This is a genomic window from Paenibacillus wuxiensis (genome assembly GCF_040195695.1).
GTDB classification, from domain to species: Bacteria; Bacillota; Bacilli; order Paenibacillales; family Paenibacillaceae; genus Paenibacillus_B; species Paenibacillus_B suaedae.
Map to the genome: position 1 here is coordinate 440,470 of NZ_JBEFZI010000003.1, position 115,343 is coordinate 555,812.

Annotated in this window: 106 protein-coding genes and 6 pseudogenes (1 of these 112 running past the window's edge); 45 read left to right on the plus strand and 67 right to left on the minus strand. The window is 45.3% G+C overall.

Annotated elements, in window-relative coordinates:
* Positions 1 to 147 precede the first annotated feature (147 nt).
* Positions 148 to 963, minus strand: a complete 816-nt coding sequence (locus tag ABN764_RS08235; RefSeq protein ID WP_446671542.1) for a GNAT family N-acetyltransferase — start codon at positions 961 to 963, stop codon at positions 148 to 150.
* 245 nt (positions 964 to 1,208) lie between these two features.
* Positions 1,209 to 2,267: an NAD(P)/FAD-dependent oxidoreductase gene (locus ABN764_RS08240; RefSeq protein WP_446671543.1), complete on the minus strand. Its 1,059-nt coding sequence runs from the start codon at positions 2,265 to 2,267 to the stop codon at positions 1,209 to 1,211.
* A 200-nt stretch (positions 2,268 to 2,467) separates the two neighbouring features.
* Here ABN764_RS08240 and ABN764_RS08245 point away from each other — a divergent pair, with 200 nt between their 5' ends.
* The 4 genes from ABN764_RS08245 (at position 2,468) to ABN764_RS08260 (ending at position 6,288) form a co-directional block, all read left to right on the plus strand.
* Positions 2,468 to 3,268, plus strand: coding sequence for an ABC transporter ATP-binding protein (locus ABN764_RS08245; protein WP_072729227.1), 801 nt, complete (start codon positions 2,468 to 2,470; stop codon positions 3,266 to 3,268).
* Complete coding sequence (locus tag ABN764_RS08250) at positions 3,265 to 4,194, plus strand: iron-hydroxamate ABC transporter substrate-binding protein (RefSeq protein ID WP_446671544.1); 930 nt, start codon at positions 3,265 to 3,267, stop codon at positions 4,192 to 4,194. The genes ABN764_RS08245 and ABN764_RS08250 overlap by 4 nt, the downstream gene beginning before the upstream one ends.
* Before the next feature lie 79 nt (positions 4,195 to 4,273).
* The gene (locus tag ABN764_RS08255; RefSeq protein ID WP_446671545.1) at positions 4,274 to 5,284 is read left to right on the plus strand and encodes a FecCD family ABC transporter permease; all 1,011 of its coding nucleotides are present in this window, start codon (positions 4,274 to 4,276) and stop codon (positions 5,282 to 5,284) included.
* Positions 5,281 to 6,288, plus strand: a complete 1,008-nt coding sequence (locus ABN764_RS08260; RefSeq protein ID WP_446671546.1) for a FecCD family ABC transporter permease — start codon at positions 5,281 to 5,283, stop codon at positions 6,286 to 6,288. The genes ABN764_RS08255 and ABN764_RS08260 overlap by 4 nt, the downstream gene beginning before the upstream one ends.
* 146 nt (positions 6,289 to 6,434) lie before the next feature.
* On the opposite strand, the gene ABN764_RS08265 is transcribed toward ABN764_RS08260, so the two are convergent.
* Positions 6,435 to 7,241 (minus strand): AraC family transcriptional regulator, encoded by an 807-nt coding sequence (locus tag ABN764_RS08265; protein WP_446671547.1) that lies wholly within the window; start codon positions 7,239 to 7,241, stop codon positions 6,435 to 6,437.
* Between the two features lie 254 nt (positions 7,242 to 7,495).
* On the opposite strand from ABN764_RS08265, the gene ABN764_RS08270 reads away from it, so the two are divergent.
* From ABN764_RS08270 to ABN764_RS08290, 5 genes are all read left to right on the plus strand, one after another.
* On the plus strand, positions 7,496 to 8,347 hold the full coding sequence (locus ABN764_RS08270; protein WP_446671548.1) for a transporter substrate-binding domain-containing protein: 852 nt from the start codon (positions 7,496 to 7,498) through the stop codon (positions 8,345 to 8,347).
* Between the two features lie 43 nt (positions 8,348 to 8,390).
* The gene (locus ABN764_RS08275; RefSeq protein WP_446671549.1) at positions 8,391 to 9,143 is read left to right on the plus strand and encodes an amino acid ABC transporter permease; all 753 of its coding nucleotides are present in this window, start codon (positions 8,391 to 8,393) and stop codon (positions 9,141 to 9,143) included.
* Entirely contained in the window at positions 9,106 to 9,858 is a 753-nt protein-coding gene (locus ABN764_RS08280; protein WP_174811320.1) for an amino acid ABC transporter ATP-binding protein, read from the plus strand. Before ABN764_RS08275 ends, ABN764_RS08280 begins: the two co-directional genes overlap by 38 nt.
* A 35-nt stretch (positions 9,859 to 9,893) precedes the next feature.
* Positions 9,894 to 10,682: a DODA-type extradiol aromatic ring-opening family dioxygenase gene (locus tag ABN764_RS08285; RefSeq protein ID WP_446671550.1), complete on the plus strand. Its 789-nt coding sequence runs from the start codon at positions 9,894 to 9,896 to the stop codon at positions 10,680 to 10,682.
* 88 nt (positions 10,683 to 10,770) lie between these two features.
* Positions 10,771 to 11,094 (plus strand): hypothetical protein, encoded by a 324-nt coding sequence (locus ABN764_RS08290; protein ID WP_315746559.1) that lies wholly within the window; start codon positions 10,771 to 10,773, stop codon positions 11,092 to 11,094.
* 253 nt (positions 11,095 to 11,347) lie between these two features.
* On the opposite strand, the gene ABN764_RS08295 is transcribed toward ABN764_RS08290, so the two are convergent.
* The 5 genes from ABN764_RS08295 to ABN764_RS08315 all read right to left on the minus strand — a co-directional run bounded on the left by ABN764_RS08295 (position 11,348) and on the right by ABN764_RS08315 (position 17,464).
* Positions 11,348 to 12,178 carry a carbohydrate ABC transporter permease gene (locus ABN764_RS08295; RefSeq protein ID WP_028533289.1) on the minus strand — a complete coding sequence of 277 codons (831 nt, stop codon included), beginning with the start codon at positions 12,176 to 12,178 and terminating at the stop codon, positions 11,348 to 11,350.
* Positions 12,178 to 13,065, minus strand: coding sequence for a carbohydrate ABC transporter permease (locus ABN764_RS08300; protein WP_021257421.1), 888 nt, complete (start codon positions 13,063 to 13,065; stop codon positions 12,178 to 12,180). Before ABN764_RS08300 ends, ABN764_RS08295 begins: the two co-directional genes overlap by 1 nt.
* 239 nt (positions 13,066 to 13,304) lie before the next feature.
* Positions 13,305 to 14,690: an extracellular solute-binding protein gene (locus ABN764_RS08305; RefSeq protein WP_446671551.1), complete on the minus strand. Its 1,386-nt coding sequence runs from the start codon at positions 14,688 to 14,690 to the stop codon at positions 13,305 to 13,307.
* A 689-nt stretch (positions 14,691 to 15,379) separates the two neighbouring features.
* A complete protein-coding gene (locus ABN764_RS08310; protein ID WP_028533287.1) occupies positions 15,380 to 16,120 on the minus strand; it encodes a Bax inhibitor-1/YccA family protein in 741 nt (246 codons plus the stop codon).
* Between the two features lie 204 nt (positions 16,121 to 16,324).
* Positions 16,325 to 17,464: a DNA cytosine methyltransferase gene (locus ABN764_RS08315; RefSeq protein ID WP_446671552.1), complete on the minus strand. Its 1,140-nt coding sequence runs from the start codon at positions 17,462 to 17,464 to the stop codon at positions 16,325 to 16,327.
* Positions 17,465 to 17,772: 308 nt separating this feature from the next.
* On the opposite strand from ABN764_RS08315, the gene ABN764_RS08320 reads away from it, so the two are divergent.
* Positions 17,773 to 18,672 carry an SDR family oxidoreductase gene (locus ABN764_RS08320; protein WP_446671553.1) on the plus strand — a complete coding sequence of 300 codons (900 nt, stop codon included), beginning with the start codon at positions 17,773 to 17,775 and terminating at the stop codon, positions 18,670 to 18,672.
* Between the two features lie 141 nt (positions 18,673 to 18,813).
* Here the strand turns inward: ABN764_RS08320 and ABN764_RS08325 are convergent, their stop codons facing one another.
* Positions 18,814 to 19,155, minus strand: a complete 342-nt coding sequence (locus tag ABN764_RS08325) for a zinc ribbon domain-containing protein YjdM (RefSeq protein WP_072729239.1) — start codon at positions 19,153 to 19,155, stop codon at positions 18,814 to 18,816.
* Between the two features lie 311 nt (positions 19,156 to 19,466).
* On the opposite strand from ABN764_RS08325, the gene ABN764_RS08330 reads away from it, so the two are divergent.
* From ABN764_RS08330 to ABN764_RS08340, 3 genes are all read left to right on the plus strand, one after another.
* Positions 19,467 to 20,546, plus strand: a complete 1,080-nt coding sequence (locus tag ABN764_RS08330; RefSeq protein WP_446671554.1) for a Gfo/Idh/MocA family protein — start codon at positions 19,467 to 19,469, stop codon at positions 20,544 to 20,546.
* Complete coding sequence (locus ABN764_RS08335) at positions 20,543 to 21,397, plus strand: Gfo/Idh/MocA family oxidoreductase (protein ID WP_446671555.1); 855 nt, start codon at positions 20,543 to 20,545, stop codon at positions 21,395 to 21,397. Before ABN764_RS08330 ends, ABN764_RS08335 begins: the two co-directional genes overlap by 4 nt.
* 145 nt (positions 21,398 to 21,542) lie before the next feature.
* Positions 21,543 to 23,027 carry an N-acyl-D-glucosamine 2-epimerase gene (locus tag ABN764_RS08340; protein WP_446671556.1) on the plus strand — a complete coding sequence of 495 codons (1,485 nt, stop codon included), beginning with the start codon at positions 21,543 to 21,545 and terminating at the stop codon, positions 23,025 to 23,027.
* A 103-nt stretch (positions 23,028 to 23,130) separates the two neighbouring features.
* Here the strand turns inward: ABN764_RS08340 and ABN764_RS08345 are convergent, their stop codons facing one another.
* The 3 genes from ABN764_RS08345 to ABN764_RS08355 form a co-directional block, all read right to left on the minus strand.
* Positions 23,131 to 23,367, minus strand: a complete 237-nt coding sequence (locus ABN764_RS08345; RefSeq protein ID WP_142545000.1) for a helix-turn-helix domain-containing protein — start codon at positions 23,365 to 23,367, stop codon at positions 23,131 to 23,133.
* A 15-nt stretch (positions 23,368 to 23,382) separates the two neighbouring features.
* Positions 23,383 to 23,859, minus strand: coding sequence for a DUF2975 domain-containing protein (locus tag ABN764_RS08350; RefSeq protein ID WP_446671557.1), 477 nt, complete (start codon positions 23,857 to 23,859; stop codon positions 23,383 to 23,385).
* 156 nt (positions 23,860 to 24,015) lie between these two features.
* Complete coding sequence (locus ABN764_RS08355; protein WP_446671558.1) at positions 24,016 to 24,900, minus strand: LysR family transcriptional regulator; 885 nt, start codon at positions 24,898 to 24,900, stop codon at positions 24,016 to 24,018.
* 121 nt (positions 24,901 to 25,021) lie between these two features.
* Between ABN764_RS08355 and ABN764_RS08360 the strand changes: the two genes are divergently transcribed.
* The 5 genes from ABN764_RS08360 (at position 25,022) to ABN764_RS08380 (ending at position 30,276) form a co-directional block, all read left to right on the plus strand.
* Positions 25,022 to 25,762 (plus strand): SDR family NAD(P)-dependent oxidoreductase, encoded by a 741-nt coding sequence (locus ABN764_RS08360; RefSeq protein WP_446671559.1) that lies wholly within the window; start codon positions 25,022 to 25,024, stop codon positions 25,760 to 25,762.
* Between the two features lie 182 nt (positions 25,763 to 25,944).
* Positions 25,945 to 26,904 carry a helix-turn-helix domain-containing protein gene (locus tag ABN764_RS08365; protein WP_446671560.1) on the plus strand — a complete coding sequence of 320 codons (960 nt, stop codon included), beginning with the start codon at positions 25,945 to 25,947 and terminating at the stop codon, positions 26,902 to 26,904.
* Positions 26,905 to 27,104: 200 nt separating this feature from the next.
* Positions 27,105 to 28,403, plus strand: a complete 1,299-nt coding sequence (locus tag ABN764_RS08370; protein ID WP_446671561.1) for an ABC transporter substrate-binding protein — start codon at positions 27,105 to 27,107, stop codon at positions 28,401 to 28,403.
* A gap of 90 nt (positions 28,404 to 28,493) precedes the next feature.
* Positions 28,494 to 29,447 (plus strand): carbohydrate ABC transporter permease, encoded by a 954-nt coding sequence (locus tag ABN764_RS08375; RefSeq protein WP_446671562.1) that lies wholly within the window; start codon positions 28,494 to 28,496, stop codon positions 29,445 to 29,447.
* Between the two features lies 1 nt (position 29,448).
* Positions 29,449 to 30,276: a carbohydrate ABC transporter permease gene (locus tag ABN764_RS08380; protein ID WP_315746573.1), complete on the plus strand. Its 828-nt coding sequence runs from the start codon at positions 29,449 to 29,451 to the stop codon at positions 30,274 to 30,276.
* A 233-nt stretch (positions 30,277 to 30,509) separates the two neighbouring features.
* Here ABN764_RS08380 and ybiA read toward each other — a convergent pair whose 3' ends face one another.
* A complete protein-coding gene (gene ybiA, locus ABN764_RS08385; RefSeq protein WP_446671563.1) occupies positions 30,510 to 31,070 on the minus strand; it encodes a riboflavin biosynthesis intermediates N-glycosidase in 561 nt (186 codons plus the stop codon).
* Between the two features lie 33 nt (positions 31,071 to 31,103).
* Complete coding sequence (locus ABN764_RS08390; RefSeq protein WP_446671564.1) at positions 31,104 to 32,093, minus strand: phosphotransferase enzyme family protein; 990 nt, start codon at positions 32,091 to 32,093, stop codon at positions 31,104 to 31,106.
* 320 nt (positions 32,094 to 32,413) lie between these two features.
* On the opposite strand from ABN764_RS08390, the gene ABN764_RS08395 reads away from it, so the two are divergent.
* The gene (locus ABN764_RS08395) at positions 32,414 to 33,106 is read left to right on the plus strand and encodes a Dph6-related ATP pyrophosphatase (RefSeq protein ID WP_021257439.1); all 693 of its coding nucleotides are present in this window, start codon (positions 32,414 to 32,416) and stop codon (positions 33,104 to 33,106) included.
* 75 nt (positions 33,107 to 33,181) lie between these two features.
* Here ABN764_RS08395 and ABN764_RS08400 read toward each other — a convergent pair whose 3' ends face one another.
* Together ABN764_RS08400 and ABN764_RS08405 are read right to left on the minus strand one after the other, a co-directional pair.
* Positions 33,182 to 33,511: a carboxymuconolactone decarboxylase family protein gene (locus ABN764_RS08400; RefSeq protein WP_446671565.1), complete on the minus strand. Its 330-nt coding sequence runs from the start codon at positions 33,509 to 33,511 to the stop codon at positions 33,182 to 33,184.
* A 1-nt stretch (position 33,512) separates the two neighbouring features.
* Positions 33,513 to 33,920: a tautomerase family protein gene (locus tag ABN764_RS08405; protein WP_446671566.1), complete on the minus strand. Its 408-nt coding sequence runs from the start codon at positions 33,918 to 33,920 to the stop codon at positions 33,513 to 33,515.
* A 115-nt stretch (positions 33,921 to 34,035) separates the two neighbouring features.
* On the opposite strand from ABN764_RS08405, the gene ABN764_RS08410 reads away from it, so the two are divergent.
* Positions 34,036 to 34,938, plus strand: coding sequence for a LysR family transcriptional regulator (locus ABN764_RS08410; protein WP_446671567.1), 903 nt, complete (start codon positions 34,036 to 34,038; stop codon positions 34,936 to 34,938).
* 73 nt (positions 34,939 to 35,011) lie between these two features.
* Here the strand turns inward: ABN764_RS08410 and ABN764_RS08415 are convergent, their stop codons facing one another.
* Together ABN764_RS08415 and ABN764_RS08420 are read right to left on the minus strand one after the other, a co-directional pair.
* Positions 35,012 to 35,500: a cation:proton antiporter regulatory subunit gene (locus tag ABN764_RS08415; RefSeq protein WP_021257443.1), complete on the minus strand. Its 489-nt coding sequence runs from the start codon at positions 35,498 to 35,500 to the stop codon at positions 35,012 to 35,014.
* A gap of 24 nt (positions 35,501 to 35,524) precedes the next feature.
* Positions 35,525 to 36,745, minus strand: coding sequence for a cation:proton antiporter (locus ABN764_RS08420; protein WP_268624280.1), 1,221 nt, complete (start codon positions 36,743 to 36,745; stop codon positions 35,525 to 35,527).
* Positions 36,746 to 36,930: 185 nt separating this feature from the next.
* Between ABN764_RS08420 and ABN764_RS08425 the strand changes: the two genes are divergently transcribed.
* Genes ABN764_RS08425 through ABN764_RS08435 form a run of 3 tightly spaced genes read left to right on the plus strand, consistent with a single transcriptional unit; the run spans position 36,931 to position 39,797 of the window.
* Positions 36,931 to 38,064, plus strand: coding sequence for a DUF418 domain-containing protein (locus tag ABN764_RS08425; RefSeq protein WP_446671568.1), 1,134 nt, complete (start codon positions 36,931 to 36,933; stop codon positions 38,062 to 38,064).
* 15 nt (positions 38,065 to 38,079) lie between these two features.
* Positions 38,080 to 39,195 carry a sensor histidine kinase gene (locus ABN764_RS08430; protein ID WP_446671569.1) on the plus strand — a complete coding sequence of 372 codons (1,116 nt, stop codon included), beginning with the start codon at positions 38,080 to 38,082 and terminating at the stop codon, positions 39,193 to 39,195.
* The gene (locus ABN764_RS08435; RefSeq protein WP_446671570.1) at positions 39,192 to 39,797 is read left to right on the plus strand and encodes a response regulator transcription factor; all 606 of its coding nucleotides are present in this window, start codon (positions 39,192 to 39,194) and stop codon (positions 39,795 to 39,797) included. The genes ABN764_RS08430 and ABN764_RS08435 overlap by 4 nt, the downstream gene beginning before the upstream one ends.
* Before the next feature lie 7 nt (positions 39,798 to 39,804).
* Here ABN764_RS08435 and ABN764_RS08440 read toward each other — a convergent pair whose 3' ends face one another.
* The 5 genes from ABN764_RS08440 to ABN764_RS08460 all read right to left on the minus strand — a co-directional run bounded on the left by ABN764_RS08440 (position 39,805) and on the right by ABN764_RS08460 (position 46,114).
* Positions 39,805 to 40,389 carry a GNAT family N-acetyltransferase gene (locus ABN764_RS08440; RefSeq protein WP_446671571.1) on the minus strand — a complete coding sequence of 195 codons (585 nt, stop codon included), beginning with the start codon at positions 40,387 to 40,389 and terminating at the stop codon, positions 39,805 to 39,807.
* Between the two features lie 233 nt (positions 40,390 to 40,622).
* A complete protein-coding gene (locus tag ABN764_RS08445; protein ID WP_446671572.1) occupies positions 40,623 to 41,846 on the minus strand; it encodes a Fic family protein in 1,224 nt (407 codons plus the stop codon).
* A 373-nt stretch (positions 41,847 to 42,219) separates the two neighbouring features.
* Positions 42,220 to 43,866 carry a glycoside hydrolase family 13 protein gene (locus tag ABN764_RS08450; protein ID WP_446671573.1) on the minus strand — a complete coding sequence of 549 codons (1,647 nt, stop codon included), beginning with the start codon at positions 43,864 to 43,866 and terminating at the stop codon, positions 42,220 to 42,222.
* Positions 43,867 to 43,982: 116 nt separating this feature from the next.
* Positions 43,983 to 44,993: a LacI family DNA-binding transcriptional regulator gene (locus ABN764_RS08455; RefSeq protein WP_446671574.1), complete on the minus strand. Its 1,011-nt coding sequence runs from the start codon at positions 44,991 to 44,993 to the stop codon at positions 43,983 to 43,985.
* A 167-nt stretch (positions 44,994 to 45,160) separates the two neighbouring features.
* Entirely contained in the window at positions 45,161 to 46,114 is a 954-nt protein-coding gene (locus ABN764_RS08460) for a LysR family transcriptional regulator (protein WP_081819955.1), read from the minus strand.
* Between the two features lie 125 nt (positions 46,115 to 46,239).
* Between ABN764_RS08460 and ABN764_RS08465 the strand changes: the two genes are divergently transcribed.
* On the plus strand, positions 46,240 to 47,445 hold the full coding sequence (locus ABN764_RS08465; RefSeq protein ID WP_446671575.1) for an MFS transporter: 1,206 nt from the start codon (positions 46,240 to 46,242) through the stop codon (positions 47,443 to 47,445).
* Positions 47,446 to 47,480: 35 nt separating this feature from the next.
* On the opposite strand, the gene ABN764_RS08470 is transcribed toward ABN764_RS08465, so the two are convergent.
* The 4 genes from ABN764_RS08470 to ABN764_RS08485 form a co-directional block, all read right to left on the minus strand.
* The gene (locus ABN764_RS08470) at positions 47,481 to 48,068 is read right to left on the minus strand and encodes a chloramphenicol phosphotransferase CPT family protein (protein WP_446671576.1); all 588 of its coding nucleotides are present in this window, start codon (positions 48,066 to 48,068) and stop codon (positions 47,481 to 47,483) included.
* Between the two features lie 390 nt (positions 48,069 to 48,458).
* Entirely contained in the window at positions 48,459 to 50,561 is a 2,103-nt protein-coding gene (locus ABN764_RS08475; protein WP_446671577.1) for a TerD family protein, read from the minus strand.
* A gap of 366 nt (positions 50,562 to 50,927) precedes the next feature.
* On the minus strand, positions 50,928 to 51,680 hold the full coding sequence (locus ABN764_RS08480) for a suppressor of fused domain protein (protein ID WP_072730983.1): 753 nt from the start codon (positions 51,678 to 51,680) through the stop codon (positions 50,928 to 50,930).
* Between the two features lie 145 nt (positions 51,681 to 51,825).
* Positions 51,826 to 52,713 carry a LysR family transcriptional regulator gene (locus ABN764_RS08485; RefSeq protein ID WP_021257456.1) on the minus strand — a complete coding sequence of 296 codons (888 nt, stop codon included), beginning with the start codon at positions 52,711 to 52,713 and terminating at the stop codon, positions 51,826 to 51,828.
* A gap of 126 nt (positions 52,714 to 52,839) precedes the next feature.
* On the opposite strand from ABN764_RS08485, the gene ABN764_RS08490 reads away from it, so the two are divergent.
* Positions 52,840 to 54,030 (plus strand): coenzyme F420-0:L-glutamate ligase, encoded by a 1,191-nt coding sequence (locus tag ABN764_RS08490; protein ID WP_446671578.1) that lies wholly within the window; start codon positions 52,840 to 52,842, stop codon positions 54,028 to 54,030.
* A gap of 97 nt (positions 54,031 to 54,127) precedes the next feature.
* Here the strand turns inward: ABN764_RS08490 and ABN764_RS08495 are convergent, their stop codons facing one another.
* Complete coding sequence (locus tag ABN764_RS08495) at positions 54,128 to 55,321, minus strand: MFS transporter (RefSeq protein ID WP_446671579.1); 1,194 nt, start codon at positions 55,319 to 55,321, stop codon at positions 54,128 to 54,130.
* A gap of 190 nt (positions 55,322 to 55,511) precedes the next feature.
* Here ABN764_RS08495 and ABN764_RS08500 point away from each other — a divergent pair, with 190 nt between their 5' ends.
* Complete coding sequence (locus ABN764_RS08500) at positions 55,512 to 56,090, plus strand: TetR/AcrR family transcriptional regulator (RefSeq protein ID WP_268624294.1); 579 nt, start codon at positions 55,512 to 55,514, stop codon at positions 56,088 to 56,090.
* 291 nt (positions 56,091 to 56,381) lie between these two features.
* On the plus strand, positions 56,382 to 57,080 hold the full coding sequence (locus tag ABN764_RS08505) for a DUF4386 domain-containing protein (RefSeq protein ID WP_446671647.1): 699 nt from the start codon (positions 56,382 to 56,384) through the stop codon (positions 57,078 to 57,080).
* A gap of 6 nt (positions 57,081 to 57,086) precedes the next feature.
* Here the strand turns inward: ABN764_RS08505 and ABN764_RS08510 are convergent, their stop codons facing one another.
* From ABN764_RS08510 to ABN764_RS08525, 4 genes are all read right to left on the minus strand, one after another.
* Positions 57,087 to 57,671, minus strand: a complete 585-nt coding sequence (locus ABN764_RS08510; RefSeq protein WP_446671580.1) for a Crp/Fnr family transcriptional regulator — start codon at positions 57,669 to 57,671, stop codon at positions 57,087 to 57,089.
* 101 nt (positions 57,672 to 57,772) lie between these two features.
* On the minus strand, positions 57,773 to 58,549 hold the full coding sequence (locus ABN764_RS08515; protein ID WP_446671581.1) for a CPBP family intramembrane glutamic endopeptidase: 777 nt from the start codon (positions 58,547 to 58,549) through the stop codon (positions 57,773 to 57,775).
* A 129-nt stretch (positions 58,550 to 58,678) separates the two neighbouring features.
* Positions 58,679 to 59,488: a MerR family transcriptional regulator gene (locus tag ABN764_RS08520; protein WP_446671582.1), complete on the minus strand. Its 810-nt coding sequence runs from the start codon at positions 59,486 to 59,488 to the stop codon at positions 58,679 to 58,681.
* Between the two features lie 37 nt (positions 59,489 to 59,525).
* Positions 59,526 to 59,960 (minus strand): Lrp/AsnC family transcriptional regulator, encoded by a 435-nt coding sequence (locus ABN764_RS08525; RefSeq protein ID WP_446671583.1) that lies wholly within the window; start codon positions 59,958 to 59,960, stop codon positions 59,526 to 59,528.
* Positions 59,961 to 60,120: 160 nt separating this feature from the next.
* Between ABN764_RS08525 and ABN764_RS08530 the strand changes: the two genes are divergently transcribed.
* Positions 60,121 to 60,609 (plus strand): VOC family protein, encoded by a 489-nt coding sequence (locus tag ABN764_RS08530; RefSeq protein ID WP_446671584.1) that lies wholly within the window; start codon positions 60,121 to 60,123, stop codon positions 60,607 to 60,609.
* A gap of 55 nt (positions 60,610 to 60,664) precedes the next feature.
* Here ABN764_RS08530 and ABN764_RS08535 read toward each other — a convergent pair whose 3' ends face one another.
* Entirely contained in the window at positions 60,665 to 60,766 is a 102-nt protein-coding gene (locus ABN764_RS08535) for a BBE domain-containing protein (RefSeq protein ID WP_446671585.1), read from the minus strand.
* Between the two features lie 17 nt (positions 60,767 to 60,783).
* Complete coding sequence (locus ABN764_RS08540; protein WP_446671586.1) at positions 60,784 to 63,333, minus strand: discoidin domain-containing protein; 2,550 nt, start codon at positions 63,331 to 63,333, stop codon at positions 60,784 to 60,786.
* 311 nt (positions 63,334 to 63,644) lie between these two features.
* Here ABN764_RS08540 and ABN764_RS08545 point away from each other — a divergent pair, with 311 nt between their 5' ends.
* The 7 genes from ABN764_RS08545 (at position 63,645) to ABN764_RS08575 (ending at position 70,149) form a co-directional block, all read left to right on the plus strand.
* The gene (locus ABN764_RS08545; RefSeq protein ID WP_446671587.1) at positions 63,645 to 64,244 is read left to right on the plus strand and encodes a DUF4062 domain-containing protein; all 600 of its coding nucleotides are present in this window, start codon (positions 63,645 to 63,647) and stop codon (positions 64,242 to 64,244) included.
* Positions 64,245 to 64,383: 139 nt separating this feature from the next.
* Positions 64,384 to 64,896 carry a GNAT family N-acetyltransferase gene (locus tag ABN764_RS08550; protein WP_268624301.1) on the plus strand — a complete coding sequence of 171 codons (513 nt, stop codon included), beginning with the start codon at positions 64,384 to 64,386 and terminating at the stop codon, positions 64,894 to 64,896.
* A gap of 16 nt (positions 64,897 to 64,912) precedes the next feature.
* Positions 64,913 to 65,638 carry a response regulator transcription factor gene (locus tag ABN764_RS08555; protein WP_072730965.1) on the plus strand — a complete coding sequence of 242 codons (726 nt, stop codon included), beginning with the start codon at positions 64,913 to 64,915 and terminating at the stop codon, positions 65,636 to 65,638.
* A gap of 19 nt (positions 65,639 to 65,657) precedes the next feature.
* The gene (locus ABN764_RS08560; RefSeq protein WP_446671588.1) at positions 65,658 to 66,761 is read left to right on the plus strand and encodes a sensor histidine kinase; all 1,104 of its coding nucleotides are present in this window, start codon (positions 65,658 to 65,660) and stop codon (positions 66,759 to 66,761) included.
* A gap of 147 nt (positions 66,762 to 66,908) precedes the next feature.
* Entirely contained in the window at positions 66,909 to 67,844 is a 936-nt protein-coding gene (locus ABN764_RS08565) for an ABC transporter ATP-binding protein (protein WP_446671589.1), read from the plus strand.
* 27 nt (positions 67,845 to 67,871) lie between these two features.
* Complete coding sequence (locus tag ABN764_RS08570) at positions 67,872 to 68,996, plus strand: ABC transporter permease (protein WP_446671590.1); 1,125 nt, start codon at positions 67,872 to 67,874, stop codon at positions 68,994 to 68,996.
* Position 68,997: 1 nt separating this feature from the next.
* Complete coding sequence (locus tag ABN764_RS08575; protein WP_446671591.1) at positions 68,998 to 70,149, plus strand: ABC transporter permease; 1,152 nt, start codon at positions 68,998 to 69,000, stop codon at positions 70,147 to 70,149.
* Positions 70,150 to 70,293: 144 nt separating this feature from the next.
* Here ABN764_RS08575 and ABN764_RS08580 read toward each other — a convergent pair.
* The 5 genes and pseudogenes from ABN764_RS08580 to ABN764_RS08600 form a co-directional block, all read right to left on the minus strand.
* Positions 70,294 to 70,389, minus strand: a pseudogene (locus ABN764_RS08580) (BBE domain-containing protein); the annotation flags it as partial.
* A 27-nt stretch (positions 70,390 to 70,416) separates the two neighbouring features.
* Entirely contained in the window at positions 70,417 to 71,043 is a 627-nt protein-coding gene (locus ABN764_RS08585; RefSeq protein WP_315746608.1) for a type 1 glutamine amidotransferase family protein, read from the minus strand.
* A 110-nt stretch (positions 71,044 to 71,153) separates the two neighbouring features.
* Positions 71,154 to 72,119 (minus strand): helix-turn-helix transcriptional regulator, encoded by a 966-nt coding sequence (locus ABN764_RS08590; protein ID WP_446671592.1) that lies wholly within the window; start codon positions 72,117 to 72,119, stop codon positions 71,154 to 71,156.
* Between the two features lie 36 nt (positions 72,120 to 72,155).
* Positions 72,156 to 72,863, minus strand: coding sequence for a DNA alkylation repair protein (locus ABN764_RS08595; RefSeq protein ID WP_446671593.1), 708 nt, complete (start codon positions 72,861 to 72,863; stop codon positions 72,156 to 72,158).
* 156 nt (positions 72,864 to 73,019) lie between these two features.
* On the minus strand, positions 73,020 to 73,856 hold the full coding sequence (locus ABN764_RS08600) for a helix-turn-helix transcriptional regulator (RefSeq protein ID WP_446671594.1): 837 nt from the start codon (positions 73,854 to 73,856) through the stop codon (positions 73,020 to 73,022).
* A gap of 131 nt (positions 73,857 to 73,987) precedes the next feature.
* Between ABN764_RS08600 and ABN764_RS08605 the strand changes: the two genes are divergently transcribed.
* Together ABN764_RS08605 and ABN764_RS08610 are read left to right on the plus strand one after the other, a co-directional pair.
* A complete protein-coding gene (locus tag ABN764_RS08605; RefSeq protein WP_268624311.1) occupies positions 73,988 to 74,965 on the plus strand; it encodes a Gfo/Idh/MocA family protein in 978 nt (325 codons plus the stop codon).
* A gap of 19 nt (positions 74,966 to 74,984) precedes the next feature.
* Positions 74,985 to 75,773 (plus strand): TIM barrel protein, encoded by a 789-nt coding sequence (locus ABN764_RS08610; RefSeq protein WP_446671595.1) that lies wholly within the window; start codon positions 74,985 to 74,987, stop codon positions 75,771 to 75,773.
* A 100-nt stretch (positions 75,774 to 75,873) separates the two neighbouring features.
* On the opposite strand, the pseudogene ABN764_RS08615 reads toward ABN764_RS08610, so the two are convergent.
* From ABN764_RS08615 to ABN764_RS08680, 14 genes and pseudogenes are all read right to left on the minus strand, one after another.
* Positions 75,874 to 76,329: pseudogene (locus tag ABN764_RS08615) on the minus strand (uracil-DNA glycosylase); the annotation flags it as partial.
* A gap of 2 nt (positions 76,330 to 76,331) precedes the next feature.
* Positions 76,332 to 76,942, minus strand: a pseudogene (locus ABN764_RS08620) (helix-turn-helix transcriptional regulator); the annotation flags it as partial.
* A 410-nt stretch (positions 76,943 to 77,352) separates the two neighbouring features.
* On the minus strand, positions 77,353 to 77,757 hold the full coding sequence (locus ABN764_RS08625) for a hypothetical protein (RefSeq protein ID WP_446671596.1): 405 nt from the start codon (positions 77,755 to 77,757) through the stop codon (positions 77,353 to 77,355).
* Complete coding sequence (locus ABN764_RS08630) at positions 77,754 to 78,197, minus strand: hypothetical protein (protein WP_446671597.1); 444 nt, start codon at positions 78,195 to 78,197, stop codon at positions 77,754 to 77,756. Before ABN764_RS08630 ends, ABN764_RS08625 begins: the two co-directional genes overlap by 4 nt.
* 373 nt (positions 78,198 to 78,570) lie before the next feature.
* The gene (locus ABN764_RS08635) at positions 78,571 to 79,368 is read right to left on the minus strand and encodes a hypothetical protein (protein WP_446671598.1); all 798 of its coding nucleotides are present in this window, start codon (positions 79,366 to 79,368) and stop codon (positions 78,571 to 78,573) included.
* Between the two features lie 780 nt (positions 79,369 to 80,148).
* Complete coding sequence (locus ABN764_RS08640) at positions 80,149 to 80,730, minus strand: uracil-DNA glycosylase (RefSeq protein WP_446671599.1); 582 nt, start codon at positions 80,728 to 80,730, stop codon at positions 80,149 to 80,151.
* Positions 80,731 to 80,920: 190 nt separating this feature from the next.
* Positions 80,921 to 82,477, minus strand: coding sequence for a hypothetical protein (locus ABN764_RS08645; RefSeq protein WP_446671600.1), 1,557 nt, complete (start codon positions 82,475 to 82,477; stop codon positions 80,921 to 80,923).
* Positions 82,478 to 82,719: 242 nt separating this feature from the next.
* Positions 82,720 to 83,193, minus strand: coding sequence for a lysoplasmalogenase (locus ABN764_RS08650; RefSeq protein ID WP_446671601.1), 474 nt, complete (start codon positions 83,191 to 83,193; stop codon positions 82,720 to 82,722).
* Positions 83,184 to 83,408, minus strand: coding sequence for a lysoplasmalogenase family protein (locus ABN764_RS08655; protein WP_446671602.1), 225 nt, complete (start codon positions 83,406 to 83,408; stop codon positions 83,184 to 83,186). The genes ABN764_RS08650 and ABN764_RS08655 overlap by 10 nt, the downstream gene beginning before the upstream one ends.
* A gap of 567 nt (positions 83,409 to 83,975) precedes the next feature.
* On the minus strand, positions 83,976 to 85,244 hold the full coding sequence (locus tag ABN764_RS08660) for a cytosine deaminase (protein ID WP_446671603.1): 1,269 nt from the start codon (positions 85,242 to 85,244) through the stop codon (positions 83,976 to 83,978).
* Entirely contained in the window at positions 85,219 to 86,499 is a 1,281-nt protein-coding gene (gene codB / locus ABN764_RS08665) for a cytosine permease (RefSeq protein WP_446671604.1), read from the minus strand. The genes ABN764_RS08660 and codB overlap by 26 nt, the downstream gene beginning before the upstream one ends.
* A 368-nt stretch (positions 86,500 to 86,867) precedes the next feature.
* Positions 86,868 to 87,227 (minus strand): thioredoxin family protein, encoded by a 360-nt coding sequence (locus ABN764_RS08670; protein WP_446671605.1) that lies wholly within the window; start codon positions 87,225 to 87,227, stop codon positions 86,868 to 86,870.
* 802 nt (positions 87,228 to 88,029) lie between these two features.
* Positions 88,030 to 89,214 (minus strand): helix-turn-helix domain-containing protein, encoded by a 1,185-nt coding sequence (locus ABN764_RS08675; protein ID WP_446671606.1) that lies wholly within the window; start codon positions 89,212 to 89,214, stop codon positions 88,030 to 88,032.
* A gap of 27 nt (positions 89,215 to 89,241) precedes the next feature.
* On the minus strand, positions 89,242 to 89,988 hold the full coding sequence (locus ABN764_RS08680; protein WP_446671607.1) for a DUF5986 family protein: 747 nt from the start codon (positions 89,986 to 89,988) through the stop codon (positions 89,242 to 89,244).
* 193 nt (positions 89,989 to 90,181) lie between these two features.
* Between ABN764_RS08680 and ABN764_RS08685 the strand changes: the two genes are divergently transcribed.
* A complete protein-coding gene (locus ABN764_RS08685; protein WP_446671608.1) occupies positions 90,182 to 91,138 on the plus strand; it encodes a restriction endonuclease in 957 nt (318 codons plus the stop codon).
* Between the two features lie 334 nt (positions 91,139 to 91,472).
* On the opposite strand, the gene ABN764_RS08690 is transcribed toward ABN764_RS08685, so the two are convergent.
* The 5 genes from ABN764_RS08690 to ABN764_RS08710 all read right to left on the minus strand — a co-directional run bounded on the left by ABN764_RS08690 (position 91,473) and on the right by ABN764_RS08710 (position 97,365).
* A complete protein-coding gene (locus tag ABN764_RS08690) occupies positions 91,473 to 92,246 on the minus strand; it encodes a GMC family oxidoreductase (RefSeq protein WP_446671609.1) in 774 nt (257 codons plus the stop codon).
* A 296-nt stretch (positions 92,247 to 92,542) separates the two neighbouring features.
* Positions 92,543 to 93,748 (minus strand): hypothetical protein, encoded by a 1,206-nt coding sequence (locus ABN764_RS08695; protein ID WP_446671648.1) that lies wholly within the window; start codon positions 93,746 to 93,748, stop codon positions 92,543 to 92,545.
* A 257-nt stretch (positions 93,749 to 94,005) separates the two neighbouring features.
* Positions 94,006 to 94,449 (minus strand): cell wall hydrolase, encoded by a 444-nt coding sequence (locus ABN764_RS08700; protein ID WP_021257498.1) that lies wholly within the window; start codon positions 94,447 to 94,449, stop codon positions 94,006 to 94,008.
* An 85-nt stretch (positions 94,450 to 94,534) separates the two neighbouring features.
* Positions 94,535 to 96,655 (minus strand): methyl-accepting chemotaxis protein, encoded by a 2,121-nt coding sequence (locus ABN764_RS08705; RefSeq protein WP_446671610.1) that lies wholly within the window; start codon positions 96,653 to 96,655, stop codon positions 94,535 to 94,537.
* A 149-nt stretch (positions 96,656 to 96,804) separates the two neighbouring features.
* Positions 96,805 to 97,365 carry a TetR/AcrR family transcriptional regulator gene (locus ABN764_RS08710; protein WP_446671611.1) on the minus strand — a complete coding sequence of 187 codons (561 nt, stop codon included), beginning with the start codon at positions 97,363 to 97,365 and terminating at the stop codon, positions 96,805 to 96,807.
* A gap of 151 nt (positions 97,366 to 97,516) precedes the next feature.
* Between ABN764_RS08710 and ABN764_RS08715 the strand changes: the two genes are divergently transcribed.
* Both ABN764_RS08715 and ABN764_RS08720 read left to right on the plus strand, forming a co-directional pair.
* The gene (locus ABN764_RS08715) at positions 97,517 to 98,470 is read left to right on the plus strand and encodes a DsbA family protein (protein WP_446671612.1); all 954 of its coding nucleotides are present in this window, start codon (positions 97,517 to 97,519) and stop codon (positions 98,468 to 98,470) included.
* 169 nt (positions 98,471 to 98,639) lie between these two features.
* Positions 98,640 to 100,085: an alpha/beta hydrolase family protein gene (locus ABN764_RS08720; RefSeq protein WP_446671613.1), complete on the plus strand. Its 1,446-nt coding sequence runs from the start codon at positions 98,640 to 98,642 to the stop codon at positions 100,083 to 100,085.
* A gap of 143 nt (positions 100,086 to 100,228) precedes the next feature.
* Here ABN764_RS08720 and ABN764_RS08725 read toward each other — a convergent pair whose 3' ends face one another.
* From ABN764_RS08725 to ABN764_RS08740, 4 genes are all read right to left on the minus strand, one after another.
* Positions 100,229 to 100,585 carry a nucleotide excision repair endonuclease gene (locus ABN764_RS08725; RefSeq protein ID WP_072730988.1) on the minus strand — a complete coding sequence of 119 codons (357 nt, stop codon included), beginning with the start codon at positions 100,583 to 100,585 and terminating at the stop codon, positions 100,229 to 100,231.
* A gap of 187 nt (positions 100,586 to 100,772) precedes the next feature.
* Positions 100,773 to 102,512 (minus strand): ABC-F family ATP-binding cassette domain-containing protein, encoded by a 1,740-nt coding sequence (locus ABN764_RS08730; protein ID WP_446671614.1) that lies wholly within the window; start codon positions 102,510 to 102,512, stop codon positions 100,773 to 100,775.
* Between the two features lie 294 nt (positions 102,513 to 102,806).
* On the minus strand, positions 102,807 to 105,950 hold the full coding sequence (locus ABN764_RS08735) for a hybrid sensor histidine kinase/response regulator (protein WP_446671649.1): 3,144 nt from the start codon (positions 105,948 to 105,950) through the stop codon (positions 102,807 to 102,809).
* A gap of 214 nt (positions 105,951 to 106,164) precedes the next feature.
* Positions 106,165 to 106,653 (minus strand): hypothetical protein, encoded by a 489-nt coding sequence (locus ABN764_RS08740; RefSeq protein ID WP_446671615.1) that lies wholly within the window; start codon positions 106,651 to 106,653, stop codon positions 106,165 to 106,167.
* A 599-nt stretch (positions 106,654 to 107,252) separates the two neighbouring features.
* Here ABN764_RS08740 and ABN764_RS08745 point away from each other — a divergent pair.
* Positions 107,253 to 108,696: pseudogene (locus ABN764_RS08745) on the plus strand (serine hydrolase domain-containing protein).
* A gap of 193 nt (positions 108,697 to 108,889) precedes the next feature.
* On the opposite strand, the gene ABN764_RS08750 reads toward ABN764_RS08745, so the two are convergent.
* Positions 108,890 to 109,210, minus strand: coding sequence for an S-layer homology domain-containing protein (locus ABN764_RS08750; protein WP_446671616.1), 321 nt, complete (start codon positions 109,208 to 109,210; stop codon positions 108,890 to 108,892).
* A gap of 314 nt (positions 109,211 to 109,524) precedes the next feature.
* On the opposite strand from ABN764_RS08750, the pseudogene ABN764_RS29545 reads away from it, so the two are divergent.
* The 3 genes and pseudogenes from ABN764_RS29545 to ABN764_RS08760 form a co-directional block, all read left to right on the plus strand.
* Positions 109,525 to 109,827 (plus strand): annotated as a pseudogene (locus ABN764_RS29545) (DUF8042 domain-containing protein); the annotation flags it as partial.
* A gap of 18 nt (positions 109,828 to 109,845) precedes the next feature.
* Complete coding sequence (locus ABN764_RS08755) at positions 109,846 to 110,442, plus strand: CatB-related O-acetyltransferase (RefSeq protein WP_446671650.1); 597 nt, start codon at positions 109,846 to 109,848, stop codon at positions 110,440 to 110,442.
* Positions 110,443 to 110,637: 195 nt separating this feature from the next.
* Positions 110,638 to 110,906: pseudogene (locus ABN764_RS08760) on the plus strand (carboxymuconolactone decarboxylase family protein).
* Positions 110,907 to 111,033: 127 nt separating this feature from the next.
* Here ABN764_RS08760 and rlmH read toward each other — a convergent pair.
* From rlmH to ABN764_RS08775, 3 genes are all read right to left on the minus strand, one after another.
* Positions 111,034 to 111,513 (minus strand): 23S rRNA (pseudouridine(1915)-N(3))-methyltransferase RlmH, encoded by a 480-nt coding sequence (rlmH, locus tag ABN764_RS08765; protein WP_446671617.1) that lies wholly within the window; start codon positions 111,511 to 111,513, stop codon positions 111,034 to 111,036.
* A 153-nt stretch (positions 111,514 to 111,666) separates the two neighbouring features.
* A complete protein-coding gene (locus ABN764_RS08770; protein WP_446671618.1) occupies positions 111,667 to 114,027 on the minus strand; it encodes a PEP/pyruvate-binding domain-containing protein in 2,361 nt (786 codons plus the stop codon).
* 107 nt (positions 114,028 to 114,134) lie between these two features.
* Positions 114,135 to 114,758 carry a TetR/AcrR family transcriptional regulator gene (locus tag ABN764_RS08775; RefSeq protein ID WP_446671619.1) on the minus strand — a complete coding sequence of 208 codons (624 nt, stop codon included), beginning with the start codon at positions 114,756 to 114,758 and terminating at the stop codon, positions 114,135 to 114,137.
* Positions 114,759 to 114,976: 218 nt separating this feature from the next.
* On the opposite strand from ABN764_RS08775, the gene ABN764_RS08780 reads away from it, so the two are divergent.
* On the plus strand, positions 114,977 to 115,144 hold the full coding sequence (locus ABN764_RS08780; protein ID WP_155987339.1) for a hypothetical protein: 168 nt from the start codon (positions 114,977 to 114,979) through the stop codon (positions 115,142 to 115,144).
* 81 nt (positions 115,145 to 115,225) lie between these two features.
* On the opposite strand, the gene ABN764_RS08785 is transcribed toward ABN764_RS08780, so the two are convergent.
* Positions 115,226 to 115,343, minus strand: partial view of a phosphodiester glycosidase family protein gene (locus ABN764_RS08785; protein WP_446671620.1) — the end only. Its footprint extends 6,068 nt past the window's final position; 118 of the gene's 6,186 nt are visible here — the last part of the coding sequence; its start codon lies off the right edge, out of view; it ends in the stop codon at positions 115,226 to 115,228.

Below are 115,343 nucleotides of genomic sequence, written 5' to 3' on the forward strand. Positions count from 1 at the left end.
GCTGCATGCAAAAATAAGAAGCCTTCGGATCAGCTTGAGCTGCCGAAGGCTTCCCTTCTTATGTATTATAGGCACGCTTGCCTGATAGCTTCAATGCTTCGGTTCTTCGGTGCATCATAAATTCATTAATGATTGCCCCTGTTGTGCTTACCCTCTATTAAATCTAATGTCTGTCACTTTGCCGCTGTCCACAAACCCAATTTGCTGGTATACATTATTGGAGTCGGGATTAGTCAAGTCCGCATACAACATCGGCAGCAGGGACTCTCTATGCAGCAGCTCACATACCTCCGCTACAAGGGCACTCGCATAGCCCTGTTTCCGTGATGCAGGCGGCGTATAGACCGCATTAATCCGTCCATGGCGTGGCGATCGGTGCGCAATATTTGCCATCGATGCCGGCCGACCATCGACCATCCAGAAATATAGATTCCCTTGACCAATCAATCCTTCAGCCGCCGTCAATTGGCTCTCAGGCGTGACGGTTACTCCATATGCACTTTCCGAGAATCCTGCCAAAAACGAAGCCACAATACCCGTACGATTTACCAAGGCCTTTTCCATTGTTCCGCCTACATGCTGTGGCTTGAGCACTTTCGGACAGCAATACGATTCCATCCCCATGTAGGTGTCATAGTGCAGCTGTTTTGCATTCGCATACAGATTGGCGAATCGTTCCACTGTGTTCGGCAATCCCGTAATGCCAGGCAATTCATGCGATTCAAGCACTTCCGCAAGCTCTCTCAAGCGCTCATCACGTTCCGAATCCGTTATCTCCTTCGACATCCAAAGCCACCCATTATGTCCAGGAGACTGTGCAAATATCAAGGTGCCATCCTTCGACTTGAGACAAGTTGCCCCGTCCAACTCGCAAATGCGGTACAGCAGATTGAACGGCACTTCGTCCCGTTGAAAATAAGGGTTATTTACCAAGTCATCCGCTGTGCTCCATGATTCCAACATGCCATCGCCCCCTGAAATTTTAACTGATTGTACGCCTATGACATTTATCCGTCAATCCCAATCAAATAGGCCCCATAGCGGCATCATCAACACACTCTTTAAAATAGATCCATAGCAAAATAGATCTTCCGCACTCCTACTAGGCCAATCGGCTTTTTCCCGTGATACTTCGATGGATTCAGGCAAACAAAAAGGGACGCCCCTTAGCTTGCAGCAACAAGCCTTGGTGCGTCCCTTCGTTATCATTATGAATTCATCATCTGCTTCACAAGCTCACGGTTGCGTTCCTTGAACACATCGTTGTGGGAAGATACCATTCCCCAGCTATTTGCATCCGGCTGAATGAATTGCTTCGCCTTGTTCACCGCGTTGGCCGCATCCTGGAAGGCGCCTGCTATTAAGTGCAGCTTCCCGTCATGATGCAAAATATCCCCTGCTGCGTACAGCCCTGGAATCGAAGATTCACTGCTGGCATTGCCAGCCACATAGAAGTCCTCTACCTGCTCTATCTTCAATGCACTGTTGCCAATGAGGCTCGAATCCCGCTCATAGCCGTGATTAATAATCACTTCGTCAATCGGCAATACTGCCTTCTCGCCTGTCGCTTGATTCGTCAGTTCTACTCGCTCAATCGTCTCATGGTTGTCCGCTGCAATCAGCTTCGTAATGGAAGTATTGAAGAAGCACTCAATAGAGCTGTTCATCAGCTGCGTAATCGTTGCCTCATGACCGGACAGAGACTCCTTATCCTTCCGGTACGTCAAATACACTTTCTTCGCAACCGGCTCCAGTTCGTTCGCCCAGTCAATGGCTGAATTGCCGCCGCCTGAAATAACCACGACCTTATCCTTAAACTTCCGGAGCGATTTCACCGTATAATTCAAATTCGTTACTTCGAAGCGCTCCGCACCCTCAATATCAAGCTTCGTCGGGTTCAAAATTCCGCCGCCCACTGCCACGATGACCGTCTTGGAATAATGCTTCTGACCGGAAGCTGCCTCCAGAACGAAAATGCCATCCTCGTTGCGAGCAATCGATTCGACCTTCTCATTAAGCACAACCTCAGGGTCGAACGTCAATCCCTGCGCCACCATTTGCTTAATTAACTGTGCTCCTGTAAGAGGTGTTAGTCCACCGACATCCCAGATCATTTTCTCTGGATATACATGCACCTTGCCGCCAAGCTGTGGCTGATACTCGATCAGCTTTGTTTTCATTTCACGAAGTCCACTATAAAAAGCAGAGTACAGCCCTGCTGGGCCTCCTCCAATGACTGTCACATCAAATAATTGTTCCTGATCCATTTCCCTTTCACTCCTCAGAAACTCGTTGGTATTGATTATCATTATCAATGATATCCGATTCATCACCCTTTTACAACAAAAATTACTATTGACAACCGATATGCAGGAATTTATATTATGGAAAGAAATGATCTTGATAATCATTATCAATTAATGTCGATAACGCTCGTTCTTTTCCATAAATAAATGGAGGTTGAAGCATGGCTCGCCTATATACAGATGATTTAAGCATTGGTTACGGTGAACGCTTAATTGTCAAAAACCTAAGTGTACCTATTCCCGATAAAAAGATCACAACGATCATTGGCTCCAATGGCTGCGGTAAATCTACACTGCTCAAAGCAATTACTCGCATTATTCCCCACCAATCCGGGAATGTCATCCTCGACGGTGAGAACATTGCCAGAGAAAATACGAAGCTGCTGGCCAAGAAGATGGCTATTCTGCCTCAAACCCCGGAAAGTGCTAGTGGGTTAACGGTTGGCGAGCTTGTCTCCTATGGCCGATTCCCTTATCAGCGCGGCTTCGGACGCTTAACGAAGAAGGATATCGAAGTCATCGACTGGGCATTGGAAGTGACCGGAACGATTGATTTCAAATATCGCCCTGTAGACGCCCTCTCCGGCGGCCAACGCCAGCGCGTCTGGATTGCAATGGCCCTCGCCCAAGAAACGGAGATCATCTTCCTCGATGAACCGACAACGTATCTGGACATGGCTCATCAGCTTGAAGTATTAGAGCTGCTGCAGCGCCTGAATGAGGAGCAGGAGCGCACCATTGTCATGGTTCTCCATGATCTGAACCAGGCCGCCCGATTCGCCGACTACATCATCGCAATGAAGAACGGCGAGATCGTCAAGGCTGGCGACTGCGAAGAGGTTATGACCTCAGATGTGCTGAAAAAGGTGTTTCAAATCGATGCTGAAATCGGACGGGATCCTCGAACGAACAAGCCGATGTGTATCACATATAACTTAATTAAAGGAGCAACAGCATCATGAAGAAGTGGTTCATCCCCTTTATGCTCATATTCGTGCTCGCGATTAGCGCCTGCACAAGCCCTGCTGCCGAGCCGAAGAAAGATGCAGCAGAGAGCAAAGAAAGCAAATCTGATACGATTACATATCAGTCAGAAAATGGGCCAGTGAAAGTACCTGCTGATCCGAAGCGCGTTGTTGTATTGGCATCCTTCGCTGGTAATGTCATGGCGCTTAACGTAAATGTAGTCGGAGTAGATGCATGGGCGAAGCAGAACCCTCGCTTTGAGTCAAAATTGAAAGATGTTGCAGAAGTGTCTGATGAGAACCTGGAGAAAATTATTGAACTGAATCCGGATCTGATCATCGGATTGTCAGGAATAAAAAATGCAGACAAGCTGAACCAAATTGCCCCTACCGTTACTTTCACTTACGGCAAGGTCGATTATTTAACACAGCACCTGGAAATCGGGAAGCTCTTGAACAAAGAAGCCGAGGCGAAGGCTTGGATCGACGACTTCAAGAAGCGCGCAGAGCAGGCCGGCAAGGACATTAAAGCCAAAATCGGTGAAACTGCAACTGTCTCGGTTATCGAGAACTTCAATAAGCAATTGTATGTATACGGCAACAACTGGGGACGTGGAACGGAGATTCTATACCAAGAGATGAAGCTGAGCATGCCGGAGAAAGTCAAAGAAAAAGCGTTGGGACCTGGCTATTTCGCACTCTCTACTGAGGTTCTTCCGCAATTCGCAGGCGACTATGTCATTCTCAGTAAGAACAAAGCTGGCGACAATTCATTCCAAGAAACGGAATCGTATAAAAATATCCCTGCCGTGAAGAACAATCGCGTGTTCGAGGTTAATATGAATGAATTCTATTTCAATGACCCGCTCACATTGGACTTCCAATTGGAGACATTCAGTAAAGATTTCGCGGCAAGTAAGTAACGTCTGGAGAAGGAATTCTTAATTTTAAGAATTCCTTTTCCTGTATTCTAAGCACCATTATGAGAAAGGGACATTATGCATGGTGAACTCGAATCAACATATGATTCCATTTGTAGGAAAGTTAATTGTGGGAATCCTTATATGCACTGGGATGTTTGTCGTCGCTATGGTATTTGGTGCCGCTGACACTTCGCTTCGCGATGTGTGGCTTGCCCTTACGTCGAATGCTACAAGTGACAACATTTCCGTTTTACGAGATATCCGTCTTCCACGCGAGATAGGCGCTATGGTTGTCGGTGCCGCCCTAGCTGTAGCAGGTGCGATTATGCAGGGCATGACACGCAACCCGCTTGCTGATCCTGGCCTGCTTGGGCTTACTGCCGGTGCCAATGCAGCGCTGGCCATTACACTGGCATTGATTCCTGGCGCCAACTATTATGCGATTACGATTGCTTGCTTCATTGGTGCAGCGGTTGGTGCATTTATCGTATTTGGCATCGGTGCATTGAAGAGGGGAGGCTTCTCCCCGCTTCGTATCGTTCTAGCTGGTGCTGCCGTCACTGCTTTCCTCATCGCGGTAGCGGAAGGAACAGGACTTTATTTTAAAATATCTCGGGAAATTTCCTTATGGACTGCAGGTGGGCTTATCGGTACCAATTGGAGTCAGCTTCAAATTATCGTTCCCGTGGTCCTCGTTGGCATCTTGATTGCCATTGGCTTCTCCAGGCAGCTGACCATTCTAAGCTTGAATGAAGAGGTCGCTGTGGGATTAGGTCAGAAAACACTCATGGTGAAGACCATCCTATTTATCGTCATCGTTCTGCTTGCCGGCGCATCTGTTGCACTTGTTGGCAATATGGCCTTTATCGGACTCATGATTCCTCATATTGTACGAGCTATGGTCGGCACGGACTATCGATTTATATTGCCAATGTCCATTTTTACGGGCGCTACCTTCATGCTGCTTGCCGACACGCTTGGACGAACAATCAATAGCCCGTACGAGACACCTGTAGCAGCCATCGTTGCCATGCTGGGTCTGCCCTTCTTCCTGTTCATTGTACATAAAGGAGGCAAAACATTCTCATGATCTTACCCTCTCTGTTGAGAAAGCAGCGGCTTATTCTCGTATTGCTGCTCGGGCTTATTCTGCTAACTGTCATCGTCGGAATGGGTCTCGGATACTCATCATTATCCTATGATCGGTTGCTTCCTACCCTGCTTGGGCAGGGGACGTTCAAGGAGGACTTCGTGCTGTATTCTATCCGAATGCCGCGCATCCTGATTACACTTCTATCCGGCATGGCCCTGGCTTTATCAGGTGCCATCCTGCAAGGCGTAACACGCAACGATCTGGCTGATCCCGGCATACTCGGAATTAATGCTGGCGCCGGTGTAGCTATTTCGGTGTTCTTCCTGTTCGTTCCCATAGACATGGGCTCATTCGCATATATGCTGCCTCTTGTCGCCTTTATCGGGGCTGTGCTTACAGCAGCTCTTATCTATCTATTTTCGTATCAACGGACATCAGGGCTGCAGCCTGTACGGCTGGTGCTGACTGGTGTCGGTTTCTCCATGGCATTATCAGGAACGATGATCGTGCTTATCTCCTCTTCGGAAAGGGCCAAGGTTGATTTCATCTCGAAGTGGCTTGCGGGGAATGTATGGGGTACAGATTGGCCATTTATCTGGGCGATACTGCCTTGGCTGGTTGTATTGATCCCCTATACCTTATATAAAGCGAATCGTCTGAATCTGCTGGCACTCAATGAGCCTGTCGCAATCGGGGTAGGCGTATCCATCGAGAAGGAACGACTGACATTGCTGATTGCTGCCGTTGCACTAGCTGCCGCAGCCGTCTCCGTGACTGGCGGAATCGCCTTCATTGGATTGATGGCGCCGCATATTGCCAGAGCATTGGTCGGCCCAAGGCACCAGCTGTTCCTTCCGGTAGCGATACTGCTAGGCGGCTGGATGCTGCTGGTGGCGGATACGATTGGACGCAACGTGTTGGAGCCTGATGGCATTCCGGTCGGCATCGTCGTCGCACTGATTGGTGCACCATATTTCGTCTATTTATTATTGAAAAAGTAATATAGATGTTATGCCCCTCCTACTCCTTCAACGAGTTAGAGGGGCTTTTTATATGCCATCTTCCGTGCAAGAAGAACAGAATATCTAATCTTCCGTCTTGGCTTATTGCTACTTGAACTATCGGGTGATTGATGCGGCGGATGAACTCATAGCTGTTCCATGTACTTTTTAGGCGTAAACGTACTGAATTCCTTGAACTCCTTAATGAAATGATTCTGGTCGTAATACCCCAGTTCCATCATCTCCTCCAATACCCCCTCATAATTCAAACGCAGCAGGGCGTCCAATACATGCTGAAAACGCACGATACGGCTGAACAGCTTCGGGGACATCCCTACATACTCATGAAATACCTTCGCAATATATCGTGACGAATACCCTGTATGCTGCGATAAATCAGACATACTTCGCGATCCGCTGCTGCTAATGATTTGCTCCGTTACATGCTTCAGCCAGGACGGTGTCTCGTCCTCTTCTTGGATAAGCTGGCGATAGAACGATTCGAATATCGCGATTCTTGCCGGCATATTGTTCGCTGCCGTAATTTGCTCCAGCAATATGGAGGAATTGCGGATCACATCCGCTAGTGGGATTTCGCGATCAGTGAACTCATGGGCGGGATAGCGAAGCACATGCCTGCCATAGCCGGGGAAGAAGCGAATCGCAAACACATCACAGTTCCCTTGGCGGAACCCGCCTTGCTTGCCTGAAGTCACCGTTCCGCATACGTTAGCGCTTGGGCGATCCTGATCACAGCAAATCATAATATCAATACTTCCATCAGGCAGTATCATCATCGGATGGCAGCTTGCTTCGTTCAAGGAAAACGTATAATACTGAATCCCCATCGGCTTGGGATAAGCCGACAGCCGATTGTCGAAGTAGTTCATCTGCTTCCGTTCAAAGGATGGCTGATGAGGGAAATATCCCAGGTTGTCAGGCTGTGCATTCATGACATAATCACCCCCACATTAATTATATTTACCCTATCGGATTAATTATATTAAAATCAAATCTTCTGTGTGCTGTCAATCCTCCTCGACCCTCATTTCCTCTGGATCCCTCATAGCTGAAGTAGCTGTCCTTATCAACAAATTTAGCGCTGTTCCGATTTTTACTATATTTACACCCTGTTATCCCGTATGATGGCAAACAAATAACCGTATAGGATTACTCGGATATAGAAGTCGAGGGAGGAACACCGAATATGAACAAGAAGAAAAGAATAATCTGGGCACTGACCGTAACAGCTGTAGTGGCACTCACCGTAATCGCCACAGGATGCAGCAAGGCAGCCGATCAAGCATCATCTACCGGCGAGCAGAAGGTCAAGACCTTGCTAGTCGGCACGAGCGGCGGGCCGAAGCCTTATGTGTATGTGGATCCGAACAACAACCTCGATGGCTACGACATTGCTGTCTTGAAGGAAATTGACAAGCTGCTCCCGCAATATGACATTCAGTTTGAGAAGACCGAGTTCCCAAGCATATTCGCTGGCATCGACTCTGGACGATATCAAATTGGCGCCAATAACATCACCAAGAAGCCGGAGCGCGAAGAGAAATATCTATTCGGCAACGAATACTACTACTTCAATCGCACCGTGGTAGTGGTGAAGAAAGGCCGTACAGACATTGCATCCATTCATGATCTTTCAGGAAAAACGATCCCAATCAGTCCTGGCGGTGGATTCGAGCAGCTGTTCGTCGAACAATTCAACAAAGAGCATCCGGAAAAAGAGATTAAGCCTGCTTACACCGAACAAGATCAGATCAAAACCTATCAAGACATTTCCAATGGAGCAGCCGATTTCACCTTTGCTGAAAAAGTCATGCTGAGAGACATTGAGAAGGAATACGGCATTGCGCTTGATACAGTAGAGCTCCCTAAGGAAGAAATCGAAAAGATTCAAAACCCGAAAGCCTATTTCATATTCAGCAAAACAGGCGACGGCCCTGCCATTCGCGATGCATTCGATGGTGCGCTGCGCACACTGCTGGACAATGGCAAGCTGAAGGAACTGTCCATTCAATATTTAGGAGCCGACTATACGAGATAATCAAGCCTGCTCCATTCCAAATATCCATAAAGAAGTGATGTGCATGCCCAATTTATTTGATGTAGAACTCGTGTTCAGTCAAATTCCTGAACTGCTTGCGTACTTGCCGATCACGCTAGGAATTGCCTTTGCATCCATGCTTCTTAGCCTGCTGATCGGCCTTGCGACGGCACTAATCAAGATTAAGCAAATTCCCGTGCTCCGCTCTCTGTCGGCATTCTATGTCTCCTTCATGAGAGGGACACCGATTATCGTTCAGCTCTATCTGGCCTTCTATGCGGTTCCGATGGCTATGCAGTATATCAATTATTATTACAGGACGGACTACAATACGAACCATATTCCGCCGATGATCTTCGTGCTCATCACCTTTGCCTTGAATGAAGGAGCCTACAACTCAGAGAGTATTCGGGCTGCTATCCAATCTGTCGATAAGGGTGGCATTGAAGCCGGATATTCTATGGGTATGACAACAACGCAGGTTCTGCGCCGCATCATTTTGCCCGAAGCGCTCGTCGTTGCACTGCCAACCCTCGGCAATTCTCTAATCGGGCTGATTAAGGGCACTTCACTTGCCTTTGTATGCTCGGTTGTGGAGATGACAGCCGCAGGCAAGCTGATGGCTTCCCGCAATTTCCGCTTCTTCGAAGTGTATGTGTCGCTTGCGATCATTTACTGGCTCGTGACAATTGTGATAGAGCGCCTAATTGCGCGTTGGGAAAAGCGGCTGAAGGTCAACGAGAGGAGGGTGGCAGCTGATGATCCGAATCCAGGGCTTACACAAAACATTCGGTAAACATGTCGTGCTGCACCATGTGGATCTGACGGTTGAGGAAGGTCAGGTTGTCGCCATCATCGGCCCTTCGGGCTCAGGCAAGTCTACACTGCTTCGCTGCCTGAACTTCCTGGAGACACCGCAAGCGGGCTCAATCGCACTGGGCGACTATGAGCTTAATATGTCCAAGGCGACGAAGCGCGATATTCTGTACTTGCGCCGCAATACCGCAATGGTATTTCAGCAGTTCCATTTACTGAAGTACAAGACAGCTCTTGAAAATGTTATGGAAGGTCTCGTGACGGTACAAGGAATGAAGACACAGCAAGCCCATGACATCGCAAGCAGCTACTTGGATCGAGTCGGACTTCAGGATCGGAAAGACTACTACCCTCGCGAGCTATCAGGCGGTCAGCAGCAGCGTGTGGGCCTTGCCCGGGCACTCGCCCTTCAACCGAAGGTAATTCTGCTCGATGAGCCAACCTCTGCACTTGATCCGGAGATGGTCGGCGAAGTGCTTAACGTTATTCGGGCAGCTGCCAAGGAAGGACGGACGATGATTATCGTATCTCATGAGATGGGGTTTGTTCAGGAAATTGCAGATAAAGTGATCTTCTTCGATCAGGGTTCGGTCGTGGAAGAAGGAACACCGAAAGAAATCTTCAGAGCTGCGAAGCACGAGCGGACGAAGCAGTTCCTCTCCCGTGTCAGCCGACCTGCTGATTATGTGATTTAACGCTAAGAGCTATAAAAAAGGAAGGTGTGTGAATCATGTCCACCGCTACAACGACTTCGGCGCCTGTATTATTTCTTGCACATGGATCGCCGCTCATCGCCATTCAGGAGAATGACTATACTCAATTTTTAGCTCAATTTGCCAATGATCTGCCTGTAAAGCCAACTGCCTTCGTCGTATTCACTGCACATTGGGAAGTGGAATCCAGCACGCGAATAACGTACACGGACGATACCTACCACACCATTCATGACTTCGGTCCGTGGTGGATGGATGAGATGTTCGCCGTACAATATCCTGCTAAAGGAAATAAAGAGCTGGCTCTCCGTATCCACAATCTATTCAACCAACACGATATCCAGAGTGAGCTGGACGCCGAGCGAGGGCTTGACCATGGCACATGGTCCTTGCTCAAGCAGTTCGATCCGAACGCTTCCACTCCTGTCGTACAGTTGTCAGTGAATCCGAATCTGAGCGCCAGGGATCAATTCTTGATTGGCCGTGCCATTCGGGAGCTGCAGCATGAAGGTGTGCTCATTATCGGAAGCGGCGTGACCGTTCACAATCTGAGCCTGCATAGCGACGTAACTGAATCATGGGCGCTGGAATTCGACGATTGGCTGATCGACAACATTGAACGCAAAGACTATGAAGCGCTATTCAACTATGCCGAAGACGCTCCCTACGCGAAGCTTGCTGTGCCTACACCGGAGCATTTCGTTCCGATCCTGATCGCACTAGGAAGCGGAGAACCAGAACGCGAGGCTAAGGTCATCTACCGAGATTATGCAGGTCTGCTTAGCTATTTGTGCTATCAATTCTGATCTAGGCCTGAGGGTATCTGCGGACAGTCTTGTTTACACGCCATATTGGCCATATTGAATAATTTATAACGAAATGGAGGCGACGAAGATGGCGGATTGGTCGCGAGTACTGCCATTTACCCCTGAATCAGCGGAGCTTATCCCTGAAGCGATCGGAATCTTCGTGTTCCTGACGAAGCAGCTGGACAATCGGATGTACAAAGTCATCTATGTGGAACAGACTGCGAATTTGCGTGCACGCTATCTCGATTACGTGAATGGAGAAGAGCCGTATCTGCTTGAACATGCCGTAAACTATCGATACGTTGTCGAGCCTCAGCAAGAAGCGCGTGATGCGGAAGAGAGGCTTGTGCTTACTGAAGGTTCCCCCACATTGAACTTGATTAGAAGCGGTTCTCTATCCATCATTTAATCACGCCCATTCACCCTCGTATCATCCTCCGTCGAACAAAGGCCTGCTCTCATGGGTAGGCCTTCTCGCGTATGGGAAGAGGGCATCCTCCTTCCCCAAAGCATCCCTTTCAAGGTACTGAAACCGATATGAGATAACGGACATGCACAATTGCATGCAACCCACTTCCTCTATCCAGCATGACAAAGGCTGTCCTCTATGACTAGAAGACAGCCCCATTCCCCAATTCTAGCTATTTGCTAAATCGATTAGATTACCCCTTAACGCTTCCTGCTGTCACACCTTCAATAATTTGCTTTTGCAGAACACCATAAATGACAATGACAGGCACGACGCTGATCGTAATGGCCGCAGTGAGCGCCCCGTAGTTCATATTGAATTTGTCGGCAAAGGATACAACTGCAACCGGCAGCGTACGCAGCTCCTGATCGGACAAGAACAGGTTCGCCATAATGTACTCGTTCCAGTGGCTGATGAAGTTCAAAATAAAGACCGTGACAAGAGTTGGCATCGTCAATGGGATAATGATACGGCGCAGCAATCCGTAAGTGGACAGTCCATCCATAACCCCTGCTTCTTCAAGCTCTGTCGGAATCGACTTGAGGAAGGCAGCGATGACGAACGTCGTTAACGGGATGCCGAATGCCGCATAAGGAATCATCAGGGCGAACGGCGTGTTGTAGATGCCGAAGTCCTTAATCATCATATACAGTGGTATAAGCAGCGATGCGGGTGGAATGAGGATCGACAGTAGCAGGAGCCCCATTACGAGCTTGCTTAGAGACGGGAACCTCATCCGTGTAACTGCATAAGCAATCGCTGTAGAGAGGAGTATGGTCGCGGTCGTCGCGATCACGCTAATGTATAAGCTGTTCACGAAGTACCGGCCTATATGTGCACTCGACAAGGCATTATCATAATTGTCCCAGCTTAACTTCGCTGGCAATCCCCAAGGATTATTGAAAATCTCTGTATTGTCCTTAAAGGAAGAGAGCACAACGAACAATATAGGGAAAATAACGATGACTACGTAGATGAGAAGCACGGCATGAGACAGAATACGCTTGGATCGATAAGCCCTCATTAGTATTCCGCCTCCTTCGACGTCTTCTTGTTAATGATATGGTAAATGAGCGAGAGAATTGCGGTAAATACCGTAATGATGATCGCAATGGCATTCGCATAACCGAAGTCGCCAAGCGCATATGCCTGCTGATACATGTACGTCGCCATAACTTCAGAGCTGCCGAATGGCCCGCCGTTAGTCATGATGAGTACAATATCCAGCGCCTTCATGGCACCCGTGATGGAGAGCAGCATCGTTACTACAATGACTGGGCGAATGAGCGGAATGGTTAGCAGCCATGCCTTGCGCCAGCCGACCGCACCATCTATTTCTCCAGCCTCCAACATTTCCTTCGGAATCGCGAATATGCCCGCCAACACAAGGACAATGTAGAATCCTGTCCATTGCCAAGCATTGGTCACGAGTACGGATAGCATTGCGGTATTCTCATCCCCCAGCCACAATCTTGTCCATGTATCGAGGCCGACTGCTTTCAAGATTTGATTGAGCAGACCTGCATCGGGAGAATAAATGAACTGCCAAATAACCGCAATCGAAGCGGTTGAGAGGATACTTGGCATAAATACAGTCAGCTTGTAGAAATCAAGCATCCGCCTTACACCACTGACCAATATGGAGACGAACACAATAATGGGTACCTGAATGAATACGGAGAAAGACACAAAATAAATATTGTTCTTGAACGCGATCCAAAACTTCTCATCAGACAATGCCTTGGCAAAGTTATCGAATCCGTTAAAGACTGGCTCCGTAATGCCGTCCCAACTCGTTACGGAATATTGAAGCGACTTGAATAGAGGCACTAAATAGAACGTAATGTAAAGTGCCAGTGCCGGAACTACAAACAGAAAGAAAGCGACACGATTCCGGAGTATCTTGTTCATGATTCACATCTCCCATTATCCGGTGAGCGTGGGGCCATAACCGGGACAAAATGTAGGAAAACACCTGCTGGAGTCCGTTCATAGATGAAGCTGCCTGAGCAGCTGCTATTTCTTCCTGGTCAGAGCTGTAATAGCTGTAATAGCTGTAATGCCTAACGAACCAGCATGTACGCATCAACCCTGATAAGAAAGGGGAACCACAGCGCTGCTGCGGCCCCCAACTATGCAATACGACGAGATTATTTCCCTTCCTTATTGCCCTTTTCTTGTGCTTGCTGCATACGCTCAGCTGCCTTCTCAGGCGTGAGCTTGCCGCCAAGAACCTCTTGTACCGTTTGCTCCAATGTTACCTTCACGCTCTTCTGTACGAGCGCATCAAATGCCGGGAATGCACCCTTTGCCGATCCTTGAGATTCGCCGAGCGCCTTCACCAATTCCGTACCACCCTCGACACCGCTTACACCCTTCATAGCAGGGATACGACTGGATTCAACGAGGCTGCGTTTTTGTTCCTCGATCGTGTATAGATTTTTAATGAATGCTTTAACGGCCTTCAGCTCATTGTCCTTCAGCGTAGCGGAGAAGCCATATCCGTTCGACCAACCGCCATTGATCAAGCCGTCGCCAGGTCCGCCAACATCAGGCATGCGGAAGAATCCAGCTACATCCTTCACTGTAGAAGTATCTCCTGTAATTGCATTCGCTGCCCAGCTGCCATCGAACAGCATCGCAGCCTTGCCTGTATAGAAATTCGCTTGACCTTGCGGATACTTGAGACCAAGTACGTTCGGGTCAATATAGCCTTTATTTTTGAAATCTTGAATGCGCTTAAATGTCTCGATGATTGCTGGATCTGTCCACTTTGTCTTTCCGGATGCAAAGCCTTCTTGCAGCTCTGGCCCGCCCAAGCCGACGAACAGGGAGTTCACAAGCATGTTGGCTGCCCAGCCATCCCCTGCGCCTGAGCCCAACGCGATTGGTGTAATACCTTTTGCTTTCAAGGCTTCACACACTTTGATCAATTCATCCCATGTCTTAGGCACTTCTACGCCCGCATCCTTGAACAGTTTTTGGTTGTAGAAGAAGCCTTCGATATAACCAGCCTCAGGGAGTCCATAAATTTTGCCGTCCACTGTAAATTCCCTTAAGTTGAAGAATGCATCCTTCAAGCCCAGTTCATCCAAAATCCCAGTCAAATCAAGCAAACGTCCTGCCTTAGAGTACTTCACCGTGTCATCGCCACCGAACAGGTTGAAGATCGGAGGCTGTGTACCGGCAGACATCTCCGCCTTCAGCTTCACGTCGCGGTTAACTGTATCCTCTACCCCGTCCAACTTGAACTTCAAGCCAGGAACATCCTGTTCTGTCTTCGCTACAACATCCTCCAGTTGCTTCAGCGTCGCCTTCGCAGTGTCACGGACGTTGATGTGACGAATGACCATGGAGAATTCTTCAACCTTCTCCTCTTTAGCAGGTTCTTGCTTCGCAGGCTCCTGCGGTGTTGTCGTTGTTGCCTGCTCCTTCGCTGGTTCAGCCGGTTTTCCCGCATCTTTACTGCCGCAACCAGACAAAGCCATCATGCCCATCAAGGCGATAATCATTAACAACATCAAGTTTTTTTTCATCTCATAACACTCCCGCATGTTCAAATTTGTCCAAGCCTAAAAAAATGGCACTATCCTACCATTCAAGCTTCTGCGTATCTTGGAGTTAGCGAAATGAGGCTATATCTTGTTGACTGTTGTTGGTATAACCCTCTTTTGAATTGTTACGGTGGATATTACAAAGTCATTGTGGCAGCGATCACCTCCTTGCCAGAATGAAAAGCGGAATGAAATATGATCATGATGTAGGCGAATGCTACCGAGAAGTTGTAAAAGTGTGGTCTGGCAATAATTAAAGCGCTTACGAAAGGAGTGAGGACTCGATTAATTAAAGCGCTTACGAAACTGGGTATGCCCTATACGGTGATGAGGATAAGATGAATGTCTATTCGGGAAAAAGTAAATTTGGATGTGAATATAAGAATGGATATGCGGTAGTACCGGAACTACTCGTGGCTGGTGATGCAGGCTCGATAACTACTAGGTCTAATTGCTTACATTGTAGAGGGATACAGGATGCTACTACAAGGGTGAATTCCTCTACTCGAGGGATAAATTTAACGAAAATGGAGCCTATATTAGCTATAAATGAGCAAAGCACTTCCCATATGCCTAAGAGTGAACAGCTTATGTCAGCCTACTCTCTCTACAGAAGTAAACGAAATAAGCCATCCCTAGAGAGGAATGGCTTAAAAATACAAGTAGACCTATTAATCTCGGTTAGCGATCTTGGCAAGCAAACGAATAATCTCAATGTACAGCCATACAAGCGTCACGAGCAATCCGAATGCACCATACCACTCCATATACTTTGGAGCGCCCTGTTCCGCACCTTCTTCAATCAAATTAAAGTCAAGAATGAAGTTCAATGCTGCAATGATGATGATAACGACAGATATTCCAATGCCTATAAGCGAGCTCTCGTGCAAATAAGGAATGGTAATACCGAAAAATCCCAAAATAAAGCTGAACAAGTAGACAAGGGCAACTCCTGCTGTCGCCGTAATGACACCTTTACGGAATCCGTCTGTCGCCTTGATTAGTCCAAGTCTGTACACCAGCAGCATGCCCATGAATACGCACATTGTCAGCAATACTGCCTGAAGGGTGATTCCTCCTTGCCATGCTTCGAACCTTGCAGATATAGCACCTAAGAAAAGTCCCTTGGCTATCGCATAAATCGGCGTAAGGAACGGGGCCGTTGTCGGAACAAAGCTGATAATAAGTGCTAGAATCGCGCCGCCTATTACTCCACCTATTAAATATGGATTCATATTGTATCCATTCGCGAACATGGTCCACGATATGACTGCCGCTCCAACAAGCAGCGCCAGCGCCATGAACGATTTATTGACGGTACCGCCGATCGTCATTCGTTCTTGATTCTCATAGTTACCCTGATTAGCAAACGTTTCTTCATTAAGTGTTGGATTTCCGCTACGTCCGATCAATGAGTATACCTCCTAATTATTGGTTCCATCTATTGTATCATATGCATGTCATTCAGCCTATATGGTTAATTGAATGATTCATGTAAACCTCTTAAAGTCCTGACCGCGAAAGGTAATTCTACTTATTTTTCTACACATATGGATGCACAAAAAAAGTGCAGCAATGATCTCTGCACCTTTTGTATTCCTTATAAGCAACCTATGTTACCTGCTTGCTGTTGCTTCCATTGGATTCGCTTCTTGTATCTCTGTAATGCGCTCAAGCAGCTGCATGATCGAACTGCCCAGCACTCTTGCAAGACGGACGGGAACTGCATTTCCAATCTGCGTATATTGCTGAGATAATGTGCCTGCTACATGATATTCCTTCGGGAATTCTTGCAGGGCAATGTATTCCTCAATGCTTATCGGACGATCCTCATACGGGTGTCCGAGATTCGTACTCTTCTGAATGGGCGAGGTCAGCAGCGTTGGGGCTGGTCGATCGACCCATAGGCGCCGATAGAAGCCTACCTTGCCTCCGCCTGATTCATAGGCGCCGCCCATAGCCAGTTCTACGAACTCTTCAGGCAAGCTTCGCCAGTTGCCTCCACCCTGCGGAATCATGTGCATGTAATACAATCTTTCCGGTGAATACCGAGGGTAATGGTGCTCTTCTACGTTCAAGTCGCGCAAGACATCTCCAAGCGTCACCCATCTCGGCAGCCCTTCGCCGCCCTCAGCGTCATGTGTCTTGGCAGGAAACGCATACGTCGTACTCAAGTCCTTGCGTACGCCGACAAAGAATACCCGCTCCCTTGACTGAGGAACCCCGTAATCAGCAGCTTTCAGCAGTTCATAGGTCACATTGTATTCATGAAAATGCTGGAGCAAATGTGCGAGTGCACTGCCGGGCATCTCCTCCGGTTCAAGTGGGGCATGCTCCTCTCCCCGCTGGCGCAGTGGTCTATGTTTCAAAGAAGCAGACAGCAGTCCGCGCACATTTTCCAATAGAAATACCTTGGGGCGTGTCTCCTCTACCAGCTGCGCGAACTTCAACATCGCATTGCCGCGCGGATCTTCAAATGCCTGCCTTTTGCCCGCCGTGCTGAATGATTGACAAGGACTGCCGCCGAACATGAGATCAATGTCTTGCCCCTCATCCAAGCCCGCCTCTCGATAGATGCGTTCCCGAGAATAGTCCGAAATATCGCCTTCGACCACATTCATATCCGGATAGTTTGCCCGAAGCGTCTCGCAAAAGATAGATTCTATTTCAAGTGATAGTTTAATATCGAAGCCTGCCTGGTGAATGCCTGTATCGAGTCCACCAGCACCTGCAAAAAAAGAAATTGCCGTTGCCATAATTGCCACCTCAACCTGTTGTTCTACCTCGTATTATAACATCTCCCTTCTGACAGGTCCATGAGCATTCCCGACTTGTGCTTGTTTATTATTTGCCAAATTCGCACAGGTACAACATATTCCTACGTTAATTATAGAACTGGGAAGATGTGTTCGATGGGACAAGTCTCTTGTTTGTATAACATGTTCACATTCCGTTTGCGCAATAAAGACTCCGCCATGTGTCTCGATCGTACTTCCGAAGCACCAATCTAGGAGTAGGCGAATATTCTGCCTGTAAGTTTACAAAGTCACAGGAGGATCTTGTCATGATTCCGATGATTCCTTATTACAGCTACGAAACGCAATGTCGCCAAGTCCCCCTTACCTTCCCGCCGCAGCATCAGAATGTGCAGCCAGGACTTGAATATTTGATGCACCCTCTGCCAATATCCGATAATCCAGGCTACAAGGGCAGCGGCAAACTGGCGGGCAAGGTAGCGATTATTACTGGTGGTGACAGCGGCATCGGACGTGCTGTTGCCATCGGCTTTGCCAAAGAAGGGGCAGACGTTGCGATCGCCTATCTATACGAGCGTGTGGATGCAGAGGCAACCCGCCAAATGGTTGAAAGCTATGGAGCGCGATGCCTACTGCTTGAAGTTGATCTCCGTCAGCCAGCATTCTGCACGGAGGTCGTTCGCAGAACAATCGAACACTACGGTCGGCTCGATGTGCTTGTGCTGAACCAGGGCGTTCAGTTCCCTCAGGAAAGTCTGCTCTGCATTTCTGACGAACAGCTGGAAAATACATTCCGCACGAACATCTTCCCAATGTTTTATTTGACCAGAGCCGCCCTCCCTCATCTACAGCCGGGAAGCTCCATCATTTCAACCGCTTCTGTAACCGCATATGCAGGCGCCCCCTTGCTAGTTGATTATTCCTCTACCAAAGGAGCCGTCGTATCCTTTACACGTTCATTGTCACTACAGCTTGTTGATAAAGGCATACGCGTCAACGCTGTCGCCCCAGGTCCCATATGGACGCCGCTTACCGTATCCAGTTACTCAGCTGACTATGTCTCAACCTTTGGACGTGACACCCCAATGAGACGTGCCGGACAGCCATTTGAACTCGCACCGACTTATATTTATTTAGCTTCCGATGATTCCTCCTATGTCACAGGTCAGGTGCTTCATGTAAATGGCGGTATCATGTCCGAAAGCTGAGCATACGACGAACAACGTTGTCAGCGTGACCCCCTCGTCGCTCAGCGATGCCCAATTTCAATCTTGCAATTGAATAGCGGATACAATAAAACCCACCTGTGACAGTTGTCTAGGTGGGTTTTACATTTTCGCATAGCTCGCTTATATCTTTTTTACAAACTCAGACTTCAGCTTCATGGCGCCAAAGCCATCGATTTTGCAATCAATATCATGATCGCCGTCAACAAGGCGAATATTTTTCACCTTTGTTCCGATTTTGATCACGGAAGAGCTTCCCTTTACCTTCAAATCCTTAATGACGGATACCGTGTCTCCGTCGTTCAATATATTGCCGTTCGCATCGCGAATGACCTTGTCATCTTCCGAATGGCTAGCATCTGCATTCGCAGACCACTCGTGCCCGCATTCCGGGCATACCAACATATTGCGATCCTCATACGTATATTCCGATTGGCAGGAAGGGCAGTTAGGCAAATTAGACATGTTTCATATCTCCATTCATTCTATATTTTCAAATCAGTAAGTTCTAAGTATATGGGATTGATGGCAAGGATTCCACTATATATGGGATTTGTCCGGAATCTGTAAAATATGCACGCCCATTGCAGTAGCTATGTAGAAGACGTAGATTGAGGCGATCCCTACTCGAAAATCGAACAATAATCCCAATTTTATATACGAAAGTCAAATTAATTAAAGCGCATACATGCTACCATGGGAGTACTTATTGCGCAAGTCACTAGAACTAATTCGGCCTAGTTCCTTACTGGCCCCATACCTTGGAGGGATTCGATATGAGTAAAACGATTGTTGCCATTATCGGCTGCGGGACGATTGCGAACAGTGCCCACATCCCGTCTTATATGGCGAATTCAGAGGTAGAGATTAAGTATTTCTGCGATATTCGCAAGGGACGGGCAGAGCAAGCTGTCGAGAAGTACGAGTGTGGGGAAGCAGTTGAGGATTATCATATCATTCTGGATGATCCGGAAGTCGTAGCTGTGTCCATCTGTACACCGAACTATTGCCATGCCTCCATCGCGATTGATTGCATGCGCGCAGGCAAGCATGTGCTGTGCGAGAAGCCAGCTGCCAGAACGTATTCAGAGGCACTGGAGATGCAGAAGGTGCAGCATGAGACAGGCATGACGCTGAACATCGGGGTCGTAAATCGGTTCAATACTGGCGTGAATATTATTAAAAAGATGATTGCCGACGGCGATCTGGGCGAACTGTACCATGTTTACGTCAGCTTCCGCTCCCAGCGTTCGATCCCTGGTCTTGGCGGGGACTTCACGAACAAGGCTGTTGCCGGCGGAGGCGCACTCATTGATTGGGGCGTACATTTCCTCGATATCGTAATGTACTGCACGGGCGATCCAGATCCGCAAACCGTAACCGGTCAGGCTTATAGCAAGCTGGGCAAGGATATGGAGAACTACTCCTACATCAACATGTGGGCAGGGCCTCCGAATTATGCAGGCACGTACGATGTAGATGACTTTGTAACGGCAATGATCCGCACTTCCGGCCCTTCCATTACAGTCAATGGCGCTTGGGCGCAGAACATTGGCGTGGACGAAATGTACATCGACTTCCTAGGCGATAAGGCTGGCATCCGCCTGCAGTACGGCGCAGACTTCACGATCTACAGCGCGAAGCATGGGGCTCTGATGGAGAGCACACCGAAGTTCAATAAGACAGATATGTTCCAGAACGAGATTGACAGCTTCATCTCCTGTATTAAATCTGGCGAGAAGCTGCCTTCCCATATTGATACGGTTATTCTGACTGCCAAGATGCTTCAAGCTATTTACGATTCGTCCGAACAGAGAAAGGAAATTTCGTTCGCGAAGGAAGGTTCATTCGCATGAAGAAAATCGGGTTCATCGATTATTACTTAGACGAGTGGCATGCCAATAATTATCCAGCGTGGATTCGCAGCGCCTCTGGCGGCACCATGGAGGTCGCATACGCCTATGGCCTGAAGGATTCGGAACATGGGCTCAGCAATGCTGCATGGGCGGAGAAGCACGGTGTTCAGCTATTGGACAGCATCGAGCAAGTTGTCGCGCAAAGTGATTACCTGATCGTGCTCGCACCAGACCATCCAGAGCAGCACGAGGTACTTGCCGAGCTGCCGCTGGCTTCCGGCAAGCCCACGTATATCGATAAGACGTTCGCCCCTGATCGGGCTGCGGCCATTCGCTTGTTCGATCATGCTGCAAAACATGGCACACCGCTGTACTCCTCATCGGCCCTACGATATGCAAAGGAATATACCGAAGCAGACCGTGATGGGATTGAAGTAATAGCCAGCTTGGGGCCGGGTACATTCAGGAGTTACTCCATCCACCAGATCGAACCGATTGTTTCGCTCATGGGAGCAGACGCGAAGCGAGTAATGTCAATCGGAACGAAGACAGCCCCTGCGCTGCTAATTGAATTCGGGGATGGCAGGCAAGCGACAGTTCGCCATCTTGGTGACGAATGCCCATTTACGATGGCGGTGAAATATCGCTCTGGCAGCAGCCGCATCTTGAAGGTGGAATCGGATTTCTTCCAGCTGTTTGCCCGCGACTTGGTTGCCTTCTTCAATTCTGGCCATATGACCGTTCCGCCTGAGCAGACAATTGTGATCATTTCCATTATTGAAAATGGTCTGAAAGCATTGCAACAGCCGTATGAATGGATTGAGCTCCCGTGCGCTGCTGTCCATTCGTAATGCAAGAGAAGAGTGGAATGGACAATTTGCATTTCATGAACCAATTCGTTATAAAGGAACAATAATAATTGGGCCGCAATAGGCTCTGGTTCAACATGAGGCAGATGCAGTGCAGCAAGAAGCCGGCATAAGAGGAGGTATTGTGATGTTTTCATTTCGTTCGTTTCGTAATTTCGGATTAACCGGTTCCCATACGGATCGCTTACCTCCTCCCATCTTGCTGTCATCGATCACGAATACAACGCCCAAGCAGAAGCTGCATCCCTGCTCACCACTTGCGAAGCAACATTCCCCTGCCCTTGTAGGGCCTACGATCCAGGTAGATCCGACTTTCCGCTATTATCAAGATCGCTCGGCAGCCAGCATTGCTGATGAGATTATCCAAAATGGCTTTGTGGGCGTCCATTATTTCGTCGTCAACGAAAACAACGTCAATCGTGAACTCATTGAGGCATTCAAGCAGAGAGGGTTGTACGTATGGGCGCTTGTACTCGGCAACGGATCTTACTCCGTAGAGGGATTCCCTCCGGAATGGCCTAGCTGGCAAATGGAACTGCTGAAGCCTGTGAATGACGGTTACTATCGCTTCTCCCCGCATAGTAAGGACTATGTCCAATGGAAGAAGCAGAAGCTCGCCCAATTGGTACGCGATTATCCTTTTGACGGGATCGAGGTAGCAGAACCGTATTTCCCTGAATGGGACGGAATTAAGCGTGGTGTATACGGCGATGTTGGCCCCCTTGCCCAAGCGGCATTCAAGGAACAGTACGGGCACCCACGCATACCGAACTTCACCAATCCACGCGATCCAGACTATTATCTGACCAATAAGGCGCTATATCGGGATTGGATCGATTTTCGCGTCAAAGCGGTGAACAGCTTCCTGAATGAGATCATGAACGGAGAAGGCGGAGTACGAGAAGCCCGATGCGACATCCTAGTGGCTACTTGGTCGCTGGCGATAGACGCCGGACCTGACTCTGTTGCCAAGCTGCGCGAGCTTCAAGGGCTCGATGCTGCGGCGATGATCTCGGCCGTTCAGCCTGACCTTCACTTCCTGCAGACGCATTGGCCAGATTGGATGAAGCCGCAGAGCAATCTGCCGCCACAGTATATTCGCAGCTACCAGAACTTCGTGGATCAGATACGTGCCGTCCATCCGAACATCCCGCTAGGTGTGCAGGCTGATGTCGGCTCTACCTTGTCAATGGTGAAGGATCGAAGATGGCTTCATGAATTCGGCGAAGTGGCACAGGACATGGGGTTCTCTACTTGGACCGCCTATGAATATCACCTCGGCAAGTATATGTACGAAGAAGCCCCTGTTCCGACTGCGGTTGCCAGACCACAGCGAGGCAAGGTCGTGATTTCGTTTCAAAAGCGGATTGATGAAGCTTCCGCCAAGCGTCCCGGCAGTGTGAGCATTGTAACGGGCAAGGCAGAGCTCCCCCTTCCACCAGAACTTATTTCTGTCGACGGCAATATGCTTATCATTCAATCCGATCAACTGCCGCAGTCGGCATTCTTCCTGCGAATTCAACAGATTGCGGATACACCTTCCTATTGGCTGTATAACAAGGATAAGCCCGCCAATGTGATGAAAGGCGTTACGATTGTGACGGTACAATAACAGACAACAAACAAAAAAAGCAATCCACTTGCCCCGAGGCCATTCGGACGGCTGTTGATTGCTTTTTGTGGTGTTCAGCTTATTGACGGATATCCCGCACTTCTTAGGTGTGAGAGCTGTCTTCATGCCCTTCTTCGTCCTCAACATATTCGAGAATATCGCCGGGCTGACAGTCCAAAATCTTGCATAGTGCATCAAGTGTAGAGAAGCGCACCGCCTTCGCCTTATTCGTCTTCAATATCGACAGGTTAGCCATCGTGATGCCCAATTGCTTCGAGAGCTCGGTCGAGCTCATCTTCCGCTTGGCCATCATTACATCCAGATTCACGATAATTGCCACAACTATAACCTCGCTTTATATCGTTTGATCGTTTTCCTCCTTGATTCTCGCAGCCTCCTCAAACAACTGAGCCAAGGTTAAGCTCAATAACCCACCTGTTAGCGCAATGAACGTTACGACTACCATCGGGACGATAGTCGCCGCATATAAGAATAGATCGTAAGCGTATATCAAAAATACGGAACAACCATTGAACAAGACAATCTCAATAAATGCACAGACTGCGATGACTTTCAATGCCTTTGCGGTATGATGGGTGAACGGATTGCCGCCTAACGCTATTTTACTAAGTTTCTTGAGCTGAAATAAAGCCATCACAAACGGCACCGCGCATAAATAGATACTGCTCGTTATCACTGTCACCATATCCTGTTCTAGAATAGAATAGGCACTCTTCAAAAAGGCAGTCAGCAGTAAAGGAGTCGCCAAAAGCGCGAGCAAGGTTAACACAATACCGCATGCTACAATGATGTTCACAACTCTTGAACTCATGGATGTTTTCATTCTTCCCAGCCTCAACTTCCGTTTTCTATGGATTTGAGACCCATTGTAGATCAGTATTTATTGTTAGTCAATAAATATTAACTCCCTAACAATAATTTCAACGTTTTGCAGACTTGTTACAGATAAGCTAAACATTCGTCCACATCAGTTCTGGCGAAGTTCCTTCTCCAAAAACCGATATATATTTGCGGCAGCACACCTTAACGGATGTTCCCCCGATCTACTGAGCATGCCGGACAGCATGTCCACTTCGACTCCGTCTATCGCTCGTACAGTTGTCCCTTCAGGTATCGGGTTCACCATTATTTTTGGGACTAAGGCAATTCCTAGCCCTCTTTGTACGTAATGCTGCAGTGCCATCATGCTGCCAATCTCCATGGTGTCCATAGATAACTGTCCGGCTTCCCGCAGGATGAAATCAAGCTTTTTGCGATACGGACAAGTCGCTGCTGTGATCAATAGGCGATGCCCCTCGATATCTGCCAGTTGAATGGTATTGCGTGCAGTGAGCGAATGATTTGCTGGCAATAACAGAACAAACTTCTCCATAAATAACGGTTCGAAGTGAAGATCGGTGCCTACTTCTGGAGACGAGCAGATCGCAAAATCAATTTCGCCGCGAAGCAGCTTCTCCGCCAATACAGGCGTGCTCGCAATTTCTACAGCAATACGAATCCTCGGATAGTTGTTCATGAATTGTGCGATCTGAATAGGCAGCCGATGGCTAGCCGTCGGTTCCGTTACGCCAATGCGGACTGATCCTACTTCCCCGTTGCTCATATCCGCAATATTGATCTGCAGCTGTTCCATGCGATGTACAATATCCAAGCTCTGTTCGTAGAACATTCTGCCTGCCTCTGTTAGTTGAATCGTTTTTCCTCGGTCAAAAAGCTGTGCGCCCATCTCCTTCTCCAGCTTCTGTATTTGCATCGTAATGGTAGATTGTGCGTAGTTCATTTCTTCTGCCGCACGGTTAAAGCTGCCGTATTTAACGATACACTGGAATGTTTTTAAGGTTTTGATATCCATTAGCGTACTCCTGCTTATAAGTTCAATATTATTGAATCATCTATTCATATAATTCAATTATACAAATAGATAGGCAGCCAATACAATGGACAATAGGATGGACAAGGAGAGGGGAATACGTATGAACTTGAAGCATAAAGTGGCAGTCGTAACAGGTGGAGGCACCGGAATCGGCAGGGCTGTCGCTCTTACTCTATCGAAGCGTGGAGCAGCGGTTGCCATTAACTACTCGCGTTCCGGGGCCGATGCTGAAGAAACCGTACAACTCATTCGTGCAAGTGGCGGGCGCGCCATAGCGGTTCAAGCTGATATTTCACAAGATGATAAAGTTAGAACAATGGTTGATGAGGTTGCGCAGGCCTTCGGGACGATCGATGTACTGGTGAACAACGCAGGCATCACGAAGCATATTCCGATGGAGGATCTCGACGCTGCAACGGAGGACGTATGGGATGAGCTGTTCGACGTAAATGTGAAGGGGATGTTCTACTGTGCGCGGGCCGTCGCACCTTATATGAAGGAGAAGAAGTGTGGTGCGATCGTCAACGTCGGCAGTATAGCTGGACAGACGGGACTCGGCTCTTCCCTTCCCTATGCGGTATCCAAGGCGGCAGTTCATGGCTTGACCAAATCCTTAGCACGAGCGCTTGCACCCAATATTCGGGTCAATTGCGTCGTTCCGGGGGCGGTAGCGACAAGATGGTGGCTCGGACAGGAAGAACGTATGCAGCATCTGGCTCCTAATCTGTTGCTGCAGCGTATCTCCACGCCAGAAGATATTGCTCAGTTCATCTGCTCCGCCTTGGAGCAAGAAGCGATGACGGGGCAAATCATCACGGTAGACAGCGGACAAACCCTATAATCTGTGAAACGTAGTCAAGGTTACGAGGGGCACGCGAATATACTTGCAATAAGATAAATATCCTCCTGCACTTCTTCTGCGGGAGGATATTTGCATCTTACAGCTAACTGACTAGCATGCTTGATGGAATGGCATTCTCTTCAGACGATCCCCATTTACAAGATGCAAAGGAGTGAACGGCATTGGATATTCAGTGGAAAGCAGCTGACATTGGGAAATGGACTCATTCAGGCATTATCTACTTCACATCCAAAATGGAAATGCTCGAAGACTTGCCCTGCAAAATGTACAGGCTGTACAGGCAGCATAGTCTGACCTATCACTGCCACGACTATTTTCAAATTTGGTATGTGGCAAAAGGGGCTTTCCGGCATACCGTCAGCAATCGGCGATTCGAGATTGAACAGGGTGATATTTTTGTCATCCCCCCATTTACCTTGCACAGTATTGATATTCCCCCTGATCAGAACATTGAGATCTACGGCTGTGAGTTTATGCCTTCTTTTATTAACGAGCGCTTCGAGGAGAAACCGATGGAACCCCTCTTTTTCGATGTTGCCTATCTGGAATATTTCCTCAGCCGCGATGATAGCGCGCAATCGAAAATTACGCTCGAACACATTACGGAAATGCGCGTCCGTCATGTGCTCAAAGAAATGCTTGCTGAATATGAGCGGCGATCCCCCTTTTTCCAAATCGTACTGAAATCTAACCTGCTCCTCCTCCTCTCGATGCTCATCCGGGAAATTAACAAGGATCTTGTGCAGGAAGGATACGAGAAAACCGAGAAATATCGGTCGATTATGACAGGGGTCATCGATTATATCCATGCAGCCTATCATGAGGACCTCCATTTGGACACGCTCTGCTCGCTAGCGAAATTGTCCCGCTCCACCTTTTGCAGCATATTCAAGGCATGGACAGGCAAGACATTCAATCGTTACCTAGCGGATCTTCGCATGTTTCATGCCCTTACGATGTTGAAACAGCCCGAACTATCCGTTACCGATGTCTGCTATGCGATCGGATTCAACGAACTTTCTTATTTCTGTCGCATCTTCAAGAAATACACCGGCATTCCCCCTACCTCCTACCGCAAGCAAGCGATCCAGCAGGAGCCAGGCACGCCACGCATACGATAATCCCACTTTTGCACACGAAAATGAAATCAAAATAAAGCGCATACATGCTACCATGGGGATACTCCAAGCCCAGAAGGGAGGGAAACTGACGACGATACTTGAACACTTCCGGATGCCTCGGTCTGCATGCCCTATGCGCACGGTATGCTTCATCGGGAGATCGGAAGTATACATTTCTGAATGATGGAGGGGGAAAAGTCATGAAAAGAAAGCCGTTGATGTGGTGTCTTGCATTCATTCTCGTATTCTCCATGCTTGCAGGTTGTTCTGGAGGGAGCACCTCCAGTGAAGGAGGATCGTCTGGCGAATCGTCCTCCAAAGAGAAGGTAGAACTGAGCTTCTGGTATGGATGGACTGGGCCGGAGGCAGCAGCGCTGGAGAAGCTAATCGCCAAGTGGAACTCTGAAAATCCAGATATTCAGGTGAAGGGATTGTCCCAGAGCGATTATCAGAAGCAGTTGACCGCCATCACGGGAGGCAACCCTCCCGATATCGCATCCCAATTTGGGCAAAATGTAGTGCCTTGGGGTCTTCGTGGGACCATGATGCCGCTTGACGATTACATTGCCAAGGACGGCGTCGATATGAAAGACTTCGTTTCCGCTGCTATAAGCACTTCACAGCACGACGGCAACACATATGCCATACCGATTGCCATGCACGTAACGATGCTGTTTTATAACAAAGATATTTTGAAGGAGGCTGGCTTTAGCGGGCCGCCGGAGACGATCAGCCAACTTAAGGAGTACATCAAGGCACTTAGCATTGTGGAGAATGGAGGCCGCCTACAACGGCTCGGATTATGGCCGGGAATGGATGCGTACACCTTCGCGAATGCGTACAATGGCTCGTTCTACGATGAGGCTGCGAAGCAGGTAACACCCGACAATGTTGGGGTCAAAGCTGCACTCGAACTATCCAAGGGCATCTGGGATCAGTACGGCTCAGCTAATCTAGATCGTTTCTCTTCCGGTCTCGGGCAATATATGTCTGCTCAGAATCCGTTCTTCTCCGGCAAGTATGCCATGACGATTGACGGCGAATGGCTGCCAACCTTCATTAAGCAGTTCGCTCCTACTCTCAACTACGGCATCGCCCCGATTCCTTACGACGAGAATCACCCTGAGCTGAAGAAACCGGGCAATGTAACGACAAGCGTATTCTACATCCCGAAGGGTGTAAAGCATCCGGATGCTTCCTGGAAGTTCCTGAAGTGGATGACAGAGCCGCAGCAGATGGCCGAATTCACGGCAGCGATTGGGAATTTGCCGACGAAGCTGTCTGCATTGAAGAATCCCGCCTATAATGATGTGCCAGGGTTCAAGGAGTTCTTGGATTACTCCACGAGCCAGAACTTGCGCTCTTTCCCAGCCACTTCCTCCGCCAACGAGTATATTGCGGAGTTCGCCGTACAGGTTGATGCCATTCTGAGGGGTACCGTAAGCATGGAAGAAGGCTTGAAGAAGGTGAAAGACAAGATTCAGCCGTTAGTGAAATAAAAGCTGTGTAGATTATGGCCTTCGCATCCGGCTACTTGCAGCAAAGCCAGAGCCGATTCACTTATTGTTGACGAAAGGAGGGCACTCAAGATGAACGTCTCCTCATCCATTGCCCCACCTAAGCAGAAGAGAGGCTGGTCGAAGAAGGAGCGGCATACTTTCCTCCTCGGTCTAGCGTTCGCTGCCCCATGGATTATCGGGTTTCTAGCCTTTACGGTATATCCGTTCTTCAGTTCCTTATATTTCAGCCTGACAGAGTATGATCTGTTCAGCTCGCCCAAGTGGGTTGGATTGAATAACTATAAGCAAATATTTGAGGACGAGAGCTTCTATCGTTCACTTCGCAACACCTTGTTCATGACCTTCATTGCCGTGCCTATTACGCTTATTGTCTCCCTGTTGATTGCCCTGCTGTTGAATACGAAGGTGAAGGGAATCAACTATTATCGGACGATTTTCTATTTGCCTTCCGTCATTCCGATCGTCGCCAGTGCCCTCTTATGGACGTGGATGCTGAACCCGGATTTTGGCTTAATCAATACCCTACTACGCTCCTTAGGTCTTCCTGATCCTGCTTGGCTGCTGGATCCCCAGTATACGAAGCCCTCATTAATTCTCATGAGCTTATGGGGAACCGGTGCAGGAGCTCTCATCTTCCTCGCTGCCTTGCAGGGCGTGCCGAAGCAATATTACGAAGCGGCTCAAGTTGATGGGGCGAACTGGTGGCATCGATTTTGGAACATCACCTTACCAGGACTGTCACCCATCATCCTCTTCCAGCTCATTATGGGCTTAATCGGATCATTTCAGATTTTCACGGAATCGTACATCCTGGCTGGAGGGAAAGTAGACGGGGGCAAGTCACTCGGCGGGCCGGATCAATCCCTGCTGTTCTATGCAGTTAACCTGTATCAAGAAGCATTCGTGTACTTGAAAATGGGCTATGCCTCTGCTCTTGCCTGGATTCTATTCATCCTTGTCCTGTTCATTACATTCGTGCTCATGAAGACCTCGGCACGCTGGGTCTATTACGGAGGTGACTGACGTGGCCGCGAAGCTTCGAAAATCGATTTTGCCGCATGCCGTGCTTATTCTGTTCTCGTTTCTGTTTCTATTTCCGTTTCTATGGCTGGTCATGACCTCCCTAAAGACACCGGATGAGATCTTCCAGCTTCCGCCTAACCTACTGCCGGACACTTTCCAATGGTCCAACTATGCAGCCGCCCTAGAAACCATCCCCTTCGCCCGGTATATGACCAACACGCTCATCATCTGTACCGTCAATATTATCGGACAATTATTCGCAGCGCCGCTTGTTGCCTATTCCATATCAAGAATACCGTGGAAAGGGCGCGGCATCATCTTCTCGATCGTTGTTGCCACGATGATTTTACCCGCACAAGTTCAGTTGATCCCGCAATATATCATCTTCACAAAGCTTGGGTGGGTGAATACGATTTTACCGTTAACGATCGGAGCTTTCTTCGGGGCGCCCTTCTTTATCTTCCTGTTGCGGCAATTTCTAATGGGTATACCGACAGAACTGTCTGAGGCCGCCAAGATAGATGGGGCTTCTGAGATTCGAATTTATATCCGAATTATCCTGCCTATCCTGAAGCCCGCCCTCGTTACCGTGGCATTGTTCTCTTTCGTATGGGCGTACGTGGATTTTATGGGGCCGCTTATTTATTTGAACGATTCAGCCAAATGGACGATAACGCTTGGCCTGCAAGGCTTTCAGCAGGATCACGGGGCACAATGGGAGAAGCTCATGGCCGCCTCTACCGTAATGACACTGCCGATGATCGTCCTCTACTTCTTCGGGCAGAAATACTTTATGCAGTCTGGTTCAGCCTTGACTGGATTTAAATAAGTGAGGAGGGAAATCGAATGAATCGCGCCACAACGATGCATAAGCCGCGTACGATCTACATGGCAGGGATATATGCGCTCGCCTTACCGGTACTACGATAAAAATGGAGCTCCGCATGTATGTATCGTGGGCAATCTATCGTTATGGTTGACAAGGAGAATCACTAACGGTTAAGTAAATAGGCTGTCCCCTGCCTTCTAACATTAGGGGCAGCCTATTTGGCTGTGGCGGCGTCACTCCGTTCCATTCGCCAATAACTGATCTCGCACTTCGGTTAGGGCGAATCCCAACAAATTATCGCCCCGCCATTTCATCGGATTCTCAACATCCGGATGATCCTTAGCCATTCCAATACCCCAGATGCGGTCGACTGGGCTTGCCTCCACCAAAATCCGCTGCTTGCTCGCCTTGAGAAACGCACACAGTTCCTCATTTTGCGAAAATTTCGCGAAGTTGCCTCGCTTCACGATGTCATAGCATTCGCGGCTCCACACCTCGTTGTCAAAACGTTTCACGGCGCGCCCGAACGCCTTCATTTGCTTCGGATGCTTCGCGTTCGTAATAGCTTCCAACATCTCGTTATCACCGAACAGCCTTGCCTTTTCTGCCATCATATACTGCTCCGTGCAGCTATATTTATGGCCATCTACTGTAAAGCTAGCTGTCCACCATTGGCTGAAGCAGCTCTGATTGATGCTTCCGTCAGCAGGAGGCGTATGCCCCCAGAAGAATAAGTACTTGAGCTTCTTCCCCGCTTGGTGTGCTTTCTGTAACGCTTCAAGATTATATATCATCTCTATCACCTCAACTTGGTTCATCTTTTCATTCTACAATAATTGAATGTCACATCCATCAAAGGGCTGTCCCAATTGAATGAACTTGACCGCATAATTGATTGCCTCGTGCTGGGATGGCGTTAATTTGTTTTCATCCCCGTCCCAATCGCTAAGCCACCAAAAGTAAGAATCGATATTCCGATAGTTCATAAACATTGGAATTTTCTCTATCCAGAACGAATCTAAGTGGTTATGCTTGGCATAACCCGTTAAAAAATGAGTCAGAAACCAGAGTGCAAACTCATTCTTGTCATGCCTGTCTTCTCCTGGTGATCCCCACCATACCGCATGCGCTGCAGCGATGGCTATGTCGAGCACAAACCAACCATATAAGCTGTCATCGAAATCAAATACCGTAATGTCCCCATGATCGATATGAAAATTATAAGGATGAAAGTCGTTATGGATGATTCCATATGCTCGTTTGTCCTTCGGAAGCTTAGATATCGCTTGTTCCATTGATCGGAGTCTTTCAAGCAGAATGAAATAACGTCCCTGCTCAAGATGGGGATTCTCAATGTTCCGCCCGCTCCAGTCTTCTCTCTTCGCGCTACCACCCCTACTAACGTAAGATTGTGCAAGGAGGTGCATCCGCCCCATCGTTTCTCCCCATTTGAGGAAAATAGTTGGCCCCCACAGATTTGGATCATGCTTGTCAAAGAAACATCCCGATGCCATCTGAAATGCTGTCGCGATAAGACACTGATCCCCTTCCACAATCGTTTTCATCCACTTGCCATCTACCGTGTAAATGGGCAATGAAGCTTGCACCCCGTATTCTGACAAATAGCAAACCCAGTCTAGCTCTGCTATGATTTGATTCATATATGAAATAGGCTTCTTGGTTAATCGTAATATGTAAAATTGATTGTCTTTCGTAAAACGGTAAACCTCATTGCACGACTTGCTGAGATGAGTCAGGGTAGTCCTATCGAAGCTAAACGCCTCCGCAGCTTGAAAATACTTACTTTGACGATCCATATAACGTCTCCCCTCTTTTATGACCCGGCCGGGGGATAGATCCAATGTACCAATATTTTCTGCAAAGATATAGACTTATATTTTCTGCTCCATTAAACTAAAACTTGATAACCGAGCTATTTTTATAATGCACGTTACAACGGCCTCATAGAAGGCCGTTTTCTTGTTTATCCTTTTTAACTCTTGCACACCCAATACAGAGACTTCATACACAGCTCTCTTGATCGATTCATGATAAAATGACATCAATAACATGCAAACTCCTTAGATCTTATAAGTTTGTAACAGATATACTTCACACAACAAAGGAGCGTACAACCATGACAGACGCAACAACTTGGAAAAACGGTGCTCACGGACATAAATTTATTGCTTCCTTCAGCGGGGGAAAGGACAGTACATTGGCACTCTATAAGGCCATGCAGGGCGGAGAAGCAGTCGGCTTAATTGTCATGCTTGAAGAAGAGGGCAAGCGTTCCCGCTCCCACGGCATGCCTCCTGAGCTTATCCGTGCACAAGCTGAGGCCATCGGGCTGCCTATATTTGCAGGTGCGGCAAGCTGGACAGACTATGAGTCCGTATTTATGGGGCTGTTGGCGCATGCGAAGGAGCAAGGCGCCGAAGTATTAGTAACGGGTGACTTGGATGTACCGGAACACGGCTGCTGGCATGATCGAGTGACGAAGAATGCAGGGCTAGGCTTGGGAATGCCGCTCTGGGAAATGGATCATCTGGGGGCAGTTCAGGAATTCATCAATCTCGGATTTGTTACGATGCTGGTGACAGTCAATCTGTCGAAGGGCATGAAGGAAGAAGATTTAGGACGTGTGCTGACTCACGAGTTCGTGGAGGAGCTCCTCGCACGCGGAATTGATCCATGTGGTGAAGGTGGAGAGTTCCACACGACCGTAATCGACGGCCCTCTATTTAAGCACCCGATTCCGGTTCGCAAATGCGAAATCGTAAGAGACGGAGATTATGCATTTTTGCCTTTGGAGTTACAGAATTCGTAAGTCAGCAATAGTTGCTTGAACATAAAAAGCACAGTACTTAGCTATTCGCTAGTGCTGTGCTTTCTCTATCTATGATTACGCCATTTTCCCGAAGATCGCCTCTACCACCTGCAGCGCCGAAGCTGCACGCGGCCAGCCTGCATAATACGCAAGGTGTGTTATCACTTCCACGATTTCTTCTTGCTGCAGTCCATTCTCTACCGATAGTCGCAAATGATAAGGGAGCTGTTCCATCAATCCGCCCGCAACTAGCGCAGAAATCGTAATCATACTCCGATCCCGTAGCGATAATTGCTCCCGTTGCCACAGGTCTCCGAACAACACATTCTCCGAATAATCAACAAATGCCGGAGCTAATTCTCTTAACGACTCGCTTACATGCGGTTTAATTGCTCGATGTGCCATGCTAATCACCCCTCTTTGTCTGACGATCCAGCATTTGAGCAATGCCATTGCCGAACGACCAATCATCGAATTCATTATCAACAAGCACAACAAATACATCTTCATTTCTTATACTCACCGTGTTCGACAACTCCTCAGCCAGCATCGTATAAAAGCTTGTTTTCTGCTGTTCCGTCCTCCCCGATTTAAGTGTGATATGGATATAGAGCAAGCCATCGCTCCGTTCAACATTCAAGTAATTCTTGCTGTAGAAAAATCCCTCCGCCCTATGGGCATGAAAGACTTGAAAATAATCATCTTCCGGCACATTGAAATGCCTTATTAAAGCGCACATGATTGACTTACTGATTTGTTCAAGTTGGCGGGTGTCATATTGCTCCTCCATGTAACTAACCCGAATAAATGGCATTTCCGATCGACTCCTTCTCTGAGATGCCTCCATTTTACGCCCGTTAATTTCATTTGTATAATTGAATAAAATCATGATCTTATTCGATTATTTCGATAGAGGTGACAACAAGCAAATGGATCTCAAAGAACTAACCGCATTCAAAACCATACTTGAAGAAGGGACTTTCTCCCGAGCAGCCGAGAAGTTGAATTACGCACAATCTACCATTACGAGTCAAATTCAACGCTTGGAAAAAGAGCTGGGCATACCATTGTTCAACAGAGGCTGGGATGCGGAATTGACCCGTGCCGGCCACATGCTGGCAGCGGAGATTGACAGTCTCATTCAGCATTGGAACTATATCTCGGAACAGGCGAAGGCATTGCAGCAGGACGAAATTGGGTCTGTACGGATTGGAGGAATTGAATCCATGATGGAGACGGTGTTCCCTAATGCATTGCGGAAGTTCCGAGTGCATAAGCCGAACATGCAATGTCACGTTGTGGCGGGAAATACCGATTTCCTTTCCCAATCTATCCTGCAAAAGGAGCTGGACTTTGCCATCTGCGGCGAGCCTTCCGACGCGTCTCACTTCTATTTTCAGCCGCTCTATCAAGAGAGGATCACGTTCATTGCAGATCAGGCGCATCCTTTGTGTGCACAGGAGAACATCTCATTGGAAGAGGTTCTCCATTACCCAATCATAGCTGGCGGACCAAACTGCTTATATTCGCTGCGTTTAGCAAAGCATTTCGCCAGATTCGAAATATCGCCTAACTTGAACACCGTAAGTCAAATATCCTCGATTCCACACTTTGTGAAGAATACTTCTGCCGTGGGCGTCGTATTGGATACCACACCACTGATGAAGGAAGTCGCAGCAATTGACGTCAACATCGCCGAGCCCCTGATTCAAATCGGCTTCTTGCAGAGGCGAGGCGCCCAGGAATATATGCAGTCGCCCTCTGCTAATCTGCTCATGCAGATCATTAGAGAAGAAATGGAGAGAGGCAGCAAACACGGTAAACACAGCTAGTCTTATCTCAGCAAAACAAAAAAAAGAGCACCTGCTATTATCCAAGCAGATGCTCTCCGACTATAATGATCCGTTATCCTTGTGCGAGCAGCTCTTTGAGCTGCTTGATTTGTTTGCGCTCTCCTGCAATGACGAGTGTCATATTGGGCGTAAGCTGTACCTCAGGATCGGGATTGATATACTGCTTTCCTTTTTCTATAGCTGCCAGGATTGTTGCTCCCGTACGCTGACGGATTTGCAGCTCGGCAATGGATTTATTAATGCATGGAAAGGACGGCCCTACCTTGCACCATTCAATGACAAGTTCATCAAGTTCCACTTGGATAGTATCCAATGCCTTCGGCTTATAGCTCATGCCGCCGATAATAGATGCAAGCTGTCTTGCTTCTTCATCCTCCAGTGTCACTTGGGAAATGCTCTGCTCTGGATCGTCATCTTCGAAATGGTATACTTCTCTTCTGCCATCATCATGGATAACGACGACGACTTTATCCCCCGACGCAGCTTCCATCTGATACTTTTTCCCGATACCCGGTAGTTCCGTTTCCCTTATCGTTGCCATATGGCCTGACATCTCCCTTCAATCCTATTTATTTGGTACGTTTGCTTTTTCTTTGGTATTGCTCCATTTGAATATGCGGTTCAGACCGCTATACACATATTTCGACTCTTTCGCCAGCAGTGGGCCAACTATAGCCAGCACGAGTACATACAGCGCGGAGAATGGTTTAAGTAAAGGCATCAAACCGGCTGATATACCTAAGTTCGCCACTATAATGGTGAATTCCCCCCGCGCCATAATGGTAAGTCCAATATTCGTCGAAGCCTTATAGGATAATCCTGCCTTACGTCCTGCCATCCAGCCTGCAACCATATTGGACACCACCGTGAGCAGCACAGCCCCTAGTGCCATCCATGCAGCATCACCCAGCGTCAGCGGATCTATGCTTAGACCGAAACTGAAGAAGAATATCGCACCGAAGAAATCCCGGAAAGGAACAACCAGATGCTCTATTCGTTTGCTGTGCTCTGTTTCTGACAATGCAAGTCCAAATAAGAGCGCACCGATAGCCTCAGCTACATGCAGGGTTTCCGAGAACCCGGCAATAAAGAATAGCAGGGAAAACACGACTATAATAAAGATTTCGTTCGATGTGATATTTAACAGCTTGTTCAATACTGGCGGCCCCACTCTTGCGATGATGAAGAATACGAGCATATACCCCATGGAAATCCCTACGGAGAGCAGAACTCCGCCAATAGATGTGGCCCCCCCAAGCAGAAGGCCGGACATAACGGATAAGAACACGGCCAGAAAGAGATCATCGAACAAAATCATGCCCAATATCAGCTCTGTTTCGGAGTTGCCTGTACGTCTAAGATCAACCAAAACCTTGGCTACGATGGCAGTGGAGGATACAGACATCAGCCCTGCAATGATTAACGTTTCATACAGCGGAAAATTAACCAAAAATCCGTAAGCCATTGCCAGCACAAAGTTCAGTACGACATATACGGTACCACCAAATACAATATTGCCCCCAGACTTAATTAACTTCGAAACCGAGAACTCTAGACCAATGTAGAAGAGCAGGAATAGTACTCCCATCCGTCCGAGAAAAGCTATTATGTACTGACTCTCTATAAAGGTTAAGTCGAACAAGCCAATCACTGGAGCATGCGGTCCGACCAACATACCGAGAACGATGAGAAATGGTATGATCGAAAACTTTAGTTTCCCAGCGATTAGCGAGGCGGCGGTAACTAACAGCAGGGCGGTTCCAACCTGAAAAATCATATGATCCATATGGCGGCTATCTCCTTCTTTCAAAATCCTGTAGCCTTATCCTGCGCAACAATATTCCTTGCTATCCAAATTCGAACAATATGACACCTGTCATCCTAATTCCTTTACAGCTGTGAATATTCCACCGCCCCTCTTCCCCACTACAATAAAGCTGCATGATGAATATGAGGGAAGGATGAGTACATGTGGAACAACGTCAGGAGAGAATCCGTCTGCTCGATATTTTGCGGGGATTTGCAATTCTAGGCACATTGGGGACAAATATTTGGATATTTGCACATCTAGGAGATTTATCTTATCTCACCACGTACGCGTATACGGGCTGGTGGAAGCTCGATGATCTGCTCCGCATGATCGTATTATTTTTCGTAAATGGCAAGATGCTCGGCTTATTAACGATCATGTTCGGAGTAGGCATGGAAATGAAGTATCAGCAGGCGAAGCGTGTGGGCAAGGCCTGGCCGGGCGTCTATATGTGGGTGCTTCTTGTTTTGCTATTGGAGGGCTTGCTTCATTTTATTCTCGTAATGGAGTATGACATCTTAATGAGCTACGGCATAACAGGCGTGATTGCCGCCTTCATTATTCGTGGTGGCGATCGCGCCATATCTATCACGATGAGAGTGATTGGCAGCGTACATGTCATCGCAATTTTGAGTATCCTTATGCTTGGGTTAATGGGCGCCAATATGTCACTAGGGAACTTTGATCAGGTGGTCACTCTCTACAAGGACGGTTCATGGCTGGAGCAAGTCCAATATCGACTATCTCATTTCGTACAGCTTCGTTTTGAGCCCATTTTTGTCATTCCGTTGAATGTGTTTCTGTTTTTACTCGGCGTTCGCCTTATGCGCTCCGGAGTGTTCGCTCCAGATGAGAATGGGCAGCGACAACGTAGCAAGCTTTTGAAGCTGGGCATCTACGTCGGGGTACCATTGAACCTGCTTATCTTCATACCCGGCGGCATTTTCGACATGCCCGTCCGCTATTTATTCGCTCCCTTTCTGTCGATTGGGTATATAGCACTCATTGGTAAAATGGTACAATATAACAAATTAGATCGACTGTGGCGCCTGCTTGAAAACACAGGGAAGATGTCGTTAAGCTGCTATGTTATGCAAAATGTGATTGCTTCCGTGCTCTGTTATGGCTGGGGCTTAGCATTAGGCGGCAAGTTGAATTCGTTAACCATTATCGCAATCTGGGTTGAGATCTCCGTGTTCCAGCTATGGTTCGCTTCAAGATGGCTGCGGATCTTCAAGCTTGGCCCTATGGAGTCTGTCCGCAAGCGTGCGGTAGGCATTTTTCAGTCTATGTGAATCTGGAGGCTATCGATGAAGATCTACCCAAGAGATCAGATGAAACAGTTTCTGCTCATAGATGTAATTGCGATCGTATATTTGTGCTATTTCGTCCTGAGCACGCGTTCCGATCTTGGTCTCTTGGGATGCCTTATGATCCTAAGCTTATTTTTGATTTCCTTCTATATTGCATTATGGCATCGGAATATCTATCTGCTAGCAGCTGTTGTATCTGGTCTCGGCACGATTACGGTACTCAGTATCTATATTGACCCCAATCTTCTCATGTTCGGATTTATATTTGCCGATCTGCTGGGCAGATCGAAGTCCAAATGGCAAATCGGCGTCGGAACTGCAACCATAGCCCTTATGTACGCGTTAGTCGCAAGATGGGGAGTAAGTGATTTCTATGCCAGGTATATGATGCATCTCCCCATTATCATTATCCAGATACTCCTGCCTTCTATTTTATACATAAGAGCGAGAGCGGCCAGCCTGCAAGGCCAGCTGGATTCTGCCAATGAACAGCTTGAACAATATGCTCTGCAGGAGGAAAGACACCGCATCGCACGCGATCTCCATGATACGCTGGGACAAACCTTAACGATGATCAAACTGAAAAGCGAGCTGGCTGCTAGATGGGTAGATAAAGACCCTAAGCAGGCCAAAGAAGAGCTGAACGACATCCTCAATACCTCGCGAATTGCCCTTAAGCAAGTACGGGAACTCGTTTCCGAGATGAAGTTCATTTCACTGACAAGTGAGCTGACACATTCGCGCAAGCTGCTGCATACGGCTGGCATTGAGCTTGAAATTATAGAGCATGGACCTCCCCCACTGCTATCCAGTGTCGAGGAAACGATGATTGCTCTCTCTGTGCGGGAAGCAATTACAAATACGATTAAGCATAGTCAGGCGCAGCACTGCACGATACAGCTTCAAATGATAGATAACAGGTACACCATATACATAACTGATGATGGTGTCGGGCTAAGCCACAAAGAAGGCGGAAATGGCATCCTGTCAATGAAGGAACGAATGCACGCACTGAACGGCACTCTTACAGTGGAATGCTCGCCTGCCGGAGGGACTGCGGTTGCAATGATGCTCCCCCTCCATCATCTCGAAAAGGAGAATGCAGCTACATGATTCGCGTTGTGATTGCTGAAGACCAGCAGATGCTGCGAGGTGCCTTTGCCTCATTGCTGGAGTTCGAAGATGATATTGAAGTATTGGCGGAAGTGGCGGATGGGAAGCAGGCATGGGAAGCCATACAGCAGCATAAGCCAGACGTATGCGTGGTGGATATTGAAATGCCGCACATGAACGGCTTAGAGTTGGCAATGCAAATCAGAAACGCCGGGCTTCCCTGCAAAATTGTGATTGTTACCACCTTTGCACGACCTGGTTATTTGCAAAAGGCAATGAATGCCCAAGTGAATGCCTATCTGCTTAAGGATGAACCGATCGACTATCTCATTGAATCCATTCGTAGGGTCATGGCTGGAGAACGGGTGATCAGCACCGATCTGGCTGCAGTGCTCTTTATGAACAATGAGAATCCATTAAGCGAGAGAGAAGCTGAGATGCTGCGGCTTACGAAGGAAGGCTTGACGACAAGCGAAATCAGCAAATCCCTCTTCCTGACGATTGGCACGGTACGAAATTATCTATCTTCTGCCATTCAAAAGCTGGATGCCGAGTCGAGGCAGCAGGCCGCGGCCATTGCCGAGGAGAAGGGATGGCTTTGAACCATCCCTACAGAAATTGCCCGACAGGGAGATCAAGATTGATTGTCGTGTTGCGAAGTACCTTCTTAAGGGCAATAGCCTTTGCCGAAAACAGGCGCATCAGCACAGCGACCTGCAGCGAGTCGCTCGTCAACGCCCCTTCATCACGACTGCCAATAAGGCTTACATCGGGCACAGCCGGCCAGGAGCCGGCTCGATGGTAGAAACCAGCCAGATCTGGATGGCATGTAAATAAGCCAAGATCCACGCCGCTCTGCTCCATCCATCGGGTAGCGGCAGCGACTGTTTTTAGCCCATAGCCCAAACCACGATAATCAGGGTCAGTCGCTACACAGCTAAGTCCTGATAGCCTGAACCTCTCTCCCTCATGCTCGATCGTTTTGGTGACAATTCCCGTATAGCTGACTAATTTCCCATCTGCATAGGCATAGAAGGAACGCGCATTCAGCGCTTCATGATGGGCAGCCGGTATCGTATCCTCCAGCAATCCATCTTCCTCCGGCCATACGCGATGCAGCAAGACGGCAATCTCTCTCCATAGGCTTGCAGGTGCCTGATTATAATTTATTGATTGTATGATATCATCCGCCAATAGTAGCTCATCCTTTACGTGAAAGGTCTGGAGGCGACAGCTCCTACGGGATTTCAATGACCACAAAATCCTCCATCGCTTCGATCGTATATTCCCAATCCCCACCAGAGACCGAAGTTTGGCACACTAATTTCTCCAGCGTGCAATAATATGGATTCATCGATCTCTTTGCACCCCCACTCTATTATCCACGAAACAAAAAGCCCACACAAAGAATGTGTGAGCTCAGACAGTTACATCTCGAAATACGTTTGCTTAATGCAGTAATAGATCGGCCTCTCGCCATTTTGTTCTACAAGTGATAACCTATGTAGTTCCTTCATTATCTTTCTCAGCGTAGCCTCTGATTTCTCGAAAACTCTTGCCAACTCTTTAATGGTAAGCCCACTACTTGAATCGAAAAAGTAATTTTGAGCTAACACGTACAAAATTTCAAAATATATTTGATCCTTATCTGTTAATCTAGGCTCCATTTTTAATTTCTTTTGAGCGATATGTAGCAATTCACTCTTTTCCTTTAACTCTGCATTCATTTGAATGAGAGCTTTTAGAATAATTGCAATAAAAGCTTCAATAAAGCAGTTCAGTTCGCCTCTGCTCTTTATACTATTTGTAATTTCGAAGGCCTCTAAATATTTATTTCTGTATTTATTGCATCCTCTGGACAACGAAAGTGCAGAGCTATTCCCAAAATCCGAACAAAGATACATACTGCTAATAAATCTTGAGGTTCTCCCATTACCATCATAGAACGGGTGAATATAACCAAAATAGTAATGGCCAACAGCAACCTTTATAATCGTTGGAATCTCTTCATTGTCATTTAAAAATTTCAATAAGTCGTTCGTTTTTTGTATGATTTCTGATTCCGGTGTTATCCCCTGATGAACCACTTTTCCTGTTCCTGATTTTTTTAGAATATAAGTCGTATCTTTTCTGAAAATGTCTCCATCCGGCAATTCCTGTGTCTCAATTTCTCCATTTGTAATATCATCATAGATGAGCCTTACATCCTGAGGAACTTTGGGAAATCTAATATCATTCTGCAGCAGCCTCATATAAGACTTAATCATACTTTCAAATCTCTGCTTGGTTTTCCTATTAAATAGGACTTCTTTCGCACTTCTTGCGATCTCCTCTCTAGAACTTCTTATTCCTTCTAGCTCGTTAGTATTGTACAGTTCCTCTACCAGACACTCCATAATAAATTGCTGCTGAGCGACTGCAGGGAGTTGCTTAAAGGTAGTTTCAAATTCCCTGGAGATAACATGAAGTTGGTGAATCATCCTTATCATTTCACTTGTAGGTACATAATACAATTCATAGACGTAGGGCTGATTCATTGGCTTAATATATAAGCCTAAGCGCTCAGTTGTATCATAATTAATTCTCTTCTGATAGATTTCATTGAATTCAGTCATGCTCTTTTCATGAAATAATTTATAAATATACCTCATAACCAGCACCCCATTTAACCCTTTAGAAGGATTTTTACATATATAAAGGAGGATGTCTAGTTCTATGTATAAAATAATCAATATTTTTACACATAGGGCAGGGGAGAATGCGGTGGTTATTCTACTTTACAATTTTAATACTGGCTCCACATGAGCATCTTCCGTGGCCATTTTTTTTAATATGTACTTTTTTGCTGCATGACGGACAAATTACAACCATGAAATAACACTCCCAATCTCGAGTAGGATGTTATTATCATAGTCATGAATTTTGACAAATATTCAGATGATAGATTCTAATTAAGACGATATTCCGCTTCCTCTTAACGAATTAAGAGCCCACACAAGGAGTGTGTGGGCCCTAGTAAGCTTATTATGCAATTTTCACCGCAAATACCTCGTATGGCTTCATCGAAAATGTAGTAACGTCGATTTCAGCGCGATCATAGTTGCTCATAATGATCTCGGATACCTTACCATCGACAGCGATTCCATGCTCCTGCTCGGATATGTTTGCTGCCACGAGCCATTTCTCGCCTTCATAGATGCGGTAGTATGCAAATACCTCTTCAGGCGTATGCTCAATCAGTTCGAAGTCGCCCCATACGATAATCGGATTCTCTTGGCGCAGCTTGATTAAGCGCTGGTACGTATAGAAGATCGAATTCGGGTTGTCGAGATTACGCTGCACGTTAATTGTCTTGTAGTTGTCGTTCACATGCAGCCAAGGCGTACCCGTTGTAAAGCCTCCGTTCGCGCTGTCATCCCATTGGATTGGCGTACGAGCATTGTCTCTCCCTTTGGCATTGATCGAGGCGATAATGTCCTCTGCCGCGTATCCCTTGGACAAACGGTCATGATACATATTGATGGATTCAATATCCTCTACCTCATCAATGCTCGACACAGGGCGATTCGTCATCCCTATCTCTTCACCTTGATAAATGTACGGCGTACCCTTCATCATGTGCAGAAGTACAGCGAACATTTTCGCGCTTTGTTCATGGTATTCCTTATCATTTCCCCATCTGGACACGATGCGCGGCAAGTCATGATTGTTCCAGAACAAGCTGTTCCAGCCCTGGTCCCCTAGCGAAGTCTGCCACTTCGCCAGCACTCGCTTCAATTCCGCAATTTCCAGTGGCTTCAGATCCCACTTATCCTTGCCCTCCTGTTGATCCAATCCGACATGCTCGAATTGGAACACCATCGACATTTCCTTGCGTGCCGGATCGGAATACAGCTTTGCGATTTCCGGCGTCGCGCCCCAAGTCTCACCAACTGTCAAGACGTCATGGGAGCCGAATGTCTTTTCATGCATTTCCTGCAAATACTCATGCAGCTTCGGTCCGTTGCCCGTAATTTCTTGATCTGGAATTTTGCCGATGAGATCGATGACGTCCATGCGGAAGCCGCCGACACCTTTATCAAGCCAAAAGTTCATCATGTCATACACTTCTTGGCGAACCTTCGGATTCTCCCAGTTCAGGTCTGGCTGGCGCTTGCTGAATAGGTGTAGGAAATACTGGCCGCTCGCTTCATCGAACTCCCAAGCTGGGCCGCTAAATATAGAGCCAAGTCCGTTCGGAACGCCACCGTTCACCGGATCACGCCAAATGTAGTAATCGCGGTACTCGTTGTCCTTGCCTTTTTTCGCTTCAATGAACCATTTATGCTCGTCAGAGGTATGGTTTACAACAAGATCCATAATGATCTTGATGCCAGCCTCATTCGCCTTCGCAATCAGCTCATCCATGTCCTCCATTGTGCCGAACTCGTCCATAATATCTTGATAATCGCTAATGTCATAGCCATTATCATCATTCGGCGATTTATATACAGGGGACAGCCAGATTGCAGTAATGCCTAGCAGCTTCAAATAATCGATTCGATTGATGATCCCTCTCAAATCGCCAATGCCATCTCCATCGCTGTCTTGGAAGCTGCGCGGATAAATTTGATATACAACGGCGGTTTGCCACCATTTCACGTCTTTTGCTTGTTTCATTGTTTCACTCATCGGACACCAATCCTCTCGGGTTGAAATATGAAGCTATCTGAACTAAACGTAAACGTTTACGTAATACGTAAAAATCATCTTCATTAACGTGCAATTGCACATGGATATACTCGTCATTACTTTGCATTTAATGATTTGACCGACTTGCGTACCACTAATTCATGGGGAATCACTTCGGACTCAATCTTTATCCTATGCTGAATCGCATCAATTAATTTCCGGCAGCCTTCTCTTCCCATCTCATACAAGGGCTGCGCAACTGTCGTTAACGGGGGTATCGACATACGCGACACCTTGGAGTTATCGTAGCCGACCACGGACAACTCCTCTGGCACCCTAATGCCGTGCTCAAAGCATGTCGATATAATGCCGAGTGCAGCCTCATCGCTTGCGCAGAATACTGCGGTAATATCGGCTTCCTCTGCAAGGAACTCCTGCATGGTCTGTTTGCCGGATTCGAAGCTGAAGTCTCCGGGCTTAATCAGGTTCAAATCTACCTTGATCCCCAGATCACGCAATGCATGCGTATATCCATCGATTCTCGGGGCACCAGATATCGGATCTCTTGGATTGGCTCCGGCCATCCCTATCTTCCGGTGTCCATGCTGGGTGAGATACTGAACTGCGGTATATGCAGCACGGAAATCATCCACTTTGAGATAAGGTACATCTTCCCTATCCGACTTGGTAGATAGCAAAATAAAGGGAATACCCAGTGATGACATAGCGTCGATTGCAGCCTCTTGCAGCTCGATGGACACGATAATGAGTCCATCTACTCTGCGCTCTCCCATCAACTTCAGGCAGTCCTGAATGCGGGAGCCATGGCTGCCGGCATGAGTCAGAATCACGCTGTAACCATGCGCATACGAAGTGTCCTCAATCCCTCTACTAATATCGCCATAAAAGGAAGTCGCCACATCCGGCATAATGACACCTATCGTATTGGTCGACTTCTGTACCAAGCTTCTTGCATTTTCATTTTTTCGATATCCCAATTCCTTGGCAACGGCGATAACCTTCTTCTCCGTCTCTTCGTTATATCCGCCAAGATTATTGATAACTCTCGATACGGTTGCGGTAGAGACACCGGCAACTCGTGCGATGTCCTTGATCGTAGCTGCCATCTAACCACCTCTCGTAGGTAAACATTCTTGCAATAATTCGAAACTGAATAAGATCAGCGAACATCCTTTTTGTTAGTTAAACGTTTACGTAACCAATACTAGTTCCCTCTCGCTATTATGTCAATGCTTTTTTAAAGCGTTTTCAGTCTATACATTCTGTGTTCCTCTCACCCTTTTGCCAAGAAACCGGACATCTCTGTGTAGGCACATTCGTCATCTATCGATCCCGATCCTTGAGCTTGCTCTCCCGTGCGCGCAAACATTGTCTTTGCGACAGTGAAGAAGGCCTGTACGGCTGGCGACGTGCATTGGAGAGGAGGACTGGCTAGGGCCACTTTACGCCAGCTCGATTGCTTCAGATTACCAATACCGATGTTGGGCTGATTTTTGAACGACAGCTCAGGACCGATGGTAACGCCAAGCCCTTCCTGCACCATACTGGAGATGGTATTACAATCCTGCACCTCAAAGCGTATGCGGGGAGTAACTTGAGCTTGCTCGAAAATTTCCTCTACATTTGCGCGATAAAGCCCTTTCGGCATAATAAAATCCTCTTCCTGCAGATCATGCACATCAATTACATCTTCACGTTGAAAGCGATGATCTGCAGGGAAAGCGACAACCATCTTATCCTTAACTAAGGGTACAATATGCAAATTCAGTTCTTTGTTCTGCTGGATGACGAAGCCGATATCAATGACCCCTGTCTCGAACCATTCCAAAATCTCCTCATAGGTTCCTTCATAAAATGTGAAGGCAATGTTGGGATGCTTTTGATTGAACTTCGAAATGATGCTTGGCAAAATATTAGCTGATGCGCTGGGAAAACTGCCGATCCGGATCGTGCCTGCCTCCAGATTGGAAGCCAAGGCGGCTTCTTGCTTGATGATTTCCATTTGGTTCAATATTTCGCGCATCGGTATCAGCATCTTCTGGCCAACCTCTGTCAGTAGAAGACCTCTTCGACGATCACGAATTAATAGTGCAACGCCCCACTCCGATTCCAGACTAGCTACTGCGTGACTTACGGCAGACTGGGTCATATTCAGCTTTCCCGCTGCTTTCGTAAAGCTTCCCTGCTCCACTACATGGGAGAAAACTTCAAACCTGGCTATTGTCATAAGTAAAACCTCATGTCATATATGAATAGGATTCGTTTGATTCATGCTAACACGGGATATATACTGATGCAAGAAATCGATATTCATACTTGGCGCGCGCCCTGACAGTAAAGGAGACCAAGTTGATGAATCGTGTAGGCATCTATTTATTGGCGTTAGGCGCTTTTATTATCGGAACAGTGGATTTTATCACGGTAGGGATTTTGAATATGATAGCTGCGGACATGAATGTGTCCATTGGGATGGCAGGCCAGCTTGTCACTATTTTTTCTATTTCATTTGTTATCGGATCATTGATTCTCGTTGCGTTGACGATCCGATTTGAACGCAAAAAAGTATTGTTATATTCCCTTGCTATCTTTTTGGTTGGCAATCTTACAGCCTTTCTAAGCACCCGATTTGAAATTCTTATGGTCTCACGCGTTCTTTTGGCTGCGAGCGGCGGTCTGTTCACTGTGATCGCTACCGTGTTCGCTGCTAAGCTGGCCTCACCTGGCAAGCAAGGTGCTGCTATTGCTACAGTGACTACTGGCTTTAGCGCTGCACTCGTGTTCGGAATGCCCATTGGCACGCTGCTAACGTCATACATGGATTGGCACTTCATTTTCCTTATCCTGGGTGCAATTACCATGCTTCTCATTATCATGCTGGCATGGATGATCCCAACCGCTCCAGGACAAACGCCAATACCGTTAAAAGAACAGCTGCTGATCATCAAGGATAAACGAGTATTCAGCGGTTTATTGACGACATTATTTTGGATCATCGGCTATACGATTACGTTTACTTACATTTCACCGCTTTTACAGGAGATAGGGCATTTTTCCGTTGAAATGATTAGTACGGCACTCCTTGTTTTAGGGATATTTGCCTTTATTGGCTCCCGCTTCGGCGGCTATGCATCTGACAAATGGGGCGCAAACGTAACGATTCGATCCAGCCTCATCCTGCACGTACTGGCGCTGATTGCCTTGCCTGTGGCGTTTGGCTCGACTTGGGGGGCTATGGTCACGATCATGGTATGGGGATTCTCTTCTTGGACGACAACCACGGCCAATCAAATCTATCTCATTTCCCTGAAATCATCCGCTTCCGAAATCATATTAAGCTATCAGACAGCCGTATTGAACATTGGCATTTCCTTAGGCGCGGCCGTAGGAGGCGTACTAGTTGAACGAGTGCCGATTTTCCACTTCGGTTGGATTAGCAGTGTAATGGTGCTTATTGCTTTCGTTACAGCGTCCTATTCCTTCCTGTTAAGCGGGCGTATGAAGAATCGAATGGAGAAACTCGACTTATGCTGTGAAAGTCCAAACAAAATAAAGTATTAGACTGCCGCTGTTTTGTTAACTGAAGGATACGGCTTTTATGAAACACCAACACTTCTTTTATTTAACTTCTTAAAAGCAGAGTATTCACGATTTGATCTAATAAAATTTAATATCAAATTGGCGCATTCATCTGGACTCAAGGTTTCAGTATTTAGTTCAAGGTCATACTCATTAAGGCAATAAACTTTATCATACTGAGAGATTGCTAAACCAATCTCTCTATCTCCCCTTAGTTTTTCTCTCCTAATAAGCTCCTCTTTCGAGCATGTTACTCCTACAAGCAGTACAGGATGATCCATTAATAAACCTAGAAATGTATTAAATCGATCGTCAGTATCATTTACTGTATCTACAACGATATTCGTCCCCATTACCGACATAAATTTAATTGTTGAATAAAACAAAGTAATCAATGGTTCAATAATGATATGGGTTGGGCCTTGCGCATCTTCTGCATATTTGGTGTTAATGAAATCAATGTAGTTATGAAACAATCCATTAAAAAAATCATCAATTGATAAATGATAAAACGAGATTTCATTTTGGTTTAATAGTTCAGTCGCTATGGAAGTCTTTCCGGAACTTGAGGTTCCATTTAGAAAAACGATTATCCCTTGCTTCAATTTAATCGCCCCTTCAAAAAATAATCATTGCGTTTGCGCATCTTCTCTTCCAGATAACGTCTTTTTTGCAAACATAGTAAAATCCGTCATATCTAAGGTATTCGTGCAGTGATCAAGCAATCCTGCCCGTTAGCTTAGCCAACGAGCGCCAGGCTACAATTTTATTTTCTTAGTCTAATACTTTATTTTCTCCTGACAGTGAAATCAAATAAAAACATACAGAAGCCCACATAAGCTGTGTTCAGCATATGGTGGGCTTCATGACCTTTTATAACCTATATATGCATGGACTGCCGAAATCGCCTCACTATTAAAAACAAGGGCGGCAAGCCAAAACTGGATAACCGATGTCCTGACTCGCCGCCATCTATAGAGCCTAAGCATGTGCACTCATATAAGGTATTCCGCCATAATCTGCTCGATATCGTAAGGAGTAACTCCTTCGTCTACCGAGAAGATCGTACCCGCTTGATCTGCCGTTGCAACAACTTCCCCTCTTGCTTGGGCATGGAGCATGAACAGATCGTACAGATTCGGCTTTTGCAGAGTAGTCATCGCCTTGCCGATCAAGACCATCCCTTTTTGATTCCCTTCTACATTGTTGCAGTAGTCTGGATGTCTTGTCAGCGAGAGATCGGTCCAAATTACAGTTCGCTCTACCAAATCCAAAATAACAGGAATTGCAATCCTCGTATCAGCTGTGACATCAATTTTGTTTGCGACCGTTGCAGGCTCGAATATCTCGCCGGAACCCGGCTTCTTGCGCATCATCCAACCTGCGAAACACTCCGGCAATTCGCAATACGGCTGCATCGTAAAGGAATGAAGCGAAGCGACAATATAACGACCGCCATAATCCACAATGGATGGAATGTGCAGATCAATAAATTCACAGGCTCCTTTTGGTGCGGACACGATGTCGCCGCTATGCACAGCCTGGTACTTCGAGGATCGCAAATTCGTGTATGAGATATGCTCAACATACTGCCAATTGTGATCGTACATGACAGCGGACAGATCGATATCCACACGGCCGGTAGGAATGCTGTTCACCGTACCTTCCTTCCACCAGGTGAAGAAGCGAACCGTGTCCCCTTCCTCCATCGGCACGCGGCTTCCCCGAACAATCGTGTGCAGCGCCTTACTCGCCGAACGCTGGGAGAACGGAACATTATACCGCTTCATACGTTCATCGACATACACCTTTCCGAGCGATGGAAGCGCCGAGAACCGCTCCATAAGCGTCTGTTCACACAACTGCACAATATCTTGGCATACCGCTGTATCGAGCGTTGGGAGCGTATTGGGAATTGCTACAGCCTTGGCGACATTCCCTTTCGGGAAGAAGGTACGAAGCTCCTTGGGCTCGTTACGATAGGTAAAATGGGACTTCACTTGCATGAGTACAGGGGTCGACACCTGATTCGCGATTTCGCCGAATGCCAATACCACGTACTCCGCTTGTTCCGCGATGCGCAGCAAGTGATCGAGCCTTCTGGCGAACTCGCCTGGGCGCTTCGTCAACAGATCAATTAGCGTCCACACATTCTGATATTGGAAAGCAAGCTCCACACTGCTGTTATAAGTCGTAAAGGGCTTCTTATTGCGCAATATATCAAAGGCTTCCTTACTTCTCCCAAATTGCTGCTTATATTCCGATGGATGCAAAATCTCGCCTAACCGAATCCAGCGCTGCTTATATCTCAGCATATCCTCGGTAATCGCTCCGCATTGTTCAAGCAGACCAAGCAGCAGCCGTCTCTCCGGGCGCTTGAACTTGCGGAAGCGCGTAGGCTCAGCCAGACTAACGTCGCCAGACGACCAAGCGACAGCGAGACGCAGGACATCGGTAGCCGTCTTGAAGTACGGCCGGATCACATTCAGGCTCGCCTTGTCATGCTTCAATAAGGAGCCTGCCACGAAGCCGACATTCTCCTTGAATGGAATCTCGTCAGGGAGAATATCCCCCAACTCATCTGCATCCGCATCTTCGATAGCGGCGTCGATATCGTTCTGATCTGTCTCGGAAATGGATCCCTTAGCCTGAATAAGCTGGCGAATCATCCAATGGAATTCTGCTCTGCTGCCCAGGTCAATAACCTTCAGGTCGATCTGATCCAGCAGTGGCGGTCGATCTGCTGCCTCGTAGTCTGGCACATCCAAGGTCACATAATGATAAATCGCATTCAGGTACAGCTCCACGTCATCTTCCTGCATCACCTGCTCCGGGAAATCCGGATACATCGGTGTGTATGCCACATGGGCACCTACCATTACCTTAAGATCGGTGACCAGTTCCTGATAGAATACAGTGAACTGATCCCTGGACAAAGTACGGACAACATTTATTAATGGCTTGGAAAACGTATACCCAAGCTGCTCTATGTTCTTCAACGCCGTAGCCAAATGGGCTGCAGAGATTCGATGATCTTCTTGCCCTTGGTTCACAATCAATTTGTTCGCTCTTCGCAGATAGATGGTATTCATCATCATAAAAAGACTCCAGGAAAGCCATATCCCTAATTTCAATGGGAGATTCAATAGAAGGAAGGAATATGATAGCCTGGATGCCCCCTTTCCTAATTAACATCTTCAGGAGAGCTGCGACCCTAATTCGCCAATGAGTTAGAAGGAAGGATCGCAATAGCCTGAAGGTCAAAAGCTCAAAGCCGAGTGGCCTCAACCTCTGATGCATCCATCTTCACATACTTCACACCGCGCGAACAGGGTGAAAGTATTACGACTGCCGCGATTTGGTCATACAAAATTGAAGGTACTTAACCTAAAAAAGTCGCCAGCTCTCTCAATGATGTGAAAGAGCTGGCGTTTTAGATTCTAGACAAGAACTAGAATTATTTATTATGACTTGCACGTATTGATTCGTTTCGGATTTAACTCGAACAAATCATCTTCCAACTCTGATAATTTGTCTATTAAGGCATCCATACCGTGCTCCAACTTATAATCCATTTCCTCTTTGTACAGAGGGATCAGGAAATAAGTATGAACTTGATTGCCATCCTTGGTCGGAATGACGCTTACTTCCTCTGTTAATTGATAAAGTACAACCCCATTCAAGCCTGTCCCATCGGCATAAGGCTCATAGTCCTGAAAATTCGGAATCGTATGTCCATATCCCAGCCACGTGTTATATAGATGTGGAAAACGAGCCATCTGCTTCATAAGCTGGATCGGCCAATAATTGTTATCGTCCTTAAACGCCTCTTGGCTTAGCTCCCACGAAGCCGGAAGGAACATCATCACTTCTGCCCGATCGTAATTGCCATCCATTTCCGCTCGTATCTCATCTGGAATCGTCATCGGCAAATCACTCATGCCGGTCGTATACAACACCCAGAATGGCTCTTCTTCCGTAGGTTCCATAATATTGACATCAATATGTACCACATCAGATATAAGTTCATGAAAGACGCTGCTATTTCTCCCCGGAAATACTTCTTCGAAATGGGCTACGATTTCTTCCGTGTATTCCATTGGTGCAGGAGGCTCATAACCATCATTGGCACTTTCGCCATATGTGTAAATTGTTGTGCCGTCATTCGCTTTCTCCCCATCATTCTTGCCGCCGAATACCTTCTTCAGAAACCCCATCTTATCCCCTCGCCTCATTAGTAATTGGTAAATATTAATAACACAAGTCTACCATAGGACAGGCCTCTCCTCCATTCATCTACTCTCATATTGCAGCTTCATTTTGGAGTTTTGTAACAATTTCGACGCATATAGACGCATATAATCAAAGTCTCTTACTTTCGATAATCTCAACGAACTTTGTTGATGCGGGAGACAACGATACACTTTTCAAAAAACATATGCCAATGCTTCTCTTAGGGATCTCCTCCACCAATTGAACCTCCTGCAAAATCCCCTTGTCCAAATACTCTTGGGAGAATTCCCTCGTCACACAGGCAACGCCTAAATTAATTTTAGCGAACTCTAATAGCAAATGGTGTGAACCCAGCTCAAAGTCCGGCGAAATCTGTATGCCTTTTGACAAGATATAATCTTCAACATACTTTCTGGAATTGGACTTCGACTCAAGGAAAATCAGCGGCAGCTTGGCGATTGTATCTAGACTGATTGGGCCAGTTAACAGATGCTTGAACTTTTCCCCGTATACAAAAATATCTTGAATGTCCGCACACGGTCTTAACTCCAATGCAGGATCCTCCAGCGGAAAATTGCATATGCCGATATCCACCCCGCCTGACTTGATCAGCGCACATATTTCAAGGGTGGTACCATTAATAATCTTGAACTTAATATTGGGATACCGATTATGGAACTCCTCCAGATAGGGAAGCAAGAAGTATCTTGAAATCGTATCACCAACCCCTATTTTTAACTCGCCTGTCGTTAAATTTTTTAACTCCAGCATTTTTTCCTCGCCGACGTGAATTAGATTCATCGCTGAATTCGCATATTCGAATAGGAGTCGGCCTTCGTTCGTCAAAAATACCCCCTTCGATGTCCGCGTGAATAGACGCGTATCCAACTCCCGCTCCAGCTGCATGATCGCCTGGCTGACAGCTGGCTGCGTCATATACATATCCTGTGCCGCTTTAGAGAAGCTTTCACGTTTCGCAACCGTACAAAATACCTTATATAAATCTAACTTACTCACTACATAAGCACTCCTTATACCTAATATTCGATATATTAATTTCACTTATATCATTAGACGGGTGTATAGTACAAATAGGAACGCCAAGTCATGTATTCACTATAAGCGACCTAAGGAGCGATTATATTGGAAAGAATGGTTGGAACAGTCGTTAGAGGCCTCCGCTGCCCTATTATTAATCAAGGGGACAGCATCGAGGAAATCGTTGTAGATAGCGTGTTGAAAGCATCCGAGGCGGAAGGCTTCCGCATTCAAGATAAAGATATCGTTACGGTTACGGAATCCATCGTTGCTCGTGCGCAAGGCAACTATGTGACTATTGATCATATTGCGCAGGATGTACGTGCTAAATTCGGAGATGAGACGGTTGGAGTCATTTTCCCGATCTTGAGCCGCAATCGCTTTGCGATCTGCCTTCGTGGTATTGCAAAGGGCGCTAAAAAAATTGTGCTCATGCTCAGCTATCCATCGGATGAAGTAGGCAACCATTTGGTGGATCTTGACCTGCTCGACGAAAAAGGCATCAATCCTTGGACGGACGTGCTGACAGAACAGAAATACCGCGAGCTGTTCGGCTATAACAAACATACCTTTACTGGCGTCGATTATATCGACTACTATAAATCGTTGATTGAAGAGTACGGCGTGGAATGTGAAGTTATTTTCTCCAATCATCCGAAAACGATCCTGGAGTACACGAAAAACGTTCTGACTTGCGATATTCATACTCGCTTCAGAACGAAACGAATTTTGAAGGCCAATGGTGGAGAACGTGTATACGGCCTCGATGACATCATGACTACATCGATTGAAGGCAGTGGATACAACGAAGCATATGGCCTGTTAGGCTCCAACAAATCTACAGAGAATAGCGTGAAGCTGTTCCCGCGCAATTCCCAGCCTATCGTAGACAATATCCAGCGCGTGCTCAAGGAAAAGACGGGCAAGCAGGTTGAAGTCATGATTTACGGGGATGGCGCGTTCAAGGACCCAGTGGGCAAGATTTGGGAGCTCGCTGACCCCGTTGTATCGCCAGCCTACACAGCAGGACTGGACGGTACTCCGAATGAAGTGAAGCTGAAGTACCTTGCTGATAATAATTTCGCTCATCTAAAGGGCGAAGAACTGAAGCAAGCGATCTCCGAATACATTACCAATAAAGGTGCAGATCTCGTCGGTGCGATGGAAGCGCAAGGCACAACTCCTCGCAGATTGACCGATCTTATCGGCTCTCTGTCCGATTTGACTTCCGGTAGCGGAGATAAGGGTACGCCGATTATCTTTATCCAAGGTTATTTCGATAACTATACGAGTTAATGTAGAATGAACAGCCTCTCCTCCAAAATGGTGGAGGGGTTTTTGTTTTTCATAGACAAAGGTTCCCCCCCCACTGATCGAATGAGTCATCGTCCCCCTACTTCTTCTCTGTAGCAAAATAAAGGATGGCAGCGATTGGGAAAGCCATTCCGATCCATAACGCGGCACTCCATCCTCCCGTAGCGTATATCCAACCTCCAATTGCGGATCCGATAGCACCGCCAAAGAAGAAAATAGCCATGAAAAGCCCATTCAATCGACTACGAATTTCCGGATTCAACGAGAAGAGCACGCGTTGTCCAAGCACCAAATTTGCGGAAACACCGGCATCCAATAATATGGCTGAAACGACGAGAACAGCTACTCCGATAGTTGAACCCGTACGAATTATAAGCGGCAACAGAACAGAAATGATGACCGTAACGAGTGCAATCCCTGTTGCGGGTCTAGTCCAGCCGCGGTCAGCCAACCGTCCAGCCACAGGCGCTGCTACTGCACCCGCAACTCCAACAAGCGCGAACAATGCGATTTCTTTCTGAGAAAAACCAAAGATCGGGCTTGATAGAAGTAATGGAACTGTTGTCCAAAATAAGCTAAACGTCGCAAACACACATGCATGATATGCAGCCCGACGGCGTAAGATCGGGGTTGTTCGCAGCAAATGCCACATCGAACCAAGCAGAGCTGTATAGGAAGTGTCTAACGAAGGCTTTCTTGTAGGCAACACCTTCGACAGTACGATCGCCAAAATAAGAATAGCTGCAGCGGACAAAGCGAATACGACATGCCAGCCAAAGAAGTCAGCTACCAGACTAGACACAGGGCGCGCGAGCATGATCCCAAGCAACAATCCGCTCATGACATTGCCGACAACACGGCCGCGTGAAGATTCGGATGCAAGGTATGACGAAAAAGGTACGAGCACTTGTGCAGCGACTGATCCTACACCGATTACAAACGAAGCTGCTAAAAACGGGAAAGCTTGCTTTGACAATGCCGTAATTGCAAGGGCAACCGCTGTAAGAAGCAAGGATATGACAATCAGCCTTTTATTTTCAACAATATCCCCCATAGGTACGACAAATAGCAACCCGACTACGTAACCAATCTGCGTCAACGTCACGATAAATCCGGAACTGCTTGCAGACAACCCGATTGAAGAACTAATTACCCCAACCAAGGGCTGCGCATAGTAAAGATTAGCTACAATGATACCGCATGCGGTAGCCAGGAGTACGGTTAACCATGTCGGAATACTTCTCCCGATTGTTTGTTTTTTTGAAGCAGTCATTATAGGCTCCTCCTCTTCCTCTTTTAAATACTGAACGTATAGTTTATAAATTTGATAATCAAATAATATACTGAACGTTTAGTTTTGTAAATAGGCGGCCTCAACTTTATTTTTTATTCATAATTGGTATACTGAACGTATAGTTTATTTTTCTCGGGCAAGATATGTATGGATGAAAGGTGATGATTAGATGACCGGAAAAAGAGGCCGGCCGCGTAATGTAGAATCGCAAAAGTCTATCCTTTCCGCATCTTACGAATTATTGTTGGAAAATGGCTTTCAAGCCGTAACAGTCGATAAAATTGCCGATCGTGCCCAAGTCAGCAAGGCCACGATTTATAAATGGTGGCCTAACAAGGCTGCCGTGGTAATGGATGGTTTCCTGTACGCCGCCACGGCCAGATTGCCCGTGCCTGATACGGGTTCGACATTTCAAGATATTCAAATTCACGCTACGAATTTAACCCGGTTTTTGACAAGCCGGGAGGGTATCATCATTACGGAATTATTAGGCGAAGGTCAGTTTGATTCAGGATTGGCGGAGGCCTATCGAGCTCGGTTTTTCCGTCCCCGTCGACTAGAGGCAAGGGGTATTTTGGAGAAAGGGGTTCAACGCGGGGAATTGAAACAAAATCTCGACATTGGTATATGCATTGATCTTATTTATGGTCCGATTTTCTATCGCTTGCTTGTAACAGGCGAAGCGTTGGACGAGCCCTATGTGCAACAATTGGTGAGCAGCGCATTTGAAGGAATCCGATCAGTCTGAATCGATTTTGTTGCAACATCCAACTAGTAGCGATCGAACAACATTCTATGATCGTTTCTTTTCATGCTTTCCATGAACAGCCCAAAGCTTGTGGTGGTTCAGTGCGGGGCAGGAACATAAAGCGCCTAAACCGAAGGCTTCTTTCCACGGCTTAGGCGCTTAAACGATCTATAGGTACTTTTCATTTTCTCTTGATTTAAGTCAATGCTCCATCATCACCCTCTGCTTACAATAGGATTCATAAAGAACACCTGGAGGGATTTGATGATGGTCACGACACACATACAACGAATCGATCAGCGTACAGCTGCCCTGACTGCTGGCATAGCGCTGATCATTATGACGCTAGCTTCCTTTTTCTCATACGGCTATGCCCATGCTGGCCTTGTGGTACAAGGAGATGCCAGCGCCACCTTTCATAACATTCTGTCATCCACCACGCTATTCAAGGCTGAAATCTTTGGTTGGCTGCTGATCCTAATAGCCGATATCGTGGTTGCCTGGGCTTTCTATCTGGTTCTAAAGCCCATTCATCAAGGGCTTTCCTTACTGGGCGCATGGTTCCGCCTTATGTATACAGCGATACTGGGGATCGCTTTTCTAAACTTGATATTCGTGCTGCTGCTCACGGGCAGTGCAGATCATTCTGCAATCTCCGATCAGCTTCAGACGCAGGCGATGTTGTATGTACGAGCTTTTGACGCCATCTGGTCGATTGGACTAATTATTTTCGGCGGACATCTGTTGATAGTCGGTTATGTGGCCCTGATATCTGCCAACATACCGAAAATCATCATTATCTTGCTGCTGCTTGCCGGTACAGGCTACATCCTCGTTCACCTATGCAACGTGTTTTTCCCACAATATGAGGCGATCAAAACCATACTTACCTATGTATTTACGGTACCGATGATCGTCGGCGAATTGGGCTTAGGTTTATGGATGCTGTTCAAAGGTGGAAAGGACGGAAAGACCCCTATTGCGGCCTGACTATGATTATTCCTTGTCTTGATGGACGCGCTTCTTGATTCTGCTTAAAGACTCTGGCGTAATGCCCAGATAACTCGCCAGCTGGTGCTGCGGCACACGATCGATTAGTCCGGGCCGATTTCGCAGCAATGCCTTGAAGCGCTCTTCCGGCGTCGAGGCGATAAACGCAGCATATTCATCTTGGACTTGGCCAAACTTTTCTTCCACCATCTGACGCGTTAAGGATTCCAATTGACCATATTTTCGAAACATGTCCTTTTCAACAGCCAGCTCGCCAACGACTAACACGGTATCTTCCAGACAGGTAAAGGTATATTCGGACCACTTATCTTGTTTGTGAGCATTGATGCTGGTGATGGCTTGCTCCTCGGTATAGAAGTTGATCGTAACCTCTTTGCCCGATTCATGAATCAAGTATTGCCTTACACATCCCTGTAATACAAAATAGCAATTCGTAGGGACATCTCCTTGTCTAAGGAGCACTGTTCCTTTTTTATATTCCTCTAAATGAATATCTTCAAGAACAGCCCGCTGTTCCTCTTCAGTAAGGGATGTATATTTCGCCATGTACTTCACCAATAATTCCTTCATGCTTCTCCCACCTCGTAGAAAAGGTCATCTCCATTTCACTTTACCATTTCTTACAAAAAGGTTCACCCTTCAAGTCATGACGGAACCTGTATTCCCCTCACTTATTTGTACAAGCACTTTCTATCATTCACTACAACCAAACCTACAGCCACGATTAAATAGAATGGGGCCGTAACGACAATAATACGCAATGGATCTCCCAATTGAATCCCCATAAAGTAATTAAAAAGCTGATGAATGAGAATAGGGATAATCAGATTGTGATTCAAATTATAAAATACCGTTATCATGATCGATACAGAGATGATGGAGACCAAGAAGCAGACAATATACAGCACTAAATTCATTCCTGAATAGCCTGTCATCAGCCATAACGGAGCATGCCAGAATCCCCATGTGACTCCAACTATAATAGCTGATTTTAACGGACTGAATCGTTTTTGCAATTCATCGAGTACAAATGCACTCCACCCGAGCTCTTCCCCTAGTGGCCCCAGAATCAGATTATAGCCAAATACGAGAAGCAGTGTCGTCCAGGAATCAGCTAATTGCTCGCGTATGGGCACATTCCAAACTGCAGTTACTACGGAGAGACTCCCTATTAAAACAAATAATTGGAGCAAAACAACGCTCAGTACCGTTGATAGGCGTATCCTTGCACGAAATTGACCCTTTATAAAATCCATCAGGTTTTCTTGAGGCTTGATTTTACGGAACATCGCGATGAACACAAAGGTAGCTGTCCAAGCTGATAGCACTTTTAACACTTCGGCTAATGGTTGAGATTTGATAACCAACATGGATAACCCGATGAGAAGAAGAAACACATAGAATATGCCATAGGTCCATAGAATATATCTTTTTAGTATGCCATTCATATTAATCCCCGCCTGTAACTAGTTTATAAAACAAAAAACCAATAGAACAATTTGCGCGCTCATGCTCCACTGGTTTCCAAATATAAACTATGGTGTTACACCCAGGTCAATAGATCGATCATAAAGTCCCTATTTTCCCTCGACAGGAATATAAATTTCTAAAAATACGCGCTCCATGTTATCCAGATACGTGATCAGACGGGTATTCACAAAAGCGACTCCTTTGGGTGCAAGCCCCTGTTCCCGTCCCCATGCTAACGTATGTTCAAAAACCTGATGCTTAATATCCCCTCTCCCGTTTTGGAACCTGCCATCCTCCACAATCGTGTAGATGCATGTGGGGAACTCCAAATAGCATCCTTCTTCTGTTGGCTTCGCTTCAAGCTTCTCCACAATGTACATCTTCGTATCCAGAAATCCCGTTTCATCAAACGTAAACTGCCTCATAATTTTACTGAGAATATCGTCCTTCATTGAGTCCATATGCTCCAATATAACTGGATACTCCTGAAAGGCTGTGAAATCAGATATCTCCCCCATTACTTCACAAGCGGGGAATTCCCTAATAGAATATTGGTTGAGATGTTGTTTGATATCCTCACAGAATTGCTTGGTTTCCTTTATTTTTTGAAGCATGTATGCATTCAGCCGTATCGTTTCTTCTAATTCGCTGGCTTTATCCCCTAATATAGCTCCAAGCTCTTCGATTTCGCTGCCTACCTGCAGCCTTTTTACTTCTTTTATCGATAAATTTCTCTTTTTATAAAAGTCAGCCACCATCAAGGTATAGATATCATAATAGTCATATTGCCTATAGTGATTGGATTCATTTTGCCTCGGATTCACAATCCCTTGATCCTCATAGTATCTCAGGGCATCCCTAGTCACTCCAAGGATATCTGATAACTGGCTTGTTCTGTATGTGTTTCGTTCCTCCATTTCAAGTAGGCCTCCTGATGTCCGTACTCTCCTCTGTTCAGAGCAACACCCTGTTCTCTAGAATGTTCTTCATACTAATATGGGATTTTGAAACTCCGATTTTTGCAAGATCATCTTGAAACTGAGCCAGCTCCTCGATGGATGCCGTTTGTACCTTGATCAGATAATTATATTCTCCGCTAATGCGATATAAATCCGTCACTTCCTTGGCATTTTCACAAAAATCAACGACTTCTTGGCACCGTTCCGTTTTTAACAGAATAAACGTGGTCGTCCCTCTGTTCAAATTCCGCAAATTAAATTCAGCCTTATATCCGGAAATGATATTTTTTTCTTCCAGCTTAATCATTCTTTCTTTCACGGATGGCTGAGACATGGACACTTCTTTACTGATCTGGGAAATCGACATTCGCGCATTATGCTGAAGTAATTGCATGATCTTTTGATCAATATCATCGAACCCATTTTCCATACGATGCACACCTCAAATCCGAGATTTTAATAAAATAAACTCCTCAGCCTGCATAACCTTATATTCACATGCATTCTACTACATGTTCCTTACTTTTCGCATTCATTTCTCAAATTCATCCCCCTATAATTAGAACCATCTCTAATGAGGAGGCTTATAAATGAGTATACAAGGTCTTGCCCATGTGGCAATCCAAGCCAAAGATTATCAAGCAACCATTGCGTTCTATACAGAAGTATTAGGGTTCAAGATCGGCCATCACTGGAGTTTGCCATCCTTTCAAATTAAAGAAGCCTCCATGCTGATTTCACCTGACCAAAGAACTTGTATTGAGGTCTTTGATAACAACGCGGTCATTCCTGCTCAAGGCAAGAAAGCACGGACTGATGATGAGGTAGCTCATGGGGCGTTATTGCATCTCGCCTTCTATGTCCAAGATGTTGAGGATATGTATCAGAAAGCACTCGCATATGGAGCCAAGCCATTTATAGAGCCGGCGAGTCTGTCCCTTGGCGAACCGCCGCTTGTAGTCAGAAACGCTCTCATCCACAGTCCCAATGGTGAGGTTATCGAATTTATTGAAGATGTAGATTTTGATATGTCCACAAAAAAACACCTCCAAGGTAATCTCCCCTATCTTACGCTATAGGGGCATTCTCTTGAGGGTGTGTTCTTCTGTTTCGTGGTATGGGGGGAAATCCGCCCTAGCGGCGTGGCGGCTTCCCCACCGGAATACTTTGGGCACAGCGAAACACTATATCGGGATCATACTTGCGTTTTACCTGCTTCAGTCTAGGAAAGTCCACACCATAAGGCCAGTGGATTAGCTGCCGTAGACTTCGAGCTCATAAAGCGAATACCAGTAGCCGGTACCCTGGTTCGTTGCATACATGCGGACATACCTCGCATTTACTGGTTCAAAGTAAATATCGTCAATGCCGCCGTCGCCCGTCGATGTCGTATACATATCCGCCCAATTGAGGGCATCGTTCGACACCTGAATCCTGTAGCCCTTCGCATAGGCAAACTCCCAGTTCAATTTGACCTGATTGACGCGATATTGTTGTCCAAGGTCTACGTAGATCCATTGCGGGTTGGAATATAGACTGGACCATCTTGTCGTCGGATTGCCATCTACCGCTTTATCGGCCGTATATGCGGCTGTCTCATTGGAAGAAGCTGTTGCCGATTTATTTAGCGCTAGATTTGGCTTGCTGCCATAAACCTGGAATTCATACAAGGAGTATCCGTAGAAGGTGTACGCCCTTTGCGTCCCGTACATTCTTACATACCTTGCATTCACCGGAGTAAAGAATATATCGTTGATTCCCCCATTACCCGTTGTCGTGGTATATACATCCGTCCAGTTGGCCGCATCATTGGATACTTGGATTTTGTAGCCTTTTCCATAAGCAAGCTCCCAATTCAATATGACTCGATTAATGTTATAAGACTGCCCGAGGTCAATTGCTACCCATTCTGAGTCTGTAAACTGACTAGACCATCTTGTCGTCGCATTGCCGTCCACCACATTGTTCGGCGTAAGAGTTGCGTCTTGGTTGGAAGATGACGAAGCTGTCTTATTTAACGCTAGATTCGCTGTGGTGGCGGACCCAACGCTATCCCCATATACCTGAAACTCGTAAAGGGAGTACCCGTAGATCGTCCCTCGTTCCGTCGCGTACATTCTTACATACCTTGCCGTTGTTGGCACAAAGCCAATATCGTCGACTCCGCCAACGCCAGTTGTGGTCGCATAGACATCCGTCCAATTGGTTGCATCGTTCGATACTTGTATTTTGTAACTCTTGCCGTATGCGGTCTCCCAGTTCAGCCTAACTCGGTTAACGTTATAGGCTTGCCCAAGATCGACGTAAATCCATTCCGTATTTGTATATTGCTGGCTTGACCATCTGGTGCCGAACTTATTGTCGACCGCCTTATCGGCGGATACAGAAGAACTTTGGCTGGAAGAGGCTACAGCCGTCTTGCCGCTTGCCAGGTTTCCTGGAATCGTGTACGTTCCTTTGGTGAATTTGTAGATATCTTCGTACATTTGTCTACCGTCATAAATGCCGCTTACGCCGTTGTTGTTCTTGTTCTTATAGAGGTTATATATACCGAAGATATCTTGGTACCAGCCTTTGATCGCCCCTGTCATGTACCCGTATTCTGCGCCAGCCTTTAAGTAATTATCGAAACGGTTCTTAAAATCGGGGTCAGACATCGCTCTCTCGTCAAATTCCATTTCGATGCCTTGATTGTAGGTTTGAGCTTGGGTAGTAACAGCGGTCATTCTCGAATAGTCTGAACTCGGGACGAAGTAGTGGTTGGGCTGCTGGATACTGAAATCAAAGGTATAGTTATGCGCGTTTTTGCTTTGTCCTGCACCAAAGTATGGAATCCAGCAATATTTCAAGCCAAGCGAGTGCAGATAGTTTCCAGTGTTATTGATCGCATTAACCTCACCCTGATTGCCGGTGTCTATATCTTCGTGGAACCAATAGAAACCCTTTAATTCAAGGTTGCTGTATTGGGCTTGGTTCCATTTGCTTCGTACGGTGTCGATATACCATTTGGTTACCTTGGTCAAGTTGCTGGGATTGGTTTTTAAATTTTCACTGATGCCGTCGTTATCGACATCCCCGAAATTGGTTATTCTACTGTTGGGATAAGGTATCATAATATATACCTTGGATTTGTAGTTTGGTTGGTTTAGCGTGGCTGCAACCTGCTGGGTAGCTTGATTCAGGGCGTCCAGCTGTTGATTGGCAGTGAAAATACGGTTGATGTACCACTCCCAATCCGTCTTGTAGGTAAACTTGGCAGGGTCCGCCGAATCGCCGAAATCCCGATAGTCAGGCGTATTGATTCCTAGGAACAGGAACGAGTCAAAGAAGGTGTCGTCCATCACATTATTGCTGTTGTAGTGCGCAACATAAGGCAACAATGTATTTTTGTCATACGTGCCGATTTCTTTTCCCTCGTATGTCGTTCGTCCGCCGTAATATCCGGTGTACAACAAGGCCATATTTTTCACGTTTCCAGATGCCGCGGTGTTGGGTGGAAAATATCCCGTCGCAGCGGCAAGGTCAAGAGGCTGCTCTATGGCTGGCTGTGGCTGTTGCTCGAGATCAGATTGGGGCTGCTGATTGAAATCAGGCTGTGGCTGTGGATCGGGATCTGGCTGAGGCACTTCTTGTTGTTCCGGCTGGATAGGGACATCCGGCAAAGGCTGCCCTTGCGTAATCTCCGGCGGTGTATCCCCCTCTGCATTCAGTACCGATGGATGGACAGAAAAAACAATCGAGAAGATTAGCACAAGTGATAACAACAACGAACCTCGTCTTGGATACCTTTGACTCTGCTTCATTTTTCATCCCCATTTCTTAGATTGAAATGACAATTACGTTTGTACAAGTCTGGTACATGAGCCTGACCCTGACGCCCAATTATTCCAAGTAGCCTCTTCACCATAGATTTTATGAGACATTTTTATGCGCAGTAATAGATAGTTGTTTACTTTGATATACACTTCTTTACATCCCAAAATCACGATGACGATGTACCCCTCTCTCTCGTTTCCTTCGCATGTAACCTACACAGTATCGTTCAATATTGACACATAAAGTAATGTGACGGTATGATCCATATTAATTTCATTTCAATTCATAAAGGTGGCCTATGAAAAAAAAACTACAAGTCTACATATCGTCTACTTTTTCTGATTTGGTTGAGGAAAGATACACCGCTGTAGAAGCCGTGCGTAAAGCTGGGCATATTCCTGCAGGAGTTGAGCTATTCTTCAAGGAAACTCCGATGAGCATTAGGAAAAGATGGATCGATGAATCCGATATATATATTCTAATTCTCGGAGGATTCTATGGTTTAACGCTTCCTGATGATGAATCAAAGAGTTATACGCATTGGGAATATGATTATGCGGGCGAAGTTGGTAAACCCAGATTTGCGTTTGTAGTCACAGATGAAGCATTAAGACAAAAGCCATACGACTTTGTAGTAGGGGAGTATTATGAGAGGCTCCAAGAGTTTAAACAATCCGTATTTGAGGAAGTACCTACCTATTATGTTGAAGACATACGGCACATTAAGATGGTTATGCGCGATCAATTGCCAGAGTATGAAAGAAGAGATGATCTGCACGGCTGGATTTCTGCCAAGGATGTCCCAGACGTACAAAAGTTATTGGAAGAGAATGCGAGTTTATTGAGAGAGAATGCTGCATTAATTGCTGAGTTAGAGAAAATTAAAAGAGAAAGTTAATGATATATGGAAGTACAGTGCTTCATCGTCAGATGGGGGCTGTACTTTTTTTCTTCCCATAAAAATATCCTTTGAGTACAATAAATATCAAAAGATCTGGGGATAGGCCCATGGAATTCCATTAAGAAGGAGATAAAACATGAAATCCGCATATGAAATTGAAACCGAGCGTCTTGCTCTGCGCGTTTTTGAAGAAGAGGATGTTGAGGCTGCTAAGCGGTTTTGGGGCGATGAGGAAGTGATGCGATACTGTCTTGGTGCCGCCGCCCATGAGAAGCTGCCTTTGAGTCTTACAGCTTACCGCGAATGTCATCAGGCAAAAGGATTGTCCGTCTATGCGGTGGTGGAAAAAGAAACGGGCATGGTTATAGGAGCCGGCGGTTTTAATATATCGGGAGAAGTCCATGAGGTTGAACTCATTTATCATTTTGCCAAGTCAAGCTGGGGAAAAGGATATGCGACAGAAGCGGCAAAGGCTTGCTTAGAGCTTGCCAAAAATCATGGCGGCGTGAAGCGAATCCATGCTTCTGTTGACCCTCAAAATGCGGATTCCAGCAGGATTCTTGAAAAAATAGGTTTTACATACGCCGGCACGGAATGGTTCGAAGATACACAGCAGGAAGAAGCCGTTTATGAAATCATGCTGAAATAAAGCAAGGAGGCGTATGATGAAAATTCGCGTACTAATCGCCGATGACAACTCATTCATCCGCGAAGGGATGAAGATTATTTTAACCACATTCGGGGAATTCGACGTACTCGCCACAGTAGAGGACGGCCGAGAAGCCGTCGAATACTGCCAAGCTCAAGAGGTGGATGTTGCCTTGCTGGATGTACGGATGCCGAATATGAACGGGGTTGAGGCCACCAAGCTGATTAGCGAGCAGACAGCGACCAAACCGCTCATTTTAACGACGTTTGATGACGATGAATATATTCTGGATGCCATCCGCTTCGGCGCAAAGGGATATCTGCTGAAAAACACCGACCCGGAGAGGATCCGCGATGCGATCAAAAGCATACACAACGGGCAGAGCGTCCTGCAGGATGTGGTGCTGGAAAAGCTCAAATCCCAGATGTCAGGGAGCCGGGAGTCGACGGAGAGTAAAGTGTCCGTCCCGACTGCATCCTTCGGAAAGCAGAAAGCAGGAATCAGTCCTGAAAGGGAGCAGAGTTCCCCCAATGACGGGCCTTTCGACCGCAGTTTGTTTACGGAACGAGAGCTGGATGTCATGTCGCTCATCGCGCAGGGCCTATCGAACAAGGAGATTTCTAAGGAAATATTTATTTCCGAAGGAACGACGGCAAATTATATCACAGCAATTTTGAATAAAACCGGGCTATCGCACCGGACACAGATTGCGATTTATTATCTGACGGGCAAAACCCGTTAGAGAAGGGAAAGGCTATCGCATGGAAGTTTGGACGGTTGGCAATAAAATGATCATGCTGCTGTTTGTTGTCATCGCTTCTTATTTTACGGCGGCAGCGGCCGATCCATGGTTTGTATTCTATTTTCTAATTTATTTGGCGCTGAATCTAGTCTTGCATATCGTGAAGAAGAGCGTCACCAAGCAGATAATTATTTTGGGAATTATTGTCTATTTGGTCGGTTGCACGGTTCACTATCCGTATTTTGCACTGCTGCTTCCGTTTAGCATGAATGAGCTGTCGTCCTTTCATCCGCGGAAAAACGGTTATTTGCTGATCGCCGTATTCCTTCCGATATTGTTTTTGCGCGGTGAAATGGTGATTTTGTATGCCTTTGTAGCTGCTTGGAGTTTCTTCGGTTATGTGATGGTTCGTCATTATATAGGGAGGGTCATTAAACAGGAGGATGAGCTTGAACGGATGCGCAAGGACGTGCAGAAGCTGGCGAAAAGCCTCAACGAAAACCGGGAATACGCCAGAGCTTCGGAATATATGGTCAAGCTGGAGGAGCGCAACCGGCTGGCTCAGGAAATTCATGATGGCATCGGGCATGCGATGACCGGCGCCCTGATTCAGATGGAAGCGGCCAAACGCCTTCTGGGCAGCGATGCGGCAACAGCGGAGACGCTGCTGCAAAACGCGATCGGCATCTCCAAGGAAGCAATTGATGAAATCCGGATTACGCTGAAACATAACAAGCCCCCCATGGAGCAGCTTGGGTTCAGCCGTTTGAAGACCGCGGTTGAAGCTTTTGCAGGCCAAACGGGACTCATGACCTCGGTCGTCCATGATGGAAACATCGATCAGATCACTCCGCTTCATTGGAAAATTATTTATGAAAATGTCACGGAGGCTTTGACCAACAGTGCCAAATATTCTGGAGCTTCGGCCGTTCATGTGGAAGTCCGGGTATTGAACCGTTTTATTAAAGCCGTCGTCGCCGATAACGGCAAAGGTGCCCCCAAAATCGTCAAGGGCCTTGGCTTGATCGGGATGGAAGAGCGGACTGCACACGTCAACGGGACGGTCGTCGCCGACGGTACCCGCGGTTTTAGCATCACGACCCTGATTCCGTACGGTGACTAATGAAATTTCTCATTTGCCGTTAATCCCTCACCTAACAAAATATGAATTTTCTCATGTAAAAAGGATGAACTTATGCACTGATATAAGAGCATCCTTTTTTATTATGATAAAGACATCGATAGCACAACGAAACGGAGTGAATGATAGATGAACGTATTGGAAATCCGGGGGCTTACAAAGAAATTTGGCGATTTTATCGCTGTTGATAATATGTCGCTGTCCATTCGGGAAGGTGAGATTTTTGGTTTTCTCGGATCTAACGGAGCTGGCAAAAGCACAACGATCAATATGGTTTCGTCGCTGCTGCGTCCAACGAGTGGGGAAATCCGAATTCTGGAGAAGGACATCATGAAGCATAGCCGCTTTGCCAAAATGAACCTCGGCGTTGTTCCCCAGGATTTAGCGATTTATGAGGATATGACTGCGTATGAGAATGTAAGCTTTTTTGCAGGGCTGTACGGTTTACGGGGGACCGAGCTGAAGGAGCGGACAGAGGAAGCGCTGACGTTTGTCGGTCTCGGCGACAAGGCCAAAAGTTTTCCGAAAAATTTCTCCGGCGGGATGAAACGTCGCCTTAACATCGCCTGTGCCATTGCGCATAAACCGAAGCTGATTATTATGGATGAACCGACCGTAGGGATCGATCCCCAATCGCGCAATTATATTTTAACCTCAGTGCGAAAGCTGAACGAATCCGGCTGCACCATTATTTACACAAGCCATTACATGGAGGAAGTCGAGGAAATTTGCTCCCGTATCGCTATTGTGGATCATGGAAAAATCATCGCCGAGGGAACCAAGGAGCAGCTGAAATCGACGGTCACCGACGTCAAGGATATTCGCATTGAATTGAAATCGGCCCAAGGCGGGGAAAGCGAAGGTTTAAAAACCATTCCGGGGGTGCGTAATGTACTTCAGGATGAACAGGTAATTCGGATTCAGAGTGATGCCGCGGTAGATAACCTGAACCGGATATTGAAGCAGCTTATGGATAATGGCAAAGAAATCCGCGCGGTTGAAGAACAGGAGCCTAATTTAGAAACGGTATTCCTTACATTAACCGGGCGCAATTTACGGGATTAATAGATCGCGGAAAAGGAGGTTACCACGGTGAATATATTATCGATTGCATTAAAAGAAATAAAGCAGGATCTCCGCGATCGGCGTACGCTGGTGTTCATGCTGGGTTTCCCGATCGTTCTCATGTTAATCCTGGGGATGGCGCTGAGCAATGCATTCAGTTCCGATGTCAAAATCGGAGATCTGAAGGTTTTGATGAAGGATTCTACCGGTGGCGGAGAGCTGTCTCAAGCGTTTAACGCTTTTGTGAAGGAAGTAGGCAAAACGGGAGTGATGTTTGAGTCGCTTCAGCCCGGGATGGATGGACGGACGGAAGTTGAGAATAACCGTTATGTGGATTATATCGAGTTGACTCCGCAAGGAATTTCCCTTTACGGCAGCAGCCGCGATACGATCGCAAGCAATATTGTGCAGGGGATGCTGGCTTCCTTTACGGATAAATATAATGCGGCTGTGGCGGTAGCCAAGATCGAACCGGCCCAGACAGAGGCGGTGTTCGCGACCGGCGGAACAGACTACATCAAAGAAATGTCCATAACGCCGAACCGAACGCCAAGCTCCGTCGATTATTATGCGCTCGCCATGACCGTGATGGTTGGCATGTGGGCAGCCATGTCGGCAGGCGGGCTGATCCAGAGCGAGATCAGTCGCGGCACAGGAAATCGGCTTATCATAGCTCCGGTAAGTAAAGGCGAGATTTTTACGGGCAAGATTTTGGGCGGAATGATGACGAATGTATTGTGCGTGATAGCGATGATCCTGTTCAGCAAATATGTGTTTAAAGCTTATTGGGGCAGCCATATGGGGATCGTTGCCATCGTTCTGCTGTCGGTGGTCATCATGGCGATGGGCCTTGGACTTGCATGCGGCTATATGATAAAAGGCAGGGCGGGTCGCAATGTCGTCAGTTTGATCGTTCAGCTCATGTCTTTTTTCGGAGGAGCCTATTTCCCAATCGGCGATGATTCTGGTAGTGGCTTGATGGGATTCCTCATCAATCTGTCACCCATCCGCTGGGCTAACCATGGTCTGACGCAAGTGATTTACGGAAATGACGTATCGGCAGCCTGGCCGGTAGTTTGCATAAACATCAGCTTCGCCGTATTGTTTCTAGGTGCATCGATTATCGTGATGAGACGCCGGGAGGGATTGTAACATGTGGAGTGAGATTTGGTTTCTAGCTACCAAAACGCTGATTGCGACATTTCGCAAACGCAGTGCGCTATTAATATATTTCGGTCTGCCGATTATCGGCATTTTGGGTTCCATACTGTTGTATGGCCAACAAGGGCAGACACAATTACGGGTTGGCGTGGTTAACGATGATCAGGGTCAACAGATTGCGGCGGATACGATCGGTTTTGTGCAGCGTCTCGACCATGTACAAATCGTAAACGTCACGGCAAGCGAGTTAAAGGAACAGCTGGCTGCGAGCAAGCTGGACAGCGGCTTGATTATCGACTCGGGTTATTCGGAGAGCGTGCTGAACGGGAATCCGGGCCATATTTCCATCGAATCCGTGAAAGGGGCTCAGGTAACGGCGTACATGAAATCGATGCTGCACGGATATATCGATAATGTCGCGGCAATGGCGAAAATTTCTGGAGGCGACCAAGCCAAATTCCGGCAGCTGTATGACACTTACCATTCCTCGGACTTTAAGCTGACGTCCCAGTCCGTAAATGATACATCTGTAACCAAAGCAATGTCGTTTCAATCCATCGGGTTTCTGCTCTTGTTTATGATGAACTCTGCGACCGGGCTATCGGAGCTGATTTTGAAAAACCGGGAGAACCGAACCTATTACCGCATTCTCACTTCTCCGATCAATGCGAGGACCTATGTGCTGGCAAATGTTTTGGTGAATATTATCGTCATGATCGCGCAAATTATCGTCGCTTTGTTCTTCATGCGGGTCGTGTTTAATCTAGATCCAGGAATCTCAATGGGGGAAATGCTACTCATTCTAACGCTTTTTGCGCTTGTATCGGTCAGCGTGTCGCTTGTGATCGTAGCTTTCTCCAAAAACTCGGCGATGGCTGGAGCGCTTCAAAATCTGATTGTGACTCCAACCTGTCTGCTTGCGGGCTGCTTCTTCCCGAGAAGCATTATGCCTGAAATGCTGCGTCGCATTTCCGACTTCATGCCACAGAGTTGGGCGCTGCAGTCGATCGACAAACTACAGTCCGGAGAAGCGATGGGCAATATCTGGTTTCATCTGACGATTTTATTCGCCTTTGCGGTTGTTTTCTTCCTGATTGCAACGTACAAATTCGGACGTAATAACGATACAAGAAACTTCGTTTAGCTTTCATGGTTTGCAGTGAAATATATTGGGCCATAAAAATAGAAAAAGAGGTTGTACCCAGGTAACCTGGCGTGCAGCCTCTTTGTCTTCATTTACAGAGGGTCAGCAGCCTTGCAGTATCATAGCTGTCGAGCAGGTTAAAGGTTACCCCTTTATCCGATATATCCCGACCTGCTGCTCCACCGGAATACTCTGGGCAAAACGAAACATATAATGCGGATCATACTTTAGTTTCACCCGAAGCTGATTCGTTTCATGCTGATACTTTTATTGGATTGAGCTCATTAACTCAAAGAAATATTGGGGTTTATGGGTCTTATTTAGACTATACCAAGCATCTAATGTTGTTTCTGAAAACACACCCAATGCTCTCAAGATGTGTGCAGAAAATTCCAATGGTGCTACTCCAGATGCCGTTATCAATTTCCCATCCGTTACAACTGACTCCCTCCTGTAATGCTGCTCGCCTGCATAAGTGGGACAGACCATCTTCAGGTATTCCAGATCATTGCTTGTGTGCTCGCGAGAATTCAACAATCCTGTCTGGGCCAGTCCTATTGTGGCACCGCAAATCGCGGCAACCAGTATACCTTCTTCTATACATCTCTGGGCAACTTGTAAGATCGGTTGGTGAATGGGTGCTGTCCATGTATCTCCACCAGGCAAAATCAATGTATCTGTACTTGCCAAGCTGCACTCATCCAGACAAATGTCAGGGAGTACCTTCAATCCACCCATCGTTGTCACAGGGGCCTTTTCATTCCCCACAGCAACAATTTTTGAGGGGGACATCCCCTTCTTATAAAATCTTCCCGAATTCAATTCAGCAGTTACATAACCAATCTCCCAGTCTGACATTGTGTCAAATACATACAGATATACCGTATTACTCATGTGTACGTTCTCCTTCTCTACCCAATATTCAACGGATTCTCATCATCTATCGGTAATCCATGATTGTCTTCATCATAAAATAACTTCACTGACAACTGCTGTCAGTGAAGTTATTTTCGTTGATAATATTCCATTAATTCCGATGCAGCAGCAATAAGTTTATCCTTCAACAGCTGTGGCTCGATAACTTGAATCGATTTCCCATAGGATAAGAGAAGATGAGGAACATAAGTATCCATTGATTCTTCTTCAAGTAGAAAGATTGCTTGATTTGCCGTCCTCTCTTGCAAATAGTGCCCCAAGAACCCGTGCCGACATAAGTCGTCCAATGCCTCCGCTCTGCCCTCGATAATTACAGAAAACGCTCTGTCATTGCCCACCAAATCAGGCAGCAAGTTTTGCTTAACAAACTCACGAGCTGAAAAGGCTTCGGGACGCTTAAATCGGATGGACGTACGCTTGATTTGTACAATCCGTTCTGCCCGGAAGATGCGGAGCTCATTCCTTAGGTGGCAAAATGCAACGGTATACCATTTATTATTCCAGTTCACTGTCCCATAGGGGTCTATGACCCTATGCTTGGGTTGCTCCTCCCGGACTGTGCGGTAATCGATTTCTAGAGAGCATTCCTGTTCTACAGCCTGCTCCAATTCCAGCAATACCGGCTGAATAGAAGGAGCTCCCCCTTGGTTGATTACTTCAAACCCTGCTAACTGACGATTAAGTGTGCGTTCCTGCTCCTGGTTCGAATACTTTTTCAACTTCGATGTCGCATTGTCTAATACTTTGCTCAGAGGATATCCAGCTTCTTTTGCAAAGATGGCAGCATGAAGGAGTGCCTTTTTCTCCTCCATATCAAATAGCAGTGGGGCTCTGATAAAATGATTGAGCAAGCTATATCCGCCATAATGACCTGAATCAGATACGATAGGCACTCCACTGGCACATAGTGCATCAATATATCGATAGACAGTTCTAATATTTATTTCTAGCTTTTCGGATATTTGTTTGGCAGTCATTTTGGCGCCCGAATTCAGCAGCCACAATATTGCCAGCATATTATCGTTTTTTGGCATCGCATAACCCTTCGTAATTCACTCAAGATTTAAGGACTAACACCTTACATATTTCCGTTTGAAGCCGATCTGCCCCTTCTCTACCGCCTTTTGAATATTCATGGATGCATTCAAGAACTTGCTCTTTCCAGAATCGCGATTGACCTCCACCGGGCCTACTTCCTTTGCGATCTCAACTGCTTTATCATGAAGCGGCTGATAGGATACTCCCACGGTGTAGATAAAATTATTCATCGCGTACTTCGCACGTTCAGGAGCATCATGAATCGTACTTTTCACAAGTTTCAGCATATCCGCAATTTTGGCTTCAGAGAATTCACTGTCCGGGCGATTCCCCAGCATCCAGCAATAACAGCTCCAGCCTGCCGACCTTTTAAGCTCTATATCGCTTGCAATCCATTTATCGGAGACTTCTTGTGCAATATCCGTCTCTGCCAGCGTTACGGCTACCACATAATCCGATAGCATATAGAAATAGGCTTGATCAATCCACCGCTCGAAGTCCGCCGCAGTCATTGCCTCAGGATCCGCGATCACTCCGGCAAAGTACATCGCATCATAATTTCCTGTAGCATAGAGCTCCTCCGCTAATGGCTGATTGCGTTTTATTTTCCGGAAGATAGGCTTCATCTGACCTGTAGCTACTCCAAAAAGCGGCTCATGCGCGCCATTGGATAGGTATATTTTCTTGGTGCGTTCCTTGCCGAGAGCTTCAAGCTCCTGCATGACCGTCTCTAGATTCATGATTCATACTTCCTTTGCAATGGGTTGTCTTACGGAATAAGCTCGTCTTCACTTCAATATATCATAAAGCAGTCTGGATCCATTGAAATCAGAAAGAGAACTATCTCTTCCGTTATCGCTGGGACTTGTACAGTAATTCCCATCATTTAGCTCCGCTTATTCCCCATATTGCGCTCGAAACTGTAGCGGCGTCATGCCGGTAACTCGACGGAACGTATGGACGAAGTGACTATCGCTTTGGAAGCCCACAGATGCAGCAATCTCCTTTACAGTAGGGCATCTCCCAGAGAGGAGCATATCCTTCGATTTCTGAATGCGGAATTGCAGCAAATATTGATAGGAACTTATTCCCCAGCTCTTGCGGAACAATAAATTCAGATACTGCGGACTGACCCGCAGTGTATTCGCCATCCGTTCCAGCCCGAGATCAGGGTTCCCGTACGCCTCTTCAATGAGCAAATAAATAGGAGCGAGCCTCTCATGACCTTCAGATAAGGAGGGTTCATTGCCAGCTTGTCCGAACTGCTTGATAAGCGTCAGGAAGGCATACACCTCAAGTGAACCATTGACCCCCGCAAGATCGAAGCTATGATTGCATTTATGATCGTATTGCAGATGAATTGATGCGAGTGGCGAATCGGAACCCCAACTCAGCGGCTTCATGTGCTGAAGATCAAGCGACGCTGTGATGGGATTGGCGAGCGCCCCGTCGAAGGTCATAAACCATGTCGACCAGATGCTAGTTTCCGCACGATAACTGTGGCTTACGTTCGGCTTGAGCAAGATGCCCTGATTCGGATACAACTTCACCGTTGTGCCGTTCACCGAGAATTCACCGACTCCCTCTACCGTATGCAGCCAGTGGAAAGCGTGATAGCCATGTTCCCGATAAATGGATCCCTGGTGCGTCATCAAGCCGACACTGCCTAGGTGAAGCGGCAGCCCCCGGTCACGCTCCGTTGTTATGAAATGCCTGCCATAGCTGATGTCCATAACCGCTCCTCCAGTTTCATTTTTCGATATTGAAAGCGTTATATCTGATATTTTATTACGGACTGGGTTCGATTAGAATAACTTACAAAGTTGATATTTATTATATCCTTGAAACGGGAGTGATCACGATTATGACGGTGAAGCTTGGATTTATCGGAACCGGAGGAATCGCCAATCATCATATCCGCAGCTTAGCTCAAATCGAAGGCGTATCCTTGACTGCATTCTACGATGTTGACCTTGGCCGTGCACAGAAAGCGGCTTCCGAGCACAATGATGCGAAAGCGTACGCGAAGCTGGACGACATGTTGGACGACAGTAAGCTCGATGGCGTCTACATTTGCGTTCCACCGCTGGCCCATGGTGATGCTGAACGGCAATTAATCGAACGTTCAATCCCTTTTCTTGTAGAAAAGCCGATCGGCATCAACCGTGATACCCCCGCTGCCATCAGTCAGGCGATCAAGGACAAAAATTTGATCACATCCGTCGGGTATCACTGGCGATACAGCGAAACGGCACAAATAGCTAAAAAGCTGTTGGCTGAGAGGACTCCCGGCATGGCACTCGGATACTGGATGGGCGGAATGCCGATGGTGCCTTGGTGGAGAGTGATGACAGGATCAGGCGGACAGTTCGTCGAACAGACGACGCATATTGTCGACATGCTTCGCTTTTTGTGCGGCGAAGTGAACGAAGTATATGCCGCATACGCGCTTCAAGCAATGGGCAAGAAAGTCGAAGGAACCGATGTTCCCGATGTCGGGACGGTTACGATGAAGCTTGCGAACGGCATGGTTGCCACCATTTCCAACACCTGTATGATGCCCGTCGGCCACCACGTCGGACTCGATATCTACACGGACGAAGGTGTGCTCGAGGTGCGTGACACCTCATTGAAGGTGATCGAGACTGAGGGCGTTCAGACCCACTCCAATGGGATTGATCTCACTATCGCTGAAGATGAAGCGTTCATCCATGCGATCCGTACTGGCGACACCTCCCGCATTAAGTCCAATTATGAAGATGCGCTCCGAACTCACGAAATTACGATTGCAGCCACTGAATCTGCCGTCTCCGGCAAACCTGTATTGCTTGGTTCATACTAGTGATTGGAGGGGATCGACTGTGAAGTTCTCATTGTGCATCGGCGCTTATGGCGGAAAAGACGTCATTTATCATTTGGAGAAAATTAAGGAGCATGGCCTGCACGGATTGGAGTATTATTCGTGGTGGAATCTTGATGATCTGAAACAAATCGCGAAGGAGCAAGAGCGCATCGGGGTTGGCATCAGCGCGACATGCACGAAGTTCTTCAATCTAGTCGATGAATCGTTCAGGGACGATTACATTGCCGGGATACGTGAAACGATTGAAGCGTGCAAGATTCTGAATGTCACTTCAATTATTTCTCAGACGGGCGACGAGCTGGAAGGCGTGTCTCGTGAGGATCAGCGGTCCGCTATGGTGGAGACACTCAAACGCTGCGCCCCTCTGCTCGAAGAGGCCGGAATCGTCTTGGAGGTGGAACCGCTCAACGGGCTTGTCGACCATTACGGACATTTTCTTCAGCGCTCGGATGAATCGATGGAAGTGATCGATCGGGTAGACAGCCCGAACGTCAAGCTCGTCTTCGACGTCTACCATCAACAGGTCACGGAAGGCAATGTCATTCGCAACGCTATCCATTATATCGACCGAATCAATCATTTCCACATTGCAGACAATCCAGGCCGCAATCAGCCAGGCACGGGCGAGCTAAATTACGTAAATATTCTGCGCGCAATTAAAGAAACCGGATTCTCCGGGTTCGTCGGATTGGAAGGCGGCTATACAATCGACACTGACGAAGCGATTGAGCAATTTAAGCGGGACATTGTTACACCAGTGTTTGGAAGCTTGCAGTCATACGCATAGAGGAATCTGCGCGCAACAGGACATAGCGATAGGATTGATCCGCTATGTCCTGTTCTGCTTCATCTTCGAGAATGATCATCCTATTTTTGTCATTCTATGACTAGCGTATTGAAATCTCCTGCCACTTGTCCTTTAAGCCCCTCAAATCTTCCACGAAGATCCTTAATAGATTGGGCCTCCTCCTTACAGCAAGCGGATGATAGCTGAAGCTTATGGGCGTACCCTGAAACTCACACCAGCTGCCTCGTAATTCTTTGACACTGACACTCTCCTTATCTGGAAATAAGGATTCCGCTACGACATTGCCAAATCCGAATAATACAAGCGGCTGCTTCTGAAGGAGCTGCATCTGTAGGTGAGGCAGACATGCCGCTCTAGCCACAGGCTTATTGTAAGCACGTAGCGGTCGGCACTTAAGCAAATAAGTGACATAGACAGCATTTACATCTATACCTGCCTCCCTCATGCCAAGTTGGAGTGTCTCTCGGGTACCGCATAGAAACGAATTTCCTTGCTTATCTTCCCGGGCTCCGGGATTGTCCAGAATCATCATAAGCGGGAAAAAATTCGCCCCACTCGAAAACTACGGATTTCATTCCTTAGATGACAAAAGGCAATGACATACCAGTTACGACTCCAATAAATAATTCCATAGGGATCAACAATTCGACGCTTCGGATGCGCTTCGCGACCTGTATGGTATTCCATTTCTATAGAGGATTCATTTACGATAGCCTGCTCCAATTTCTTCAATACTGGCTCCACAGATGTTTGTCCAATTGGGCTTATGACTTCAAGCCCTTCTACATGTTGCTTGATCATTCTTTCCTGCTCTTGATTCCAATACATTTTGAGCTTTGATGTAGCTCTGTTTAATACCTCCCCTGAAAAATATCCAGCCTCTTTTTGCAAAAGCAGCAGCATGAAGTAATGCGGTTTGCTCATCAACATCAAAAAGAAGAGGACTTTCAATAAAATGATTCAACAGGGTATACCCCATTATGGCCTGTGTCCGATATAATCGGCACGCCACTAGCGGAAAGTGCATCAATATAACGGTAAACTGTCTTTATATTCATCTCTAACTTTTCGGATATTTGTTTAGCAGTAATTTTCCTGCCAGAATTCAACATCCATAGAATCGCCATCATATTATCAATTTTAGACATAATCGTTTACCTCATTTATTTATGGTGCAATTCCCGTGATAGCCTGCTTATATAGTAACTGTCTAGTATATCTCGTGTTTAATATGTTTTTCCGACATTTGTGGTACGGTTCTCCGTGAACTAACAGCAAAAAATGCATTCGGCAAAATTGCTGTTGCTTTGGACATTAAACCATCATTACTCTTTGAGTCAACGAACTATATATATATATTTCCTTAGCCAACGAAAAGAAACTGCTTAACAGGAAGTGCTAGCTATATTGAGAGCTGAAACGTTAGTCGTATTTGCATGAGCAAAAATACACTACCATGATACTCACAACATTCCATTCCCATGCAAATAAGAAACAGGCTCGTATAAATAACCTGTTTCTTATTTGTGCAGGGGTGCATTCTAAACACCATCTTGAGTCAGTCATCAAGGAGGGAATCCAGATAGTCATCAGTATTATTTAACTGCTCCTCTATTAAATACTGTAATCTCATCAATTCGCTTTTATGCTTATCTTGCTTATTTAATGAAGTTAATTTAGAAATAGTATCTTTCTGTAGGGCCAGTTTGTAGTATCCAACATCCATAAAGATATCTTTTATATAAAAAAGAAATACAAGTCCGCCTTTATATGCAACATAGTATGAATCCACTTGATCTACATTAGCGTCCTCAGTATCTTCGATTTCATTAATAAAGTAGTCAATCATCAAATTAGAATCATTATTTTCTTTAATATTGCAAAGCCTCGACCACAAAAGCTCGTTTCCTTTCGTCTCGTTAGCTAATTTGTCTATTAATGCTATTACCTTATCAGTATTCATAAAAAATGCCCCTCTTCTTTTTTGCATTTAGTAATAAAATACGACAGTCTTTTTGCAACTCTCGATTTGTTAATTTTATTTTCATCCTTATTTAACTCACGTTTCATCAGCCAAATTTGGAATTTAAACCCTTTACTTAATAATGAATTATAGTTTTTTAGTTCCTCTATCTCATTTAACAATTGGAGTATGAGATCACTTTTAAATATATCGTCTTTTTCTATCATTAGCTGAAAAAACTCAAATTTATCTTTGTGATGCCCTCTTTTTTTGTTGAAATTTTCAATATCAATACGCTTCCTTAATTTCTCATTAACCGTTTTATTCACTTTTGCTGTTATAAATATTAAGACCAATGATAATACCAAACCTGCTACGCTACATATTGCTGCTATTCCCATTAAGTAAGGATCATTGCCCCAATTAGTAATTTCAAACATATTATATTGTCCCTTTTCTTATAAAATAATATGTAAAAAAATTGTAGTTAGACATAATCTATGCTTCGATCTGTTCCCGGAAATTTTTTAACTATATCTGTTTTAAAACGCCCTTATCTTAACCTAGCTTATTACCTACCAACTTATTTGGATCGTAAATTCAAATTTCCTTTTACCTTCACTTGTGATACGGTTCCTTCCGCTTACTGTTGCAGCAAGCTTTCCAATTATAAAAGTCGCCTAGACGGTAGAATGTCCCCAAATCCACCTGAAATTCTCTCTGAACTGATATTTAAAAAACAACCTCTGCTTCAAAATTTTTATCGACATACTTTTTGTCTGGTTAGGAATTTAAAGAGCGGATATATATGCTCTAACCAAACCACTTTGAAATTATCGCACCAATTATACCACCAATAACTAAGTTCAAAATCATGAATACCCAGCTATCCTTTATCGCTTCGAAGACCCCTTGTGGATGATATCCGTATTTATCTCTAAAGGAAGATTGTGTCTTCAGCCTATCTTCAGCTGTTCTTTCGAGTAATGATTGCATAACGTCAACTTTCCTTAATGTTGATTGGTGTAGCTTTACGTATTCTTTATTTTCAAAGGCCAAGGCTTCTTCCTTACCAGTTAAGAAGTCTTTTCTGTGGATTCCGTTGAAATCCAAAATATTTTCAAGTCTTGGATGACCAATATATAAACTTCCGTACAATTCCTGAAGAATTTTAGATAAATCAATCTTGTGGGAATCTGGTATTATTTCGGGTTTTCCTTTCAGTACAGAGAAACGATGATTAATCGCTTCAAATCCATAGTTAATATCCCGCATGTTCCAATGAACCCAGAAATAATCCTTATGGGTCTTCACGAATTTAAAGTATTCATTCAACATGTCTTTTTCAAATAGGTCGTAATCCTGTTCGATATTCGATAAAGTTGTGCCTTTTAACTCAGCAGCTTTATGGATCGAGAAGGATACTGTCTGTCCTGTTCCGTAGAACCTGACAGCAATAGAAGTTATTCTAGGACTCTTCCCGTCAGGAATATCGTAAAAACTTTCGCAAGAATAGTGGATAATTAGCGTTTGCACTGGATTTGAGACAAGCCGAACAAGGGTTTCTTTCGCTTGTCTTCTGCTCTTTAATTTATTACTTAATGCCCCCATTTGTAATGACCCCTATTTGATCTTTTATTTAATTATACCAAATTTATCAAACCACATGATATCCTTCAACATATTACTTCTGGGAGCATACATATTCTTTCTGATCCATCTCTTCGATTTTGCGGCCCTGAGCTTCTTCAAAGCAAACTACGGTTAAGCTACTATCACCGATATATACTCGCTCTGGCCAAATTTCCATCTACGGAACGAACCAGCTTAGATACGGACAATTTTATTGACAGGAAATCAACCCATTAGACTTCCCCAGGAATTTCCTCTAATTCTTTAAGGGTATCATTAGTCTCGCGCAGAAACACTTTGGTGGAATTCCGTTGAAGGGATACTACAAAACTATGTTCTAAAAATCTATGATTGGAGTACCCTCTGTTTGAATTTCGAACTTAGATGCAGCAATTTGATTAATATCCATATGAATTTGTTACATCAGGCATCCCCCTTTTGACCCGGCTATTCCCCATATTGCGCACGAAACTGCAGCGGCGTCATGCCGGTCACTCGACGGAACGTATGGACGAAGTGACTATCGCCGGTGGAGCAATTTAAGAGGAATATTCTTACTCCAGTGTTCGGAAGCCAGCACTCATAAGCATATCGTAATCAGTGTGCAACAGGACATGACGTGGTAATTGAAAAGCTATGTCCTGTTCTGCTGTCCCTAGTTTTAACTCTTCCTGTCTGCCGTGCAAAACACTGAGGATACGGAATTAATCAAATGATGTGGTCCTTCTTAGCGCTTGGGGAAATGCGTCATTCTATAGACTAGCGTGTTGAAATCTCCTTCCACTTCTCCTTTAAGCCTCTCAAATCTTCCACGAAGATCCCTAATAGATTGGGCCTCCTCCTTACAGCAAGCGGATGATAGCTGAAGCTTATGGGCGTACCCTGAAACTCACACCAGCTGCCTCGTAATTCTTTGACACTGACACTCTCCTTATCTGGAAATAAAGCTTCCGCTACGACATTGCCAAATCCGAATAATATAAGCGGCTGCTTCTGAAGGAGCTGCATCTGTAGGTGAGGCAGACATGCTGCTCTTGCCACAGGCTTATTGTAAGCACGTAGCGGTCGGCACTTAAGCAAATAAGTGACATAGACAGTATTTACATCTATACCTGCCTCCCTCATGCCAAGTTGGAGTGTCTCTCGGGTACCGCATAGAAACGAATTCCCTTGCTTATCTTCCCGGGCTCCGGGATTGTCCAGAATCATCATAAGCGGGGCCCTCGGATTCCCCTCACCCCAGATGACACGAGTTCGCTGCTCGGATAATTGGCAAAGTTCGCAATGCTCTTTACCTTCAGGAGTTTGTTCTTCAGGCAAAACTACAAAGGGGTGATCCATTCTGCGTCCTACCGCTCCTTCCCTTCATACACAATAAATCCATTATGCCCACCTAAAACGTCAGGTACGCAACAACCCGCTGATGTAAAATAATTGCGTATAAAAATAGGCGAGTCGGGCTATTTCCCTCCCCCACGCTGCCTGTAACGGCATCCAATATGATGCTCTCACAAACAGGGGGGCGTGAGAATTAAAAATCGCGGAGCTGGTCGGTATATCCCCACAGTGCATGTTCATCAATTTCGAGCTGATTCGCCCGCAATTCCTCAACTATCCCGGACACAAGTGGAGTCACAGCATCAAAAATCTCCTCCCGTTCCTCGGTATAAATAAACACCTTGCGCTTGTCGAGTTTGTTAAAACCTTCAATATAGGTAGAAAAGATGTGTTCGAGCTGCAACTGCACGTCCTGGGATGATATATCACCTGTTTGCGCCTGAGCTGCAAGCTCCCGTAGTTGCCCGCGTATTTGTTTGTACAGCGAGGCAGCCTTTTTCGCTTGCGCAGGTGTAATTCCTTCCCGACCGTCCCACGCCCGAAATGGATTATCGAGATTGTCGACGAGCCATTCCGGCTTACGCGGTTGGCGAATGTACAAATCCAGACCTTGCTTGGCTGCTTGCTTGTAAGCTTGCTTGATCGTCTTAGCAGCATCATCCGGTAAGCTGGTCATCCATAACGTGTGCAGCTGCGGCAACTGATCCGGGCGTGGGAATTGATCTCCTGAAAAGCCAAACATGTCTATCGTCGTGAACATTTGAAGCTGTTCGAGCTTGTACAACTGCTCAATCCCACGGATATAGCCTGGGTTGCCGCCCACACGTAGGCTCTGTAGCGAAGGAAACCTATCGATGACGTCTCCTAAATCGATGTCATCGACAGCATACAGAACCAGATCAGACAAATGCGCTAGTCCCGATAAGCAACGATAGGACTTCACCGCCTCGCCATTCAATTGAAGCATGATGCCGTGCCCTTCCTGCTCGTGCTTGATATGGACATCATGCTGCAAACTTCCCTCAAGTATGATCTGGTTCATGTCGTTAGGCAAAAGCAGCTCATGTATTATGGGTGGCTTTATTGTAATATCAGTGATGAGCGTGTGCTGCAAATCGATCCTTTCTACTTCTGCCTCGAGATTTATTTCCAGCTTGTAAATAAAATCATGCGTCCTTACATAGTCCTCCAGTGCAGAACTCCAATCGAAAACCTTCAAGGATGTCAGACAAGGCAGACGATCCAATTCTGTGTAGTCAGTTAGATCCGGAACCTCATCCAGAGAAATGGATCGAAGACCCCATGGCACCATGACTCCAGCTATTTCTACCTGCTGGCTGCCGTCCGCCTTACTGGCCGCTTTGAAATTATGCCGTTTGTTCTCTGGAATGCGTTCCCACTGCAGTTGACGATACTGCCTGTTCTCGCGATCCCAGTCTCCGTAACTTCTCGGCTGCTCCTGCACAAGGACTTCGAAATTCCCAATATAGGTATAGTTCTGAGGAATCGGGCCTTCACTAATGAGATGATCCAGCTCATTCCAGAAATAATAGTTTAATTCAAGTGGCTTTACCTGTTTCAACTGATCAATGGAAGGTAGCTCCCCTCCGGTCCAATGCAGCATCAATGCGGCATAACTGTCTTCCTCGTCTGGTTGATTTGCTGGCACAATATGCGTAATCTGGCATGCAACATAAGCATTCAATAATGAATTCCAGAATCCGAATACGTCCCCTGGTTGTATCGTCATGTATTGCTCCTTTCCGTGTTCATGCGATCAAGGGCAAGTCGAAGCCAAGGTAGTGCAGAGTCCCCGTCCCTCTCCATTTCTCATAACAAATCATTGTAATAGTCCTCAGCCTTCAACATCATTATACAATGGAAATGGGAAATATTATCTACTCGCTGCAAACCTCTATACCTTCCCCTCATTTCAATCTTCGACGTCATTTATGATACGGTTCCCCGTATGCGATGTTTAAAGCGTTCCACCTACATCCTCACGACACGCCCCTTCGACAATTGCCTGTCACCGAATACGTTCGCGATGCTGCCCGCAATAAACAACTGCGCGGCGAAGTAGGTCAGCATAATCCAAAAGCCTGACGCCGGCACGGCGCTGACGAACTTATTCCAGGCCAGAATCGAGTCCGACACGGCGAACAAGATCGCCCCGACCGACGCATGCCAGTTCCGGCTCATGATGGCGGTCCAGCACATGACTGAGATGACACTCACGTAAACGGCGACCGACAGCCATAAGTCGCTATTATCGCTGTTAGCCATGATTCCATTGTTCAGTTGCCAACCGATAAGCCACGAGTATAAGCCGATTGGTATCACGCACACCAACGTTAGCAACGAAAATTCCCAACGCCTTATCATGGCAGCTACATAAAACAGATGCCCTAGCAAAAAAGACAACAATCCGAGCATAAACCACTCATTTCCGTTGTTCAGCAGCAACCGTCACCAACTATGCTAAAAACCAATCCAATCACGACCAAAACCTTATACATCTTCAACTTGTCCGCAGACGGCGAACTGACTGCGAGCACAATGATCAGCACCATCGGCAGAAGCTTGAAGACCCAGTTTAGTACGCTACTGTTCAAGGACAGCGTTGCCAAGTGAATCACACCTGTTACGATAATTGCAAAAACCAGCCATTTCCGAAGCATAAATCAAGTCCTCCCCATCATTTTGGGTATTTGCTTGAACTGATTCTGACTGATACGTATGCCTATTTTCGCGTCCACATTACTCAACTGGCTGTCTGATGCGACTGCGGTGCTATTATGAAAAAAAGCCCTTAAGCGATATTAAGGGCTAGATATTCATCCAAGTGACCAATGCCTGTCGAAGATAGCATCTTTTGATCACAAGATATACATCAGTATATAAAGACAAAGCCATTCCTGACAATGGAGTGGTTTTAGCTTATTGCAGAAAACCATAGCAAATTTGTAGTAATTCAAGAGGACAGTTGCATCAACACCATTTCACGCATCGGGCCATCCGTCCCTCGACCCGGAGGGAAGATCTATGATTACTCTGAAAAATACTGTTTGCTAACTCATAATGTAATTATAAAAAAACAAAAATGGGTAGAAATCCAGATGTATTCTGAAAATCTCTACCCATTTTATTGCACCAATAAAATATCTAACATCAATTCAACAACTTATTATTATTGGCTATATTAGACTTCCTCAATTTTTAATAATACTTAGAGTCCGCTTCTCTTTTTATCTTTGAAACGTAATGGTCTCACTTACACTGCCCAGCTTCACGCTCGTCTCGCTCGGCTTAGTCTCGGCAATGATCTTACCGTTACGGAACGAATATCGTACAACAGCCTGCTTGCGAATGGCCTCATACTCATTCTCCGCATTCAATACGATAAAGTTGGCTGGCTTGCCTGCCTCAATCCCGTATTTATCCTCAATTTGCAGCGTCGTCGCGCTGTTCTTCGTAATCATATCGATGCTGTTCACGATCTGCTCATAGCCCATAAGTTGCGAAGCATGAATCCCCATATGCAGAACTTGAAGCATATTGCCTGTCCCAAGCGGATACCATGGGTCAAAAATATCATCATGACCAAAGCACACATTGAGTCCTGCTTCTTGAAGCTCTTTTACCCGTGTTAATCCTCTGCGCTTCGGATACGTATCAAAACGTCCTTGCAAATGAATGTTCACAAGTGGATTGGATACGAAATTGATCCCCGACATCTTCAGCAGCCGGAATAGCTTGTACGCATATGCATCATTATAGGAGCCCATCGCTGTTGTATGGCTGGCCGTTGTACGTGCGCCAATGCCGCGTTCGTAAGCTTCCTTGGCTACTACCTCGACGAATCTGGACTGCTCATCGTCAATCTCATCACAGTGAATATCGACGAGACGATTATATTTTTCCGCAAGATCAAATGCGATTCTCATCGAATCTACGCCATACTCGCGTGTAAACTCAAAATGCGGAATGCCGCCTACCACATCGGCCCCCATTTTCATCGCTTCTTCAAGCAGTTCTACTCCATTTGGATAGGAGAGAATACCTTCCTGTGGAAAAGCAACAAGCTGAAGATCCACATAAGGAGACATTTCCTCCTTCACTTCCAGCATCGCCTTAAGCGCTACTAGAGTAGGGTCTGTCACATCCACATGGGTTCTCACATGCTGGATGCCCTGCGCGATTTGCCATTTAAGCGCCGTCTTCGCTCTCGTTTTGACGTCCTCTACTGAAAGAGTTTCCTTCCGCTGCGACCAGCGCTGGATGCCTTCAAAGAGCGTACCGCTCTGATTCCACTCTGGCTCCCCTGCTGTTAAGGTTGTGTCTAAATGAATATGCGGCTCAATAAAAGGAGGAAGCACCAGGCTCCCGTTCACATCAATGACCTCATGTCCTTCTGTGGGAAGCGGACTTTGGGTAATCGTCTTGAATGCTCCATCCACAATCTCGATATTCCATAAACCTTCACGACCTCTAAGCTTCGCTTGTTGTATAATCACTGTTCATTCCCCTTTTCTCGTTTACGTTAAACTGTTTTTCCGGGAAACACTTCATACCTATAACATACAGCACAGCTGTACCGATCAAGCCATTAATAGGCGGGATGCCAGGTACGAACTGAGCAATCAGAATGCCGCCGAGCCATGCCAATATCGCAATCCAGTTCACGGATTTGAAGCTCATTTCTTCGAATTTCTTATAGGATCCGCGATGCAGGATATAGAAATCCGCTAGCAGAATCGCGCCAATCGATGGCAAAATCGAGCCAAGTACTGTCAAAAAGCCTACGAAGTTATTGTACAGCCACATCGCCATGATCGTACCTACTGCTCCATTAAAGACAACAATGATGTTCTTAGGCAACTTTGTAATATTGGCAAAGCCCAGACTGGATGCATACAGCGCATTTTCATTCGTCGTCCAAATATTTAACCCTAGCACAATGATAGCCGGCATAATCAGGCCTTGCAAAAACATAACATCTGAGATATCCGCTTTTCCATATACAATCGCGCCTACTGCTCCAAATAGAAACATCAACGAATTTCCAAGGAAGAACGCAATGACTGTCGATACAACCGCTGAACGAGTCGTTTTTGCAAATCGTGCAAAATCCGGTGTTAGTGTACCACCACTGATGAAGGAACCGATACAGACGGTCAATGCTGTAGCAAGACCCATCATTTCCTTCGGCTGATAATTCATTAATCCTTGCAATCCGCCTGCTGTTGAAGTCGCTTCGAAGACTGAATAGCTTCCTAATATCGCAATCGACGGTACAGCTACGATGCCGAGTATCGCCAATGCTTTAATTCCATAGATCGCGGTCACCGTCATTAGGATTCCTGCAATCGCAATCAAGACGTACACGTTCATTCCCGTTACTTTCTGAACTGGAACTGCGAACATCGCTACCCCTACACCAAACCAGCCTACCTGCGTAAAACCTAGCAATCCTGAAGATAAATAGGAACCTTTCGTGCCAAACGCATATTTCGTCAGCAAGTGAGTCGATAAACCCGTCTTGGCCGCAATATACGCAAGCGCTCCTGTATAAACGCCCAAGATCAAATTCCCTGCCAGTACAATTCCGATAAAAGCACTGAACGTTAAACCATTTCCTAACGCTCCGCCTGACCACATGCTTGCCGAGAAGAACGTAAATCCAAGCATTACGGCGAGTATTTTCCAAAATCCATTCCGATGTGCTTGTGGTACAGGTTGCAATGAGAATTCCAAATCCACTTTTTCCATTATCCATCCTCCAGATCGTCTAGATACCGAGTATGCTCAAGCAGATGGAACAGGCGGGAATGATCGATGGCTTTCAGGAGCAATAAAAAAGGCTTATTGCCCAGTTGCCCTGACAATAAGCCGTTTACGATCGCAGTAAAACAATAGGTACACGTGCATATACACACGTATCCCTATAAAGATCATACATTCCGCTGTCCTTGTCAGCCTCACGGGACTGAATTAAAGGTATCTTATTAAATTTTCACTATTATAAATAAATAACTTGGAATCAACAAGTGTAAATATTGGAAGTTACGTAAGTTGCGACGGGCAGGACATCGATGATTGGGCAGTTCACCAGACGCATATTCGTGAATCTAAAACGTTCATTTCACGGTTTCATCAGAGGATTGTCCCGTCACTAAGTCATAGATTTTACGAACTTTTTCGTCCAGTAGATCCAGATGTACGATTCTCGCTTCACGTATATATTCTTTTCCCTCCACGTAAAGCAATAGAACAGGCGCGGTGAAGACAGAAAAACTCCCAGCCACCGCCGGAACTTCTTGAGCATTGATCGTCGCCAGTTGGATATTCGGGTATTTCGTCAATAATTTCTGTCCCTGCGGCCGCAATCCATGACACACACTGCAGCCTGTCATGGTGATATAGAGAAACGATAATCGATGGCGACTTATAAATTCATTCGCCGATTCGACACTCGTTAATTGCTCGAATTCTCTCATGGGTACCTCCAAGTGTAGGAATCTATCATGTTCAACAAGAGGTGGGATGTATCCCACTACTTATGATACGGTTCTACGTAATATCTATAGTACGAAATATAAGGGCACCCATTTGGGTACCCTTTATAGTTGACAGAGTTCAGGATGGCAAATTGCAACTGTGTAAAGCCACAATTCACCAACTCAGGGTATTATTCCAAACTTCAGCGGTATTAGGATTTTCACTCTAATCCAACTGATCGTCCAACATAGCGTCAATGACTTTCAATATCCTCTTTTGCTCATTTATACTTCTGCTTCGGAGCCTGTACACAATTATGCTTGAAAGTTAATTTTGACGGTACTAATACACTTTTCCCAGACGGATTTCTAAAGCATTATTTGGGCATTACAAAGCCTAAAGACTTCTGGGCTAATGTCGTTTATGATGCAAAAATAAAAATCTTAATTAATTTTAAACTCCGATCTTTATTTTCTCCCTCTGGTTGGGAGGATTACAAGTGCTTGATAGACTTGACATTCATTTTCAAAGGAACGGTACTTTGACAGTATCAATTGGAATACAGCCCACACCATCATTAAATGCTTATTCAATAAATCACATGAATCCAAAAGTGATAGTTAGATTACTTGAATATTTGGTAAAAATAATCAGACGAGATTTGTTCTAGTCTGGTCATAATGTATTATAATCGAAACTTTGAAGCGAACACGCACGTAAAACTGACGTCTACTTAAGCCTTATAATTACACAATAGAAAAGGTACCTTTGGAGGAGGCAACTTAGCAGTAATTTAGAGTATTAGCTTGTTACGTCTCTAGATCTTGATTCTAACTTATCCTTAATGCTCACGATATTGCCTGTATTGACGACTTCTGTCTCCAGATACCCTTCTTCAAGCCCTAATAATTCTTCAACCTCTTCTCGCAACAAGCTTAATCCATAATGTTGCGATAATTTCTGCATAAACCCTTCACCGCTGATGTAGTCATTCTCAATCAACAGCTCAACAGCCTGCTTCATCGAAACAGGATCTTTCAGATCTTTTAAATCATCGAGTGGCTCTTTTGTCCTCCAACCTTTGTGGCTTATAGAACGCTGCATGTACTGATATGTTCCATCATTGATTGCTCCTAACTTATAGGCCCGCATCACCATTGCTCCGATAGACACACACCACTTTTTCTTAAGCAATGTATAGTAGTTCAAGTCATTTGGATGAATGGATACATCTCTCAGAAAACTTTCTCTAGGTAGCAAGAACGCTGCAGCAAAATCATTGGCTTCTTGCTCAATTTGCTTAAACTCTTCTTTGCTTAAGTCTTCAATATTCAAATACGGGTCATGTAAAACTTTGTGGCCTAACTCATGAGCAACATCAAACTGACGTCTGTAAAAAGATCGCTTATCATTGCCTAAAACAATGGAATAGTATAACTTCCCATGTATTTCATGTTGTGAGCCAAAAGCATCAATCATTTTATTATCCAGCTTCAAGGACGATATCACAAACCCCTTGGTTTCCAGTAAATAAATAATATCCTTAATCGGCTTATCACCAAGCGACCAAGCCATTCTGACTTGGTCGGCCACATCTTCAACACTTTCAATATCCCGATCAGAAAAGTCTGGAACATCAAGCTCCGGGAAATCTACGTACTCCTCAAGCAAAGCACGAATAATTGTTAGATACTTTACCCGGTCATACTGCATCTCTCGTTCTTTCTTTCCCGTAGTCAACAAAGAACGAAAATAGGTGCTTCCCGTATTTACTTCAATAGGTGTTTCATAAAAGTATTCTCGGGGAAATTTCAAAATATTTGTTATATGCAACAACGAATCTAGGTTAGGAACAGCTTTGTTGTTTTCATACTTCGAAATCATCTGTTTACTAACACCAAGTTCGTTGGCTAGATCAGTAATAGTAAGACCTCGATATATCCTTCCTTCTCTTAGTCTCGTTCCATTAAACTGCCGCTGAAACATTCAGATTCCTCCTTATATCGAGGAATATTAGCCGTTATCTTCCTCTTTTTTTCCTTCTTCAAGAAGCTTCTTCTTGGCAATTTCCTCTTTCCGCTTCTTAACCGATGGCTTAATTTTAGGTATGATATCCATGTTCTCTACGACTGGATCATTTAAAACTGCCACGTCACTATATTCATCTTTAGATACATACGCTGTCCAGTCTGCCTTGTCGATTAACTCAAAATATCGATTAAATAGGCGCGCTTCAACACCAACAATTTTCTTATCGATTTCCTGACCAACTACAAAAATCACCTGCTTGATCAAAGGATATTCTTCCCCCAGTATCTTCTGGACTTCAAGCAACCTTTTATTTTCATATTCTTCTGTCAGAGATTCAAATAATGTCATTTGTTGGTTGGCAAACTCCACGGGGCCGCTGTTCATCGATACGAACGCATGAAAGTAGTGTATACTCTTTTTACCAAAATTCTTGATTACAACATCTAAGTTCTTTTCTTTTGAGAAAATATATAGGCTACCAGAACCTAAATCCAGAACACAGACAAATGTCCAGATCCCCCTGCTCCTCGTAAGTACAACCAGATCATTTTGAAGAGCCACATCTTTAATACGGCCAAACCGTTTATCCCAAGAACCGCCATTCCTAAAGTTTCCGGTATCTAGACCATGTTCCTTATTGATGTCGTTTAAGGCACTCTCTGTTTCTTGAGTAAAGGACTTGACCATTAACTCTGCCATATCATCATGCAACACTAATCGACTTAGCAATTATTCCACCCCCAGAGCATTATTTCCGTATTTTGTTTAATTATACTACTAAAAATAAGAAAAAGTAAACCAATGACTTCTATTTCTCTAATTTCATCCCCAATCAATAGTTATGCTTCTTTTCTTAGCCTGGTATATAATATTATTGGCTCTAAAACCACTGCATTCTAAAATTGGGGGGCGACATTACATATTGAGGATTGCATTATTAAAAAATAACTATATACGCAAAGTCATAACTATAGTCGACTATAAACCCGATTACAAAGGTTCTTTATTTTGTCCAACTGAAGGATGTAATTGTAGGTTAGTGTATGTCAGTGGTAATGTACATGAACCATATTTTCGCACTCAAAGGAATTATAATCATTCTAGTAGTTGTCCCTATGTTTTTGAACTATACAATAGACAAGTGAAAAACTTTAATTGCAGTGTAGATGCATGTTCAGAAATAGCAGATTATGAAGTTTTTTTGTACGATTATTATGCCCCACCTATTAACCAAGAGTTCATGGCACAGGATTTTACATGTCCATACCTTTGTGAACACCATATGAATGAAAATGAAAAACACTCTAAAGGAAAGAAAGTTCCTAGAGGTTCAGTAATATATCCTTACACTAATAAGAATCAGGCACAAGGATATTCAAAATACATCCCTATAAATAAAAGTTCTATCATTTTGGATTCGGCTAATTATCAAGACAATAAAGAAGTAAACCTTGAAGTTCTTGACGTTAATGCTCAATTAATTAAATACTTAGCAAGGTATCCTGAGCTAATCAGGGAAATTGACCCTAGAAAGTTTGAGGAAATCGTTGCTGAAATATTTCATAAAAAGGGATTCTCCGTTACACTTACACCTAGAACTAGAGATGGTGGCAAAGATATTTATGCGATTCAAAATGGGATATTTGGTCGTCAGTTATTTGTAATTGAGTGTAAGAGATATAGTAGTACACATAAAGTAGGAGTTGAACTAGTTAGGGGAATTTATGGGGTAAAAGTAGCTGAACGAGCGACCGCTGCAATGCTTGTAACGACATCCTCTTTCTCTAAAGATGCACTTGATTTCGCTTCTCCTTTAAAATATGAATTATCACTAAAGGACTATAGTAATTTAAAATCTTGGTTAAAAGAGTATAAATAGCTGTAAAATTGTTAATACTCGTTGGCAAACTAAATAAATATCACACGTATGTCAAAAGGACTCTTAAAGGCAATACTCCTTCCTTGAGAGTCCTTTATATCTCATAAAATAAATGAAGTATATTAAAATATTTTTCCCTAAGTCACACACGGCACTCTATTGTTGTCAATGATTTACGCACCTATCTATAGATATAGCATTGAAGCTTCAACCTTTAACTCAATTCTTTGATTCACCACTATTTGTAATTCGGTTCATCTTAACGGGTCTATAGGCGGGAATCGGCACCTCCAGCTCTCCGCTTTGGATCCATTCCAAACAGCCATTACATCTATTAATCTTCTAATTCGTCCTCAAAATCATCATCATCCAGCACGTAAGAACAAGGATTATTTTGAATAAAGCGTACGGCATTTAATCCTATCATTTGAGCAGCTAGGCTAGTATTGCCGTCCGGTAAAATAGGTGCGATGGAAAGATCAGCGACTTTAAGATTGGTTGTACCGAATACATCCAGCTGTCCGTTGACAACCCCATCTTGAACGCTTTTCCCCATCTTGCACTGCCCGCCATAATGATAGAAATTTGAATACGATGCTCTTACGAAATCACTAAGCTGCCGTCTTTTTTCTGCCTCATCGGTTATTTGGAAAACTTCCTCCGGAGGGTACAACACAGCTTTTATCCCGCTATTATTTACTCTAGCCTCTTGAATAATGTTGTACATATTAATATATTGATCCACCAAGAAATCCAGATCATTTGTTGCCAGTTGCAATGGGTTAAAGGAAAAGGACGGCAGTGCTTCGGGATCGCTGTGGGAGGCCATAATCGTCCCCTTACTCCGTGGGTTAAGATCTATAAGCCCAAAACTCATAACATTGATTTGCTTATTCACTAAATCCAGCTCCCACCCATTGCTTGCTATATCTGAAGCTGGAATAAAGAGTGGTGCAGGGGCTCCTAGAATTTGAAGGCGGCGACCCTCCCCTACATTATCCTTATTTTCAGCTGTAAATGCACCTAAAATAATCGGTTGATTAGGATCATCACCAACTACCGGTAGTATCTGTGATGTTAGGCGGAACACAAAATATTGCTGCCGCAACGGAGCAACAGTTAGCTTCTATGCAGGAGGTTACATCTTCTGCAAATGTACTGTCTAGCATGGCAGAAGAACTCCAAGAGAGAATCAGGCAGTTTAAGTTGTAACAGGAGCAGAATGCTTGATAAATGGTCTGACTTGAACAGATAAAAGGAGGCTGTCCCAAAAGTAGATCAATCTACTTGAGGGATGGCCTCTTTGATTAGCATAATCTGCCGAATTGAACAAATTACCATTCATAAAAATTCTCTTCGATCATTTCCTCGAATGAATCGGCTAATAACTTGATCTCTTTTTAATCAGTACTCGCGCGCTGCATCGAACCAGCGCCCAGCCATCTCCTCCGTTATAGGCCGGCCAATCTGGTGATCGGACTGGCTGAGTTGCCATACTGCTTCGCCAAGATCTTCTCTTTCGGTTGTTTCGATGCCTTTGAGGTTATTGAAGCACACGGTGAAGGTGGTAATGGCTGCCTCGGCATCCGCAAGGCTGTGGGCCTGAGCCAAGGATGCCCGTGCAGCATTGTAAGCTTCGTTAGCCAGTTTGGCCAGACGTTTAGGCCAAGACGAGAACGGGCGGCCATATTCGCTCTCCCACCACTCAGGCTTTCGCAATTGGCTCACTGAAGCATAGCCGGCCCATGGGCGTGTCTTGGCGCGTGTTTTCACTTGCTGCCTTAAGCGCTTGCCCGCGGTTTCTTCCACATTGTAGGCGATAAAACTCTCAAGCAACGGCCACGTGTCCAAGGAGGGCAAGTCCTCCAAATCAGGCATGAAGCGCAGCTCCAAATTCGTTAACCGGGCATGACGAGCCAACAAGTCCATGTCGCAGAAGTTCCCCCATAAGCTCAGTGAGTCAAGGTTGGGGAACCGGTCTAGACAGTCCAGCGATATGGGCTGTCCCAGCGGCGTGCTTTGCAGCGTCAGGCTCGTCACCTGGTGCAATTCACCAAGGTCAGGCAGGGTAAAAGGAGGATCATTCTTGCGTCGGCCGGTGCGTGGCGCTAGTGTCAGAGAATACGGCATATTTCCAGTGGCCGATAAGCGTAATAAATCGCCGGACACGTTCAGGCGGAAAGATCCCTTCGGAAGCTTCAAGCTCAGACGCTCTGCGGACTGGCCCAGCTCGATATGCAAGCCACGCACAATGGACTGACTGGCGTCCACCACCGTATCTGCAGACAGGATTGGAGCCCACGTCATCTCTTCAATAGGACGTGTCCGCGCCCAGTCCAAGAAGCCCGTGTCACTGCCTGAATAGTACAAAAATCGCGGCCAAGGCGAGCCCGCTGGCGTAGAAAAGGCATCGAATACGGTCCAATCGATTCTCGCGTCTGGCGCGACGTGAAGATCCACCCTTTTCCCCAATTCCGGCGGCCCGATAGATAGGCTCCCTACACCAGATCGAATGACAAGAGTGTGACTGCGAGGGCCCGCCAGGTCAATGGGATAACTACCGTCTTCGCTAACAGAATCAGAAGGGGTAGTTTGGTTATGAATTGGCATTTCCGTCATCCTTTCTTCTACCCTTGATTACATGTTTGATGCTCATTAGCTAATATAGTAGCCCTATATAATTAGGTATCTTATTTTCATTATAGTGATCGCTTGTCCTGAATCCACCTACTTATTACCTGAATTCTGGAAGTGCGCATGAGTCATCCCCTCATGAAAAAAGAGGGTGTCTCTCCGTCATTTTAGGACTTCGGGACACCCTCTTTTGAACGATTCCACATCTTCTACATGCTCGCCCTACTATAAAATTAAAACGTATTGTATACCTCTTCACATTCCTCTGCAGTAGGTTCATAAAAACAATGCTTCTTCCATCGTCCTGCGAGCGGCTGATTATACCAAGTGTCCGGACATGGCCCGGGATTTTCGAACGTTCCTGGACGGAAATACCATAGGGAGAATTTGGCTGGCCAACTCCGCTCCCCATTCACAGCCCGTCGCGCCAGACGGCGTTCCCTCTCTCTTGCGTTCTGATAGTACAAACCATGTTGCAACGCTTCGAACGCATGCGGCTGGTTGATCATTTGGGGAATTGTCCGGATGCCTTTAAAATCAGAGCAATTCGCTCTTACTCGGTTAATGCCAACATTTCCAACAAGGAGCATGCCCTGTTCGCCTTCGGTCTCAGCTTCAGCTCGAAGCAACCTTGCCAACATATCAATATCCTGTTGCCTGGCTTTTACGACTGCCATTTGCTCACCTCTTTAGATGTCTCTAGACTCATCATATTGTAGGCGAAGCGGAAATGTTACTCTGGCAAAATAAAGAGCGATAATATCAAACGTCATCGCGCAATACAAATTTGCTTAAGTCATTCTGCAATTGCTGTGACATATCCCTTAACTCTTTGGCGGAAATTTGGATTTTCTCCGCGGAAACTAGTTGTTCTGCTGTACCTGTAGCCATTACCTCAGCTTCATTCGAGGTACGATGGGAAATATCGGATACATCTGCAATAGAAGCCGCCACTTCCTCCATTCCAGCTGACATTTCCTCAGTGGTTGCGGATACGTCCTGAATTTGTTCACTTACAAGCTTAACCTCACTAAGAATGCAATCAATGGTCTCCTTCGTTCGTTCAATAGATTCCATACCCATATTCGTCTCGATTTGTATCGAATCCATAGCGGATACCGTTTCTCCAACAAGCGATCGAATATCAATCAATAGGTCAGAAATGGATTCCCCAGAGCTTGATGTTTCTTCAGCAAGCTCTCCTATCTCTTGTGCAACTACACTAAATCCACGACCATGCTCTCCCGCACGTGCCGCTTCAATATTTGCATTTAAGGCAAGCAGCTTTGTTTGCTTTGCAATCTCCAAAATTGACTCTATAATTTGACTTATACGTACTGAATGCTCATCAAGCTTAGCTACAATCTGGGCAGAATCAGCCTGAGTCCTCTTAATACTCTCCATTTGATCCACGGTTTCTATCAATCGCTGATTTCCAATTACTGCATTTTCACTTGCACGAATGGCAACCGAAGCAACCTCAGATGCCGCTTCCGCAACTCGTGTAATCCCAATCGCCATCTCATTCATTGCAGTTGCCGCTTCCACTGTCGTTCTCTTTTGTGAAGCTGTCCCATCCGATACTTTCTGCACAGAATCGGCAACCTTCTTCATAGCCTGTATAGATTGATCTGAGATTCCAGTTAGTTGCTGGGAGGATTGAAATGTTGTTAAGGAAATTTGCTGATTTAAGCTAAGCACTCGATTCATCGATCTTTGCATTTCATTAAAGGCCGCACCTACAAGCTGCAGCTCATCCTTAGTATTCAGTACAATATCCTGGGAGAAATCCCCCTTCGCCATCGACTCCGCTCTTTGCTTTAAGATACTCACTGTATCCATAACACTCCTAAAGAATGCTACATAAAATATGACTACTAATAGTAAGACTACCACCATAATCAACAATGTTATATTGCGCTCCGCAGTATAGTCATCGATACGTTTTTGAAGAATATGATCTAATTCCATTATGGCAAGTTTGAATACCTCATCTGCTGTTGTGATCGCAACCGTCCCTTGAGCGAAAAAGGTATCAGGATTCATGCTCATCTCTTGCTTATGTATAATTTCTTGTTCAAGTAAAACAAGATAGTTTTGAATATTTTGTGCAACCTGCCCTCCCTTCTCAACCAGATTCACATTAATGTTACTCTGAGATTCCGCAATTTTGGAAAGGGATTTATTTAGACTGACAAGAGCAGTCTTACTCTCATATTCTCTCAGGAGTAGCTGGATTTTCAACTCATCCGTTAGCGTTCTCGATGCAAGAATACCATTGCCACTTCCCCGGATAAAAGCGGAGTTTTCGATCAATGCAGGCAGTTCCTGAACGACCAATCTCATCAAATAGTATGAATTAATTTCATTATCAAGTGATAATTCAGACTCATCGGCACTGCTGACAATAAGTTCTTCTATCTGCTCCACCAGTTTTGAATGACGAACAAAACTATCTGATGCCTTTAAGCTTTCATAAGAATCACGCAGTTCAATCCATTCTCTATGAATAGAAGCCCATTTTTCATATGACTGAGGCAGGTTTTTTTTCTGGAATTTTGTTTCGATGTTTTCAATCAATTGAGCAATTTCCTGTAGCTTCGCCTCAATAGCACTCTTTGCTTCTTTATTTCCATTCAAGTAACCATTAATAAGCCCACGTTGTTGTTGTACTTGTAGCATGAAGGGCATTATTTCACTGATCTGCTCAACCCCAGCTTGTTCGCCTTTGATGAATTTTATTTGAGTTTGCTGTGTCGCGTTCCAATTATATAGAAGGACTACTATTGGAATAATAAATAGTACACTGATGAGCATAAACTTTTGCCCATATTTTAGCCTCGATAGAATCGAAGTAAATGGACTTAATAATTGGTCTAACATACTTTCTTACCCCCATGATATATCCTCTAAGATGTACAGTATATTTTACTGATAAAATTTACCGACACTTGTGATAAATATCATAGTCAACAACCTTTTCTAGCAGATAAATAGGATGAAGCCATTTCTCTTGAAACGCTGGATGGCGCTCACTCCTGGTCAATGCCCGACAGCAGAAAGGGAATAGCGGGCTGAATAAATACCTCCGGCGATAATTCCTTCCCCTTTCTCCTCCACTCCACAGAAGCACCATATAACCCCCAACTTAAAAGGAGCGCTGTGATTTTCAACGCTTCATCCGCCGCCATCGTAAGTTGTTTTCGCAGCATTTTATAGAAGATAATCTCGAGCTGCTCTCGAATAATACGAGCAATGGTCTCATCGTATCCTCGATGACACCGATTGGATAGCGCGCTCTGGAAATCTGTTATAGCTACGAAAATATCAATAATCGTTGCTTCATTCAGCACGCTATTCCCAAAGTCTATCGCATTCAAATTAATCAAAAGCACTTCGGATAAAACCTTGTCGAGCAGATCATATATGTCTTCAAAGTGATAGTAGAACGTTGCCCGATTAATCATCGCCTCTGTCGTAATATCCTTCACGGTAATATCCTTGAATTCTTTTTTACCTGAAAGTTCAATAAAAGAGTCCATTATTAACTTACGCGTTCGTAAGATTCGGGGGTCTGTCTTGGATTTCATCATTCCTGTCCCTCCAACATTTTAAACAGATGTGTCCATGTGTTGTATAAACGACAAATCACATGATCTATTGGTGTTCCGGTACATTTATTATGGCTAAAATGGGATTGTAAAAGCAAAGTGATCTTTCGGAAACTTCAAGGGGGAAACCATCATGGCAAATAACGATAAACGAATAGTCAGCGATAATCATATGATTTGCGATCTTGAGACCGGTGTCTGCGGCGTAGCTGGGGAAGAAGAAGTGGAGATGATTGATTTCAATCCACCTCACAAATCCATTACAGTTTATTATGTGACGGATCCAATCTGCTCACACTGCTGGGCGCTTGACCCTGTCCTACGACGATTTAAAACGCAGTATGGACATGTTTTTAACTTCCAAACGGTAATGGGCGGGCTGCTTGAAAAATGGGGGGATGAGCCGGTCGATCCACGTAACGGTATATCTGGACCTGCTCATGTCTTCGACCACTGGCGAGAGGTTGGGGAATACTCGCGTATGCCAATTGACGGTTCGCTTATGCTAAGCGATCCCGTTCAATCCTCTTACCCACCCTCTCGTGTATTTAAAGTGATTCAGCAACATCATGGCAATACAGTAGCCTATGATTACTTAAGACGATCGCGAGAAGCTTTATTCGCATTTAATCGAAATATCGCGAAGGAATCCGTCATGATTGACATCGTAAATCAGCTTGGACTGGATGGAGAAGCGATCATTCAAGATGCTGAACATCAATCCGGACAATCCTTATTGAATGAGGATTTTAGACTCGCTAGAAGCCTTGGTGTTCGAGGCTTCCCAACGATCGTCATGATCAATGAAGAGAATAAAGGAGCCAAAATCGTAGGTAGTCGTCCGTTGGAGTCTTATGTTGAGGGCCTTCAGCAAGTGTTAAATACGGGAGAAATTAAGCCAAGGCAACAACCATCACTTTCGAACTTACTTTCGCAAGAAAAGCTATTATTTTCTAAAGAAATTGAAGTGATGTATGAGATCGACAAGTCGGGGATCAACGCTTTTGTTGAAAAAGAACTTGCACCAGGAAGTTATGAAATAGGGGATCTCTTAGGGGAGTTCTACTATACAACAAAGAGTTCTTGATGGGGAACGTTGAAAATGAGCGAAAATAACCATTCCTCTTAATTTCGGTGCGTTTGCCATGTCTGCCCACGACATTCATAAAAAATTTATAATATTCCCCCTTTCATCTTTATAATTTTTTTGTAATCTGGAGCAAGTTCGTATTTGTGGTAAAGGGAGGGATATCGGCATGAGGTTTTGGGAAATAGGCTTGATCGTTGTTAATTTTGGCCTGTTGTACTGGACGGTAATCGCGAACAAGAAAGGCGGACGGGGATGGTTCATCCCTTTAGGGATCGCCTACGCTTTGGTAATTGTGCAGATTGTCGTGGAAGGTGGACGGTGGGAGATGGTTCCGGCCTACTTGACGCCACTCTTATTGATGGCTTATTTCTTCATTAACAAGCGGAAGAAAGCCAGTAAAAGCCAGATTGCTGTTACCGTTCAAGCGATGCTATTGACCGTATATTTATTGGTCTCGGTCGTGCCACCTGCGATGCTGCCAGTATTCTCGTTTGAACAACCCACGGGGCCCTATGCGGTCGGAACGACGGTTTATCATTGGGTTGACGATGAGCGACGAGAAACATATTCGGATAACACTGCTGATAAGCGCGAGCTGATGGCGCAGATTTGGTATCCGGCCGCCAAAGGCGTCGGAGAAGAGAGAAGCCCATATCTCCGGAACGCATCTAAGATGACGACAGCCATATCAAGCAAAATGATGGGTCTTCCGGATTTTGTGCTAAGCCATCTAGGGTTGATCAAGACGCATGCTTTGGTGGAGGCTAGGCTCTCGGACTCGGAGAGCCGGTATCCGGTTCTGATTTTCTCCCATGGGATGAACGGGTATCGCAATCAGAATATGTACCAGCTAGAGGAGCTGGCCAGCCACGGCTATATCGTAATCGCTATCGATTATGCCTACGAAGCTGCTGCCTCCGTTTACCCTGACGGAAGAGTCGCCGTGAGTAAGACCGACCCTAACTTGACTTCGATTGCTCAGTATGAAGGGCATATCCCTCTTTGGACCAGCGATGCTGCGTTTGTGCTCAATCAAGTGGAGAAGCTCAATCAGAAGGATACTGCAGGTCGATTTACCGACAGAATCGATCTTGAACGAATCGGCATGCTTGGACATTCATTCGGTGGAGCCGTTACGGTGCAAATGTTACAGAATGATTCACGTGTGAAGGCTGCCCTTAGTATGGATGGAGGGTTTTATGGTCTGCCGGTTTCGGTCAAAGGATTCGGAAAGCCTTTCTTCATGATGTATTCAGACGAGACGTACAGCAATGTAATGATTTCTTACGATGATGTCGCCAAACAGTTAGGTGGGGTAAGCCGTGAAGCGTTCGAAGCCCCGAGGAAAGAATATATCCAAAAATCGGGCTTTGCTCTGGCAGGCGGAGGGATATCGATCCTTATTCCGGGTTCAAAGCATGCAAGCTACACCGATCTTGCGTTATTCTCTCCCCTGCTTGGTCTCAGCGACGAGAACCCACGGCGGGATCACCGCATCGTGAACGAATTCAGTGTTGCCTTCTTTGATCGGTATTTAAAAGGGAAAGACGATTCTGCTTTGCAAGATCTGGCCGCCAAGTACCCAGAAGTGAATTTCAAGGTGAACAACTAATCATTTTTTATGAGGGGTAACCAACGTACACATGTAGCCCCGCACATATATCAAAATGCCTTTAATCCACATTCAGCGGGTTAAAGGCATTTTTGCGTTATCTTATCATTTCATGGCTCTTTGGGCGATAGGAGCTCTGTCTATTATTTGTATAACACCTTATCTACATTGTACTTAGCCTTGTATTCGTTAATAATGTACGTCTCGTATATTTCTCTATGGACGGCATCCTCAACCAAACAAACCTCGATCTTGGTTACTTCCTCCCGATTATCTTTGATGACCGACACCGTATCCTCGAAATGCTTCTTGATCCGAGGTCTTAGCTTCCGCGCCTTGCCGACGAATAGGAGTTCATCCTTATCATTGTAGAACATAAAGATCCCCGCTTTATCTCTAGGAATCTGAATGAAATCCGTAAACCCGTATATATGGCTTAATTTAGGATCAATCTGTTTGTAAATCGTGACATCCGGTGTTGGAATCGTTATTTGTATCATAAACATTCACTCTCTCTTCTGTGTCATTGTTATTTTCGGTTCGCCTCATGTTCTCGAGTCTAGGTTATATTCTATCTATTATGGACATACCTGTCTATTCCATGCAGGAAGTTCGCGCCATATATTCTTGACCTAGTACAAAGACCCCTTTTTCGAGGGGTCTTCTTTTCAATAAGAGAGGTGTATTTTAAAGCAACTTAATCAGCTCTTCTAGCTCATCAACCAATACTTTTGCAGATTCAAAATCAGTATTTTTTAAAGCCATTTCTATCTTCATTTCAACTGCTTTTTTATTTTGTTCAGCTTCTAAATAGTCTTTATTAAAATGACTAGCATAAATCATCTGTCTAAATTTTCGCATACTCATTTTTCTAATCGTCTTATCGTCAATGATCAGAACATAATCCATACCATTTACAACAGAATAGAAATCATGAGAAATCATGAGTATCGCACCTTTATAGTCTTCAATGGCTTTCTCCAATGCGATTTGTGAATAGGTGTCTAAATGGCTTGTCGGTTCATCTAGAAGCAATACGTTTGCTTTACTGGCAGCAACTTTGGCCAATTGAAGTGTATTTTTTTCTCCACCAGATAGAGATTCTATCTTCTGATTAACGATTTCTCCTTCAAACCCATAGCCAGAAATATACGATCTAATCTCATCATACGTATTAAATCCAGCATCGATAAATTCTTCGAGTATTGTATTAGAATCCTTTAGCATTTCGCCTTGAATCTGAGATAAATAAGCCACTTTAACATCAGCATTTATTTCAATTGAATCCTGATTATTTTTATAGATATCTCGGAGTAAAGTCGTTTTCCCGGTACCGTTTGGACCAATAATGGCTACTTTATCCGTAGATTTTATCTCAAAGTTAACATTGTCTAGCAGCAACTCATCATAGGCAACACGATAATTATTAACATTTACAACAACGGTATCTTCCAGTTCATGATCCATATCAAAACGAATATTCGGTTGCTTTATATCAACAAATGGCGCTTTAATTCTACGTGCTTCCAATCTTTCTTGAAACTTAACTCTGGCTTTTAGTGCTCTCCCTCTAGATGCATCTGCATTAACAGTCGCGATAGCTCTAAGATTATCAATGATGTTATCGTATCTCTCAATTTCTTCTTGTTCAGCGACTGCGATTTCTTGCAACTCAATTTTAGTCTGAAGTAATGAGAAGTTATAATCAATATATCGCCCATCAAATTCTTGGATCTCTTTATTTTCAAGGTGTATAATTTTGTTGAAGCAATGATTCAATAGATATCGGTTGTGCGTAACAACTAGCAGCATTCCTTTGTGAGAATTAATAAGATTTCTGAGCGCATTTAGGTTTTCAAAATCCAAAAATACATCGGGTTCGTCCATAATCATTAAGTCTGGACCACTAAGCATTTCCTTCATCACTTGAATAAGTTTGAATTCCCCACCACTCAGATCGGATACCCTAACATCTTTTAGCTTCATGAGGTTTGCTAGATTTAGTTTCTTATTAATTTTGCTTTCAAAATCATCCCCACCGATTGAATCAAATGCGTCTAAAGCTAATTGATACTTTTCTAATAATGAATCAATATCCGATGATGTTTCCATCTCTGTACAAATAGCTGTTATTTCATTTTGTATCTTAATAAATTCTTCCGCTATATATTCAAAAACGGTTGTTTCTTTTGTTTTGTCTTGTTGAGAGAATTGACTTACATGCCCAATTTTGCAAGTCGGGTCAACTTCTAATTTGCCCTCGAACAAATATCTTTCTGGATCCATCAGTATATCTATTAATGTACTTTTCCCATTGCCACTCGTTCCTATAAAAGCACAATGCTGTGCCTCTTCAAGCGTAAATGAAATGTTTTTATATAGTTCTTTTTGCGGGAATGAGAAGGATAAGTTATCAACCTTTATCACAAGTATTACCTTCCTTTATAACTAAAATAGTGTCTATTCTTAGGTGTATTACAAAATATAGATTTTGAGTGTAACACTGTTTACAACCAACTTCAAACCATTTGAATCCCATCGCTTTTAAAATCGGTAAAAAGTTCCATCCTGCTTCCTGACGAATAGCCTAGCTGTTCCATTTCATTTGAGTTGTACAATAAAAACTTGCCGTTACTTATGATACGGTTCAGCTTAACGGGTCTATCAGCGAAAATTAAGAAAGGAGCAGCCAAGGATGCTCCTCATTCAATCACTTATTTATCACCTAGCTTTATCCCTGCTATTCAACCTGTTATGTACATGAAAAGTTACCTTTGTCCCTGTACCTAACGTACTTGTGATATGAAGTCCTGTTCCGAAGTGCCGTTTTAGTCGCTGATCCGTATTAATCAATCCGACGCCTGAACGACTATCCACTTTTCTTTCTAATATTCGTTGCAATTGAACCTCGTCTATTCCGTCCCCATCGTCTTCAACGGTTATCTCTGCATGCTTCTCATAGACAAAAATCCGAATAAGAATCGTTCCTCCACGATTGCGCTTCATTATGCCATGTCTTATCGCATTTTCAACGAGAGGCTGGATCGTAAGAAATGGGACTTTTATGTCCCCGTAGCCATCTATCTCCCAAATAACCTGTAACCTTTCTTCAAACCGAGCCTTTTCAATATATAGATAAGAACGCACTAGACTTAACTCCTCTTCGATCGGAACAAGCCTATCCATATTTTGAAATTTAAATTTATTCCTCAAAAAATTGCTGAATTCATCGAGCAAATTACGCATTTTATCCAAATCAATATCGCTTAAAGCTGCTACAGCATTCAACGCATTAAATATAAAATGAGGCTGGATTTGCGCTTGCAGCCATGCAGCTTCTAATCGCAGTTGTTCCCGAACGGATTGTTTAATCGTAATTAACGCCTCGATCCGTGATTTTATTTCTATTGCTTCCACTGGCTTCGTCACATAATCGTTTGCCCCCGCTATAAAACCGCTCTGAATATCTTTCGGTTGGCTTCTTGCGGTAAGGAGCAGAATGGGAAGCTCTGTGAGTGTAAATCGCTCGCGAATCATGCGCGTCAGCTCATAACCGGACATCTGCGGCATCATAACGTCGGAGATGACCAGATCCCAGTCCTTGGTATCCAGCAAAGCCAATGCTTCTTTACCGCTCGTTGCCATCGTTACTTCGTATACGTCAGGTGGCAGTATGGCTTCAAGCACTTGAAGATTGACAGGATCATCATCGACGATTAATACGAGCGGACGATTACGATTTATTTGGAATGGAGCTGTTGGTGTTACCTCTTTCGCAGCTAGCGGAAGTTCCATTTTGTCCAAATCATCAGTAGAGGCTATTTTTTGCATCGCCATCGATTGTAATACGAACGGTTCCAATCGGTTCGAACTTTCACTTTCTTCCTCCGCTTCCTCATCCGCCAGATTTAACGAAAATGTAAATTTCGAGCCTTCCCCTACAACAGAGGATACATCTAACGTACCTCCATGAAGCTCAATCAACTGCTTGCTTATGCTTAAACCTAACCCAAAACCGCCTTCTATCATCGTCACACTCGTACTGCCTTGCTCATACGGACGGAATAAGCGCTTTAGCATGTGCTCATCCATTCCGATCCCCGTATCGGCAATCACAATATACGCTCTTCCGTCTTTGGCAAAAGCTTGTATCGAAATTGTCCCTTCATTCGTATATTTCACAGCATTATGAAGTAAATTGAACACGATTTGGATCACTCGATTCTCATCCGCAATTACCGGGGGAAAATCTTCCGAAATCTGATTTGCAATTGTGATAGACTTTACTTCTGCGTTAAATTGCAGCATATCCATTACTCCAGTCACAATTGGCTGGATAAATATTACTTTCCTTTGTAAACGTGGATTGCCTTCCCGTAAACTCATCACGTCAATCAAGTCGTTTAATATCCATGACAACCGACGTCCTACAGATAAAACCGTTTCAAGCTCCTTGATACTCCGTTCCTGCAATAAATGCTGTTCCCTTTTTAAAACGGATTGTGACATGTTAAGCATGCTATGCAGCGGATTTTTAAATTCATGTGAAGTGTTTGCCAGAAATTGATCCTTATGGTCATTCATTCTTTGCAAGGTTGCAGCAAGCTCTTTGGTGTTCGCATGCATGATAAAGTAACCCTTAAACCATTCAGAAGCTAAACAACCCATCGCAATAATCATATCGAACGGATAGTAGACAAGACTCAAACCGCTATTCAGCAAGATTAACGACCAAAGAGAATGGTTCACCAACGCTAGAAAAGAGAAAAGCAGTAAAAGATTGCTCTTTAAATCTTTGATTACTTTTTTAAACATTGTAATTAACGTGATAACTCCAGCAACAACAACTAATAGATAATAAACCGGAAAGAGCATAATCACTTGAGGTGGATCTAAAAATAACGTGATGCCGGCAGTCCCTAGATTCATTACTTTATAGACAGGGTACATCCTACGCCAATATGGAAGCTCGCGATGATTCATACACTGGAGCAAAGCATAGGCTGCAATAAGGAAAGCAATATTAGTCAGCCTAAAATCCCAATTACTTCCAATGTAAAATAATTGATGGAACAACTTCTCATCCGTACTAAAGACACTCGTGATCGTTACACATAATGCAAGCAAACTAAAATAAAGCAGCTTCTTTTCCTTATTTCCTAGTACATACAAAATAAGTGCATAGACAGCATGCATAATAAATATTATCGCTGCCAAAAACTGCATAAAAACGGAAGCATTCGTCTCTTTGGCTATAGCTTCTTCTGAACCAAATTTAATGGATCGGACAATGCCTCCGCTTCGACTATCCACATAATTTGCCGCCTGAATGACGATTTCGATTACACCGTTGTCATCTGCTGTAAAGGTTGTAGAATAAGGTAGGTCCTTCGAAATATATTCATCCTTTGTTGTCGCCACCTGTCCAGATTTAATAAGCAAGCGACCGTTTACATATAATTCTGATGCAGTGCGTACGCTGGGTACACGAATACTATAATTAGGATGCTTTGCAGGGTCTACATAAAGACGCAAACGATAAGAGCCATATCCGTATGGAGATGGCTTGTCAGCATGCAAAGCTTCATTCCATCCTCCCGGTACCTGAATATGCATTGGCGCATTATCGCCTAACAATTGTTGCCGACTACCATCTATCAACCATTGCGAGGGATAAAACTCCCATTCCCCATCAAGTAAGAGAATGCTGCCATCTTCTGCATTCCAATTGCGCAAATCAACGAATTGCCCATTATGAATTGACGCCTGTTTGGGAACATGAAACGCTTCCATCCATAAAATGCGCAAACCGGTTAAAACAAATAATATGAACACTAGCAATAATATAATATAGCTCTTTTTCATTTGATATTTGGATGAGTGAGTTTCCAAGAAGTATTTCTCCCCTAGTCATTTTCTTCTAAAGACATTTAAATAAGCGATATCCATAATTTACCACAGTTAATATAGCAGAGAAACGGACGATAGAGATATCTTTATGTCTAATAAATAGAAATACCTACTTGGAATTACTCGAGTTTGTTGTTCAAAGGAAATTTCGTGCTTGGTATTTGTTTCATCAATTAGTTGGCTCGTTTTTGGGTTTTATGGAAGTCATTTTAATTTGGGTGAGGTTTTCTAAGTTGATTTCAATTTGTAATTCGGTATGCTCATTAATAGCGATTAGGATTTTATCTTTAATTTCTAAGCTTTTTATAGGGTTTGAATTTTCAAAAAATATTCCCCATACCAAACGGTCTTCAGCATCCGTACAAGCAATAAATCCTTCATTTCCCATTTGACCATCACCGCCACAGATTTTCCCGTCTTGATAATCAATACTGACCCATTCATCAACGATCGTCCAACATTCAACATTATACTTTGATATGCTTTCAATGGTTGTGTCACACAAGGGAGAGCAATAAAATTTACTTTCATTTGTGTTGGGGTTATATACGCTGTAACAACTTAAGATTGTTACAGTGCCATTTGGAAAGATGATGCTATTAACGCCGGGCAGTTCATGCTTTTCAAGATTCCAATGTTCCGCAACAACAATATTCATAATAAATCCCCCTTTATATCTTAAGTTACTAATATATACTGCTACTTGTTGAGGACTAATAAGCTAATGACACTGCTACCTGAACTGTCTGGAGGAAAGGCTTATGCCCTGCATCATCAGCACAGTGGCTGGCACAGGTGTAGATGGAAATTCGGGAGACGGGGGAGCAGCAAAGGTTTCGGCTGCGTCCAATTGTTCCATCTCCGGCGAAAATTTTTCGCCGTCACTTATGGTACGGTTCACCATATCATCTATAAAGCGAACTTAACTCCTATCAAAAGAACTCGTCCATAAGGTAATAAGTGCATCACAAAGAGATCGAGCTAACTTTTGATGAGAGGATTGAGGAATACTTCTAAACTATTGCCCCTTCTGCTAATGAAGCAGAGGGGGCTTTTTGTGTTCCTAGCAAAATAGTTCGTAGTAAGTAGAAGATTATGATAGCAATCTAATTTTTTATATCGTATGATTCTTCACATACAATAAGATTTTGCAATAATAAGCTTCATAATATATACCTTATTACACTTTAGGGGAATAAGGTATACTGCGGATTATTTATATTTTCCGTACGGGAGTTTTTTCGGAATGGAGAGACTATGAAAAAAATTATTGTCTTTATGATTTCATTACTTATACTGTTCACCGGATTCGCAACACCAAGTTATTCATTATCAGATTCGCAATCTGATTCAATACAAACATTGTTAGATGATGCAAGCCGTATATCAGGTGTACCGGGAATGTCAATCTCAATACTTGCGAACAATGAAGTGCTCTACTTTTCTTCCGGGTACGCAGATCATGAAAAGGGACAATCGGCAAGTGAAAATACTCTATATGAGCTGGCTTCGGTAAGTAAAGCTTTTACCGGCATGGGTATTCTGCTGATGGAAGAACAAGGACTGCTGTCAATGTCAGACCCTATCCAGAAATATTTTCCTTGGTTTACGTTAAAGTATCAGGGGAAACACGTTGATATGCAAAGTATTACACTCAATAACTTTTTACACCATACTAGCGGCTTAACAAATGGCTGGCACAGTCAAAAAAATTCCACAAGGTAATACGCCGGATATGTTGCAAAAAACCGTAGAAATTCTCGTAGATTCTGAATTGTCGTCCTATCCTGGTGAGCAGTATAATTACGGAACTGTTAATTATGACGTATTAGGTCTGGTTATTGAGATTGTGTCGGGACAAAGCTATGAAGACTTTATGAGGGAACAGGTTTCAGCCGTTGGGTCTTCACCAGACGTATGTTTATAAAGAAGATGCTCAAGCCACCGGACAGTTGGCACAGGGCTACCGTTCTTCCTTTTTTATGACAACTCCATATAACGCGCCGGATTATTCCGGGAATAAACCCGCAGGCTACATCATTTCTTGTACAAAAGATATGGCGCGTTGGATGGGCATACAGATGGGTATTGTGCAGGACATACCCGAAATATTCCATACGGTTATCGAAAAATCACATCAGGGTGATATGTCTGTTCCGGCTGTCAATGAAATGCATTATGCGGCGGGCTGGTCGGTAAACGCCAACCAAACGATTATAGAGCACCCAGGGGGCAATCCCAATTTCGGAACCGAAGTAGCCATACTGCCAAATGAACGAACAGCCATCTGCTTGCTGACCAACGGCGCAAATATCAATAGAAGCATGGTACTAAAAGTTAAAGATATATTAGACGGCAATCTGACTCAGTCATATGGAATAAGCGGCACACAGCTTTTGGACATCATTTTGTCGTCCACCACAATTATTCTTTGCCTATTGGCTGTTCTGTTCTTTCTCTTAGGATTACGCAGAAGGAAAACGAATGAGCGGCAGCCAATGACAAAAAAGCGAATAATCGTAACAGCTATTTTGCTGATTCTACGATTGTCCAGTGTATTATGTGCTGTGCATTAGATTGGTCAGCGATACTTATTTGGCAAACATATAGTGTTCTTACAGCTTTGATTTCGTCGGCATTATTAACAGCAAGCATTACATGGTTTGTATACACTCACCGATATAATGCCTCGCTCCGATAATAAGCATTTCATTCGTTCGCCTTATTGAAAAAACGCGAAGATTTCTTTTAATGAGAGAACAATATCAGCAAAAAGGAAGTGCCAGGCACCCCCTAAATTTCGCCTCACTTATGTTACGGTTCACCGTAACATCCATAAAGCAAAATCGAATTAGAATGCCTAATTCCTCCACCTCAATAACCGCCTCTTTTGCTCAAAGAAGGAATTCTCTTTCATCAGCACAACCTGTTGACGTCGCTGATATTACATCTTTCCTATTACTCAAGCTGATCATAACCGCTAACTCCAAACGTGTTATGCTCTCTGTTGATCGGAAGGTTTCATCTTCATAGCCTTTTATAATCTCCGCTTCTAGAGCTTGTTCAATGGACTCCTGAGCCCATGAAGGTATAGAATTCGCGAATCTCAGCTCCACACTTTTTCCAGTAGGCTTCAGCCCATTCATCAGTATAACAGCGAATTCAGCGTATTTCACCTTATCATTCGTTTGAACGATCGGTATACCCTTGACCATACTAGTGCTCACCGCTTGCTTAATATTGACCTTGGCCAATGTTCGGAGATATCGCTTAATTGAGCTCCAGTTATCAGCTCAGTAGATAGATCTCTTGCGGGTACACCAGTCGCTTGATCAGCTGCGAGCACAGCAAACTTTGCAAAATATTTTCAATTGTGCTGAATCGAACACTAAGGTCAGGGCACTGGATAACAGAATTACATCTATTTCAGAGAAGTAATTTATTTAGAAGGAACGCTGTAATACGATGCGGTAAATGGTAAACTAAGAGATGAATAATCATACTGATATTCTAAAAAGGAGCCCACTCCATGACTGAAACTAAAGAGAGATTAATTGAAGTTATTAATTTTATCTCAGATTTACTTGAATACGGTGACCAAAAGATAGAAAGTAATAGTATCGACAATAAATTCATAGATACAATTAATAGTATTGCTAATAGTGTGGTTACCCTCTCTGGATTTATAGAACATTTATCACCTGATAAGAGTGTAATAGAGAGTCTCGAGACCTTTGCCGATAGTTTTGTTAAATTAATAGAAGCATTTAATGAAGACGACAGAGATAAAACAATAAAACTGTATAAAATTAATGTTATGCCAAATTTTAATAAACTTAAAAATTTGCTGATGACTATCGCAGCGGAAGATGCAATAGAGAGGCTACAAAAAGAATGGCCTGAAAGAAAAAGTTCAAATGGGAAAATATCCATTGATGCATTCACTTATGGAACTCCGGAAGTAAAATCATGGGGAGAAAACGCAGTTTTAAAAATAGGAAAGTTTTGCTCTATATCTGATAAAGTAACAATCTTCTTAGGCGGTGAGCATAGGAGTGATTGGGTCACGACGTACCCTTTTAACTCATTGATAAAAAAATACTCTAACATAACAGGACACCCCAAAAGCAAGGGCGATGTAATTATTGGGAATGATGTATGGATTGCTTCTGGAGCAACCATATTGTCTGGAGTACAGATTGGGGATGGGGCAGTAATAGGCGCACATTCTTTAGTTAGTAAAGATGTTCCACCATATGCAATAGTAGCAGGTAACCCAGCAAAAATAATTAAATATAGATTCGAGCAAGAATTTATACATAGTTTATCGCAAATAAAATGGTGGGACTGGAAAATAAGTGATATCGAAGTTGCAATACCATTATTATTAAATAATGATATTGAGGGATTTATAGCTTACGAAAAGTCTAAAAACTCCTATTTGTGAGCTTGTGTTAGAGACATCACTCAAGTGTTTGCGCTATCCTGCCGTTAGTGAGTGAAGGCTGCCGCTTCGTCGGCAGCCTTTCGTAATGACGCTATCGTGTCCCGTTAGTTGAGCGGCCCAGTTATTTCATCAACATACCGGACGGAATACGAAGATTAGTCATTCGGTAACAATAAATTCAGGAGGTGCTTTAGTATGCATCAGGAGATCAAGTCTAGTGCCCGAGAATCTTTCGGAGATTTCGCTCCGACGTTCGTACGATACTCGGAAGATGTGTTATTTGGAGATGTGTGGAGACGGAAGACTTATCCCTAAGGGATCGCAGTTTAATAACGGTTGCGGCGTTAGTGGCAGGAGGGATGACAGAGCAGCTTCCTTATCACTTGCAACTAGCCACTCAGAATGGATTACAGGAAGATGAACTCATCGAGGGAATTACTCACTTAGCCTTTTATGTCGGCTAGCCTCGCGCTGCTTCCGCTCTTCACATAGCGAAGAAGGTATTCGTGGAACAGGCGGCACAATAGACATCATGACCTTGGATACTTGTATATGACGAAGGCACCTGGCCGGGTGCCTTTTAATTTCGCCTTATTTATGATACGGCTCACCTCGATTTATCTTCACTGCACGGTAGATCTGCTCCACGAGTACCAAGCGCATCAACTGGTGTGGAAGCGTCATTCGGCCGAAGGACAGCTTCGAATTTGCTCGACGGAGAACCGCATCTGATAGCCCGTTGGAACCGCCGATCACAAAGGCTACATTGCTTGTCCCGTATGTCGCCAATCGATCGAGCTGCGAGGCCAAGTCCTCGCTCGACCAGAGCTGACCATCAATCGCCAGTGCCACGACATGGGCATCCGGCTTAATATGACCAAGAATACGCTCGCCCTCACGCTCCTTAACCTGCACCAGTTCGGCATCACTCATTTTCTCTGGTGCCTGCTCGTCCGGTACCTCGGACACTTGGAATTTCACATACGGTGCCAGCCGCTTGCTGTACTCCGCAATGCCCTGCACCAAGTATTTCTCCTTCAGCTTCCCTACGCATATCAATTGAATGTTCATTGTTGTCGTTTACCCCGTTTCCTGATTGATCATAATATAGAAAAGGAGAGCAGCGCACGCTCTCCCTTGTTGTCACATTATGCTTCTAGTGTACCCGACTTCTGCTTCTTTCGTCCATGTTGAAGCTCGCCATGCATGCGAAGGGAACTTGCATCACCCTCTTAATATTTGCACCACACCGTGTCCGCCGTCCACGATGACCCGATCCCCTGTCTTCAATCTCGTTGTTGCATTGCCACAGCCTACGACAGCGGGGATACCCAATTCCCGTGCCACGATAGCCGCGTGAGAGAGAGGTGCCCCTACATCCGTAATAATAGCAGCGGCTCTTGGGAATAATGGCGTCCAGCCAACATTTGTCGTAGATGCCACTAGAATCTCGCCCGATTGCAGTTGGTTTCCTTCCTCAGGTCGGTTCAGAACCCGGACAACTCCTTCTACTCTGCCTGAAGCGCCCGCAAAACCCGTGAGCCCATTCCCATCTTCCACAACTGGAGGCATGGATGCATCGAAGACATCGACTCTTCGCTCTGGATTGTTCGCCCACTGAAACGGATCGAACCGTCCACGAATCAACGTAGGCAGCGGCGGCAGCGCCACATATTTCTCGTATGTCTCCTTACGGGCAGCAACATGCTTCATACCTGCGTCGTCTCCCGCAAGCAACCGCTGCACTTCCTCCTTATACAGAAAGAACACATCGCTCCTCACCTCGCTGAGCTCTCCCGCCCGCAATGCAAATGCACGAATGACGCGGTACACCCGTACAAATTCGGATCGAGTCTCCTCTCTCAGATGGGCATACTCCGAAGCCTTGGCAATCTGCTTCTTTATGCGCTTCACCTTTTGCGGATGTTGCCGCTCAAACATTTCCCAAGCAGCTTCATATTGCGACCGCTGACGGTTCAGAAGCTGCTCCACATTTGTGTCCGATCTCTCATATTCTTCGATTTGAATCTCTAGCCACTTCGGATCCTCTCCTGGGTGAGGAAGAGATAGTTCAAATTCATGCGGGCCGCGATGACCGTATTGCTTCAGGTATTCTTCTCGACTCATCGTCCCCTGGAGTACCTGTGATATGCCGATAACCGGCCCAAGGCTGGCCAATCCGGAATTTCCCCGCAAATTTGACATTAATGCATTCGCAGTCTCCGTATCGGAGAGCTTGGTAAGCTCTTTGTTCAACTTATAACTGGTATCCCCAAATTTCCGTCCGCCTGCTATTAAGCCCCACCATGACTTGCATGTATAAGGCCACAGCTCATCACTCCATATGCTACACAGTTCCTCACACGAACTTGTTGCCTGAATACGCTTTGTCATCCTCGCACACCAATCGGGATTGTCGGCGAGGTACTGCTCGATATCCTCAAGCGTAGTCTTGACCTTCTTCGCAAAACGAAAAATAGAGGGAGTTATTTTTGTAAACACATGCCAACGAGAATAAGGGTATACGGGAAATTCCATTCCCTCTGGAATCTTGCCAAGTGTTTGGGACAATTTATCCAGACTGATGGCTAGCGGTATTCCCAATGCCGGAAATATAGACACTGGCAAACTTATATTTGTATATGCCCTCCCACATATATTGCCCGACATAATGCGGAAGCCCGATATCATATTCGATTCCTCATCAAGAGCTCTTAATACGGACCATGTCAGCGGCGTCATGACATCTGGAGTGGCTTCACCGATATTCGTATTCGTCCATAGAAAATCGCCGGAGTTCGTTTCATTCCATTCATACGTATCCAGATTCCCCAGCACTAGCGTAGTGATCGGTCTCGTCTGGAGAATATATAGTTTACCTTCTGCTACAGCCCACTCGATATCCTGTGGACTTCCCAGTTCTTCTTCCAGCTTAGACGCTAGTCGATACAGCTTGGTTACATGCCGCTTACACTCATCTGGGCCTTCGTACCTTCCCTTTGGTCTTTGGAGCGCAAATGACAAAGCATCCGCCTCGCCCGATACGAGCTGCTCTCCCAATCCATGCACATAATTGCCTACCATAGCTGCATGACTGCCTGTAATCGGATCAGCAGTGAAAAGGACACCCGATAGCTCGGGACGAACCATGATTTGAATGACGACCGCGATTTCATGCGCCTGCTCCATTCCTTTTACGGCACTATAAGCCTCCAACCGTTCAGAGCTTTTGGAGTCATATACCCTCCTAATTGCCTCTCGGATTTGCTCATCCGTCGTTACGTTTAATACCGTCTCGAACTCCCCTGCATAAGATGCTTGCGCAGAATCCTCGCTAAGCGCCGAAGATCTTACCGCAAACGCCACCTCTCCATGGTGGCTGCGCATACGCTTCACATAGACTTGCACGGCTGACCAAGCCTGCACATGTAGCTCCCCATCCTGAAAAGCCGACGTCAGTACGACGATACCCTCCGGCACAGGATATTTATGCTGATACATCCAAGCCAGCATGCTTCCTTTGCCTCCGGCATCTGCTTGCAATGCTGGCGTTAACTCCTCGAAATGTACAACCATTTTTCCCATGAGCAGCTGCTCCTCCCATATGCTTTCCCCGAATACATACGGATGCTGATTGAACCTCATGATGGCGATGACTAATAATCGTTATTCGAGAAATATCGCTTTCTCCCTTATTTGTAAAAGCTCTGTCTAAACATGTCGATATATTCGTCCGCTTCCTTCACCATATGCACATAATCATCAGAGTTTATCTGCATTGCATTTGCACGGTTCATCTTATCCTTTAGAAATCCATGGAACGTCCAGACGATGATATTAATTGCTTTGTCGATATCCAAGCCTTCCTTGAACTTAGAACGATCGAACCCTGCAAGCACTTTGCCGAACGCTTCCTGCGTCAGTCCCTTATTTCGCTGCTCGATGTGCGGCCTAATGTCGCTTGCCGTCTCGATATATGCAGCGTTTAGAAATTCGAACAGCTCCGGATACTGCATAAGCAGCTCCCATCTCACCTGTTGAACCTGCCTAAATCGAATAAAGAAATCCTTCTCCTCTAGATTGATTCTGCCGTAAAAAAGGCTCATGACCTTCTCAACCCCATAATCATACAAAGAGAGAAACAGCTCCTGCTTGTTATTGAAATAATGGAACAATAATCCTTTCGATATCCCAGCCCCTTTCACCATCTCATTGGTGGATGCATGCTCATATCCTTTTCGTACAAATTCCTTCATGGCTGCGTTTATGATTCGATCCTGCTTTTCTGTAGATAGGGTCATAAACTTCGAATTCATCGCGACTGTCACCCTTTAGTTGTTTACTTCGAGTATTTGGTAATTATTATCATAATTGTATTGACCACTTTGGTCAATATGCAAACTGAAAAGCTTTTGCTCTTCTTTCACAAAAAAATAAAAACTTTTATACCCAAACGCGTAAAAGCATGATAGAATACGTCTATGCAAATATTTACATGGTATTTATCAACAACTACTACTTGGAGGTGTTAAGAATGGCGACGATCATTCTGTACATGGCTTACCTGCTTATTCCCGTACTCAGCTTTCTGTTTCTGTTCAACCTGCTCGACAACAATAAGAAGAGAACACAATACTCCGTCACCTATGCATCCGTGATGTCGGCATTCTGCTTCATCGTGTTCTTGTCGGGCCAACTGTAACCTAGCAATCATTAAATTGACATGCAAAAGGGGCTGGATATCCAGCCCCTTTATTTGTGCTTTCCTATTAGGTTTTATTGCTTACTCAGATACACGGTTCATGATTCGCTTCAGGAAGACAGCAGCCTCTGCTCTCGTAGCATGTCCCTGCGGAACAAGCTTCTGCCCGTTGCCTTGGATCAATCCTTCACGAAGCAGA

Excerpts from the sequence above, each read along its gene's own strand:
- ABN764_RS08235 (WP_446671542.1), bottom strand. The coding sequence starts at position 963 with ATGTTGGAATCATGGAGCACAGCGGATGACTTGGTAAATAACCCTTAT.
- ABN764_RS08240 (WP_446671543.1), bottom strand. The coding sequence starts at position 2,267 with ATGGATCAGGAACAATTATTTGATGTGACAGTCATTGGAGGAGGCCCA.
- ABN764_RS08245 (WP_072729227.1), top strand. The coding sequence starts at position 2,468 with ATGGCTCGCCTATATACAGATGATTTAAGCATTGGTTACGGTGAACGC.
- ABN764_RS08250 (WP_446671544.1), top strand. The coding sequence starts at position 3,265 with ATGAAGAAGTGGTTCATCCCCTTTATGCTCATATTCGTGCTCGCGATT.
- ABN764_RS08255 (WP_446671545.1), top strand. The coding sequence starts at position 4,274 with ATGGTGAACTCGAATCAACATATGATTCCATTTGTAGGAAAGTTAATT.
- ABN764_RS08260 (WP_446671546.1), top strand. The coding sequence starts at position 5,281 with ATGATCTTACCCTCTCTGTTGAGAAAGCAGCGGCTTATTCTCGTATTG.
- ABN764_RS08265 (WP_446671547.1), bottom strand. The coding sequence starts at position 7,241 with ATGAATGCACAGCCTGACAACCTGGGATATTTCCCTCATCAGCCATCC.
- ABN764_RS08270 (WP_446671548.1), top strand. The coding sequence starts at position 7,496 with ATGAACAAGAAGAAAAGAATAATCTGGGCACTGACCGTAACAGCTGTA.
- ABN764_RS08275 (WP_446671549.1), top strand. The coding sequence starts at position 8,391 with ATGCCCAATTTATTTGATGTAGAACTCGTGTTCAGTCAAATTCCTGAA.
- ABN764_RS08280 (WP_174811320.1), top strand. The coding sequence starts at position 9,106 with ATGATCCGAATCCAGGGCTTACACAAAACATTCGGTAAACATGTCGTG.
- ABN764_RS08285 (WP_446671550.1), top strand. The coding sequence starts at position 9,894 with ATGTCCACCGCTACAACGACTTCGGCGCCTGTATTATTTCTTGCACAT.
- ABN764_RS08290 (WP_315746559.1), top strand. The coding sequence starts at position 10,771 with ATGGCGGATTGGTCGCGAGTACTGCCATTTACCCCTGAATCAGCGGAG.
- ABN764_RS08295 (WP_028533289.1), bottom strand. The coding sequence starts at position 12,178 with ATGAGGGCTTATCGATCCAAGCGTATTCTGTCTCATGCCGTGCTTCTC.
- ABN764_RS08300 (WP_021257421.1), bottom strand. The coding sequence starts at position 13,065 with ATGAACAAGATACTCCGGAATCGTGTCGCTTTCTTTCTGTTTGTAGTT.
- ABN764_RS08305 (WP_446671551.1), bottom strand. The coding sequence starts at position 14,690 with ATGAAAAAAAACTTGATGTTGTTAATGATTATCGCCTTGATGGGCATG.
- ABN764_RS08315 (WP_446671552.1), bottom strand. The coding sequence starts at position 17,464 with ATGGCAACGGCAATTTCTTTTTTTGCAGGTGCTGGTGGACTCGATACA.
- ABN764_RS08320 (WP_446671553.1), top strand. The coding sequence starts at position 17,773 with ATGATTCCGATGATTCCTTATTACAGCTACGAAACGCAATGTCGCCAA.
- ABN764_RS08325 (WP_072729239.1), bottom strand. The coding sequence starts at position 19,155 with ATGTCTAATTTGCCTAACTGCCCTTCCTGCCAATCGGAATATACGTAT.
- ABN764_RS08330 (WP_446671554.1), top strand. The coding sequence starts at position 19,467 with ATGAGTAAAACGATTGTTGCCATTATCGGCTGCGGGACGATTGCGAAC.
- ABN764_RS08335 (WP_446671555.1), top strand. The coding sequence starts at position 20,543 with ATGAAGAAAATCGGGTTCATCGATTATTACTTAGACGAGTGGCATGCC.
- ABN764_RS08340 (WP_446671556.1), top strand. The coding sequence starts at position 21,543 with ATGTTTTCATTTCGTTCGTTTCGTAATTTCGGATTAACCGGTTCCCAT.
- ABN764_RS08350 (WP_446671557.1), bottom strand. The coding sequence starts at position 23,859 with ATGAGTTCAAGAGTTGTGAACATCATTGTAGCATGCGGTATTGTGTTA.
- ABN764_RS08355 (WP_446671558.1), bottom strand. The coding sequence starts at position 24,900 with ATGGATATCAAAACCTTAAAAACATTCCAGTGTATCGTTAAATACGGC.
- ABN764_RS08360 (WP_446671559.1), top strand. The coding sequence starts at position 25,022 with ATGAACTTGAAGCATAAAGTGGCAGTCGTAACAGGTGGAGGCACCGGA.
- ABN764_RS08370 (WP_446671561.1), top strand. The coding sequence starts at position 27,105 with ATGAAAAGAAAGCCGTTGATGTGGTGTCTTGCATTCATTCTCGTATTC.
- ABN764_RS08375 (WP_446671562.1), top strand. The coding sequence starts at position 28,494 with ATGAACGTCTCCTCATCCATTGCCCCACCTAAGCAGAAGAGAGGCTGG.
- ybiA (WP_446671563.1), bottom strand. The coding sequence starts at position 31,070 with ATGATATATAATCTTGAAGCGTTACAGAAAGCACACCAAGCGGGGAAG.
- ABN764_RS08390 (WP_446671564.1), bottom strand. The coding sequence starts at position 32,093 with ATGGATCGTCAAAGTAAGTATTTTCAAGCTGCGGAGGCGTTTAGCTTC.
- ABN764_RS08395 (WP_021257439.1), top strand. The coding sequence starts at position 32,414 with ATGACAGACGCAACAACTTGGAAAAACGGTGCTCACGGACATAAATTT.
- ABN764_RS08400 (WP_446671565.1), bottom strand. The coding sequence starts at position 33,511 with ATGGCACATCGAGCAATTAAACCGCATGTAAGCGAGTCGTTAAGAGAA.
- ABN764_RS08405 (WP_446671566.1), bottom strand. The coding sequence starts at position 33,920 with ATGCCATTTATTCGGGTTAGTTACATGGAGGAGCAATATGACACCCGC.
- ABN764_RS08410 (WP_446671567.1), top strand. The coding sequence starts at position 34,036 with ATGGATCTCAAAGAACTAACCGCATTCAAAACCATACTTGAAGAAGGG.
- ABN764_RS08415 (WP_021257443.1), bottom strand. The coding sequence starts at position 35,500 with ATGGCAACGATAAGGGAAACGGAACTACCGGGTATCGGGAAAAAGTAT.
- ABN764_RS08420 (WP_268624280.1), bottom strand. The coding sequence starts at position 36,745 with ATGGATCATATGATTTTTCAGGTTGGAACCGCCCTGCTGTTAGTTACC.
- ABN764_RS08430 (WP_446671569.1), top strand. The coding sequence starts at position 38,080 with ATGAAGATCTACCCAAGAGATCAGATGAAACAGTTTCTGCTCATAGAT.
- ABN764_RS08435 (WP_446671570.1), top strand. The coding sequence starts at position 39,192 with ATGATTCGCGTTGTGATTGCTGAAGACCAGCAGATGCTGCGAGGTGCC.
- ABN764_RS08445 (WP_446671572.1), bottom strand. The coding sequence starts at position 41,846 with ATGAGGTATATTTATAAATTATTTCATGAAAAGAGCATGACTGAATTC.
- ABN764_RS08450 (WP_446671573.1), bottom strand. The coding sequence starts at position 43,866 with ATGAGTGAAACAATGAAACAAGCAAAAGACGTGAAATGGTGGCAAACC.
- ABN764_RS08455 (WP_446671574.1), bottom strand. The coding sequence starts at position 44,993 with ATGGCAGCTACGATCAAGGACATCGCACGAGTTGCCGGTGTCTCTACC.
- ABN764_RS08460 (WP_081819955.1), bottom strand. The coding sequence starts at position 46,114 with ATGACAATAGCCAGGTTTGAAGTTTTCTCCCATGTAGTGGAGCAGGGA.
- ABN764_RS08465 (WP_446671575.1), top strand. The coding sequence starts at position 46,240 with ATGAATCGTGTAGGCATCTATTTATTGGCGTTAGGCGCTTTTATTATC.
- ABN764_RS08475 (WP_446671577.1), bottom strand. The coding sequence starts at position 50,561 with ATGATGATGAATACCATCTATCTGCGAAGAGCGAACAAATTGATTGTG.
- ABN764_RS08480 (WP_072730983.1), bottom strand. The coding sequence starts at position 51,680 with ATGGGGTTTCTGAAGAAGGTATTCGGCGGCAAGAATGATGGGGAGAAA.
- ABN764_RS08495 (WP_446671579.1), bottom strand. The coding sequence starts at position 55,321 with ATGACTGCTTCAAAAAAACAAACAATCGGGAGAAGTATTCCGACATGG.
- ABN764_RS08500 (WP_268624294.1), top strand. The coding sequence starts at position 55,512 with ATGACCGGAAAAAGAGGCCGGCCGCGTAATGTAGAATCGCAAAAGTCT.
- ABN764_RS08510 (WP_446671580.1), bottom strand. The coding sequence starts at position 57,671 with ATGAAGGAATTATTGGTGAAGTACATGGCGAAATATACATCCCTTACT.
- ABN764_RS08515 (WP_446671581.1), bottom strand. The coding sequence starts at position 58,549 with ATGAATGGCATACTAAAAAGATATATTCTATGGACCTATGGCATATTC.
- ABN764_RS08520 (WP_446671582.1), bottom strand. The coding sequence starts at position 59,488 with ATGGAGGAACGAAACACATACAGAACAAGCCAGTTATCAGATATCCTT.
- ABN764_RS08525 (WP_446671583.1), bottom strand. The coding sequence starts at position 59,960 with ATGGAAAATGGGTTCGATGATATTGATCAAAAGATCATGCAATTACTT.
- ABN764_RS08530 (WP_446671584.1), top strand. The coding sequence starts at position 60,121 with ATGAGTATACAAGGTCTTGCCCATGTGGCAATCCAAGCCAAAGATTAT.
- ABN764_RS08540 (WP_446671586.1), bottom strand. The coding sequence starts at position 63,333 with ATGAAGCAGAGTCAAAGGTATCCAAGACGAGGTTCGTTGTTGTTATCA.
- ABN764_RS08545 (WP_446671587.1), top strand. The coding sequence starts at position 63,645 with ATGAAAAAAAAACTACAAGTCTACATATCGTCTACTTTTTCTGATTTG.
- ABN764_RS08550 (WP_268624301.1), top strand. The coding sequence starts at position 64,384 with ATGAAATCCGCATATGAAATTGAAACCGAGCGTCTTGCTCTGCGCGTT.
- ABN764_RS08555 (WP_072730965.1), top strand. The coding sequence starts at position 64,913 with ATGAAAATTCGCGTACTAATCGCCGATGACAACTCATTCATCCGCGAA.
- ABN764_RS08560 (WP_446671588.1), top strand. The coding sequence starts at position 65,658 with ATGGAAGTTTGGACGGTTGGCAATAAAATGATCATGCTGCTGTTTGTT.
- ABN764_RS08565 (WP_446671589.1), top strand. The coding sequence starts at position 66,909 with ATGAACGTATTGGAAATCCGGGGGCTTACAAAGAAATTTGGCGATTTT.
- ABN764_RS08575 (WP_446671591.1), top strand. The coding sequence starts at position 68,998 with ATGTGGAGTGAGATTTGGTTTCTAGCTACCAAAACGCTGATTGCGACA.
- ABN764_RS08585 (WP_315746608.1), bottom strand. The coding sequence starts at position 71,043 with ATGAGTAATACGGTATATCTGTATGTATTTGACACAATGTCAGACTGG.
- ABN764_RS08590 (WP_446671592.1), bottom strand. The coding sequence starts at position 72,119 with ATGCCAAAAAACGATAATATGCTGGCAATATTGTGGCTGCTGAATTCG.
- ABN764_RS08595 (WP_446671593.1), bottom strand. The coding sequence starts at position 72,863 with ATGAATCTAGAGACGGTCATGCAGGAGCTTGAAGCTCTCGGCAAGGAA.
- ABN764_RS08600 (WP_446671594.1), bottom strand. The coding sequence starts at position 73,856 with ATGGACATCAGCTATGGCAGGCATTTCATAACAACGGAGCGTGACCGG.
- ABN764_RS08605 (WP_268624311.1), top strand. The coding sequence starts at position 73,988 with ATGACGGTGAAGCTTGGATTTATCGGAACCGGAGGAATCGCCAATCAT.
- ABN764_RS08625 (WP_446671596.1), bottom strand. The coding sequence starts at position 77,757 with ATGAATACTGATAAGGTAATAGCATTAATAGACAAATTAGCTAACGAG.
- ABN764_RS08630 (WP_446671597.1), bottom strand. The coding sequence starts at position 78,197 with ATGTTTGAAATTACTAATTGGGGCAATGATCCTTACTTAATGGGAATA.
- ABN764_RS08635 (WP_446671598.1), bottom strand. The coding sequence starts at position 79,368 with ATGGGGGCATTAAGTAATAAATTAAAGAGCAGAAGACAAGCGAAAGAA.
- ABN764_RS08640 (WP_446671599.1), bottom strand. The coding sequence starts at position 80,730 with ATGGATCACCCCTTTGTAGTTTTGCCTGAAGAACAAACTCCTGAAGGT.
- ABN764_RS08645 (WP_446671600.1), bottom strand. The coding sequence starts at position 82,477 with ATGACGATACAACCAGGGGACGTATTCGGATTCTGGAATTCATTATTG.
- ABN764_RS08655 (WP_446671602.1), bottom strand. The coding sequence starts at position 83,408 with ATGCTTCGGAAATGGCTGGTTTTTGCAATTATCGTAACAGGTGTGATT.
- codB (WP_446671604.1), bottom strand. The coding sequence starts at position 86,499 with ATGGAAAAAGTGGATTTGGAATTCTCATTGCAACCTGTACCACAAGCA.
- ABN764_RS08670 (WP_446671605.1), bottom strand. The coding sequence starts at position 87,227 with ATGAGAGAATTCGAGCAATTAACGAGTGTCGAATCGGCGAATGAATTT.
- ABN764_RS08675 (WP_446671606.1), bottom strand. The coding sequence starts at position 89,214 with ATGTTTCAGCGGCAGTTTAATGGAACGAGACTAAGAGAAGGAAGGATA.
- ABN764_RS08695 (WP_446671648.1), bottom strand. The coding sequence starts at position 93,748 with ATGCCAATTCATAACCAAACTACCCCTTCTGATTCTGTTAGCGAAGAC.
- ABN764_RS08700 (WP_021257498.1), bottom strand. The coding sequence starts at position 94,449 with ATGGCAGTCGTAAAAGCCAGGCAACAGGATATTGATATGTTGGCAAGG.
- ABN764_RS08705 (WP_446671610.1), bottom strand. The coding sequence starts at position 96,655 with ATGTTAGACCAATTATTAAGTCCATTTACTTCGATTCTATCGAGGCTA.
- ABN764_RS08710 (WP_446671611.1), bottom strand. The coding sequence starts at position 97,365 with ATGATGAAATCCAAGACAGACCCCCGAATCTTACGAACGCGTAAGTTA.
- ABN764_RS08715 (WP_446671612.1), top strand. The coding sequence starts at position 97,517 with ATGGCAAATAACGATAAACGAATAGTCAGCGATAATCATATGATTTGC.
- ABN764_RS08720 (WP_446671613.1), top strand. The coding sequence starts at position 98,640 with ATGAGGTTTTGGGAAATAGGCTTGATCGTTGTTAATTTTGGCCTGTTG.
- ABN764_RS08725 (WP_072730988.1), bottom strand. The coding sequence starts at position 100,585 with ATGATACAAATAACGATTCCAACACCGGATGTCACGATTTACAAACAG.
- ABN764_RS08735 (WP_446671649.1), bottom strand. The coding sequence starts at position 105,950 with ATGAAAAAGAGCTATATTATATTATTGCTAGTGTTCATATTATTTGTT.
- ABN764_RS08740 (WP_446671615.1), bottom strand. The coding sequence starts at position 106,653 with ATGAATATTGTTGTTGCGGAACATTGGAATCTTGAAAAGCATGAACTG.
- ABN764_RS08750 (WP_446671616.1), bottom strand. The coding sequence starts at position 109,210 with ATGGTCAAGGGTATACCGATCGTTCAAACGAATGATAAGGTGAAATAC.
- ABN764_RS08755 (WP_446671650.1), top strand. The coding sequence starts at position 109,846 with ATGACTATCGCAGCGGAAGATGCAATAGAGAGGCTACAAAAAGAATGG.
- rlmH (WP_446671617.1), bottom strand. The coding sequence starts at position 111,513 with ATGAACATTCAATTGATATGCGTAGGGAAGCTGAAGGAGAAATACTTG.
- ABN764_RS08770 (WP_446671618.1), bottom strand. The coding sequence starts at position 114,027 with ATGGGAAAAATGGTTGTACATTTCGAGGAGTTAACGCCAGCATTGCAA.
- ABN764_RS08775 (WP_446671619.1), bottom strand. The coding sequence starts at position 114,758 with ATGAATTCGAAGTTTATGACCCTATCTACAGAAAAGCAGGATCGAATC.
- ABN764_RS08780 (WP_155987339.1), top strand. The coding sequence starts at position 114,977 with ATGGCGACGATCATTCTGTACATGGCTTACCTGCTTATTCCCGTACTC.